Origin of the sequence: Chryseobacterium sp. MDT2-18 (assembly GCF_030815285.1) — a bacterium.
Classification (GTDB): Bacteria; Bacteroidota; Bacteroidia; order Flavobacteriales; family Weeksellaceae; genus Kaistella; species Kaistella salivictor.
The window spans coordinates 1-115,343 of sequence record NZ_JAUSWQ010000008.1 but is presented as its reverse complement, the minus strand read 5'-3'; the positions used below and the strand labels follow the sequence as shown (position 1 = coordinate 115,343).

The window sequence follows — 115,343 nt, the reverse complement described above, 5'->3', positions numbered from 1 at the left end:
TACCTTCCAACTCTTCAAATTCTTTACTTCTGCATATTGAAAAGTCTTTTGTGGTTTCTTGCTCAGAATCAGCAAACATGTATAGGTTGTTTTGTCTGCAAAAACCTGATTTGCACCAAACGAAACGATTGAATGTAAATAGCCTTTGGTTGCAAGTTCTTCTCTTAATTTTTTACCTGCACCAACTTTGGTAAATTTACTTGGAACAATATAACCTAAAACACCGTCATCATTTAACAGGTTTATACCTTGTTCAAGAAACAAAAAATATTTATCAAACTGCTTATAAGCAGAATTGTAATTTGCTTTGTAAAGAGGCAGTTCAAGCGGTGTTATATTTTTCATATCCTCCGACTTCATATAAGGCGGATTACCAATGATAACATCAAACCGAAGTCTTGAAAAATCAAACGGATTGATTTCAGTTTGATTCTTTTTTTCAACTTGTTTGGGATTTAATAAACTATTTCCAAAGAAAATATTATTTGATAAATCAGGTAAAACCGGTTTACTTGTATTCGTTGAAGAGGTGTTTTCATCTTCTAAAAGCTTCAGTAACAAACCGAACTTTGCAGCTTCAACGGCATTATAATCCTTATCAACTCCGTAAACGCAATTCAATAAAACATCTCTTTTTGTTTTAAAAGGAAGTTTGTACGTGTTGATGTTGGTTTGAATGAGTTTTGTTTTGTCTGCTTTTACATAATAGTCAATTAAAATATCATTTAACAGTTGAAATAATTCCAATAAAAATGCTCCTGAACCGCAAGCGATGTCAGCAAATTTCAGTTTCAGTATTTCTTTGTCAGTTTTGTCTTTACATTTTGGCAAAACGGTATTCCGCAAAATATCATTGATGATAAATGTCGGCGTGGTAACAATATCTCTGTCGATGTTTTCAGGTTTCTTTACCAATTCGACTGTTCCTTTTTGAACAGTCAATTTTTCCGACAAGAAAATTTCATAAATACTTCCTAAAATATCCGAAGAAAACACACTGAAAGAGTAAGGACTTTCGGGATAATACAACTGTTTTATTATCGTCCAAAATGCCGAACTGATATTTTCTACAATTTTATCTTTCAATAATTGGTCAAACAACCCTGAATTATAGCGTTTGTCCGCTTGTTCGAATTTTTTGATGAGTGATTTAAAATCACTTGCGTTTGCAAATGCTAAAAGCGTTTGATAATCTTCTAAATTTCTATCTTCGCAAACACGCAAAAATAAAATTCTATTCAAATAGCTTTGAACAATATCATTTAATTCCTGCTCTTTTATTTTAGGGTTATGGTTGTAAATTTCGTGTCCTAATAATTTTCTCCATTCATTAAATTGGGAAAGAAATAAATCGTCAATTGAATATTGATTTAATTTGGTTTCAATCGTTTGCCATTCGGTCTCAAATGCGCCTGAATAAACCGCATCTTTACCCAATAGCTTTTTGATTTCCTCAAACTTGCTTTCGTATTCGGTGTAATGATATTTTTTTATTAATGCCTTAATATAATTGTCGGTTTCGTCAACTTTTACGGAAGTATCATAAATGATTAAATATTCAAAGTTTGAAAGAACGGAAATTTTCAATTTGGATGTAAAGCCGTATCGTCTTACTTGTTTTGCCGTATCGTTGTTTGTTTCAATTGCGATGAAAGGTTTTTTAGCTTCTAAAAAGAATTTCCTTTCGGAGAATAGCCTAAATGTATAGTCAGGTTTTTTTGAATGTTCAGAAGCATTTGCTTTTAATGCTTCTTCTAAAATTACTTCTCTTTCGTTGGTTATTTTTCCTGCGTTGTTTTTTATGTCCCAACCCAACAATTCAAACAACGGGTCTAAGAAATCACTGCGAAGCAGTGTTTCGTTATACTTGTTTGTTAAGTAATAAGTTCTGTGAGCCGAATACTTTTCTATGAGTTGTTGAATCGTCATTTTCTCTTATTGGCTTTTAAATATTCAACTTTATCTTCCGCAACTTTCAGCGTATCAATGTCGGCTTCTTCTTCCATTATTCGATAAGCAAATTGGTCACTAAGTAATTCCTTAATCAATAGTTTTTCGTCTATTTTAAAGAACTCGGCAATGTGTTTTATTTGTTCTTTTGTCGGTTGTCGTTGGTTACGTTCAATTTTCCCAAGTAATGAAGTGTCAATACCAATATGGCTTGCCACTTCTCTCAAAGAAAGCGATGCTTCCTCTCGCAATGTTCGGAGTCGTTCACCGATTGTTGTTATGCTTTTTTCCATTGTCGCCATTTAGGACTTATTTTGTCCAAAGATAGTAAAAGAAATTTATAGGACAAGTTTTGTCCTCGATATTTATTGGCAAGATGTGTTTTTTACTACCGCAAACCCCAACGCTTGTCGGGGTTTGCGGTATAAAATAACCACGCTTTGATTTCCTGCCCGTTGAGCAAAACGAATACTTAGTTATAACCTGCTGTTTTTTTTTATTCTTTTTTACTTTTTTTCCCTACAAAATACGCAAGATGATTAAATTTTAAATGACAATATTCTTTCGTAAAATTAAGATCATTTTCTATACATTTTGCAATTTCGTTCGGTGTTGATAAATTTTCTAAATTATTCTTACCGTCTTGTTCCATAAATACTTGCCTATAGCGTTGTATATTTATTATTCCTTCTTCTGGTTTTAAATGATTTATTTCTGCCAATATTGTCATAAACCATTCTGTAGAAATATTTTTTAAAGAATTTACAGGTTCACTTAAATATCCCAAATCAATTTGACTTTTACTTTTTGAATATAATAATGCGTTTAGTAAGTTTGATAATGTATATGATATTTCTTCTTCAAGATTGAGTTCATAATTTGCTGTTTTTTTAGCGTATTCTGTTTCAAGAAAATCATATAATTCCTCAATTGATTTACCTTTATATAAATTAAGATTTATTTCATTTTCTTCGGCAATCATTCTTAAATATTTAATTCTAATTTCTCTGAAGTTTATTTCTGCTTTTATTTCTTTTTCTAATTTTTGACAATAGGTTTTAAAAACACTTTCCCCTTTATAGTCACTGTTTAGCAATATGTAATATTGAAAAGTGCTAAATAAATCTACATAACAAATTAATTCTTTTTGATTGTCTTTATATTCTTGAGTGAATAGTATTATTGTATGAGTTGGGAAATTTTTTTCTAAAAATATTCTATGCCATTCAATGAAAGCGTCGGTTAAGCCAATTGGGAAGAATGGAAAAATATTATGTGAATTTATAATTTTTTTATTTTGAATATCTAAAGTGTTTGTTAGATGCTCTTTTTCTACTCCATTTAAATATGCAAATTCTGTTGCTATTTTAATGAAACCCATTTTCCATTTATCATTAAAGTTTTCTACTCCTTCTGTAAATAATAATCCAATATTTTCATCATCTTTAAATTCACTAATTTCTACTATTGTATATTCATTTATATTTAACCTTTTTTTTGAAATTGTATTTAGTACGTGTTTTTTGTAATGGTTGATAATATTTTTACTAGCATAAATTTTAATAGTTTTTTCAGTTTCATTTATTTCAAAATCTGGATTTTTGGGAACAATAGTTTTGTCTAAATAAACAATTTCTCTTTTTGTTCCAACTTCATATCCATTTACTGGAGTTTTTGAATTTTTATTCCTTTCTTTTGGTAAAATATCTTTTAAACGTTCAGTAAATCCAGTAAATAATTTTAAAAAATCCGTGTCAATTTCTTTATTTAATATTCCACCACATTCTTCACAAAGTATTTCATCACTTTTAAGTCTTCCTCCAATTGCATTTTGAATGATATGCTCTTTATGTTTAAATTTTGGAATTAAATCAAACTCGCTTTTATTACTTTCGTAATAAGATTTGTCTATTAATTCTCCATCACAAAGGATACATTTTTTTTGCATAATAATAGTTTTGCGATTTTTTGGTTAAAATAGCAACTAACGCCCGTCCACTTTCCGAAGTGCAAATCATTTTGCAAAGCCGACAGTTAGGCTATGTTTTTACAATTTTACATAAAGCCAACGTCTTTCTTTCTCCAAATATATTATTGTTTTGTATAACAACATTACGGTTTCCCGTAAAAGCAAAAAATCCCAACGCTCGTCAGGATTTCTTCAATTCTATATTTCGTAATACCAAAATCAAATAATGCTCTCGGATTTTTTAGTCGAGATAATAATTCATTCATTCCTCTATTTTATACTTCTCTAGATCAAAGTCAAAATCAAATAACTCTTTTGGCGGAATACCGAACGCCGAAGCCATTTTAAGTAGCGTCTCTATGGTAGGATTACCCTTTCCATTTTCGTATTTATTATAATTGCTAGAATCAAAGGTAGAATTCTGTGCAACATCATCCATTGATTTATATTTAATGGCTCTAATTTCTTTTAAATTTTCAGAAAATGCTTCCATATATAACCTTAAAACTTCTTTGCTATCCACAATTTTGTATTTAAGTAGCAATTTTGTAAAAGGAACCAAATAATTCATGGTTATATATTACCATATTAATAAATATTTATTATATTTGCCATAAGATTATGTCTAAAGATGTAATTTTGCGATACTTCAAAAAAATATAGAAGCTATTGCTTAGAATCTCGAATTCGAAAACTGGTAATTTTAACATGCGAGACGATAAGTAAAGTAGCTCACGACCTAGGCGTGGGCTCACTTATCTGCATGTAAGGTATACCAGTACCCCGAATCGGATTTGTTGAGACCCATGCCGTTTTGTATCCGGTATTCTCAATTCCCTAAGCCCGCTTTTCTATAAAAGATAGTAGAACGACACTTACAATGGTGTGCACAACCATTGCGGCTTGATTGCTTCGCGGGAAATCCGGTTTATAAAAACCCTTGCTACAATAATTTTCATGCTGTCATCATGAATCACTTTATCAACAATTTTACCGACACCTCATAAGAGCTCCTCACATTCATATCAATGCTCTTCATGGATCTGTCTTTAGTGGGAAAGTTTCTTTTTCATCATTTGTGTTTCACTTTCCCCTAAAGCAATCCGAAGAATATATGGGTTGATGTGGTAATGTGCTGATGTGATCATCCATCATCCAGCACCTATCATCCAACAACAAAGGATTGGTCTTTAGCGGGAAAGTGACCCCACTCCAAAAGTGTTTCTACACCTTACGGTCATTGAGCCTGTCGAAGTGTCCCCTAAGGCGATCCGATGAGCGGCAAGAGCCAGCGAAAAAGAGCCAAGTAAAAAGAACCAGGTGAAAAAGAGCCAGGTAAAAAGTAAAAAGAGCCAAGTGAAAAGTAGTCCTTGATTGAAAACAGGGATGCTCCGTAGATGCTTCACCTTTTGAATGCGCCATCCGCTTTTTAAACGGTACAGCACCTAGTCTATCATCTTTTATCTATCATCTTTTCTCTCCTCTAATAAAAAAAAACGCCCTTTCCCTAAAGTTTGCAGCCGCAGGAAAGAGCAGAGATAGTAATTAAACTTAATTTAAAAACCAATACAAAGCTATGAAAAAATCCTATTACCCTATAGGAGGTATTTTCTTCGGCCTTATATTAACCGCTTCCAGCATTAATGTACAGGCGCAAACCCGCACCATTTCCGGTACCGTAACCTCATCCAATCAGCCACTTTCAGGAGTATTCATCTCCCAAAAAGGCAGTAATCAGGTTACCACTACCAATGAAAAAGGAACCTACCGACTGGAGGTTACCGCAGAAAATCCCATCCTGTTATTCAGACACCCAGAATATTCTGAACAACAAATCACCGTCAGTAATCAGTCGGTCATCAATATTAATCTGGAACCCAAAGTAAAGGGAATCGAAGAAGTTATTCTCAATGCGGGTTACTATAAAGTCAAAGACAAAGAAAGAACGGGCAGTATTGCCAAAGTTTCAGCAAAAGACATCGAAAACCAACCAGTTACCAATGTTTTGTCCGCGCTTCAAGGCAGGATGGCGGGGGTGAGTATTACCCAAAACAGTGGTACACCCGGTGGTGGTTTTGATGTGCAGATCAGAGGGAGAAACAGTTTGCGGAACGTGATGAACAGCCTGACAGACGGAAATGTGCCGCTGTATATTATTGACGGTGTACCCGCTGCTGGCGGGCTGGTTTCTACGCTTTCTGCGGGTGCCCTGCCGCTACAGCAGATTAACCCGCTGAACAGCATCAATCCGAACGATATCGAAAGCATTGAAGTCCTGAAGGATGCAGACGCCACTTCGATTTATGGGTCAAGAGGCGGAAACGGCGTAATTTTAATAACGACAAAAAAAGGGAAAGCCGTGCCTGTCCATCTCACCCTTAACACCAGTCAGAGTTTCAGCCAGGTAGGAAGCCACCTCCGCATGATGAACAGCGGAGAATATACCGCAATGCGGAGGCAGGCATACAGCAACGTAGCAGCAGGGGAGTATCCGGCCGCAGCGTATGATATCAACGGCGTATGGGATCAGTCGCGCAGTACCGACTGGCAGAAAGAACTGATTGGCGGTACCGCTGAAAATACCAATATTCTGGTCAATGTTTCGGGCGGGTCCGACAGGAACAGCTTTTCGGTCAGTGCCGGATTTGGGGATCAGCGTTCCGTTTTTCCGGGAGACCAACATTACCGTACCCATACGCTTTCCTCGCATTTTGATCACCGCTCCGCTGACCGGAAATTTTCGCTCGGTCTTTCCAGTTTACTGACGCTTACTAATAACAGAACATTGAACACTGATTTCACGGGCCTTGCCCTCCGGCTGGCACCTGATGCGCCGGCTCTGTATGACGCCGCCGGCCATCTGAACTGGGAAAACGGAACATTCGAAAATCCTCTGGCGCAGCTGAATGCGCGGTATACAAATACGACGAAGCATCTGAATCAGAACCTGAATATGGGCTACCGTTTTTGGGGAGACTTTGAGGCGAAACTGAATGCGGGAGTCACGCTACAGCAACTGGAAGAATATTCTTTACTGCCCAATACCATCTACAGCCCGGCTTCGGGACTCAATACGAGTACTGAATTTTCATCCTCCTCGCGCGGAACCGGTTCTGTTTTCTCTTATCTGCTTGAGCCGCAACTTAGCTGGACCAGAAAATACGGCAACAGTGATTGGTCTGTGCTTTCCGGGATGACGTTTCAGGAAAGCAACACGAAAAGTTCTGCCATGAATGGGTACGGTTATGCCAGCAATGCCCTGATCGAAAATATAGCAGCAGCCACCTACGTTTCTGTTTCACCTTCGGGAGAGAATCAGTACCGCTACGCAGCTGTTTTCGGCCGGCTCAATTATCAGTATAAGAAGCGTTACATCGTGAATCTTACTGCGAGAAGGGACGGGTCGAGCAGGTTTGGCCCCAGCCACCGCTTTGCGAATTTCGGCGCCGTGGGTGCGGCCTGGGTTATATCGGAGGAACCGTTCCTTAAAAAAGTTCCATGGCTGAGTTTCGCGAAACTGCGCGGCAGTTACGGGCGCACGGGCAGTGATGCCATCGGTGACTATCAGTTTTTGGATACGTACAGCGTCGGTTATTATGCCTATGATGGTTTGCCGGGACTGTATCCTTCAAGGCTCTATAATCCAGATTTTTCCTGGGAAAAGACGGATAAACTCGAGGGTGCAATGGAGATTTCGCTGTTGAAAGACCGCATTAATCTTACGGCGGCATGGTACCTCAACCGGTCCTCCAATCAGTTGGTCGGCATTCCTTTGCCTGCCACTACAGGTTTTTCGTCCGTCCTTGCAAACCTGGGGGCAACAGTCCAAAACAGCGGATTTGAACTGGAAGTCGGCGCGAAACCGCTCAATACCGCCACCTGGAAATGGAGCACATCGTTTAATATCAGCGTGCCCCAAAATAAACTTCTTGCCTTCCCGGGGCTGGAAGGTTCCACCTATGCCAACCGCTATGTGATCGGCGAATCGATTTACATTGCCAAACTGCTGGATTATCAGGGAATCAACAGTGCAGGCCAATACACCTTTACCGATGATAACGGGGACGGTAAAATTACGGTTGCCGATGATGCCAAGGCGCTGCGAGATCTTAGTCCGAAGTATTTCGGAGGACTGCAGAATACGGTCAGTTACGGAAATATTGGGCTTTCTTTTCTGGTACAGTTCGTTAAGCAGGACGGATGGAATTTTTTCCGCACCATGGCTACTCCCGGAATCATGAGAAATCAGCCCGCGGCACTGCTGAATGTTTGGTCTCCCACCAATCCGGACGGGATTATAATGCCGTACACGTCCGGCACCGATCAGCTTACGAATACGCTTACCGATCATTTCAGAAACAGCACGGCCGCTGTTGGCGACGCCTCTTTTATCCGGTTGAAAAACATCCAGTTGAATTACAGGATTCCGCTGCACAGCAGCGCCGTAAATGAGGCTAGCCTGTATGTTCAGGGCCAGAACCTCTGGACCTGGACGAAGTATTTCGGCCTTGATCCGGAAATGGTGACCTCCGGATTTCTGCCTCCTTTAAAAACCCTTTCGATGGGATTACAGTTAACTTTTTAAAAAAATACCTCAAATGAAAATAAAACTTTCCGTAATATATGCCTTCGGCACCGCAGTATTTCTGCTGTCTTCCCTCCAGTCATGCCATGACCTGCTTGACGTGAATTTCCCCGTCAGTCAGATCGGCAGCAGCCAGGTTTTCGAATCGGTTGGCTCCGCAGATGCAGCTTTAAGTAATCTTTACAGTGACTTACAGACCTATTCGCTCTTCAGCGGCGGAATGGAAGGAGCGGGTGCACTACTGGGCACTTACACTGATGAATTGATCAGCTATGAACTTTACACCCAAAACGGTACTATCGATCTCTACAACAACGTGCAGGGTTCCTCCAATATAACGGTCAAAGCCATATGGACCACCGCTTACAGTGAGATTTATACCGCCAATGCGCTTATTGAGGGCATTGAAAAAAGCACGGCAATCGGAGAGGAGGACCGGAACCGCCTCAAAGGGGAGGCCCTTTTTCTGAGATCGCTGCTTTACTTTTACCTCAATCAGATCTATGGGGATATCCCTTACACGGTCACGACGGATTATACCGTCAATAAGTCGCTGAATAAAACGCCTTCGTCAGAATTGCTGTTGAAGATTCAGGACGACCTATACACTGCGGTGGGGCTGCTGAAAGACGATTACCGGAACCCGGAGCGGATTTACCCGAACCGGAAGACCGCTGAACTGCTTCTGGCTACGGTACTGATGACGCGGCAGGAATACGCCGCAGCCGAACCGGTTCTTCGTGGCGTGGTAGAAAGTGCCCTTTATCAGTGGGAACCTGACGTGTCGGCAACATTCAAAAAATCAGGACGCCATATTCTGTGGCAGCTGAAACCGCTGCAGCCTTATGATCCAACGAATGAGGCCCTGCTATACTACTTCGACAGCGCTCTTCCCACTACGTACTCACTTTCCCCTGATCTTGATGCTTCATTCGAAGCAGGTGACCTGCGGAAGCAGCAATGGATTACAGAAATCCCTGTAGGATCAGCCCCGTTTTACCGTGCCGGTAAGTACACTCGCCTCATTGATAATGCGGATGAATACTCGGTGGTCTTCCGCCTTGAGGAAGCCTATCTGCTGCTGGCTGAAGCACTGGCGCAGCAGGGGAAACTGACCGAAGCGCTTCCCTATCTGAATGCCGTAAAACAAAAAGCAGAAACAGCGGCCGCACCATCATCCTTTACCAAAGAACAGTTGCTCAACAGCATTCTTGATGAAAACCGAAAAGAATTTTTTACCGAACGCGGCATCAGGTTTATCACGCTCAAACGAGCGAACCGGCTGAGTGACCTCAGCCTGACAAAGCCTCAGTGGAAATCGCATCATCAGGTATGGCCGCTCCCATTTTCCGAACTGTCCCTGAATCCTAACCTTAAACCCCAGAACAATGGCTATTAGAAAATTTCCCTGTCTTTTCTTTCTGTTGATGATCTTTTTTCCTTCACCTGCGAATGCCCAAAATGACGGGTCATCCCCGAACAGCCCCTTTAAACCAAATACCTACGGTATTTCCTGGGTGGTCCCTTCTGAAGACAGGAAATTTCTGACGTTTCAGAAGGCGTATGAATACAGTTCGGATACGCTGGCATTGGTGTCAACAGCAAATCCGGAAAAAATTCTCTATCAGACCCCCGGAATATTTCCCATCTCTGTTAAATATACTAAAAAAGGGTCCGTTTTCATGAGTGGTGCAACCAAAGCACGACTGGTGAATCTGACGACGCTGCAGGAGAAAATTTGGGAGGGGTTCAAAAATGCACTGTATATGGAATGGAATGACACTATTGCATTCCTCAAGGACGATACGCTTCAGTTTTTAAGTCAGGAAGGGCAGACTCTCGAGGAAATTCCAGGTGTGATCTCCATTCAGGTGACGGATCAGCGGTTGTTTTATACGCAGCGAACAGCGGAGGGCTTTAAGTTGCAGGAGTGGACACCGGAGAAAAAACATATATTGTATGAAGGTAAGACAGAAGGCTATAACGTCGATTACTGCAACGGCCCCGTCGTTATTTTTCACAAAACGGAGTATCATCCGGGGGAGTCCCATATCTATCTCACCAATGAAATGAAAAACGAGACGCTTCCGTTTCCTTCCTATATGGGAGAGACGCGAAGCGCCGTACAGTTCGTGTCTGCGTTAAAATCCGGGCGGTATTTCATCACCTTTAACACAGAAAATAAAAAGACACCGCAAAGTTCTGACGTCGATATCTGGTATGGCAATGACAGAAGGCTCGAAAATAAGTTTTATAATGATTTGATCTTAACGTATGCGGTCTGGACCCCCGGCACCAGAGAAATTAAGCAGCTCGATCACATAAGATTCCCTAAGCATATTGATACGGGAGAAGGCCGCTATCTTCTGGCGTACGATCCAATGGAAAACCAGGATTATGTAAAAGAAAGGATCCGGCAGAAGGTCTACCGCTACGATACAGAACTCGACCGGTACGAGGAGTTGGGTGATACGGGGATTAATATGATAACCGGTAAGGACGGCAGGTTTCTTCTTTCTCACGACACCGAAAAATGGGTGGTTTATGATATTACTACAAAGAGCAAAAGAACAGTTCCGTTTCCCGACCGCCTTGAGTATAATGAAATTTATTTCAGTTCCGATGGCGACCATATTTTATTTCCTGGCAATGGGAAAGTAAGTGAATATGGTGTGAAAACAGGCGTGATGCGCCACACCCTGCTGCCCGCCAGTTACAGCGCCGAAATCGCTGGGGGAACTTCTGAGGAGTTGCCCAGTGGTGCCCGAGCCGCTAAGAATTTTTACGATGCGTCGGTTCCACTGCTTATGAAGATTTCTGACAGCAAGACTTCATATCAGACTCTGGGAATTTATAACAACAGACAGTTTAAGCTGCTGTTTCCTGCCGGTCCTGAATTTATAACCCCGTTAACTTCATTTTCTAAGCAAGAAGGTTATCTTTATCTTAAACAGAACTATAATGTTCCTCCGGTCATAATGATACATAGAGATCAAAAAGAGCGGGTCATTTACCGCTCCAATCCGCAGGATAAGGTTGTTTCAAAAATTCGGATGGACAAAATATCCTATACTAATTCCAAGGGTGTGGCACTGCAGGGTCTACTGTATTATCCCGTCAACTATGATGCTTCGAAGAAGTACCCAATGGTAGTGGGGATTTATGAGATCATGCATAACTATGGTAACCGATACTTAAGAGATGGTTTTTCAAAGGTTGAAGGGATCAGTTACCGGGATTATCTTGAGCGTGGATATTTCATTTATTTACCCGATATTGTTTACGACGGCCGGGGTACAGGGCGCTCGGCCCTCGACTGTGTAGAATCCTCGATTGCAGCGCTGAAAGATAACCATAGCATCGATTTCGCCAGAGTAGGCTTGGCGGGGCATTCCCATGGAGGTTACGAAACGAACTTTATTGCGACGCAGAGTAAAAAGTTTGCAGCGTATGTGGGAGGCGCAGGAAACAGCGATCTGGTAAGGTCTTACCACTCGTTTAATTATGACTATTTCAGACCTTTTTATTGGCAATTTGAAGAGCAGCAGTACCGGATGTTCCGATCATTTGCCGAAGATAAAAATCTGTATATAGACAACAGCCCTGTTTACCATGCCGAAAAAGTGACACGCCCTATATTGCTGTGGACCGGAACGAATGACCAGAATATCTATTGGGAACAGACGATGGAGTATTATCTGGCCTTGCGCAGAAACCATAAAAAAGTAATCGCACTTTTTTATGATAAGGAAGACCACAGTTTCCTCAACAGGGCGAACCGCGAGGATCTGTTTGTCAAAATATCAGCCTGGTTTGATTATCAACTTAAAGACATTAAGAAAGACTGGATTGACGTCATGCAGCAATAAAGAAAAGTCTCCAACACTCACTGGGCACTCTGCTGCGTTTGGCTTTTGAAAAAAAAGTCGAGCTGGTAAATATATCCAAAAAAAGAAGCCGTCTCAATAGGTATTGAGACGGCTTCCTTTTTAATTATTTAACAATTCGCTCTTTCAGTGCAGTCGGACATATACTGCCGTTGAGATCATAAAGCGTTTCAGGACCCATGCCGACATCTGCTGTACAGATGACCGTGCCCTGGGTGTCACACTGTTTTCCGGTCGGCACACACTTGGTCTGTGCGTTTGGCCGGAATACGTGGCCCTGACGCGTAATTTTTGAGGTGTCTTTGTTGATGTGAGTTGCATACGCGCTTCCTGCTCCTGCCAGCACAACAAATGCCGGTAAAAGGAACGTTTTTAAATTTTTCATAATATAAATATTAAAATGATGCTGCCTACTCTCAAAAAGGTTTTCGGCTTCCCCTTTTGATGAACTGCTCGGTCAACGTCTGCGCAAAACGGTACCGTACTATTTCATCGCCCGACAGTACAAAAAAGTACGTGTCAGTCACTAACATCCGGGACAGTCTATGTTTACCGCGGTGCTGTACATACATGCTGCCCCAATATCCTGCAGGTGATGTGGTGTAAATATCCACCACCGCATTTTTTTTCCATTGTGTTCTGGATTCGTGTCTTCCCATCAGACCAGACTCGTTGAATATCAATCCGCTGTGTACGGTCATGTTTCTGTTGACAAGTAAAGGAGGCTCGGCCAGTTTCTTTCTGCCGTCCGGAAGTGTCAACACTTTTAAACTGGCTTCCACTACCGTGTCGATCGTCTTCATCTGACCCTTTAACAAGCCATCTTTGTTGAATTTCAGGATCTGATTCCGATAATAAAACAGATAGAACGGAATGCCTGTTTCTTTGTCATACACCAACTCCCCGTCGGCATCAAATCCACCATCCGCTTTTGTGGTGAGCGATGTGCTGTGAATCTTTACAACGGCCGGTTTGCCCACAGTAAGGCATCCGATCGATGTTCTTTCGCTTTCAGCATCTTTAACCCGCAGCAGAAACTGCTGTGGAGATACAGCAGCCAACTGATCAAAATAAATGTCTTTACTGCTTATTTCCCGAAGCGGTTTCGCAAGCGAATCGACTGGAGATGAGTAGATCACAGGAACCGCACCGTCATGTGCGTAGAGCATCCCGTTTTGTACGGTATAGGTTATGTTACTGAACCGGTGGTTTGTTGCAGGCGCGAGATCGAGCGTATCGACTTTTTGAAGGGAATAATCCATTCTTAAGATCCGGAAAGGGGTGCTAGGGTTACCCAGATAGATAGTGTTTCCTGAAATGCCTGCAAAATAATAAGAATTTACTTTAAGATCGTAGGTCCTGTCTTCCATAATCGGATGATGCGGAAACCGCCTCGTAAAATTATTTTCCTTTTTCATGATATACTCAGAAGAAAGAAACAGGGCGACCATGCTGCCCGCTGAAAACACTGCGATGAGTGCCGCTGCAGCGATACGGCTCCAGCCGTGCGCCCGTTTCTTCCCCATGAAAATACCTGTTATTAAGGCAAAAAAAACACACACTCCATTGAAAATAAAATGTTCATCCCAGCTCATCTTTTCTAAAATCCCTCCACAGGAGCACGGTACGAAATCACTATAATTCAGAATTAAATAAATATAAACTGTAAAGGCGACCATCAATCCAAATGAGGCGTATAAACCTAAAATCCGGGTTCTGTTAAAACATAACAGACCTACTACAAGCAGTTCCAGAATAATCACCACATAGGATATCACTCCTGCATACGCACTGAGCAACGGGGATTGTGCCAGCTCTACCTGAAAGTCTTTGAAATCCATTGCTTTGCTGAATGCCGCATAACTGAACAGCAATCCAAAAAAGACTACAATAATGTACGTGCAATATTTGAGGAAAATTTTCATGGGGTTCTCATTTTAAATCTGGTACAACAACTGCCATTTTACTCTTTTGCCGCAGTATTCCGGCACCTTGTCACCCCTGGCTAATGGGATGGTGGTAGTGATGAGGCCTACTGCTTTCCATATGCCGCTTTGCGGACATTTTGCACCTGAGATTACTGTTGTCGGCGCGTTCATTTTTTATTCGTTTTCATTCTCCAGTTGTCACGGTCTTTGGGGACGTCTTTCGGAGGGTCTTTTGGCTCATCGAATGAGCTTTCTGAATCCTGTGTTAACAGATTTATGGGTTCTTTACCTTCTGTTTCATCTGCGGGTCTGCAGGAGAGCAATAGCAACACGATGAGTATCGCTGTGCACGATAATAATTTAAGTGTTTTCATGTTTGGGATTAATTTGGTTAATAATCCCGGCCGGGTTTTTAAAGAATTCTTAAGCGAATTTATAGGGGGATATTCAGAAAAAAAAGAAAAGGATGAGGTGATTTGTAAACTTTCACGCTGTTTAATTTACAAAATTAACAGGCTGTTTAGTGCTATGTTGCTGTATATCATAGCTTCTTATTTGTCTGTTTGAAGAGGATGCCGAACTTTCATTTTTCCGCACTTTTTAGATTTCTTTTTTTTTAAATTTGTTTTTACAGACTCCAATGCTGTTTCACCAACCCATTTACGCACTGTATGAGATGCATTATTTTTTTCCTGACGGTATCTGCGCTCGGCTTAAACGCGCAGGACTATGCTGTTTACCGCATGCGGTATGACCATTATGAAGAAGGCGACAGCACGGCCTTCCGGCATGTGCGTCCCTACATCGCAAAAGCTAAAAGGGAGAATAATTACCGGGAGCTTTCGCAGGCTTATAAAGATGCAGTGAGTTTCAGCCCTGACCGTAAGATTGAATACGCTGACAGCATGATATGGGCGGCATCGCAAAGCCGCAACAAAGAGGTGCTTGCCAACGCTTATCTCACCAAAGGAACTGTCTATTATTTTAATTACAGGAAGTTTAAGCCCGCGCTCGAAGAGTATCTGAAGGCATGGAAGTATTCACAACATTCCGAAGATCAATATCTTTATTACAAAAACCTTTACCATATAGGGGTGGTGAAGAGTTATCTGGGCTATTACGGGGAAGCACTGGATATTTTCCTAAAATGCAGTTTCTATTTCAGTAGGCCGCAGGTTCAGCCAGAACCCGCCAACATTAATTTCAACAGAAAAAAGGGATACCTGAACACGCTGCACCAAACAGGCATCTGCCTGATCCACCTCAACCGTTTGCCGGAGGCTGAACAGCTGCTGAAAAAAGCGTTTGCGGAAAGTGGGGCCGAGGCGGATTTCTATCTTGAAAGAAGCTATTTTTATAAGTTGCAGGGTATCATTGCTTATCAACAGAAAAACTACAGTGCAGCCACCTCGTTGCTTACCACGTCTCTGGCAGGACTGGAAAAAAAGAATGACTTCACCAATGCTTCCATTGCCTACTTTTATAAAGGAAAAAGTGAGCAGCGTCTTAGCAACACAGAGCGAGCGGTTTACCACTTCGTAAAAATAGATTCAGTCTTCAGATCGCATGCTTTCGTTCTGCCTGAAGTCCGTGCGTCATATGAATTTCTTATTAATTATTATCATGGTGAGGGCCACAGAGAACAGGAACTTTATTACACCACTCAGCTCCTAAAGGCCGACCGAATTATTTCTGCAGATTTTAAATATCTTTCGGGCAGGATTTTTAGAGAATATGATACGGAAGACCTGCTCGCAGCCAAAAAACGACTGGAAACTTCTGTCCCTTATTTCTATGTGATGATCGCTATTCTTCTGGCTGCTTCAGGTGGTCTTTCAGTACATCTATACCGTAAGAAAAAAAAGGAAGAGACGCTCAGTAGAAAATATCTGAATCTTCTTGCCAAAACAGAAACCTTGCTGAATTCTCAGGAGGAGCAGCCACAGGCAGTAAAACGGGTGAGTAAAATTTCATCAAAATCGTCTCTCCGACTCCTCCAGAAACTGCAGACCTTTGAGAACAACAGATTTTTCCTTGAGAAAGGCCTTACCCGTCATCAGCTTGCCGAAAACCTGGAGACTAATGAATCTTATCTTTCACAGGTCATTAATACTTATAAAGGAAATAATTTTAACGGATACATCAATCAACTTCGCATCGCCTACATTACTGTTCTGTTGCGGGAAAGCAATAAATACAGGAGCTATAAGACGGAAGCGCTTGCAGAAGAATGTGGTTTTTCTGACCGTGCGAAGTTTACCAGAGCTTTTACGGAGGTTAATGGAATGAGCCCTTCTGAAATGATCCGGCAGATAGAAGCGGATCTCTTTGAAATGTAAGTTGTAGAGAGAAGGATTTCGCACGCGTCGGAAATTTTCCTATTTTCTCAAAAAAAATATGAATGCAAAACTATTTTTCAGAAGAGCGGAAAAAATGTACAGTGATCTGCTGGCTGCACTCGAAGAGATTGAAGTCAGCCATAAGGGGGAAGACCCCGAGAAATATGAAAGATTTCTGATGGAGACCGATCAGGCGATCTGCACTTTAAAAGCGCTGATGACCACCGTGAATTTTTGTTCTGTTGCCGATGAAGTCTATTTTTTTAAGGAATTAAAACCCCTCTTCGTTTCGCAGTTTATCTATTACTCCAAACTGCTGTCTATTGAAGTTGCCAGACCCAATGCCGGGCAATATATCCTAAAGGGATATTACGAATATGAACTGCAGCATCTGAAAAATTTTGTTGATGAATATGGTGAATTTTATGAATATTACCGGCGTAAAGCGACGTATCTTGATGAAAAATATTTTGTCCGGAATCAGTTTGATTTCAAAATGAGCATTGATGTCAATCTGTATAATTATGACCGTGATTTCACGACTTCCCATGACCATTTCATTGCGCAGATTATTGCCAACGACCGCCTGGAGAAATATCTTCTACAGTCTATTTACCATATTGACGGTTATTTTTTTGAAAAGTTTTCTGATAAATCACCACTCACCTGGTCCGGTTCTAAATCGGGATTGATTGAATTGCTCTATGCGCTGCATGTGATGCGGTGTTTCAACGGAGGCAATATTGATTTCAGTGAAACGGTAAAATTTGTTGAGAAGTCTTTCAATATTGAGCTCGGAAATTTCTATAAAACATTGCATGAAATTAAAAACCGTAAAACGGGGCGCACAAAATTTCTGCAGGCGCTTCATGATGGTTTAAATCAGTATTTTGAAAATGGTGACGAATGAAGAATGGCATTCTTCTGTATATGCGGCGTGATGAATTGCAAGTAATTTTAGGATTTGAGAATATCTTATGGGGTGAACTGATGGAGACTGATCAGGCGATCAGCACTTTAAAGGCACTGATGACCACCGTGAATTTTTCTTCTGTTGCCGATAAGGTCTATTACTGAGGTGAAACTTTTTCCACCGTTTTGCCTATTTTATCTTCTTGCTTTTACCTTCGATATAGGTCATGAACTGCACTCCGTCCTGCGATATTTCAAATTTGGTATTGATGATTTCAGGATCAAGCAAAGTATACGTCAGCCGGAAAACAGGAACATTTGGAATTTTGTCACTGGTCATGACGATGGATTTACCGGCGTACGAGATGGAATACTGGATCGTGTGTCCCTCGTTGTCAAAGTAGATTGCTTTGGAGGGATTTCCGGCAAAGTCCCGGTAGATGAACATCAGGTCATCATGTATGACCAGGGGTTTATCTGCGGTGGCCGGATATTCGGAATGGCTCTTTCTTTCGATGATATTATGATCAAGGTTGTAGGCAAAGGAGAAAGTGCCGCCACCTTGCCCCGGTTGTCCGCTGCCTTCGCCTTTCCACTCGCCGATTAACCAGTTCCACTGGTTCCAGCTTTTGCTTTGCTGCCCGAAGCAGGAAATCGTCAGCGGGAAAAAAAGAGTTGTGAACAGTAACTTTATTTTCATTACTAAACTGTTTTTAACGTTTTTTGATTATTTCTAAGCATCAAAACCGCTTTTCCGGCTCTCGTTTGCCTTGTTGCTTCCTGTTTTGCCGACCCCACCCAGTCGCAATAGCCCTGTTTGTAGGAGGCGGATAATGTTTCAAAAAAGTCTTTTGCTTTTGGGTCACTGTCAAGCAATGACTGAAGTTCAGCCGGAATTCCTTCGATGTGTTCTCCTCTTTTTAACATATTATTTTGGTTTGTATTTTAAGTTTACCACTAAATCTCAAATATACCCATAAACTTCATTTCTAATGAAAAATATCTTTAAGATCTTCTATAAAGAGAAATTGATTACCAATATTATTTTCATCTCCGGAATAAAAGTATCGGGAAGCGGAAACTTTTTTTTGCGATCACTGGTCGGAAAAATCAACGACCTTTCCTTCTTTTGAACTATCCAAAGCAGCTTCAATGATTTTCATGTTCTGAATAATTTCTGATCCCGGAGAAGGTAGCGGATAACCAAAAACAATATGTTCATAAATCTCCTGATAATAATTCATGTAATTTCCCGGTTCGCTGGAAGTGAGAATTCTTTCGGAAACGGAGTTTTCTTTTAAATAATTCAGAATTCCGTCCGGTTCTTTTAATGGTTTCATCCAGTCTTTGTTGAAAGTGGGAACAGCTCCGGAAACCAGTTCGTTTTCCTGATCATCGGTTCTTTCCTGTAAAAAACTGCCTTTATCGCCGTGAAGAATATAAGCATAATGCGCTTCTTTGCTGAAAACAGAAGATTTCAACCGGACTCTTACACCGTTTTTATAATAAAGCAGAATCTCGAAATAATCATTCGCAAAAGCTGAACCTTTCATCGGAAAGACATCAGCAAACAGTTTTTCGGGAAAGCCAAAAAGTTGGGTCGTCTGATCGATGAGATGAGATCCCAAGTCATGCAGCGCACCGGAACCTTTTAACTGCGGATTTTCTTTATGCTCTTTTGCGCTGGGTTCTATACGAAATCGGTCGAAACGGATTTCTGCTTCTTTGATATTTCCTAACTTTCCTTCGTTTAAAACTTTTTGAACCTGAAGATAATCACGGTCGAACCTGCGGTTTTGATAAACACTGAGAAAAAGGTTTTTTTCTGCCGCCAGCTTCACCAGTTCTTTGGCTTCGGCAACATTTACGGTAAAAGGTTTTTCTACGATTACATTTTTCCCGGCTTCCAAAGCCATTTTTACATATTCAAAATGAGTCTGAACCGGCGTGTTGACGACGACCAATTCGATATCTGAGTGCTGAAGCATTTCTTTGACGGATCTGTAAATAACGGTTTCAGGATATCTGGACTTTGATTCTTGTTTCGATCTTTCTACGACCGCATTTATAAAAAATCCCGGATGTTCCTTTAAAAAAGGGGCATGAAAAACTTTTCCGCTCATTCCAAAGGCACAGAGGCCGACTTTTACCAGTTGCATAGTTCTTAATTTTAACAAATATATTGATAAAAAATATCTTTAGACCGTTGCTGATGATGAAATCTATGTAAGACTAAAAAATTTAATGATCGTAAAACTTTAAGCAAAAATACCCCTCAGAAAACGTCACACAGACTTTACCGGATAAAATCTAAAGATTCAACGGACCCGAACTCCTTTACGTCTTAAAAGAAGCATCAAGAAAAGGGGGTGAGTCAAAAAAAATAGTTGCGTCCTTGCGTTAAAAACTACATTATTAATGAAAACAGATATCCATTATTTTAATCAAAAAAATACCCTTCAGAAATACTGAAGAGTACAATTTGAGGTGCGTTTTTTAAATGCGTTCGGCAATGAATTCTTCTTCCTCAGCTGCATAAAGATAGCGCTCCTTGCTGTCGTCTAATTCATCCATCCAGTCGGTGTGGTGCTGAGCGGCCATGGTTCCGGTAACCACACTTTGATAAGTTTTGTCGCGGTACGTAAGAATGTCCTCTTCTTTGTCCAGAAGCCATTCCTTGAACATTTCGGCCACTTTATCTACACTGAAATGCGGATAATCCGAAAGAGCAAGTAAATCCTTGATATAATCCGACTGGAAATCGACATTGTCGATACTGCTTTCCAATTCGTTATTTTTCTTTAACCATCGGTCCATATCGAATCTTCTCGCGGCTTCCGAAGGCAATTCCAGGCGATCCATCATAAAGTCCCGGGCAACCCAAGCCTGCGCATCGAACATATTGAAGGTGTAATATTGATCCTGCATTCCCAAATAAATTAACTGCGGCAACTGATTGAAAAATATTCCCTTGTACAGCTGATCCGGGAAGAGGTTGTTTTTGGTTTTCAACCGAAGTTCATCGGGTAAAAACGGGAACTTGTGTTTGTAACCGGTACACATAATCACGGCGTCATATTTTTCGGTCGTGCCGTCTTTAAAGAAAGCGGTGTCGTCTTCGAAATGCGTAACCAACGGAAGTTCCTTAATTCCTTCCGGCCAGTCGATGCCGATCGGGTTGCTTCTGTAACTCAGCGTTACCGATTTTGAACCGTGTTTATAACATTGAACGCCAATGTCTTCTGCGGAATAACTGCTGCCAATGATCAAAACATTCCGGTCGATAAACTGATCTGCACCTCTGAAATCATGAGCATGCATCACTGTTCCGGGGAAGTTTTCAATTCCTTTAAAGTAAGGCATATTGGGGGTGGAAAAATGGCCGGACGCTACGACTAAAAAATCCAGCTCCTCGGTATAGGTTTTGTCGATTTTTAAATCATCGAGAACGACGCTGAATTTTTGGGTTTCCTCATCGAAACTCACCCATCTTACGGTGGTGTCGAAACGGATATACTCCCGCGCGTTGCTTTTTTTAATCCGTCCCTGAATATAATCGAATAATACAGGCCGCGGAGGATAAGAGGAAATGGGTTTCTTGAAATGTTCGTCAAATGAATAATCAGAAAATTCCAGGCATTCTTTCGGACCATTGGACCAAAGATATTTGTACATACTTCCGTGAATAGGTTCGCCATATTTGCCGACGCCTGTTCTCCATGAATAGTTCCACATGCCGCCCCAGTTCTCCTGTTTTTCGAAACAGATAATTTCGGGCATCACATAACCCTGGTCTTTCAGCGCTTCGAAAGCACGGATCTGGGCTAAACCGCTTGGGCCAGCACCGATAATGCCGACACGCTTGTTTTTCATGACATTTTTGTTGATCATATAAAATATTTTAGTAAGAAAATCTGCTTTTTAAAAAAGTAAATTCTCTAAAATTAATAATAGCTTTTAAAAATTTTCTGCGGGATGCAGAAGGAAGAGATCCAGTCTCTAAACATGGAAATAATTTGATGAATCATCAGCGAACGGAATTTCCAATGTGAATTCTATAATTAAGCAATATTGCTAAAATACGGATTTTTTTGCGGAATTCCTAATTTGAGAATAAGAAGCAGGGGTCTTCTTTTTGTTTGCGATGGTGGGAATCATCGTCAAGTCCGGCTCGGGGCGTATTGTTTATCAGTTGTTTGTGATTTTTTTTCAACAAAGAAGTTTGGTTTTATTTTAAACATTAAGAAATTAAGGATTATTAAGAAAAATGCTGCTTCTGTCATTCATCGTAAATATCTGAATTTCCCTTAATTCCTTAATGGGAAAAATTTACCATTCACTTCCTCAAGGCATTTTTAATTAAACACAGCTTCCATTGGTTTAAAATTAATAATTATCTCAATCTGTGGAATCCGTGTGATTTTCATTTAAAAGATTTATTTTAAACATTAAGGAATTAAGAATTATTAAGAAAATACTGCTTCTACATTTGCATGAAGCGATCATCTTTTTATAAATTCCCGCTGTCAGCCTAAAAGTTTTGCCGATACTGTAACTTTCCCGGAAAATAAGCTACTTATTGATCATAGAAATAATATAAAATTATGATAAAAAAATCTTTTTCAGCTTTTGGCCTTCTCCTTTTGGGGGTGGTGTCGCAGGCTCAGGAAATTAAATTTGAGGAATATGATTTGCCAAACGGCATGCATGTGATTCTGCATCAGGACAATAAGGCGCCTGTTGTTACCACTGCGGTGATGTATCACGTAGGGGCAAAAGATGAAATCGAGAACAGAACCGGTTTTGCTCACTTTTTCGAGCATTTGCTTTTTGAGGGAACGCCCAACATCAAGCGTGGCGAATGGATGAAAATTGTGGCTGCCAACGGCGGAACCAATAACGCCAATACCACCGATGACCGGACGTATTACTACGAAACTTTCCCCTCCAATAATTTACAGCTCGGTTTGTGGATGGAATCTGAGCGATTGAGACATCCGGTAATTAACCAGATCGGCGTGGATACCCAGAATGAAGTGGTGAAAGAAGAGAAAAGAATGCGCGTTGATAATCAGCCTTACGGTAATATTATGAAAGCCATTAAGCTTGGTCTTTTTAAAAAACACCCTTACAAAAACACCACCATCGGTGAAATGGAAGATCTGGATTCCGCGAAACTGGAAGAGTTTTTGACTTTCTTTAAAAAATATTACGTTCCGAATAACGCAACTTTGGTGGTCGCAGGAGATTTTCAGCCGGCTGAAACCAGGAAGCTGATCGATACTTATTTTGCAGGCATTCCGAAAGGAGCACCAATTGTAAGAAATTTACCTAAAGAAGATCCGATTACCAAAGAAACGGTGATGACTTATACTGATCCTAATATTCAGTTGCCGGCTTATCTTTATACCTACAGAACGCCAAGTGATAAGACACGCGATTCTAAAGTTTTAGATATGGTTTCTTCTTATTTGAGTAATGGGAAATCTTCGGTTCTGTATAAAAAACTGGTTGATCAGGATAAAAAAGCACTTCAGGTTCAGGCCATTAATTTGGGTGAAGAAGATTACAGCGTATTTGCATTCTTCGCGATTCCTTTAGGAACGACCACAGAAGCTGCTTTGCGGACAGATATCGATGCTGAGGTGAAAAAACTTCAGACGACTTTAATCAGCGAAGAAGATTTTCAGAAACTTCAAAACCAGTTTGAAAATCAGTTCGTGAATGCCAATTCAAGCATTCAGGGAATTGCAAGTTCTTTGGCGACCTATCACGTTTTACAGGGCGATGCCAATTTAATCAATAAAGAAATTGAAATCTACCGAAACATCACGCGTGAAGACATCCGCGAGGTTGCCAAGAAATACCTGAACAGCAACCAAAGAGTTATTATTAATTATTTACCGGAAAAAAAATAATCGAAAATGAAAAAATCATTATATAGTATTGCCGCCGTATTTTTTGTTTCTGGCTTGATCAGTGCACAGGTTATCGACCTTAACCAAATGCCGAAACCGGGACCTACGCCGACGGTGAATATCGCCACGCCCCAAACCTTTAAACTGAAAAACGGTTTAACCGTGATGGTGGTAGAAGATCATAAACTACCGCGGGTAAACACCACTCTGACTTTTGACCATCCGCCAGTGGTGGAGGGAAACAAAGCTGGAGTAAGTGATATTATGGCGGATCTTTTGGGCAGCGGAACTTCGAAAATATCAAAAGACGAGTTTAATAAAAAAGTAGATTTCCTGGGAGCGTCCATTAACTATCGGGCAAATGGTGCCAGTGCCAACACGCTTTCAAAATACTACGCGGAAATTTTAAATCTTTTCGCAGCCGGAATTACCGATGCCAAATTCTCGAATGAGGAATTGAGTAAATCTAAAGAAAGAGGAATTGCAGGTTTGAAATCGAGTGAGTTAAGTGCACAGGTAATCGGCAAGCGCGTTTTCGATGTTTTGACTTATGGCAAAAATACCGCTTTAGGGGAATATCAAACTGAACAGACTTTGAATGCTATTACTTTGGCTGATGTTCAGGATATGTACAAAAAATCGTATGCACCCAATACCGGCTACCTGGTGGTCATCGGTGATGTGAAGTACAGCGAGGTGAAGAAAATGATTGAGAATGCTTTTGAGGGCTGGAAAAAATCAGATTACAAATATCCTTCATTACCGAAATTCTCTAATGTTGCGAAAACCGAAATCGATGTTGTAGATGTTCCTACGGCGGCGCAGTCTGTGATTATGTTGGGAGATCTTCATGATTTAAAAATGAAAGATCCTCAATATTTTGCAGCAACGACAGCGAATTATATTTTAGGAGGCGGAAGTCTGGAAACCCGGGTGAACATGAACCTTCGCGAGAAAAACGGATTTACTTACGGCGCTTATACCTCTCTGGATGTTTCGAAATATGATTCCAGTTTTGGCGGAACTGCCAATGTTCGTGGTGAAGTGACCGACAAAGCGATCAAAGAATTTATGACAGAAATTAAGGGAATAAAAACCATTAAACCCGAAGAACTGCACAACGCAAAAGAAAAACTTAAAGGCAGTTTCATTCTTTCTCTGGAAAGACCGGAAACAGTTGCGCGGTTTGCATTGAATTTAATTACCCAGGATTTACCAAAAGATTTCTATTCCAATTATCTGAAATCGGTGGATGCTCTGACGGTTGATCAGGTACAGAAAGCTTCTGATTCTTTCATCAAACCCAACAATATGAGAATATTTGTGGCGGGAAAAACCAGCCAGTTTGCCGGGCAGTTAGATGCTTTGGGTTATCCGGTAAAGTATTTTGATAATTATGGAAATCCCGTGGCCAAACCTGAAGTAAAGAAAGCTGATGCCAGTGTCACTTTAGCCGGCGTTGCCGATAAATACATTGCGGCGATCGGTGGGAAAGACAAAGTTTCGAAGATTACCTCGATTACTTCTGTAGCGACCACGAAAATGCAGGGAATGGAACTGGGTATTAAAAATACGCAGGCCATCGGTGGAAAAGTAAATATGGAAATTTCGATGATGGGGAATACCATTCAGAAAATGACTTACGACGGCATGAAAGGGTCGATGACCGCACAGGGAAATAAAATGGATATGCCCGCAGAAATGCAGGAAGCATACGCCAAAGAAAAAAACCTTTTCCCGGAATTAGCTTTTGCAACTTCTAAAGAGTACACGCTCGGCGGCATCGAAAAAATAGAAGGTGCGGATGCCTACGCGGTAAAGTCTGGAGATACCACCTATTACTATGACGTAAAAACCGGCTTAAAAGTAGGTGAAATCAAAAAGCAGAAAATGCAGGGTCAGGAAATTGAAGTTCCCAGTTACTATTCCAATTACAAAGACGTTGACGGCGTTAAGTTACCGTTTACCATCAAAGTAAACCAAATGGGACAGGACATGCAGCTGGATGTAAAGTCTTACGAATTAAACAAAGCGACCGCAGAAGATTTTAAATAAACTTTCTGTTTGAATAATTGATCAACGGCACTGAAAGGTGCCGTTTTTTTTGTTATAAAGGATTTTGGAAATTTTATACTTTATATTAATACTGAAAATCAGACGACTGTAGAACGATGATCTTCGAACCTGATTTTATTTAAAAGGATTCACATCAAACGAAAGACTGAATAACCGGCTATTGTGCTTTTTTTTTGTCTAATGACTTTCTTTGATTAAAGTCTTGGGTTTACAAATTGTGAGAAGGTAAAGAACGACAATCAGTGTGGCAAATGCGGAGATTAAAAAAGTCGCGGCTGCACCGAACTGAAACCAAATAAGTCCTGCAAATGAACTTGCGAGCATGGTGCAGATGCTCTGAAATCCCGAAAATGTTCCGATGGCCGTTGCGGTATCTTTCCGGTCACTGATATTGGAAATCCACGCTGTTGAAATCCCGTCGGTCGCTGCGGCGTAAATCCCGTAAAGAGAAAACAGTCCAAAATATACATACAGATTGGTGTTCACCGACATTCCAAAGTAAACCGCTGAAAACAGGAGCAGACCTGATATAAGAATTTTTTTCAGACCTATTTTGTCCGCAAGAATCCCGATTGGAAAAGAAAACAATGCATAAATAAGATTATAAAAGATATAGACCGCAATAACCACTGTGTCATCAAGTCCAGACTGTTTTGCTTTGAGCAGAAGGAAAATGTCTGAGCTGTTAAAAAGGGTAAAAGCAAGGAGTCCGATGACTAATTTTTTGTATTCCGGCGGGCTTACTTTCCAGTAATTAATAAACGAAAAGAAAGAAGCAGCTGTTTTTGGTTTGATGTCTTTAGGATGTTTATCTTTCAATAAAAAAGAGGCAAGAACAGCAAGAAGCCCCGGAATAAAAGCAACAAAAAATAAGGTCCGATAGTTCTGCGGATAATAATACAGATAAATTAAAGCCAAAGAAGGCCCGATGACCGCTCCCAAAGTATCCATGGATCGGTGAAAGCCGAAAATCTGACCTTTCGTTTCCACGGTGGCTTCATCTGAAAGCAGGGCATCTCTTGCCGCCGTCCTAATTCCTTTTCCGAAACGGTCAAGGGTACGGCTAAAGAAAATCAAAAGGGGATAAGTGAAAATCGCCATCATCGGTTTTGAAACTGCACTGAAAGCATATCCTATTTTAACAAATGGAACTCTTCTGCCCGAATTGTCTGAAAGTTTACCGAAATAAGCTTTGCTCATGCCTGCCGTAGCTTCTGCAACGCCTTCAAGTATTCCGATGAGCACAATTGAAAAGCCGATTGATTTTAAATACATGGGCATCACCGGATACAGCATTTCACTGGCAATATCGGTGAAGAGACTGACTAATGATAAGATCCAAACAGTGCGTGTAATATATTTCACAATTTCTCCTTTTTAGTCGTTTGTTCAATATTTGCAGGTCGTTCCATAACAGCTTATCAAATATACGGAAGTTCATAATTATTTGAAAGCCAGTGTATTTCTGATTTTTATCTCCAATTTCGTTTCTAGCGAAAATCTGCGCCCCGGCCTGAGTAAAACTCAACTTTTGCGGCGGCTCCTTTTCTCTGGAGAGGGTTGGGGGCGAGCAAGTTACCACAATGCTATAACCAGCTGTTGTATTTCTTAATAAACCAATTTTTCACAAACTGAGTCAGTAAGCAATAACTGAACAGGATCCCCAATAACCACGGGAAATAAATCAAAGGCAAAGGCGTCATTTTGAAAGCGGCGGCAAAAGGGGAGAAGGGAATCAGGATGCCGACCAGCATTATGGTGGAGGTGAGAGCCACAACGGGTGCGGAAGCCCAACTTTGAATAAACGGAATTTTGCGTGTGCGAATCATGTGAACGATTAAAGTTTGGGAAATCAAACTCTCTACAAACCAGCCAGTCTGGAATAAACTCTGGTGTTCCGGTGAATTGGCTTTGAAGATAAACCACATCAGAGCAAAAGTGGCGTAATCGAAAACAGAGCTGATCGGACCGATGATGATCATGAATTTGCTGATTCCGCTGGCGTCCCATTTGTGCGGAGTTTGAATGTAATCAGAATCCATTCTGTCCCATGGAATTGATATTTGCGAGAAATCATACAGGAGATTATTGATTAAAATCTGTATCGGAAGCATGGGTAAAAATGGCAATAAAGCCGAGGCACCCAAAACGCTGAACATGTTTCCGAAATTACTGCTGGCAGTCATTTTGATATACTTAATGATATTTCCATGAGTTCTGCGGCCGTAAACAACACCTTTCTGCAGAACCATTAAGTCTTTTTCGAGCAGAATGATATCGGCACTTTCTTTGGCGATATCTACGCCGGTATCCACCGAGACGCCCACATCTGCATCGCGCAGAGCCGCCGCGTCATTGATTCCGTCGCCCATAAATCCCACGGTGTGTCCTTTTTGCTGGAGCAGTTTCACGACTCTGGATTTTTGCAGCGGACTTAATTTTGCGAGTATGGATACCGTGCTGATTTTATTTTGAAATTCCTCATCAGTCATCTTTTCCAGCTCGTTGCCGAGCAGCACATTCGTTACGGGAATACCCACTTCACGGCAAATCTTTTTAGTGACAATACCGTTATCACCTGTCAGCACTTTTATGTTGACTCCTAATTTCTGCAGTTCATGAACGGCCGCACTTGCCGTTGGTTTTGCAGGATCCAGAAAACCGATGAAACCGGTAAGTACCAAGTCGCATTCATCAGCGATCGAATATGTAAGCGGTCCTGCATCGCTTTCTTTTACACCGATAAGCAGTACCCGAAGTCCGTCTTCATTGAGCTTATCTATGATTTTGATGATTTTGTTTTTGAGATTTTCGTCTAAAGGAATAATGGCATCTGTGAAAAACTGACTTTGTTCATCTGCCCCCGGATCTATTGCCCGGTTACAGACCGACAGCATTTCTTCGACAGCGCCTTTGCAGATCAAAAAGTGTTTGCGGTTTTTTTCTTCCAAAATGACAGACATCCTCCGCCGGTTAAAATCAAAAGGTATCTCATCTACTTTCTTAAATTCGGCCAGCTTTAAATCGGCCTGTACCTCTTCATGGGTTTCATGATAATCGATTACGGCCAAATCCATGAGGTTTTTCAAACCGGTTTGATAAAAACTGTTCAGATACGCCCACTTAAAAACTTCGTCATCTTCGATACCGTGAATGTTGAGATGTCTTTGCATGACTATTTTGTCAAGCGTTAAAGTTCCGGTTTTGTCGGTACAAAGAATATCCATCGCACCGATATTCTGAATGGCATTTAATCTTTTGACCACTACTTTTCTTTTGCTCATGCTTACGGCGCCTTTCGCCAGATTGGTCGTTACAATCATCGGCAACATTTCGGGCGTTAATCCTACGGCAACGCTGATACCGAACATAAATGCTTCCAGCCAGTTTCCTTTCGTCAATCCATTAATTAAAAAAACAAGCGGAACCATAACAAACATAAACCGAATGAGCAGCCAGCTTACACTGTTGACTCCTTTTTCAAAACTGGTTTCGGCTCTTTTGCCCACCAGTGATTCCGACATCGTGCCAAAGTACGTTTGATTGCCTGTGGCCACTACGATTGCCTGAGCAGTTCCACTCACCACATTGGTCCCAAGGAAACAGATATTCTCTAAGTCGAGTGAAGATTTTTCGGAACTGTCCGTCAGCAGCGTATCGTGTTTCTCAACAGGCATGGCTTCACCGGTCAGCATTGATTGGCCTACGAATAAATCTTTGGAGTGAAGTATTCTGACGTCAGCGGGAATCATGTCACCGGCAGATACCGAAATAAGATCACCGGGGACTAATTTTTTGATATCAATATCAATTTTACCCGAGTCTTTCCGCAGCACCGACGCATTAGTTTTAACCATGCTTTTCAACTCTTCTGCCGCTTTATTGCTTCTGAATTCCTGAGAGAATCTCAGCAGGACACTGGTCAGGATCATGAGCAAAACCACAATCACTTCTTTGTAATCTTTGGTGCCGGGAGCCGCATAAATTACATTCATAAAAAAGGAAACCACGCCGATTAAGAATAAGACCCCATTGAAAGGATTTATAAAAGCGCCGAGTAACTGAATATACCAGGAGGGTGCTTTTTCGTGCGCTATTTCATTGATGCCATACGCTAACCTTTTTTTTAGAACCTGATCTTCTGAAAGACCTTCCTCACTGCTTTCGAGCTGAATGAACAGTTTTTGGGGATCGGCTTCTGCGGCTTCTAAAAGTTGTTTCGCTGCGAGTTGGTTTGCGCTGTTATCCGGCGCAACTAAACTGGCGGTCACTTTTTTATGTAAAATATTCAACATAGCGACAGGATGTTAAAATTAATTTGCAGCGTCGGTTTCAGGCGCTTACCCGCTGCGGCTCCCGGTTGTGATTATAATTTTCCCTCCTGCAAAAATGGGCCGGGTGCATTATTGCTTGATGCAGTGGTGAATTTTTTATAAAGTTTTCACTCTGTTTCAGTTATTTATTCCATTGATACAGATTTTCTAAAAACTGCATTTTTTCGGTTTCCGTCCACTGATTGGTATAAATTAAAAAAATTAAGAAATTTTTTTCTGATGAACCGAAAAGAAATACACGGTCCAGTTTATCTTTATATTTCCAAATGATAAATTCTAAGTCAGAATTCTCTTTAAGTTTTTGCGTTTTAAATTTATGTTTTTTTTTGAAATCAGAATCCCATTTATAAAATGCTTTTAGGTTTTCAAAATCCGACCGGTTTGCTTTATAAAATGGATAAGATTTCTTTAGATTTTGTGCCACTGCGATAATAATTCCTTCATCATTTTTCAGATAGGTTTGGCCGGATGCGCGTACCGTATTCAATAGCGTCCAGTCTCCGGGAATTTTTACTTCGCCCGAATTCGTTTTTATAGTAGAGTAATCCATCAGGTTCTGGCTCACTATAAAGTAGGGCAGGAGAAAAAGGAGGATGGTTGGTAAACTGATTTTCATTATGCTGTTATTTGTTCGGAAGAAGAGCTTTGCGCGTTCATCGGTTTTCGGACTTTTTATAATAAATCCTCATAGCGTTTTCATATTCAGTATTATACAAAGGTATAATAGAAATGGTTACAAACTGTATTTTTTTAGCTTCCAATTTATTTTTTTATTTTCTTTCCCTCAGAATCAAACAACGGATAAACGCGGACGCTCCCTGAATACATTAGAAAAGATGAATTCCAGATCATATTAAACAGCTATTATTTAATTTGCAATATTGTTATAAAAGATAAACACATAAAAAACAGCGCTTAAAAAACGCTGTCTGGACTGTCCTTATTTTTTTTGACATTACTGAAAATTATTGAGGCTGTTCTTTCCCAGAATTTTCATAAGATTTTATGGGAAGTAAATCAGTTTTGATTATTGGTCTTTGATTTCTCAGTTCTGAGAAGGTTCAAAGAGCCGAATCTGGTATCCTTAGTTAAGGTCCAGACGTTAATTATTTTTTCATTGTTAAAATCCTGCTCGTTTGGACTGATGAATTCAATTTCCCTGATGCTGTTGGTAGCGATGAGGTAATTTTTATTCATTAATAAAAAACCATCCACATATATTTTTGTTTGAGGATCTGCGCCTAAAAATGTTCTGATGTCGTTTTGAGTTTTGGTTTCAATATTTCCCAGATCTGCTTTACAAAGAATCAAGCCATATTCACTTAAATTTGGGTAGGTTTTCGCATATTGATCAATTCCTTTTTGTGCGGATTTCATCACCTGCATTTCCTTTATTGTAATGTTCGGCTGCGTATTAATCATTTCCCAGTTGGCGATAATGTTTTCATTAATCAAAACGGTCGGTTTGTCTTTTTTGGAATACAGTAACTTTTCGAAACTCTGTGCAAACATACTTGAGCACGAAATAACGGTCAGCAAAAGAAATAATTTTGTTTTCATAGAAGTGATTTTATTATGGATTGGGTCTTTCAAATATAGCGATATTTTAATTCAAAAACTTTTGAGGGTTAATGGTTTAAAAAGTTAAACTATGGCAATCTTGCGAAATACTTATTAAAAATAACTTCTCCTATTTGTGAAAAACTTTTTAAAATAATCTTTTGTTTCTTCTGCGGTTGAAAAAAGTTGAAAATTATCAGTGAAAATTGAACCATTAAGATTCGGTTAAGGGAGTAAGAATATTAAGATTTCCACGGGTTGAAATAAATAATTTGCCGCAACATTTTGCCATCTTTTGAAAAACTTTTTAAAATAATCTTTTGTTTCTTTTGCGGTAAAAAAAGTTGAAAATTATCAGTGAAAATTGAACCATTAAGATTCGGTTAAGGGTTTAAGAATAATAAGATCTCCTCCGGTTGAAATAAATAATTTGCCGCAACATTTTGCCATCTTTTGAATAACTTTTTACAATATATCTTTTGTTTCTTTTGCGGTTAAAAAAACTCCGCGATATCATTAATTCAAAACAAAAAAAACTTCCGAAAATCTCCGGAAGTTATATGTTTTAGTATGATTCTTTCTTATTCTTAATTTGAATAACTCATCAGTTCCTCTTTTTTGGAATTGACCATTTTGTATTCCAGATATTTAAAAGAATCTCTTGGGATAATCGTTACCCATTTTTTGTATTTCAAGTACCATTTCATTTGGATGCTCCTCAAACCTTTGGTCAAATAAGCTTCTACAAAAGGATGGACATGCAAAAATAGTTTGCCTTTTTCGGTTTGAATCAAATTCCGGATAACTTCTTCCATGCGCTCCACCACAACGATTGGGGCCAGGATTTCTCCGTCAATATTAGGATTGTCTTCCTTGGTTTTGATTACTTTTTCCGGTTTGGTCCGTTGACGGGTGAGCTGGATCAGCCCGAATTTACTCGGTGGCAAAATTTTGTGTCTTGCTTTATCGCGGCTCATTTCAGCTTTGAAATGTTCGTACAGATCGCGTCGGTGGTCGGCATTAATCATATCGATAAAATCGACTACGATGATTCCGCCCATATCTCTCAGTCGGAGCTGACGGGCGATTTCAGTGGCTGCCATTTTGTTCACCGTCAAAGCATGTTCTTTGTTGGATGAACCTGCTCCTGAGGAAAGATTATTTCCGGAGTTGACATCGATAACATGAAGTGCTTCTGTATGTTCGATGACCAGATAGGCACCTTTCGAACTTGGGATATTCACGTGTTTCCCAAAACTCTGTTTCATCTGTTTTTCTACGTTATAATATTCCATTAACGGAATAGGCTTATCGTAGAACTGAACAATATTTTTTCTTTCCGGCGCGATAACTTCGATATAATTCCGCATGTCATCAACCATTTGCTCGTCATCACAAATAATGGAAACGAAATCAGCATTAAAATTATCCCGTAAAATAGAGGAAGCTTTATCTTCTTCGCTCAATACTCTGCTCGGGACTTTGTTTTTCTGAAGGTTTTTGAATGCGGTTTCCCATTTCTGAATCAGCTGATTCATGTCATTGTGGAGTTCTGCGACTTTTTTTCCTTCGGCAACGGTTCTGATAATTACCCCGAAACCTTCAGGTTTAATGCTTTCAATTAAAGTTTTGAGTCTCTCCTTCTCCTCAGAGTTGCTGATTTTTTTTGAAATAGAAACGCTTTTGTCAAACGGAATCAAGACCAAAAATCTTCCGGTAAGGGAAATTTGAGTTGATATTCTCGGTCCTTTTGTAGAGATCGGTTCTTTGGTGATCTGTAGAATAACGCTGTCGTCTTTAGCCAGAACTTTATCGATGGTTCCGTTTTTATGAATCTCTTTTTGAATTTCGAAATTCTTTAAGGACGAATTGTGTTGTCTTTTGGAAACAGTGTCTTGTAGAAATTTTTTGTAAGTAAGAAATTGTGGACCTAAATCCTGATAATGCAAGAAGGCATCTTTCTCATAACCAATGCTTACGAAGGCAGCATTTAAATTGGGTGCAAGTTTTTTTACTTTACCGATAAATAAATCGCCGACCACGAATTCGCTTTTGTCCTCCTGTTCGTGGAGCTCAAAAAGCCGTCCGTCTTCCAGCAAGGCAATCTTCGATTGCTCGCCTTCATGTGATATAATCAGTTCTTTCTTCATTCTGTTGATAAGGGATTAAAATATTAAGGGTCTTAGAAATTCTGAAAAAATCAATTCTAATTGCTCAATTTTTTAATAGTTTCTTGGTTTTGTTTTATCAAATTTGGCGAAATGTCATCCTTATGATATAAACAAAAATATAGCCGGTGTAATTTTAAATAGATAAAAACACCAACTATATTGTTATATTGTAAATCGCAAAGAGATTATTTTTTCTTGTGTCTGTTTGCTCTTCTTCTTTTCTTTCTTTTGTGGGTCGCAACCTTATGTCTCTTTCTTTTCTTTCCGCTTGGCATAATTTAAATTTTTTTGTTTGTAACTTATATTTATTATTTAGTTTATTACTTAACTGGAACTTTCGTTTTGATTTTCTCTACGAACGTTTTCGAAGGTTTAAAGGCTGGGATATTATGAGCAGGAATTTCAATAGCGGTGTTTTTCGAGATGTTTCTTCCTGTTTTTGCTGCTCTGGTTTTAATAATAAATGAACCAAATCCTCTTAGATACACATTATCTCCGTTATACATTGATGTTCTGATCTCCTGCATAAAAGCTTCAATAACTTTCTGGGTTTCATTCTTTTCAGTTCCCAATTTATTTGAGATGGTGTTTACCAATTCTGCCTTTGTCATTTCCTTTTTTTATTTATATTTTTGGTGTGCAAATATAATAAGAATTTTTGAAAACAAAAAAACAAAATGCTGATTTTCTTCATGTTGGTAGGAAATTGCTGGATTGGTACAAAATCCATGGCAGAGAGTTGCCCTTTAGAAAAACCAATGATCCCTATAAGATTTGGATTTGCGAAATTATTTTTCAGCAAACCCGGATAGAACAGGGACTTAACCATTACCGAAATTTTATTGAAAGATTTCCCGATGTTCAAACCTTAGCCGAGGCAGAAACTGATGAAGTTTTGCTCTATTGGAAAGGCCTCGGATATTATTCCAGAGCCTTGAATCTGCATAAAGCATCTCTGCAAATCATTAATGATTTTAATGGAGTTTTTCCCGCTGATTACGACCATGTTTTGCAGTTGAAAGGAATCGGGAAGTACACTGCAGCAGCCATTTCAAGCATTTGTTTCGGAAAAAAAATTGCTGCTGTTGACGGTAATTTCTACCGCGTTTTATCCCGATTGTTTGCCGATGATTTTGATATTTCAAACTCCAAAGCCTTTGATTATTTTTCTGAACTGGCTTTAAAGATGATGCCCGAAAATGAAGCCGGACATTTCAATGAAGCCATGATGGACTTGGGTTCCGAAATCTGTAAACCCAAAAATCCGAAGTGTGAATCCTGTCCTTTAAATAAAGACTGTATCGCTTTTAATTTAGGAAAGATTTCTGGTTTTCCCGTAAAGACCAAAAAAGTGAAACCAACTGATTTGGACCTGTATTATTCATTTGTGGAATATAACGGTCAGTTTTTGGTACGACAGAGAAAAGACGATTTTATCTGGAAAAAACTTTTTGAATTTCCTGTTGAAGTCCCGCCAGACTGGCAGCAGTCCGTCATTAAGCAGAAAACCATCGCTCATAAACTGACGCATAAAAATTTATCGATTCAGATGAGTCATGTTGTACTGGAGTCGCAGGATATTTTCACCGAATTTGCTCACGGGAACGGCTTTTCGATTATAACCTATGAAGAATCGCACCAGAAATCCTTCCCGAAACCGCTGGAAAATTATCTGAAAGATTATTATGAAAACAAATCTTTAATGCGCTGAACTCTTTAACCAGAGCTTATGTTTTTTTTGCTGCGACGGATTCACCAATTTTCTTTAAACTGCTTTAAGGACAAATAATAAAACCTTTAAACTTTACAGATAATCATTCGTGAATTCGTGGCATTCATAAGCCTGTTTTTTCTTTATTAAAAATTTAAAACTAATTCGTATTTTTGCGCAATGTTTAAAAAACTCATTTTCACTTTTTTAGGATTTATTTTGCTTTCCTGTTCAAAAGAAGCACAGCCAAAACCTTCTGGTGAACTTCGTTTAGAATATCCCGCCCCGAAATATCAAAGTTTCACTTCCCCGTGCGATTTTAGTTTTGAGTACTCGGATTTTGCCAAAGTTAGAGCGGCGAAAAATCCGTGCTGGTATTATATCGAATATCCGAAAATGAAAGCAAAAGTTTTTATCACCTATTTTCCCATTAAAAATGATTTTGATCTTCATGTAAAAGAATCGGAGAAAATGGTGTACGAACATACCATCAAAGCGAGTTCAATTGACACGAAATCATTTAGTTTTCCTGAACGGAAAGTGTTTGGTAATTTCTATGAACTGAAAGGTCAAAGTGCCTCGAATCTGCAGTTTTTTGTGACCGATTCTACAAGCCATTATGTGACCGCAAATCTCTATTTCAATTCAAGACCGAAGCCCGATTCATTGGCGCCGGCGGTAGAATATATTAAAAAAGACATGCTCCATTTAATCGAAACCTTTGAATGGAAAAAGTAATCATGAATAATGGGCAATAAGCAATTATTAATGTGCAATGAGTACTATTTTAAAGTAAGGTATTTTTTAATAAAACGGAGTTGATTCATAAAGTGACGATATAAGAAAGGATAAAGTAATCCAGTTAAAAATAAAACAAATTAGATGATATCTTTTATAAGGTAGATTTTATAAAAAAATAAAACAAATTTAAATATGAAATTATTAGTTGTTGGTTCAGTGGCTTTCGATGCGATTGAAACACCTTTCGGAAAAACAGATAAAATTTTGGGTGGCGCTGCAACCTATATCAGTATTGCTTCTTCGGTTTTAGGCGTGGAATCTGGAATTGTTTCCGTTGTTGGCGGCGATTTTCCACAGACCGATTTAGATATGCTTTCCGGAAGAGGGGTGAATATCGAAGGAATTGAAATTATCAAAGAAGGGAAAACTTTTTTCTGGAGCGGCAAATACCACAACGATCTGAATTCAAGAGATACTTTGGTTACCGAAGTAAACGTTTTGGAAAACTTCGATCCGAAAATTCCTGAATCAATGCAGGATGCCGAGATTTTATTATTGGGGAATCTTCATCCTGGCGTTCAGCTTTCTGTGTTGGAAAAAATGCACAACCGTCCGAAACTGGTTATTTTAGATACCATGAATTTCTGGATGGATTCTGCTCTGGATATTTTAATGCAGATGATTGCGAAAACCGATGTAATCTCTATTAATGATGAAGAAGCAAGACAGCTTTCCGGTGAATATTCGCTGGTAAAAGCGGCTCAGAAAATCCATGCGATGGGACCGCAATTCGTGATCATCAAAAAAGGAGAACACGGTGCGCTGTTATTCCACGAAGGAAAAATCTTTGCCATTCCGGCATTGCCTTTAGAAGAAGTTTATGATCCAACCGGAGCGGGAGACACTTTTGCCGGAGGTTTTGCTTCTTATTTAGCGAAGAAAGAAGATTTCTCCTTTGAAACCATGAAATCTGCCCTGATCGTAGGTTCTGCCATGGCTTCCTTCACGGTGGAAAAATTCGGCACTCAGCGTTTAGAAGAAGTTACAGAAACGGAAATGATTGAAAGAATCAACAGTTTTAAAGAATTAACTACTTTTGAAGTAAACGTTTAACTTTCCACGGATTAAAGAATCAGAATTCCGGGAACAACTACATTTCTTCCCGAAATGATAAATTTAAAATTGGATTAATCTTCAAAAAAAATGACAGATAAAAATATGAGAAAAATAGTCGGTGTATTGATGATGATGGTTTTCGGCGGTGGAATTTCTGCACAATATATGATGGTGGGCAAAGACAGTATTTCGCTGGCTCAGTTCAAGAAAGAAAATTTATACGGTTTAGAAAATGCCGGTGTGGCCAATACCATTAATTCTATACAGAATTTCTACCTGTTTCAGCAATTTGCAGCCGAGAAAAAAGCAGATACCTTGACTTATTTCCGTGAAAGAATGTCGGAAAAAGAAGCGGAGTTGAGAAGTAAATATTTTTTTCCGTCACAGGTGATCGATCCGGTTTTAAATGATTTTGTTAAAGATAATCAGACAGAAAAAGAAGTTCAGGTTTTCATCTTAGAAAAAACGGAAGGCGATAAAACAGATTATCAGCAGGTTTATAACGATGTGAAATCCGGTAAACTGACCATCGAAGAAGCCATCTCAAAATACACAAAAGCGAATCCCAAACCAATTTACATTAAGCCGGGAAGTCTTGATAATCAAATGTATGCAGAGATTAAAACTTCGCCGAATAATACACTGACCAAATTTTTCAACACTCCTTCCTATATAGGTTTTGCCAAAGTTCTGAATTCCAGACCAAGTTTGGGTTACATGATTTTTGGAACGATCTCTTTTCCTAAAGATGCCAGTTCTGATTCGGTAAAAGATAAAATTTACCGGGATTTGAAAGAAGGAAAAACCTTTCAGGACGTGGCAAAATTGTATGGTGCCAATGAACATGAGAAAGATAACGGTGGCGTAATCATGGGGTCACCAACTTTGCCGGACGAAGTTTATGAACTGTTCAAAGGAAAAAAAGCGGGATATTACACGCCGGAACCTTTGCTTTTTGGCGACAGTTATTTTGTTTTTAATATTTATAATGTTGAACCTTATGTGTTAACAGAAAAAAACAGAGCATTCTTTCTGAGAGAGATGAACAGCACGCTTTATGCTGAAATTTTACAGGACAGGATGACGGCTTACCTGAAGACGGATCCTTCTTATAAAGAATTTCCGGCTTTTCAGAACATCAAAAAATCGTATCAGAATTTAGTGGCGGCAAAAGACAGCGAACTTCTTTATCAGTATAAAAATGAAAAAGTAACCGCCGGATTTATCAAAGAACTTGTTGGCGACAAAAAAGACGATGCTGCAAAACTATCACCTGCAGTGTGGGCAGAAGCTCTTAATAATATCAATTCCCAGGATGTTCTGAAAATTTACAGTCAGAACTTTACCAATCTTAAAAATGTAAAAGAGGAACTGGAAGCCAGTAAAAAATCACTTTACTCGGACTATATTTTCTCCAGATATTTGACTGAAGAAATTGCAAAACACCCGGAATGGCTTACTGAATATTACAACCAGCACAAGTCCAAATACTTTTGGGGGGAAAGAGCAGAAGGTAGAGTTGCCATCTTCGGTGATGCAAAACTGACCAAAGATATTTCTAAAGAAATAAAAGATGTGAAGGCTTGGGAGTTTTTAAAAGGGAAATTCGCCGGAAAACTCAATGACAAAAAACAGGTCCTGGTGAATTTTGAAAAAGGCGAAATGTCGAAAGAAGCTGATGTCTTTACCAAATACAATGTTCCTTTTAAAACAGGCGTTCACACCACCAAAATGGGAGATAAATCTTTGGTGATCGCCATTGATAAAATACTTCCTCCGTCCCAGATGACTCAAGAAGAAGCAGCGGAAGAACTGAAAGATGCGGTGACTGAAAAAAAGCTCAATGAAATCATCGCTGAACAGAAAGCAAAAACTAAAATTGTGGTCCAACCCGAATTCCTTAAGGATTTAGAAAAGAATTTTAAGAAATAATTATAATAAAACATGCAGGTTATTTCGTTTAGAATGATAATTTTGCAAATCGATAAAAAATAGATATGAACAAAAATGTAAAATTCACCCTGCTTTTTAGCTTAATGCTTGTGTTTTTCGGGACTCTCAACAAAGCGCAGACGCATTTGAAAAAAGGCGATATGATTGACGGGATCGCGGTAGTCGTAGGGGATGAAATTATTTTAGAATCAGATATAGAAGAGCAGGCCAACTTTGCAAAACAGCAGGGCGCCAGTGTTGCAAACAAATGCGAATTTGTGGAAAGCATCATCAACAATAAACTTTTGATCTATGAAGCCAAAAGAGATACGTTGATAGAAAACCGCTCGGCAGCCATCAAAGACCAGGCAAACCAAAAATACGCGCAGATCTTAGGACAGTTTCCGGATGAGAAAACAATGCTGTCAACCTATAAGTTCCGTACCTCTTACGAGATGAAAAATGCCATCGAAAAGATTGATGCAGACAACTATTACGGGCAGATGAAGTTCGGCAGAATTACTGATAAAGCAGACGTTACTCCCAATGAAGTAACCGATTTTTTCAATACTTTTCAATACCAGCTTCCGGAGGTGAAAGATGAAGTCTCGCTTTCCCAAATTGTCATGTATCCCAAACTGACCGATGCCCATAAAGATGAAATCATTGCACGACTCAATAAAATAAAACAGGATATTTTAGCAGGCGAATCATTTGAAAGCCAGGCGAGAATCTATTCAGACGATCCGGGATCTGCCGCAAAAGGCGGATTGTACACCAATATTGCAAAAGGCAAAATGGTAAAACCCTTCGAAGCAGCAGCACTGAATCTGCAGGAAGGAGAAATGTCTGATCCCGTAGAATCCGATTTTGGATACCACCTCATTCAACTGGTAAAGAAAAGTGGAAAGCAGTACGATGCCCGCCATATCCTCTTAAAGGCCGAACCGAATGCGGAAGAGATTCAGACTGCAAAAAAAGAATTAGACAGCATCAGAACTTTAATTATCGATGGTAAAATGAGTTTCAAAGACGCAGCATATCGGTTTTCCGATGACAAACAAACCAAGTTCAATGCAGGAATTATAAGCGGACAGGACGGTTCAGATAAAATTGAAAAGCTAAATCTTCCGCCGACGATCTCTTACCAGATTGCAGGACATAACAAAGGTGACATCACCGATGTGTTTGAAGATACCGCGCAACAGGACCGAAAAACCGTAGCCATCATTAAAATCGATGATATGATCGCAGCGCATAAACTGGATATTACTACCGATTACAACAGAATTAAGCAAATGGCGCTCAATAAAAAGAAAAACGAAATGGTAGAAAAATGGGTAAAAGAAAAATTACCGAATGTATTTATCTCCATCAACGACCGTTACAAAGACTGTACTTTCAAAACCGACTGGCGTAAAACAGTTGCCAAATAAATAAAATTAAATCTCTGCATCGGCGGAGATTTTTTTTTGCCCATTATTTTACAAACTCTACGGGAAAGAAGCATAAAAATCTGAATAAGGAGCAACAAAATTTTCGCTTCTCAGAAATCCAGTCCCGCTTTCCGCTGTATCTTTTTTCGAGGAGGAACGACGAAAAAAAAGGATGCCGCTGCAATCGAGGCTAGAACATCAGGTGTTTTTTATTTTCGAAAGAATATCCAACGTCTGTAATAAAAGAAGTTCTTTTGATCATTTGTGAGGGATTATTGCTATTTTAGTTGTGTAATAATGTTGTACGCGTAAACTGCCGTTAAGAGGTAAATATTGTGAACAATTACCCAAAAAAAAATTGCGATAAATGAAACAGAAAGAACCATCAGAATTATCAGATCAGGAACTCTTGCAGGAAGTACAGAAAATAAAATCATCTTTAATCGTCAATGCGGTATTATGCGGCATCATGATTGGTGTTGCCACTTACAGCACGGTAAAAAACGGACTGGGAATTCTCACTTTTTTCCCGCTCTTTTTCATTCCGGTGTTTACTAAAAACAGAGCCCGCAAAAAAGCCGTAGAAAACCAACTGAAAGAACGAAACCTTGTATAAAATATTACGCCCGTATTCCACAATATTCTATTATTTCGTTCTGTTTAGAACGAAATAATTTTTAAGCCCGCTGGTTTTGAAGGCTATCTTTGATGAATGTATTTTGATTGATCATCATTTCTTTCCAATTGTTATCCTTACTTTGCTGGCGAAAAACATATTCATTAACAACGAAAATCATAAATATGGAAGAATTAAACAATCTTGAATTGACCCTTTTAAACGCTTTGACCGAAAAATATCCCTCTTTAAAATCTCATATTCCCTATTTAAAACTGAAGGAAAGAAAAAACACCGGCGTCGGAATGCTGGTAGATCTGGAATATGTAAATGGTGATGAATTAAATTTTGATGATATGAATGCATTATTCAGTAATGGAGAAAATATAGAAATTAAAGGTTTAAAACAGGGTTTGAATTATGTAATTGATGTTACTGACGGCAAAATTTTATATATCGAATTTTCAACATACGGTGAAAATTGGAATGGAGAATTTGGGGAATATAAAATTATTAAAGATTAGCTTTTTGTTTTAAAAGAGGTTTCTCCTGCGTTCATTTTTTGATGATGATAAAAATATCAGATTTACCTTTTTCTTCTGTAATAAATTTTCACTCCCACATTTTTTCCTCACCGCCGAATTATTTAAATTTACCACATGAGTAATTTTTTAGATTTTGGCGTGGCCAAAAAGTGGAAAGAAATGAGTGAAAAGCAAAATAAAGTCACCCAATTATTTGAAATAAAATATCCTATCATTCAGGGTGGAATGATTTGGCATTCCGGTTGGCGTCTGGCTTCTGCGGTATCGAATTCGGGCGGTTTGGGCTTAATCGGAGCCGGGAGTATGTATCCCGATATTCTGCGCGAAAACATCCGCAAATGCAAAGCCGCGACCGGCAAACCTTTTGGGGTAAACGTTCCGATGCTCTATCCGAATTTAGAAGAAATCATCCAGATTGTTTTGGAAGAAGGCGTGAAGATTATTTTCACCTCGGCCGGAAATCCCAAAATCTATACCGAATCATTAAAGAAAGAAGGTTTAAAAGTCGCTCACGTGGTTTCCTCGACCAAGTTTTCCATGAAATGTGAAGAGGCCGGCGTTGATGCTATTGTCGCAGAAGGTTTCGAGGCCGGCGGACATAACGGACGTGATGAAACCACCACGTTCTGTTTGATTCCAAACGTGAAACAGCATATTTCAAAACCTTTGATTGCTGCGGGCGGAATTGCGTTGGGTTCTCAGATGAAAGCGGCCATGATTCTCGGTGCAGACGGCGTGCAGATCGGATCGCGGTTCGCCGCAACCGAAGAAGCGAGTTCGCATGAAAACTTTAAAAATAAAGTCATTTCTTTAAATGAAGGGGATACGTATTTGACTTTAAAAGAATTGGCGCCCGTTCGCTTGGTGAAAAATAAATTCTTCTATGAGTTGGAAAAACTCTATGAGCAGGGTAGAAATGCTGATGCATTACGGGAAACTCTCGGTAGAGCCAGAGCCAAACGCGGAATGTTCGAAGGCGATCTGGAGGAAGGTGAATTAGAAATCGGCCAGGTCTCGGCTTTAATTCATGAAATTTTGCCGGTCGAAAAAGTCTTTGAAAATTTATTAAAAGAATATCACCAGGCCACTTCCTATGATTTATAAGTAAAAAATTTCGTCCCGTTGATCTAACGGGACGGATTTTTTTTAGTCTTAATTTTTTACAGTTGCTTTTGCCTGTTGGTTTTTCAATTGTCTTTCGTCATATTTTTTTACGATAAAAGCGATGATCATCGGTGAAACCCAAATCAGGATTTTTCTTAAAAGTACAGGATTCATAATAGTATTTTTTTATGTTAACCTTATTTGCAATTTGTTTGCCAAATATGATTCAAATCAGATTTTTGGCATTGATTCATTGGCTATATTTGTTCTATAGAATCACAAAATGGGAACCGCTCAATTAAATTTTCTAAAATTATCCGAACTGTTTTTGGATTTGTTCTCATTGCTCCTGTTTAAAAAATTCCTGCGCAAACCGACTTAACTTTTTTTGTTTTTTCAATTCGTCAATTGGGTTTTTTATTAAATCCGATCAATATTCAAGTACAATTATAAAAACAAAATTATGTTACCGAAAAGAGACAGCTGGGCAGAACCCTATAAAATTAAAATGGTGGAATTGCTGAAAATGACCACACCATCTCAACGAAAAGAAGCTTTAAAACAAGCCGGATTCAATACTTTTTTACTCAAATCAGAAGACGTTTATATTGATCTGCTCACCGACAGCGGAACCAATGCGATGAGCGACCGGCAGTGGAGCGGAATGATGCTTGGTGATGAAGCCTACGCCGGAAGTAAAAACTATTACCATCTGGAAGAAGCGGTGAAAGAAGTTTATGGATATCAATATTTGGTTCCCACACATCAAGGCCGGGGAGCAGAAAATATTCTTTCGCAAATCATGATTAAACCCGGCGATATTGTTCCCGGAAATATGTATTTCACCACGACAAGGCTGCACCAGGAATTGGCAGGCGGCGTTTTTCATGACGTGATTATCGATGCAGCCCACGATTCAGCATCTGATTTTCCCTTTAAAGGAAATGTAGATTTAAATAAAGTGGAAAAATTAGTTCAGGAATATGGCGCTGAGAAAATCGCTTATATCTGCGTTGCCGTGACCGTGAATTTAGCCGGCGGACAACCGGTGAGTATGGAAAATCTGAAAGCCGTTCGGAATTATACTCAAGAAAAAGGAATTAAAGTGATGCTCGATATGACCAGAATTGCCGAGAATGCCTATTTTATCCAACAAAAAGAAGAAGGATATCGTTTGAAAACCATCGCTGAAATTGTAAAGGAAATCTGCAGTTATACCGATGGTGCGACTTTTAGCGGGAAAAAAGATGCATTGGTGAATATCGGTGGATTCTTAGCTTTAAATGACTATGATATTTTTGAAGAAGCCCGAAATCTGGTCGTTGTTTATGAAGGATTGCATACTTACGGCGGTTTGGCAGGACGCGATATGGAAGCCATGTCCATCGGGATTTATGAAAGCGTGCAGGAAGAACACATGAAAGCCAGAATCGGTCAGGTTTTCTATTTGGGTGATAAAATGAAGGAATTCGGAGTTCCCATCGTTACACCCATTGGCGGTCACGGAATTTTCGTTGATGCAAAACAGTTTTTACCGCACGTTTCCCAGGATGATTTTCCCGCTCAGGCTTTGGCTGCTGAAATTTATCTGGATGCCGGCATCAGAACTATGGAACGCGGGATAGTTTCCGCCGGAAGAAATTCCAAGGGAGAAAATTATCATCCAAAACTGGAATTGGTTCGTTTCACCATTCCGAGAAGAGTTTACACGCAAGCTCACATGGATGTAATCGCAGAATCCACCGCCAGAGTTTATGAACGCAGAAACCAGATCAAAGGTTTGAAAATGATTTACGAACCGAAATACCTGAGGTTTTTCCAGGCGAGATTTGAACAGCTTTAAACAAACGAAACCACCTCGAAATGAGGTGGTTTCTGTTTTTATAATTATTTTTTTCAATTCATAAAAAGTGGAAAGAAACCTGAAGTTTGAATTATTTAATAAAATCAGTTTTATTAAATACTTAAAACCTGTTTAAATTTGTGTAAAAACCACCAAAGGCACCAAAGGGATAGTTCTTTTAGAGTGTTTTCTTTTTAGATTTTATTTTGCTCATTTTGCGGTTTAACTATTTTTATCATTTTTAAACAGGCTTATAGTTTAAATCTGTTCACACATCAGATAATCAGGACTTAAAACTTCTTCTTCAAAGCTTCCCCTTCAAACGAAATTCCTTCCCAACCGAAGTCCATAAAGTTTCTGATATTTTGATGATCGTTTCCTTCCGGATTTTCCAAAACATCATTTCTATAGAAATCTCCAAATAACGATAAGGTTTCTTGTTCTGATAAATCATTCAGCTTTGCAAAACTGAAAACTTTGCAGGAACCGTTGTTTTCCCCCGCTTCATTCACCGCAGTTCCGTTCGTGAATTTTGTCGGCGTGAAATCGTAATGTTCATCGATGTAGGCAATGACTTCTTTAAAGGCTATGGTTTCCGGGGAGGTTTTGAGTTGATTTAAAAGCATGTTTATTTTTATTAATGTTAATGGTACAATTTAACAAAACAATACGCTCTTTTACAATTATAATATGTTAAATCATTATGACTGAAAATTGCTTATATTTGATTGCCGAGTGAGATCACATTGATGAGTCCAATACACCATACAAGGGTTATTTGTAGTATTATATGAGACCTATATACAAACTATCGGCATTTAAAAAATCGCTAAGTGATGATTTTCAATTTTCATAAAAATACCGCAAAGAATGTCAGTAAATCTTCCATTCACCTAATAAATAATTGCTATAAAAATTATCTCAATATCGATTTTAAATCAATTCATACGGAATTGAATTCTTACTCAACTGATAACAATCACAGACTTGGAATTAAGGATTTAGACGTAATTACAAATCCTATACGCTTCACAAACAGCAAAAATGAAGTTTTCGAATTGATTTCTTATCAGAATAAAAATTATTTAATAAGTGAATCGAATTGTTTCCCCTGTTCAAAAGTAATTGAAAATATACATGGAGACAGATGGGTCTTTATTCTACTTATTCCAAATGGTGACAAGATTCTTATAAATAACGATAATTCTTCTGTCAAATATAGTTTTTACAATCTAAAATTATTTGATTATTTAAATTCATTTGAAGACTTAATCAGTTTTGATCAAATTTATTGCGACACGTTTTCAGAAAACGAATGGTATACATCTACGGAAAGAATACAATTAATAGTTAGGTCTAAAGCAAATGAAAATGATGTTTTAAATGCTTTATTAAAATTAAAACTTCTCAACGCATTTCAATACAGCATTATCACAATTGTAGATAAACTAAATATTAATAAGCACGATATTTCAAATTATGTTCTAAATAATGATTCAATAGACCTATCTCTTTCTTATATCACTTCTCCTAATTTTAAAATTAAAATTTCAGAAAGCACAAATAAAATGTTGAAATCAGAAGACTTTTCAACCTTTATAGATTCCTTAACAGACCAAGAGGCTAAACAGTTTTTTGAAATTGAATTTCTTGAAGAACATTTGAATTTAGAAAATATTTATCTGGCATTTAAATCCGATATTTTAGGAATTAAAATATTAGAAAGATGGTATGATGCTGGAGCACAAATTAATGTCTCAGAATATTTTCAAGAACGTTTGAGAACCATGAATATAAACGAAAATTTAATTCGTGAATATTACAAAAAATTAAAAAATAACTTAAGGTCTATTGAGAACAAAATTAGATCAAATAAAGGATATAATATTGTAGGAAGTTTATATAATGAAAGTTTACTCTTTAATTTAATAAAAGAGGTTTTCCCGAATTATGAAATAATATCCCAATACAGTCCCGAATGGTTAGGTAGACAAAGAATAGATATATTTATTAAAGAACTAAACATTGCTATTGAATATAACGGCAAGCAACATTATGAGTCTATAAAATACTTTGGAGGAGATGAAGGCCTAAAAAAAACAATCTACAGAGACAATATTAAAAAGAGAAAATGTCTTCAAAACAGCTGTAAATTAGTAATCGTAAAATATAATGAAGACCTTACCGATTTTGTGAATAATTTAAAAACAGAAAACTCCGATGGCGCGGATTTATAATCCGTGCCCCCGCTGCCGCGCGATTCCATCGCGTGGCGTCTAAAAAAAACCGCTCTCCGAAGTCGGGATACTTCGGAGTTTTTTTCTTTAAAATCTTTCCGCAATCTCCAGAAATCATTCCGCAAGTATTAGAAATTATTCCACAACCTCAAGAAATCCTTCCGCAACTGTCAGAAATGGTTCCGCAAGCTTCAGAAATGATTCCGCAAGCATCAGAAATGGTTACGCAAGTATTAGAAATGGTAAAACAACATTGAGTAAGAATTTTTGTAATTGATGATTTGTTTATTCATCCATTTATTTGCTATATTTACAATTAAATACAAATAAACATGGAGAATCCTAAAAACACAAATCCGACAGACGGTAAGAAATCGAGAAGCAAATATGTTTCCGCAGAACAGATGATCGCAAAAATGAAAGTTGCTTTCACCAATGCCAAAGAACCCGAAATATTATCGGAACTCGCCACCGTAGGCATTACCGAAACTCAATTGGACGACTATCTGACAAACATTGCCAATCTGGAGCAGCTGAGTCAACAACAGAAAATGGAGTATGGCGAGCAGTACGCCGAAACGGACAAATTCAATCTAAAGCGTGAGGAAATCGACGCTGCCTTTACCCGCCACCGCAACCTTGCAAAAATTATCTTCAAAGGTGACCGCCAGGCCAACACAACGCTGGGGATCGATGCCGGACGCAAACAGGCTTATGCTGCATGGTTTCAGCAGGTCAGTAATTTCTATGCGCAGCTATTGGCTAATCCAACCTTCAAAGCCAAGGCAGCCTCGGTAAACATTGACGATGTCACAATTACTGCGCAGCAAACAGCTTTGGTGGAGATCTCTGCCCTGAAGGAATCTCAGAAAAAAGAACTCGGCGAAGCGCAGCGTGCGACCGATATCCGGGATACCGCGCTGGATTTGCTTTACCCAAAATATACGCAGCTCGTCGCTTTTGCCAAAGTGCTTTTCCGCGATGATCAGACCCTGGAAAAACTGGGTATCATCATAAAAAGGGAAAGGAGTTTCTAATAGATAGAAGACTTAACAATAACTGTATAAATAAAAAAACCACCTCATTTCGAGGTGGTTTCTATTATTTTATCCTTTATTTTCAGGATTATGTCCGCCGTTATTTTCCGGTCGGTCATCTCTTCGTTGAGGTCTGTCACCTTGTGGGCGGTCTTCTCTCGGTCTGTCGTTATTCGGTCTTTCTTCACGAGCCGGTCTTGGCAACAAAACTTTTCTAGAAAGTTTCATTTTCTTACGGTCATCGTAACCCATGAATTTCACTTCTACCTGATCGCCTTCGTTGTAAGGAACTTTATCCAAACGTGCCCATTCGATCTCAGAAATATGCAATAAACCTTCAGTTCCTTTTGCAATCGCTACAAAAGCACCGAAATCCATTACTTTTACAACTCTACCGTTGTACACATTTCCAACTACAGGAACGAAACAGATTTCGTTGATCGCTGCAATCGTTGCGTTGATGTTTTCTCTGTTCACGCCGGAAATTTCAATTCTTCCGATTTCGCCAATTTCTTCAATCGCGATAACGGTTTCGAAATCTTTCTGCATTTGCTGAATAATTTTTCCTCCAGGTCCGATGATCGCTCCGATGAAGTCTTTGGAGATTTCCAATACTTCCATTTTCGGTGCGTGTGGTTTTACGTCCGGTCTTGGTGCGTCAAGGGTTTTTAATAATTCATTAAGGATGTGCAGTCTTCCGGCTTTCGCCTGATCCAATGCTTTTTCCATAATATCCATTGACAATCCTTCCACTTTGATGTCCATTTGACAAGCGGTGATTCCGTCTGCAGTTCCTGTCACTTTGAAGTCCATGTCACCTAAGTGATCTTCGTCTCCTAAGATATCAGAAAGTACGGTGAATTTGCCTGATTTAGGATCAGTTACCAATCCCATGGCAATCCCGGAAACCGGTTTTGAAATTTGTACACCGGCATCCATTAATGCTAAAGTTCCGGCACAAACGGTCGCCATTGAAGATGAACCGTTTGATTCTAAAATATCAGAAACGATACGGATGGTGTAAGGATTTTCTGTAGGAATCATTTTTGCCAAAGCTCTCTGAGCCAGGTTCCCGTGACCTACTTCTCTTCTTGAAGTTCCTCTTAAAGGTCTTGCTTCACCCGTTGAGAACGGTGGGAAGTTATAATGTAAGAAGAATTTCTGATCGTAGTTAATCGCAACCGTATCCACCATGTTCGCATCTTTTACAGATCCTAAAGTTACGGCAGTCAATGACTGAGTTTCTCCTCTTGTAAAGATCGCAGAACCGTGTGCTCCCGGTAAATAATCAACTTCTGACCAGATCGGACGAATCGTTTCCGGGCTTCTTCCATCTAAACGGATTTTGTCGTTAAGGATCATCTGACGCATTGCTTCTTTTTCTACATCGTGGAAATAGATTTTTGCGTAAGGGGTTACTGTTACTAATTCTTCCTCAGAATACTGCGTTAAGAAGTCAGCTAAAACAGCCTGGAAATTATCATGTCTTTCTTCTTTAGCAGAAGGCGTTTTTGCAATATCCAATACTTTATCATAAGTTTGAGCCCAAACTTTTTCACGGATTTCTTCGTTGTGATCTTCGTGGGAATATTCTCTTTTTGGAAGAGATTTACCAACTCTCTCGGCTAATCTTTCCTGAGCGGCTACCTGAACTTTAATTTCTTCGTGTGCGAATTTAATGGCTTCGATCATTTCCTGTTCAGAAATTTCTTCCATTTCACCTTCTACCATTACGATTGAATCTTTAGTGGCACCAACCATAATATTTAAATCAGCTTTCGCTAAATTCTCCATACTTGGGTTAACAACCAATTTTCCGTCGATTCTGGCTACGGTAACTTCAGACATTGGACCGTTGAAAGGAATGTCGGTAATGGCGATTGCTGCAGAAGCGGCTAATCCGGCCAAAGATTCCGGCATACATTCTTTATCATAAGAGATCAGGGAAATCATCACCTGAACTTCTGCATGGAAATCTGATGGGAAAAGCGGACGTAAAACACGGTCAACTAATCTCATCGTTAAGATTTCTTCGTCAGATGGTCTTGCTTCTCTTCTGAAAAAGTTTCCCGGGATTTTTCCTGCTGAATAAAATTTCTCTCTGTAATCTACTGTTAAAGGTAAGAAGTCAACACCTGGTTTAGCGTCTTTGCTGGCGACAACTGTTGCAAGAAGCATCGTGCCTCCCATTCTTACTACTACAGCACCGTTAGCCTGTTTTGCTAACTTTCCTGTTTCGATGGTGATTTCTCTACCATCGCTTAATTGAATTTTTTCAATAATTGCTTGTGGAGCATTCATAAAATTTGTTCGTCTTTGGCACTCCGTATTGAGTGCGGTTTGTATTTAATCTATTTAAATTTTCGAGGGCAAAGATACGGAAATTTCTTAAGTGAAAACCACGGGTAATATCATGAAATATCAGGAGCGGCAATCAAGGTTTACCTTTTAAAGACAATGTGATAATTTATAATTTTTTTATTGGTTAAAATTTGAAGTAAACAGCCCACATCAAAGCATGAATTTAGAAAGTAATATTAATGGGTTCTTTGCTGTGATGAACATTTGAAAATAAGGTGAATCATGTGTTTGAAATAAATTTTAACATTTTGAATATTTTATTAAAGAAGCCAGCGGCGCAGGGAAGTCCTTCAAAAAAATGATTGACGTTTAAATTTTATAAAAAATATATTTCGGCATAAATTTGGATAATCTTTTGAACATCATTTAATATTAACATTAAAAAAATTACAATTATGGGAATTTTATGGACATTAATTATTGGGGCTGTTGCCGGATGGTTGGGAGCACAAATCTTTAAAGGCGGAAGTCTAGGATTAATCGGGAATATTATAGTCGGTATTATCGGCGGATTTATTGGATATTTCCTTTTGGGAACCCTGTTTGGAACTGCTATTATCGGACAGATTTTAACTGGAGCAGTGGGTGCAATTGTATTGCTTGCAATAATTAATTTACTCTCTGGCCGCAGGGTTTAAATTAAAATATTGATTAGAAACCAATACTCTTCTTAAATAAAAACGTCCTGAGAAAATCAGAACGTTTTTTTTATTGTTTAAAAATAGAAAACCACAATTCACAATTACCAGCCGCCACCTCCGCCACCGCCACCGCCACCTCCGGAAAATCCACCACCACCTGATCCGCTTCCGGAACTTGAGGGTTGCGTAGAAGAACTCGCGATGGATTGTGACAGTGAAGAGTTTAAGGAGCCCGCAAAATTCATATTCATTACCGAAGTGCCAATAAACCAATTCGAATGATATTGCTGATTTTCACCTAAAGCTGATTTTTTTAACATGCTTTGGAATTTTTCGCCCCAAATTTTCTCAACGCCTAAAACCATCGCGTAAGGCAACATTTTTTCAAAAATATCGGGCGTCATTGCCGGCGGATTGTGAAACTGTAAAGTTTTTTCCTCTGCTGTTCCCAGATACATTTTAAAACCTTCGATGAGCGATTGGGTTTCCAGCTTTTCCGGACTTGGTTGTTTAATGAAATGTTGGTAAAGAACCAATGCCATAAATCCAAATAGTAAAAAACCATAACTTGCGTAAAAGCCCATGTTTTCTGGTCTTCCCGTGTCAAGTGAGAAGACTGTTGAAAGAATCGAAATCAATCCTATTGAAATAAAAGCAAATAGAACTTTCACCACATTTGATCTTTCAAAAAATACAGAAATAAAAATTCCTGTAAATAAAGCAGCCGCACTCAGAAAAATTCCTGCGCCCAGATGCGTATCGCTATAACTTAACCGGTAACTGAAAAATAAACCCAGACCGTAAAAAACAGAAATGACGATAATCGGTAAGAATAGTTTACTCGTATTATTTCCTTTTTTCAAAAAGTCATCATGTTGGAATTTTAAACTGGCTTTAAAATCATTCACAGCATTTTCAATCTTTGAACTGTATTTTCCGTCAAAAGATAGGGTCGTTGCTTCATCTGTAAATAACTTATTCATCAGACTGATTTCTTCCTGGGGTAAGTTCTGATCCTGTTCTTTGATTTTTTCTAATGTATATTCTTTGCCGCCGAAAATCCCCAGAATTCTTTTATCTTCTTCAATGATTTTAAGGTAACCTTTAACTGCCAGACTTACAATTGCTGCTGAGATCAGCTGAGTCGAATACTGTTCATTTTCCAGATAACCTAACGAAGCAGGAGACAGGTTTTGTGGCGCATTGAACTGTGGATATACAATGGGCTTCTGCGGATCGATCCCGTATTTCTTCCAAGTGGTAAAAAAGTATCCTGATAATCCTAAAGCTGCTGCAATAAGCGCTGCTAAAATCCCGTATTTTTCTAAAAATCCCGGTGGAGGCGAAGGGGCAAAAATTCCTTTGTTGAAACCAACTGCAACGGTTAATCCTTCATTTTGTGCTAAGTTTTTGGCGGACCATTCGATTGTGTTTGCAGATAATTGCTTGCCTGTGCATTTGGATTCATCCGATCCATAGCTTCCCGTATAACATGATTGCTGAAGAATTTCTGCACCTTCCGGCAAAGTAACTTTAGCCGAGATTTTATCCATAGGAAAATCCCACAATGTGCCGTTCACGTTCCAGTAAAATTCATCATACTTGTCAAAAAATCCAATCTGATCTGAGGTCGTGTATTGCAGTTCATATTCATAAACTCCCGGAGTTAAGAGGATGTCTTTATTACCGAAATAAATATCGAAATCAGAACTGGTGCTTTCGGTATGATAATCTTCTTTAGATCCATTTTTTTGAACCGAAATGAGATTATATTTAATTCTTATTTTCCTGCCATTAATGTTCCTCCATAAAGGTAAGGACCGGAAAATTCCTCGGCGGATCTTAATTCCTTCTGCATAAACTTTTATTTTTTCGGTAACCGTAGTTTGCCCATTTTTTGCAATTATAATATCGGAATCGAAAGAAATAATATGTTCATAGTTTTTCCCGGCAGAAGAATCAACCGCCAAATCCTGTGCCGGGCCAAGCCCGAAAATCAGGATCAGAAATGCAAAAATTAACCGGTTCATGGTTTTTAGAATTTTACATTGGGAACCGCTCTTTCAGTTACGTTTTCCAGTTCAAAGAAAGGAGATTTGGTAAACTTGTACAGGTTCGCTATAATATTGCTCGGGAAAGTAGCGACCAGAATATTGTTTTCCCGAACGGTTCCATTATAATATCTTCTCGATTTTTCAATGTCGCCTTCCAAAGTAGAAAGTTCGCCCTGAAGTTGCAGGAAATTGGTATTTGCCTTTAAGTCCGGATATTGTTCTGCAACGGCGTTCAAAGTCATCATCGCCTGGTTAAGGTTTTTCTCAGCCGCTTCTTTTTCCTCAACGGAATTTGCAGCCATGGCGGCGGCTCTCGCTCTCGTCACACTGTCAAAGGTTTCTCTCTCGTGCGTGGCATAACCTTTCACCGTTTCTACCAAATTTGGGATTAAATCGTATCTTTTTTTCAGCATCACATCGATACTGCTCCATGCTTCATCAACCATCGTACGCAACTTTACCAATTGATTGTAGATAGATACTCCATAGAATAAAGCTACAGCGCAAAAAGCCAGAATAATTAAAATAGCATTCATAATTTTAAAGTTTTTTGGTATTAATTTTTTTTAAATAGATTTCACAGATGTTCCAGGCAATCAGTTGCACGATGAAACAAATGTAACGGAAAGTTACAAATATTTAACATTACTTATACGGCCGCTGAAAAAAAACTATCTTTGCAAAAATTTTTGGGCTCGAAAAGTTCGAGTAACCCATTAATAATGTCATTATTAAACAAAATTTTATGTCGAATATCGTCGCCATAGTTGGACGTCCCAACGTAGGAAAATCCACCCTTTTTAATCGTTTTCTCGAAAGAAGAGAAGCTATCGTAGATTCAACAGCCGGAGTTACCAGAGACCGTCATTACGGAAAATCTGACTGGAACGGAGTTGAATTTACCGTGATCGATACCGGTGGTTACGAGGTGGATACTGAAGATGCATTTCAAGGAGAAATTATCAAACAGGTTGAATTAGCCGTTGATGAAGCTACATCAATTATCTTCATGCTTAATGTTGCTGAAGGTTTAACAGATACCGATATTGAAATTCATGAAATGTTACGCCGTTCTAATAAACCGGTTTATATTGTGGTTAACAAAGCTGATTCTGCGAAAGAAGAGTTGGCAGCTACCGAATTTTATCAATTGGGAATTCCAAAATATTATACCATGTCTTCAGCAACGGGATCCGGAACCGGAGAGTTGTTGGATGATATCGTAAAAGATTTCCCTACTACTGAATATAAAGATCCTTTCGAAGGTTTACCAAAAATCACGATTGCAGGAAGACCAAACGTTGGAAAATCAACTTTAACCAACGCTCTTTTAGACAAGGAACAGAATATTGTAACTGATGTAGCTGGAACCACCCGGGATTCTATACAAACTTTATATAACAAGTTCGGACATGAATTTGTTTTGGTTGATACCGCTGGAATGCGCCGTAAAGCCAAAGTAAAAGAAGATCTGGAATTTTACTCGGTGATGCGTTCTGTTCGTTCTATAGAATATTCCGATGTTGTGATTATCATGGTAGATGCCACTTTAGGTTGGGAATCTCAGGATATGAATATTTTCGGATTGGCTCAGAAAAATAGAAAAGGAATCGTAATCGTGGTCAATAAATGGGATTTGGTGGAAAAAGAAACCAATACCACCCGTGACTTCGAAGCGAGAATTAAAGAAAAAATCGGTCAGTTTACCGATATTCCAATTCTTTTTGTATCCGCTTTAACGAAACAGAGGATTCTGAAAACTGTTGAAGTTGCGATGGAAGTTTACCAAAACAGAGCGAAGAAAATTAAAACTTCAAAATTAAATGAAGTAATGCTTCCTGTTTTTGAAGCAACACCGCCGCCGGCACTGAAAGGGAAATATGTGAAGATCAAATATTGTGTACAGCTGCCTACGCCGAGTCCACAGTTTGTGTTTTTCTGTAATTTGCCACAATATGTGAAGGAAGCTTACAAAAGATTTGCTGAAAATCAACTTCGAAAACATTTCGGTTTCACCGGTGTTCCTATTGAAGTTTACTTCAGACAAAAATAAAAACAATGGCCTTTTAGATTTTATCTAAGAGGCTTTTTAATACCTAAATTTTTCCCGACCTTTGGGGCCTAATTAATTCCTATGGTAACAATCTTATCAGATCAATTTTCTCTTATTAATACTTGGATCAATGAACTTCGAAATGTAGAAATTCAAAATGACCGATTCCGCTTCCGTCGAAATATGGAAAGAATTGGAGAAATTGCAGCATTTGAAATCAGCAAAGGGTTGGAACAGAAGGAAATCGAAATTACCACACCTTTAGACAAAATTAAATCCCAGGAAGTTGCCGTACAACCCGTAATTACAACGATTTTAAGAGCAGGCGTTCCTTTGTTTCAGGGGATTTTAAATTATCTGGATAAGGCAGATTGCGGTTTCGTAGCAGCATATCGAAAACATGATGCAAACGATTATTTCTCCATCAAACAGGATTATCTCACCTGTCCGAGTATCGACGGCAGGCCCTTAATCGTCGCAGACCCGATGTTGGCTACCGGCGCAAGCTTAATTGAAGCCATCAAAGATTTATTGAATCACGGAAAACCGACACAACTCCATATTGTAGCAGCAATCGCTTCACAACAAGGCGTTGATACCATTCAGAAAGAATTTCCGGAAGCGAAAATATGGGTAGGCGTTATCGACGAAAAGTTGACCTCAAAAGGCTATATTACGCCAGGTTTGGGAGATGCCGGCGATTTGTCCTACGGTGAAAAATTACAGAGATAAAAAATCATAACATACAAAAAACAATAATCCTTCTCTTTTCGAGGAGGATTTTTTTAATCCATCGCCATTACCAAAACACTCACTTTATTATCTCCGGCTTTTAAAATTTCCCACGCAACGGCGCTCATCGTATTCCCGGTTGTGAAAACATCATCGATCACTAATATATGGTGATTGGAAATGTTTCTGGTAATTGAAAAAAGGTTTTCATTGAAATTTCTTTGCTCTTTTTTCTTCTTTGCCTGAGCTTTCTTGTAGAAATTTCTTTTAATTAAAGTGTGTTCACAAGGGATTTTAAGATTTTTTGAAAGTTCATCTGCAAACAAATGCAGTTGATTGTAGCCGCGTTCTTTTAATTTTTTTGGATGAAGGGGAACAGTCACTAAAAGATCGGGTTTTGAATGCGAAAAATCTAATTTTTCAGCCGTCCAGTTGGCAATGATTTTTCCGATTTTCTCCCGGCGGCCATATTTTAACTGATGGATGATTTTTTGACTTGTACTTTGCCGCTCAAACTGCATTAATGCAAAAGCGTTCTCGATCGGGAAAAGCAAACGGCATTTTTCTGTCAGAAGATTGCTTTCTGAAATATGGTGATGGGTAAAATTGATTTGATTAAAACACAGTTCGCAAACCACTTCCTCCGGGTGGATAATTCGGTTACATTCCAGACAGCGGTTCGGGAAAAGTAAGTCCACTAAAAACATACTCCATTTGTTTAGTGAAAGTTACAAATTAATTTTTAATGAAAAATGAAGAAATTGATTGAGAATTATTACTGGATGATTAGAGTTTAATTATTGAAAGCCATTGTTTAAAAACCACATAGTCACAAAGAATTTCTGAAAAATGCTCTATTAAATTTAAGTCCATAAAGTAAAAATGTATAGATCTTTTACTTGGATAATAGCACAGAAACTTTTGTGGTTGAAAAAAGCATGGCTTTTTTGTCCTAAAGCATTTGCTTCCGAATCTGCTGGATAGACTTTTTCATATTTTCATTAAAAATTTCCTTTTCTAATCTCAAAGGCGGTGCCTGCCTTACTTCACAGTCAGAAATACTGCAGAATTCACACGTTACACCGACATTAACTGTTTTGATCTGATCGCTTTTTGCAAATTTAATTTTCTTTAAAGAAGCTGAATTTAATAAGATTCCAATACAATAACTTCTGTTCGTTCCATCAGAAAAAGGGTTTTTCTGCGACGTGGAAATCACCAGATAGGTTAAGCCGGTATCTTTATAGTGAGAAATTTGTGCGTCGGTGAGCTTTTCATTTTCTTTTAGATTGCTCATGTTTTTCACCGCAATCCAGCGTCTGCAATAATGTTCACTCGTCGCGTTTGCATGCGGAGCCTGTTGCTGATTCAGATGAAGTTCTTTTAAAATCTGAATTTTATCTGAATTTTTCTTTTTGGTAAAACAGAGATAAAACAAATCTTTAATCCCGAATTCTTGTGGTAAAATATTGGTCAGCCGGTAATAAAATGTCTCCGGTGAATTGGTGAATTCTTCAGTTAAATTTTCAAAAAGGGCAGGGTTCCATTCCTGATTTTCAAAGAAACTGCTTAATTTTTGAGTTAATGTTTCTTTTCGAATCAATAAACATCCGGCGAAATAGGCAGCGTAATAATTGCTGAGAAGTTCTTCAAAACTTGTAAAATCTAGCCAGGAATAAGTGTTTGGCCGAGGATTGAGATTCAAAATATTAAAACCGATTTCTTTTGCGAGAATAAAAATTTTCTGATCTTCATCTAAAAGTTCATTCAGTAAAAGTAGTTTTTTTTCCGGGATAAAAAGAGAACGCAATTTTCCGGAAGCACCATAGTGTTCCAAATCGAGTGACCGGATTTCGTACTGAAACTGCCGCTCTAAAATCTGCCGGAATTCAACAGAACTGGGTTTTTCTGAAAGTTTATTTTCTAAAATGTAATCCTTAGCTTTTTCTTCGATCTCAGGGAAATAATTGTCGTATAATTCCTGAAAACTTCTGATGACGGCAAAATAAAAACGCTCCTTGCTGAGATTGTAATTCTTCGCAATTTCAATTAAAGTATTGATGAAAGCGGTCACTTTTTTCGGTGCCTCACTGATGATACTGATGAGGTTGTTTTTGTTGATGCCAAAAAGGTCGAGCGGAATTTCTTTAAAAAAATCGGACTGTATGATTTCTGCGATTGGCGCTAAACTTTTGTCCAGTTTGGTAGAGACCAAATCGTCGTAAGTGCAATGTAGTGAAGTTGCAAGCTGTGAAATTTTATCATGTTTCGGGTACTTTTTGCCGTTTTCTATTTCATTTAAATACGATTTGGAAACTCCTGTTAAAGTCGCCAGATCCTGTAAAGAAAAACCTTTCTTTTGACGAAACTGTTTCATTTTCAGTCCAAAAACGGTTTTTATAAAATCACTGTCACTTGCCATTAATCAAAAATTAATTTATATTATTTCTAAATAGATGTAGAATCCGATGAATACAAAGATAAATAAAATAAAGCGATTGTTCGCATAATTTATGTTTGGTAAGTTTAGCGAACGTTCGCTATTTGTGAAAGTTTTTTATTTAAGTTTGCAGTATTAAATCTTTAAAGTGTAAACAAATGGAAACGGCAACACAATTTCAGATCGTCCCTCAGGAACAGTACAGCGACATTTTTACTTCTGAATTATTGGTCTTTTTGGCGGAACTTCATGTTAATTTCAACAATAGAAGAACTGCTCTTCTTCAGTCAAGAAAATTGAAGCAAATCGAATTCGATCACCGCCAGCTTCCAAAATTTTTAGCAGAAACAGAGGAAATCAGAAACGGGAAGTGGAGTTGTAATCCTTTGCCAAAAGATTTACTCGACAGAAGAGTGGAGATTACCGGACCGGTTGAACGAAAAATGGTGATCAATGCTTTGAATTCAGGCGCTTCCGCTTTCATGGCAGATTTTGAAGACAGCAATTCGCCGACTTGGGAAAATTGTATGGAAGGACAAAGAAATCTTTCCGATGCCGTCAACAGAACCATCAGTTTCGAAAGTGAAAACGGTAAAAAATATGAATTGGGCGAAAACGCAGCCACGCTTTTGGTTCGCCCCCGTGGTCTTCATTTAGAAGAAAAAAATATTAAAATCAATGGTAAAAGAACTTCCGGTTCTTTAATCGATTTTGGAATTTATTTCTTTAGAAATGCTGAAAGATTAATTGAAAATGGAAGTGGACCTTATTTTTATTTGCCAAAATTGGAACATTATAATGAAGCAAAATGGTGGAATGATGTTTTTAAATTTTCACAGGATTATCTAGGAATCCCGCAGGGTACCATTAAAGCAACAGTTCTCATTGAAACCATTACCGCCGCTTTCCAACTGGATGAAATTTTATTTGAATTAAAAGAACACAGTTCCGGCCTCAATTGCGGACGGTGGGATTATATTTTCTCTTACATTAAAAAGTTTCGGAATCTTCCCGAATTTTTAGTTCCCGACAGGGATCAGGTGACCATGACTTCGCCTTTTATGAGTGCTTATTCCAAAAGAGTGATTCAGGTTTGTCATAGAAGAAATGTTCACGCGATGGGCGGAATGGCGGCGCAAATTCCCGTGAAAAATAACGAAAAAGAAAACGAAATCGCTTATGCGAAAGTCCGCGCGGATAAAGAACGCGAAGTGAAAAATGGTCATGACGGAACGTGGGTCGCCCATCCGGGATTGGTTTCGGTTGCAAAAAAAATCTTTGATGAATTCATGCCGATGCCAAATCAGATCGGTAAAAAATTCGAAGACTACCATATTTCCGAAGAAAATCTACTCGAAATTCCAAAAGGAACCATTACTGAAAATGGCGTTCGGAAAAATATTAATGTCGGAATTCTCTACATCGAATCTTGGTTAATGGGCGTTGGCGCTGCTGCTTTGTATAATTTAATGGAAGATGCGGCGACTGCAGAAATATCCCGAACCCAAATTTGGCAATGGCTGAAAAATGAAGCAAAATTAGAAGACGGCCGAACATTAATGCCCGAAATGGTTTTGCACTGGCAGGAAGAGGAATTGGAGAAAATCAAAAATTATGTCGGTGAAGAACGGTTCAGAAGTGGAAAGTTTGAACTCGCTACCGAACTTTTTGATGACCTTGTTCTCAATGATAATTTCGAAGAATTCCTGACTTTGAAAGCGTATCAGTTTATTTAAGAGCCAATAGTGATGAATGGTGAATGGTCAATACTCGATGGTCAGTAGTGAATAGTGAATTTTACTTTGTAACGTTTATAACGAGATTAAAAAATACCATTGTTAAGCGAAGTGGCTTTGCGCCTTTAAAAGCAGCATGAAAAACATAATGTATGTAAAGGAAACTTTGCGTCTTTACGTTAAAAATAAAAACAACAAATCCAAAAACAAATCGATATGAACAAGCAAGAACAAATCCAGCAACTGGAAAAAGAATGGTTGGAAAGCCCAAGATGGAATGGTATAAAAAGACCGTACTCCGCAGAAAAAGTATTGAAACTCAGAGGGTCTTATCAACTCGATTATACCATCGCCAAATTGATGTCGGAGAAATTATGGGAGAAATTAAATAATCAGGATTTTGTGGCAGGATTAGGTGCTTTAACCGGAAATCAAGCGGTACAGGAAGTTGATGCCGGTTTGGAAGCGATTTATCTTTCCGGTTGGCAGGTTGCTGCCGATGCGAATTTGAGCGGGGAAATGTATCCGGATCAAAGCTTATATCCAGCGAATTCTGTTCCGTCTGTGGTGAAAAGAATCAATAATGCTTTATTGCGTGCAGATCAAATTCAGTCTGTAAATGAAGTGAATAAAGAGAATTGCAAAGAATATCTGGTTCCGATTGTTGCTGATGCAGAAGCTGGTTTTGGTGGTAATTTGAATGCTTTTGAATTAATGAAGCAAATGATCGAAGCCGGTGCAGCCGGAGTTCATTTCGAAGACCAATTGTCTTCGGCAAAAAAATGTGGACATTTAGGTGGGAAAGTTCTGGTGCCGACTCAGGAAGCGGTAAATAAACTCATTGCGGCTCGCCTGGCTGCTGATGTTTGTGGTGTTCCAACACTTTTGGTAGCCAGAACCGATGCTGATGCGGCGGATTTGTTAACCTCGGATATCGACGAAAGAGACCGGAAATTCGTTACAGGCAAAAGAACACCTGAAGGTTTCTATGAAGTGAAAAACGGAGTAGAGCAGGGAATCGACAGAGGTTTGGCTTATGCGCCTTACGCTGATCTGATCTGGATGGAAACTTCAAATCCCGATTTAGCGTACGCCAGAAAATTCGCTGAAGGAATCCACGCGAAATTTCCGGGAAAAATGCTCGCTTACAACTGTTCTCCTTCTTTCAACTGGGCTGCGAAATTATCAGTTCCAGAGATGGAAACGTTCCGTGAAGAGTTGGCTGCAATGGGTTACAAATTCCAATTCATCACTTTGGCAGGATTCCATGCTCTAAATACCTCCATGTTTGAGTTGGCTTTGGCTTATAAAGAAAGAGGAATGGCAGGCTACAGCGAATTACAGGAAAGAGAATTTGCACTTCAATCGAAAGGTTTCCGCGCCGTAAAACATCAGAATTTCGTCGGAACTTCTTATTTTGACGAAGTGCAAACCGTAGTTACCGATGGAAATTCATCTACAACGGCTTTGGCTGGATCAACTGAAACGGAACAGTTTCATTGATTGATAAAGACACTGGTTTTTTAGACTTCAGATGTGAGACTTGCTACGTCAAAAATCGTCTCATGTCTCACTTCTAAGGATCTCGATTCTAATTTATTTTAAGAAAGTCCTCTCCATTTTTGGGGAGGATTTTGTGATTTGTATTCCTCAATCCTTTGTCGATTGCCAAAAAACGAAATTGTAATGAATTAAATTTTTAGCGCCTTTGCATTAAAAACAATATTCAGCACACTTCTTTATTATTTCTAAAAAGCTTAAACTTTCATTATCTTTGCGCCATGATACGCATTACCAAAATTTTTACGTTCGAAACCGCCCACGTTCTCTACAATTACGACGGCAAATGCAAAAATATGCACGGACATTCCTACAAACTTTTTGTTACGGTAAAAGGAAATCCTATCAATGATTTAGACCATCCAAAAAACGGAATGGTCGTAGATTTTGGAGACATTAAAAAAATCGTAAAATCACAGATTATCGATGTTTGGGATCATGCGGTGATGCTCAATGGTGTTTCGCCGCACAAACAATTGGGTGAGGATCTGGAGGGAAAAGGACATAAAGTGATTTATTGCGGTTACCAGCCGACGTGTGAAAATATGCTTTACGATATCGCAGACAAAATAAAAAAACAACTTCCCGAAGCCGTATCTCTGGCTTATCTTAAACTGCACGAAACCGAAAACTCTTACGGAGAATGGTTTGCAGAAGATCAAGTTTAATCTGAAAATGCACTATTTTGAAAATGCACTAAATTTGCAAAATTCGGATCATTCGAAAGATATTATGAAAATCAATTTAGAACAAAATAAAAAAGTCTATTTCGCTTCTGATCAGCATTTTGGTGCACCAACTCCGAAAGAAAGTAAGGTTCGCGAGGAGAAATTTATCCGCTGGCTCGACGAAATTAAAGCAGATGCCCAGGTTTTATTCCTCATGGGAGATTTGTTTGATTTCTGGCACGAATGGAATCACGTTATTCCGAAAGGATATGTCCGGGTTTTAGGGAAATTGGCCGAATTAAAAGATTCAGGAATTGAACTGTTCATGTTCGTCGGCAATCACGATTTGTGGATGAAAAATTATTTTGAAGAAGAAATAGGATGTAAAGTTTATTTTGATAAACAGTATTTCGAAATCAACGGAAAGAATTTTCTTCTCGCACACGGCGACGGTTTAGGTCCAGGCGATAAAGGCTATAAAAGAATGAAAAAACTTTTTACCAATCCTTTGGCGCAGTGGGCTTTCAAGTGGTTGCATCCGGATATTGCGATGAAAATAGCCATTTATTTTTCAACAAAAAACAAAATGATTTCCGGGGAGGAAGACAAAGAGTTTCTTGGCGAAGACAAAGAATTTCTGATCATTTATTCCAAAGAAAAACTCAAAGCAGAAGAAATCGATTATTTCGTTTATGGTCACCGGCATTTACCGATGATTCTGGACTTAGAAAACGGCAGCGCCCAATACATCAACCTCGGTGACTGGATTTCTTATTTTACGTATGGGGAATTTCAAACTCACTTTAAATTAAAGTCTTATAAAACTGGAGTCAAAGAAGTTTTTATCGGAGATACGACTTCGTAAGATAAAATTCACAACAAATACCTTTTAACAGTTAAAATTTACTATCATCCCAAATATTAAGAATCTCCGTGGTTAAAAATATTTTCAATATCAAGACAGCAACCGATTTCAAACAAAAATGTCTGGAAACTTTCCATTATCAATATCAAAATATCGAGGTTTACAGAAAGTTTGTTGATTATTTAAACATCAAACCGGATGATATTCAGGAAATTGAAAAAATTCCTTTTCTGCCTATTGAAATGTTTAAAAATCACACGATTTTGGATCGAAATAAAAACACCGATTTGTTTTTCCAAAGTTCAGGAACCACGCAGATGAACCTTTCAAAACATTGGATTGCTGACGAAAACCTTTATCAGGAAAGCATTGAGAAAAGTTTCGGGCAGTTTATCGGAAAACCGGAAGATTATATTTTTCTCGGATTATTGCCGAGTTATCTGGAAAAGCAAAATTCTTCCTTAATTTATATGGTCGATTTTCTGATGAAAAAATCAGGAAAACTAGAGAACGGATATTTCCTGTACAATCATGAAGATTTATTTGAATTATTAAATCAACTCTCAAAAGAAAATAAAAAAGTCATTCTGTTCGGCGTTTCTTTTGCGCTTTTAGACTTCCTGGATTTCGCACAAACCAATCATCACACCATCAATTCATCAGATCAGCTCATTATCATCGAAACCGGCGGAATGAAGGGACGAAAAGAGGAAATGACCAAAGATGAACTTTTGAATATCTTTCATAAAGGTTTCGGAACCGACAAAATTTACTCGGAATATTCGATGACCGAATTGCTTTCACAAGCCTATTCCTTAGGCCAGAATATCTACGAAAGTCCCAACTGGATGCGCATTCTCATCAGAAACACCGAAGACCCTTTTTCGTATGTTGAAGACGGAAGAAACGGTGTTATCAATATCATCGACTTGGCCAACCGGCATTCCTGCAGTTTTATTGCGACGCAGGATTTGGGTAGAATTGAGACCAATTCTGAAATTAATTCCGTCAAGAATGACGATGCTATTATTTCCAATCGGTTTCAGGTTTTGGGCCGGATCGACCATTCCGATATTCGCGGTTGCAGTTTGCTGGTTTCTTAATTTTTAAATTTCATGCTGAAAGTAGAAGAGTTAACCTATAATTATATTTCTCAATTTTGTGATTTTGAGAAAGATTTGGTGTTGACGAATCACTTTCATTCCGATTGGGAAGCTGATATTTTAATTATTAATGAGGAAGGATTCAGTCATGAAATCGAAATCAAATTTTCAAAAGCAGACTTTAAAAACGATTTCAAAAAACAATATCAGAATCAGAAAACCAAGGAAAAATTTCTAAAACACGATAAAATTATGTGTGGTGATTATCCTTGTAATCATTTTAGTTTTCTATTACCACAAGGAATGGTTGAAGCTGAAGATATTCCTAAACACTGTGGAATCATCGAGTTTTATCACAATCCAGACTCCTGGAAAACCACTTTTGAAGAAATCAGAAAACCCAAAAACATTCATGAAGAAAAATTCTGGAAATTCTTTGATAGAGATTTAATGCTAAAAATAACGGCGAGAAATCTTTATTTTAAAAAATTGGAAGTGAAAGGGAAATTTGAAGAATTAATTCTGCCACCGAAATTTTCACCGAAAAAGTAAGAAGTAAAATACTTTTCGAAAATCCTTATCTTTACTTAAATTAAAAATAAATGAATTTCAGTAAATTTAAAATTGTTCTTTGGTCTTTAGGGGTTTTGATGGTTATTTTTCTGGGATTTTTCCTGTATCAAATGACACAAAGTCAGAATATCAATTCGGTAATGACGGTATTAATGTTGATTCTGGGACTTATTCTCGGCGGAATTATTGCTTTTTTGGCTTCCAAAAAAATGACGGCTGATCCGGCGGTAATTACAGAAAGCTCGCATACAATTGCTGAAAGTATGCGCAAGGTTTTCAAAGTGGTTTCTGCGGAAGGACATTTTAATGAAATCTACAATTACGAAGAGACGACCAAAATCTTTAATTTTATTCCATCAAAAAAGAAAGCTCTGGTGATTGTTCAGGCCAAAGTTTTGGTGGGTTATGATTTTGAAAAATTTCGGTGGGAAATCGATGAACAGAACCGAAAAGTAAAACTGCTGAATTTTCCGGCGCCGGAAATTCTTTCGACCGAAACGGATTATAAATACTATAATATCGAGGAACAGTTTTTCAATCTTTTCAGCAAAGATGATCTGGCCAAGATTCAACAAAACGGAAAACAGCAAGTCATTGAAGCAGCTAAAAAATCCCATCTCCCGGAAGTGGCAGCAGAACAGATGCGGACTTTACTTACGGAGCTTTTGGCAGCTAAAAATTTTTTCCTGGAAAATGCCAGTGTTATTTCCGACAGCAAAAACCGAATCGATTACCAATCATCTTTACATCAGCAATCAAAAAAATAACCTGTTTTTTTGACAGTATTTTGAATTTTAAATTCCTGCTTACCGGAAAATGAAATTATAAGTACTTCATGCTTAAGTTTCACTACTTTTACATTCTTAAAATAGTTAATTATGAAATATTTTTACACCCTCATTCTGGCCTTGATGCTTCCGGTTTTTTCGGTCGCCCAGCAGCAGGAGATTACGTACTCGGTAAACCCGCCGACTTTCAATGAAACGGAAGCAGTTACGGTGACTTTTACTGTAAATGAAACAGCATTTGGAGTCGCATCCTCCCATGCACTCTATCTTTGGGCCTGGTCTTTTGACTCCAATAATTCGCAGGCAGACTGCCCGACAAACGGAACGTGGGCTGCTTCGAATGCTACCAATAAATTGACCTACGTATCGAGTTCTGGTAATACAGGAACGTATACTTTTACCATGAATACGGTAAAATCCTTTTATGGAAACCGTGCGAATCCCCTTTCTAAAATTGGATTTCTGGTTAAAACGGTAAGTGGATCTGTACAGTCAAAGGATATTTTGGTGAATGTGGGTAAATTTCAGTTTAATTTAACCAATCCTGTCCAGGGAAGTACCAATGTTGTTGCTTCAGGAACGGTGATTAATATTACAGGAACATCAACTCTGCCTTCGGATTTTGTAATTAAAGCCAATGGAAATCCGGTGTACACGAGCTCCGCTGCTTCTACAATTTTGAATTTTCCATACACAGTGACGCAGGATGCTGCGATGGAAGTTGTTGCGACCGATGCAGCAACAGGAACAACAGTGGCGAGTAAAACATTTACAGTGGCGCTTTCAATTCCAGTTCAGACTGCGCCGATTCCTTCGTACATGAAACAGGGGATTTCTTATGATCCGGCAGATCCGACCAAAGTGGGCTTAGCAGTTTATGCTCCTTTAAAAGCGTATGTTCATGTGATCGGAAGTTTTAATAACTGGGCTGTAAGCGCTAATTATTTAATGAAAAAAGATATGGTAAATCCTGATCTTTATTGGTTGGAAGTTACGGGACTTACGCCGCAGCAGGTTTATACATTCCAGTACAGAACGGCGGACGGAATTAAAGTCGCGGATCCTTATTCAACTTTAGTTTTATCACCGGACGATGATCCATGGATTAACCAGTATGCTAATGTTTACCCCAATCTTCCGGCATATCCTGCAGGACAAAGCTTTGATGTATCTGTAATCCAGACAGCGAAACCGGCTTATAACTGGACGATTACCAATTTTAATAAACCGGCAAAAGAAAACCTAATCGTTTACGAATTATTGGTGAGAGACTTTACCACCGAAAAAACCTGGCAGTCACTGATCAATAAAATATCTTATTTAAAGTCATTGAATATCAATGCGGTGGAATTGATGCCGGTAATGGAATTTGATGGAAATAATTCCTGGGGATACAATACCGGATTTCATTATGCTTTAGATAAAGCATACGGAACGCCGGAGAAATTCAAAGAGTTTATCGATCTGTGTCATCAAAACGGAATTGCCGTAATTCTTGATATTGCCTTAAATCATGCCACCGGAAGAAGTCCTTTGACCAGAATGTGGATGATTGATCCCGATGGGGATGGTTATGGTGATCCTGCGGCCGATAATCCTTATTTCAATCAGGTTGCAAAACATTCTTACAGTGTGTTTAATGACTTCAACCATTCAAGTTCTGCCACTAAATATTATGTAAACAGAGTTTTGGAACAATGGATTAAAGAATATAAAGTAGATGGTTTCCGTTGGGATTTAACAAAAGGGTTTACCCAGGCATGTTCGGCAGGCGATGATGTTTGTACCAATAAATACCAGCAAGATCGGGTGAATATTCTGAAAGCGTATGCCGATAATCAATGGAGTTATGATCCTACGTCATATATTATTTTCGAACATTTAGGAACCGATTCCGAAGAAGCACAATGGGCTAATTACAAAGTGACGGAAGGAAAAGGCGTGATGATGTGGGACAAAGAAACCACTCCCTACAATGAAAATACAATGGGCTTTGCGCCGAACAGCAACTTCAACAGAGTGAATTATCAGGTGCATGGCTTTACGCAAAGAAGAGCAATGAGTTATGGCGAAAGCCACGATGAAGAAAGACTGATGTATAAAAATATCACTTTCGGTGGATCTGCAGGAACTTACAACGTAAGAGATTTAGCAACTTCCCTTCAAAGACAAAAAGCGTACGGCGCGGTTTTCTTAACAGTTCCGGGACCAAAGATGATTTGGCAGTTTGCGGAATTAGGTTTCGACAAAAGCATTTATACCTGCGAAAACGGTACTGTAAATACAGAAACTGATTCAACTCCGGGAGACTGTAAATTAGATCCAAAACCATCGGCGTTTGGTTTGGCCTATGATCAGGATGCTGCCAGAAAATCAGTGTATGATACGTGGGCGAAAATTTTGGAATTAAGATTATCGAATGACGTTTTCAATACTACAGATTTCAAGGTTGAATCCGGAAACTTAATGCCGAGAATCTTTATTAATAATACCTCGATTTCAAGTGCATTGAAAAATGTGGTTGTTTTAGCCAACTTTACACTGACTTCTCAAAATATTGTTCCTGATTTTCCTTACACCGGAAACTGGGTAAATTTAATGGATAACAGTTCGCTTTCTGTAACAAACACCGCAACGCCGGTTACGATTGAACCGGGAGGTTTCAGGATTTTCGGAAATGCTGGGGCTTTGGGAACAGATGAAGTGATTGGGAATAAAAGTTCAGTCTCTTTGAAATTGACTCAAAATCCGGTAACCAATGGAAATGCAATTGTTCGTTATACGAATGCGAAAAACGGAACCATTGCGATTTATGATCTTGCAGGAGTTTTGGTTAAAACAGTAAAAGCTTCTAAAGATAACGGTGATGACACGATTTCTATCAACGGATTAAAATCCGGGATTTATTTAATTCAGTTGAAATCTGAAAAGGGAGTTGCGGTTACAAAAATGATGGTGAAATAATTTTTTTCAAATATAATTAAGACGGTTCGCAGAATAGGCGAGCCGTTTTTTTGATAATCCAGTTTGGTTTTGAACTAGATTCAAGCATCGATAGGAAAGGGTTTCAGCCCGTTTACAGAATGATAGAATCAGCCAAAACCTGTAAGATTAATTATTGTTTTTATTAATAATGAAAATCTTTCGGAGTATGTTTAATATAATCTACCAAAACTTTCCGCTGCTGTTCATCTCCCATTTCTACCAGTTTTTGGTATTTGGTGGAATTGCGTAAATAGATTTTCTGAGAAATTTGATTTCCTTTCAAAACGATTTTCGGGAAAATTAAAAATGCTTTTGCTGGTTTTGGAATTTGAAGTCTTTCATTAATTTTCTCGTCCAATAAAAACCAGTTCATACTTTGATGGAGATTTTTCAATATTTTACGTTGAAAAGAATGTTTGTAAATCGTGTTCTCTAGATTTTCATTCAGCAAAGCATTTGCTAACTGCACCGAATCTCCATCACCTTTATCCTGCAGGGTCGTCCACCAATAAAACTGTTCTACTGCCTGCTGGCGGTTATCCGGCAAAAACGCCACAGGAATTCCCAGCAGATAACCAATATATTTCCAAAGATGAAAAACACCATTTTCTTCTTCCTCCGAAATCAGAATTCCCAATTTTTTTAAACCCTGCATGAAAACTAAAGAAAAACCGGTATAAGTGGCGATCATATCCCAATGATTGATCGGTTCGCCCCAATTTTCGTCATCCCAATTTTCCGTCTTTTCTTTGATTTTTAAACGGGCGTAAGAATGCATTAGCCGAGTTCTTACAATCCACTGATAAGCTTCTGAATTGGGTTTCAAAGCATTTTCTCTGGTGACATTTACCCAGAATTCCAGGGTGTCTTTCAATCGTTTTACGGCGCCTTTTTTTAAGGCTCCGGTAAAGATTAGAGGTTTACTGATATAGGCGAAATCGTAACCGCCCATTAAAGTAAAATCGCGCAGAATGATCAAACCGTTTGCGCCGGTTCGCATGCAGAATCTTGCACCGACATTGGCTAAGTTTTCATCGAACCAGTCTGGAATGTCCTGCATTTGAAGAAATAAATTTTTTACGCTTTCGGGCGCATCTTCATTTTCGGAAATTTGTTCTTCTGAGTATTTTTTTATTAAAGTACTTGCTTCTTTGTATTTAAGTTTTAGATAAGTTTCTTTTACCGCAGCGTCACCTAACTCATCTACTTCATGATAGAGTGGAGCGAATTTTTGAAAAGTCTGAAAATTAGGTTTTATAGTTGCCCAATCCAGGAGCTCTTTGCCGTTTCCTTGTTCCCAGAAATTTTTGAAATGAGTTGCGTTTTGAAATTTTGGTGTCATAGTTTAATAATCGCTGTAAAAGGTAGAATTGTTTTTAATGCAATGGGAACAAAGTTTTTTTCTTAAATCAGGCAAAGGGAAATTCATTTGATTCTAAAATAGATTTGAAAATTCCTGCACGTTAATTTACGGATTTCTTTCTACAATTTTTAAACCAATTTTATTCTTATAACTCCCTTGCAATAGGGATAGAAGTGGAAATCCTTTTTTTGTAAAAAAAAGATTGCAACGGATAGCCCGACCCGGGCGGTTGGTTTTGCGTTGGCGAGGGGATTGCCCAAATTTTCTGCACAAAAAAAACCTCCCGAAAACGAAAGGTTTTATATATTTTCATTAATGAAATTCTGACTATAGAGAAGCAGAATGTACCAATAAATCAGCTAATTTGTTAGAGTAACCCATTTCGTTGTCATACCAAGAAACGATTTTCACGAATTGTGGAGATAACATGATCCCAGCGTCTTTATCGAATACTGAAGTTCTTTTTTCACCTACGAAATCCTGAGAAACTACAGCATCTTCTGTGTATCCTAAAATTCCTTTTAATTCACCTTCTGAAGCAGCTTTCATTGCTTGACAGATTTCTTCGTAAGAAGTTGGTTTTTCTAATCTTACGGTTAAGTCAACTACAGAAACGTCTGCTGTTGGTACTCTGAAAGACATTCCGGTTAATTTCCCGTTCAATGCAGGGATCACTTTCCCTACTGCTTTTGCAGCACCTGTAGAGGAAGGAATGATGTTGTTCAAAGCAGAACGGCCACCTCTCCAGTCTTTTACAGATGGTCCGTCAACGGTTTTTTGGGTAGCAGTAGTTGCGTGAACGGTGGTCATTAAACCTTCTACAATTCCGAAGTTATCGTGCATTACTTTCGCAATTGGTGCTAAACAGTTGGTTGTACAAGAAGCGTTAGAGAAAATTTTGATATCGTCGGTCAATTCTTTGTGGTTCACTCCCATTACAAACATTGGAGTATCATCTTTCGAAGGGGCAGAAAGGATTACTTTTTTCGCACCGGCGTTGATGTGCGCTTGTGCAGCTTCTTTAGAAAGGAATAACCCTGTAGATTCTACGATATATTCTGCGCCTACTTCGTTCCATTTCAAGTTGTTAGGGTCTCTTTCGGCAGTTACTCTGATTCTTTTTCCATTCACGATAAGGTCATTTCCTTCTACAGAAACCTCACCTTTAAATTCACCGTGTACAGAATCATACTTAAGCATATAAGCCATGTATTCGGCATTGATAAGGTCGTTGATTCCTACAACTTCGATGTTTTCTCTTTCGGCCATTGCTCTGAAAACAAGACGACCAATTCTACCGAATCCATTGATTCCTACTTTGATTGTTGACATAATTTTTATTTTAAAATTAGATTTATTGTTAAATTATATAGACAGAATTTCTGAAATTTTCAGTAAATCCTGATCAATTTCATTGTGTTTTTTTACGGCTTCTTCGATCTCCGTGTAAGTCATTTTGTTGGACTGCATTCCTACCATCATATTGGTTTTGCCGTCCATTAAACCAATTACAGCACCGTAGCCCAATCTGCTGGCTAAGACGCGGTCTGCACAACTCGGTGATCCGCCTCTCTGAATGTGTCCTAAAACCGCGACACGGATATCATAATCAGGGAAACCGGCTTTTGTTGCTTTTGCAATATCGTAAATACTTCCTAATTTTTCACCTTCGGCAACGACCACGATACTGGAAGCTTTTCCAGCTTTCTCTGCCCGTTTGAAAGTGGAAAATAGTTCGTCGATGCTGTCTTTTTTTTCTGGAATTAAAATACCGATTGCCCCGGTTGCCAACCCACTGTTCAAAGCGATAAATCCAGCGTCACGTCCCATCACTTCAACAAAAAATATTCTGTTATGAGAAGTGGCTGTATCTCTGATTTTATCGATTGCTTCCATGGCGGTATTCAGCGCCGTATCATAGCCAATCGTATTATCGGTTCCGAAAATATCGTTGTCAATGGTTCCGGGAACCCCGATTACATGGATTCCGAATTCTTCGCAGAAAATTTGTGCTCCTTTGAAAGTACCATCTCCACCGATACAGACCATTCCGTCGATACCGTGTTTTATACAGTTGTCATAGGCTTTTTTTCTGCCTTCCGGTGTTTTGAATTCTAAGGATCGGGCAGACTTTAAAATCGTACCGCCTTCGGTGATGATATTTTTAACGGAACGTGGCCCCATTTTCGTGAAATCATCGTTGATTAAACCATTGAAACCTTCTCTTACTCCATAACATTCTATTTTGTAGTGACTTGCGGTTCTTACCACCGCTCTTAATGCTGCATTCATTCCCGGTGCGTCTCCGCCTGATGTGAGAACCACAATCTTTTTCACTGCACTTTCTTTCATAGTTAAAAATTTCAGCACAAATTTACGAAATCTCTATCAATTATGTAAGGCTTTAAAGAATGAGATTTAACTGTTTTCGCAGTGGTGATTAATTTCTTTTTTTTATTAAATTAATAGGGTTGAGATTTCATTTTTTTTCTTTCATGATAAAATCCTAAATTTGCAAAATGTTGAGAAATAGAAAGAGTCAGAAAATTTTAGCATCGCTTTTTACCGCGGTCTATCTTTTCGTTGCTTTATTTTCCCAAAGTTTTCACGACCATGGAAGTGGTGAAGTATTCAAGGATTTTCATTTTACCAAAATTGAGAAGACTTTTACAAAATCTTCTTCTGCTGCTCATTATTCTGATTGTTTGTCCTGTCATATTTTGCATGAGGGAAAATATCTCACACCGCAAAACTTTTTCTTTTCAGCAATTTCGATTGAAGATTCTTGCTTAGAAATCTTCACCGCAGAACGAACTTTCAGTCCGCTCGCACTCTTTAATTTCAGGTTACGCGGTCCGCCGTCTTTCATTTAAAAACAGTTTTTTTTTTCGAAATGAATAGTAAGGAATTGATTTTCAGTTTTTTATTGTTCGTCTTTTTTATTATTAAACTCAATTTAAATGAAATTTACTTTAAATATCATCGCAATCTTTTTTGGATTGTTATTTATAAACGCACAGACAAATTTTACAGTTAAAGGCAAAGTGGTTGATTATCACGATAAAACGTCTTTAAAAAACGCTACAGTTACCATTGGTAAACTATCTCAAGTTTCAGATGACAACGGAAATTTTACTTTTAAAACTGTACAAAAAGGAAAATATACGTTGATCGTAAATCATCCAGGCTGTAATCCTTTTACTGAAGGACTTACGGTAAATAAAGATATGGAGCTGACGATTCAGCTCGAACACCATATTGCCGATATCGAAACCATTACCCTTCACGCAACACACAAAAATGCGAATTCCTTAATCGTGAAAACTTTAGACAGAACCGAAATCGACCGCAACTCTACGGAGAATTTGGGAAATATCCTGTCCGGCATTTCCGGAGTTGGCGCTTTGAAAACAGGGAATAATATCGCCAAACCAATTATCCACGGGCTTTACGGAAGCCGGGTTCCGATTATTAATAACGGCGTAAAAATGGCAGAGCAGGAATGGGGCGTTGAGCATGCACCGAATATCGACGTGAATCAATTTGATCATGTCGACGTAATCAAAGGTGCTTCTGCATTAAAATACGGAAGCGACGCCATCGGCGGGGTGGTTGTTTTGGAACCGGCCGTTTACAAAAGAAAAGACACCATTCAGGGAAGCGCAAATCTTTCAGGAATTTCTAACGGGCGGGGAATCGGTGTTGCAGTTAATTTATTGAAAACCTGGGAAAACGGTTGGGCAGTAAAGTCCACCGGCGGTTTTAAGAAATTAGGTGATTTGAAAACTCCCGGTTATTATTTAATGAATACGGGACTTCAGAATAATTCATTCAGTCTTACGGTGCAAAAGAACTCTTTTTTACAGGGAATTTCTTTTGATTACAGTATTACCAATCAGGAAATCGGGATTTACCGTGGATCTGATTTGGGGAATTTAGAAGATTTTTATAAAGCATTGACGACCGATATTCCTATTTATCAGAGAGATTTTTCTTACGCGATTGATAATCCGAAACAGAATGTTCAGCATCATATCGCTAAGATTTCTGCCTTTAAAAGATTTGAAAATTTAGGTAAAGTTTCTGTGGATTATAACTTTCAATACAATCATCGAAAGGAATATGATGTGAGACGTGGTGAGTTGGCGCAAATTCCATCACTGGATTTGGAATTGTTTACGAATCAATTTAATATTAATGACTTTATCGAGCGACAGCACTGGAGTTTAGAAACCGGCATCGATTTGAAATACCAGTTCAATTATTCCACGCCGGAAACGCAGGCAAGAAGACTGGTTCCGAATTATGATCAGTATGCAGGCGGCGTTTATTCCGTTTTTAAATATAAGTTGACGCCGAAATTGAATGCAGAAGTAGGTGTGCGATATGATGTGACCAAATATGAAGTCAAAAAATGGTATGATCTCAGCAATTGGGAAAACCTGTATGCAGATACTTTTCCTCAGTTTTATGTGAAGACCGATGGAAATCGTGTTTTTACCAAACCGAATTTAACTTACAAAAACTTATCTTTTAATGCAGGTTTGGATTATCAGCCTTCAAAGAATTTTGATGTGAAACTGAATTATGCGAAAGTAGGACGAACCCCGAATATTGCTGAACTTTTTGCTGATGGATTGCATCATTCCGCTGCGATTATCGAGGTAGGAAATATGGGAATGAAAAATGAAGACGGAAACCAATTTAATTTAAATATCAACGGCAAATTGAATATTCTCGATGGTTTAAGAGTTACCGTAAATCCCTATTTATTTATCACCAAGAACTTTATTACCGAGATTCCAACGGGGATTCAGAATACGATCCGTGGTGTTTTTCCGGTGTGGTCTTACCAGCAGATCAATGCGAAAATGTATGGTTTGGATGTCGATGCACAGTTGAAATTGAATGATCATTTTGAATATCACGGGAATTTTTCATACATCAATGGTGAAGATCAGACGAACGGTCAGCCTTTAATAATGATGGTTCCAACGAATTTTGTCAACAGTTTAGAATTCAAAAATGAGGAATGGAAAAATTTCTATTTCAAAGTTCAGCAACAGACTTTTTTGCATCAGAACAGATTTCCGGTTTATAATCCAACCATCCATATTTTCGAAAACGGAATTGAGGTTGAAAAAACTTTGGATCTTTCTACGCCGCCACCGACTTATACTTTGTGGAGCGTGCAAACCGGTTTCGATTTTAACAAACATTTTTCGGCAGGTTTAAATGTGACCAATCTTTTCGATACCAATTACAAAGATTACCTGAACAGAATGCGTTATTTCTCTTACGAAATGGGCAGAAATATTATTTTCAATGTTAAATACAACTTCTAAAATTCTTTAAAATGAAATCATTAATTAAAATAAAATATACCGCATTTTTATTAATTCTTATGCTGTCGTTAAGCTGCAGCCGGGCCGATGAAGATGATGACGTTCTTTCCCAGGAAGATATTTCAAATATTATTCTCAATGTAAAAGACGACGCAACCGGAATTACAACTACTTATAATTATACCGTAAATTCTACTACAAATCCCGATATTAAATTAACAGACGGTAAAACTTATACCGTAAATGCAGTGTTTCTTAATGGAAATGAAGATGAAACAGAAAGCATTATCGAAGCAAAAGATGAACATTTTCTATTGTTCGATTTTCAAAATTCAAATATTAATTTAGAAAGAATCGATGGTGAATCTTCTACTAATAGTGACGGAATTAAAATTGGGTTGAAAACAAAATGGACCGTTGTAAAAGCGAAAAACGGAGTGAATCCGCAATTGGTTGTAACTTTGGTTCACGATGCTGTATCGGTTAGCGCTGGCCAACCCGGAAGCGAATTCGGTTCTGTAACCGGTGGCGAAACCGATGCGATGGCAACTTATTCCATTTCAAACTAAAAGACTTTTAATCAAAATGAACACAGGAATATTTTCATCTTTTAGGAATGGGCGATAAGATGGAAATTTTTCCTTTTAATTAATCAAAAAAAAATTCCTATTTTTGCAACCTAAATTTTCAATACATTAAAATGAACGTTACAGCGACCAACCACGATGAAGTAAGTGCGTTACTTACAGTTACATTAGATAAGTCAGATTATAAAGATAAAGTTGAAAAACAATTGCACAACTACGCAAAAAATGCACAAGTTCCTGGATTCAGAAAAGGGAAAGTGCCATTGAGCATGGTGAGAAAGCAATATGAAGCGGGAATCGCTTTTGAAGAAATCAACAAACAGGTTTCAGAAGCGCTGAACAATTATATTGCTGATAACAAATTGCGATTGGTAGGTCAGCCGGTTCCACAACCAGTTGATGAATTGAATCACAATGCAGAGCAACTTTCAGTTGGTTTTGAAGTGGGTTACGAACCAGAATTTGCTATTGATCTGGCAAAATACGAAGCTCCTCATTTTAAAGTAGAAGCTTCTGAAAAAGAAATCGGTCAGAGCATCGAAAACATGCAGAAACGTTTCGCTGAGCAAGTTCCTCAGGAGGAAATCGCTGACGATTCTACTGTTGCTTTAGAAATCAGCCAGGTGATTGAAGAAGGTGCAGAAGGTGAACACCACCACGCGCCTAAAAACATTACCATTGATGCTACGAAAAAAGCAGCTTTCGAATTGGTAAAAGCTTTGAAAAAAGACGAATCAGTAAAAGTTTCTAAAGCAGATTTAGAGAAAAACGAAGAATTAGCGAAAGAATTAAGTTTCAGCAAAGAAGAAGTTGAGCATTTACACCACGACCAAATCGAGGTTAAAGTAAAAGATTTCTTCGGATTAAACTTAGCAGAATTAAATCAGGATTTATTCGACAAAGTTTACGGTGAAGGTACCATCAAGTCTGAAGAAGAATTGAAAGATAAAGTAAAAGCTGAATTGGATGAATATTTCCAACAAAATGCGGATGTTCATTTCGTCAATAAAATTTTAGCGCAGATCAACGAAAAAGAAGAAGTAAAACTTCCTGAAACTTTCTTGGTTAAATGGTTAATGTTCAGCAATGCGAATGTAACTTCTGAAGACCAGGCGAGAGAAATCCTGGAAGCTGAAAAAAATCAGTTGAAATATCAAATCCTGGAAGGGAAACTGATGACTGACAACGAGATTACTCTGGACTACGCAGATATTTTGGGACAGGCTGAACAATTGGTTCGTAATCAGTTAGCGATGTACGGAATTCACCATTTACCGGATGAAGAAGTACAGAAATATGCTGCTGATATGTTGAAAGATCAGGAGCAGGTCCGCCAGATTTCTTCTGAAGTTGGAATGGCGAAACTGAAAGATGTTATCTTAGAAAAAACAACTAAAAAAGCAACCAAAATTTCTCACGATGAGTTTTTGGAAGAATTGAAAAAGTAATTTTTGCTTTATAAATATAAAATCCGTCCCGTTAATTCGGGCCGGATTTTTTTTATGTTTAAATGTAAACGGATCGAATTTAATAACTGAATGATTCTACAATCTTATTGTTGATGAGGTAAGTTTCCAGTTCTTCAATTTGTTGGTTGTTGATATGAAGATCCATGGTAATGAAGAGAGAATCGCCATGTTTTTCCAAAGCAATTTCGTAAGCGATTTTTGATAACTTTTTGATTTCGCGGATGATCGGTTTTTTTTGACTGATGGCCTGTACCGGAATTTTAAATTTCAAAATCTTATTGTGATGGTAAGAAACAAAACTTCTGGTGAAAGTTTTTGCAACATAGATGACGATTAAGGCACTTATCAGAAAAGTGAAGGCTATAAATATTTCGCCAAAACCTATCGACATTCCGATGGCTGCTGCAATCCAAATAATTCCCGCAGTCGTTAAACCGTACACACTAAATCCTTCTTTAAAAATAACGCCTGCTCCCAGAAAACCAATTCCACTCACAATATAGCTGGCAATCCTTGTGGGATCACCGCTTCCTGCCATTTTATACGAAAGAATAGAGAATAGTGTTGAACCCAGGCAAATGATGGTGATCGTTTTTAAGCCCGCGGATTTGTCTTTCATTTCGCGTTCTAATCCCAGGATTAATCCGGCAACTAATGAAATGACTGCTTTATAAATATCTAAAAGTTCAAAATGTTCTGACATTTTTATTTAAAGGTATTAATTTTCTACGAACCGTATTCAATTTTCCATTCATCCGCAGCGTCGCATAAGGTTTTATAAAATTCTTCGCCATATTTTCTGATGAGCGGTGTTTTTACAAATTTATAAATGGGAACTTTTAATTCTTTTCCTAGGGCACAGGCATCGCTGCAGATTTCCCATTTGTGATAATTCAGTGCGGTGAAAGTTCTGTATTCATCCACACGAATAGGATAGAGGTGACAGGAAATCGGTTTCTGCCAGTCGACAGCGCCGTCTTCGTAGGCTTTTTCAATCCCACATTTTGTAATCCCTTTATCGTCAAAAATCACGTAAGCGCATTCTTTTCCTTCAACCATCGGCGTTACATAATCATTATCGCTCGGATCGAGAACCCAGGTTCCCTGCTTTTCAATCGCTTCTACGCCTTCGGGTCTGAGATAGGGCTTTACCTGATCGAAAATCCTTTCGAGGATCAATGTTTCGCTTTTATCCAAAGGTGCTCCTACATCGCCTTCTACGCAGCAGGCGCCTTTGCATTTGCTGAGGTTGCATACAAATTCTTCAGAAAAGATATCTTCAGAAATTAATTTATCGTCAATTTGAATCATGATGTTGTATTAAAAGAAATTAAAATAAGTAGAGAGTTTAAAAATAAGCAGTGAAATGATAATGACCCATAAACTGACTTCCTGAATCCAGTATTTTTTAGAGAAACGGAGCATCCTGCTTAAAATAATGGAAGCTGGCAACGCCAGTAAAAGCAAATATTCAAATGTTTTTCCCATATAAAGGAAAATGGTAATCAGTTGGGCTAAAGAAAATACCAGTAAAAAAGTATATTTGAATCTGCTGTTCGGACTTTTTTTATTGAAGTTTCTGAAATGATCCATTACCGCATGAATGAGTAAAATAGCCACGGGCGTTAACCATAAAAGATGATCAAAATGGGATTGTATTTTAAATCCGGTAAATGGAAAGTAGGCCAGATTCCAGGAATTCATGCCCAGGAAATAGGCAATCCCAAAATAAGAAAGTGCCACCAGCAACATCCCAAAAAACAACCGGAAAATGTGCAGCCCAATGCGGTCGGAAGTGGCGATGATATGGAAGATCACGAAAATCGACATCGGCCACGTGGTAGGAAGAAAGATAAAATTGAGTGCCAGAATCGATCCCACCAAAATATAAGAGAAATTGCGGACAGAAATATTATCATTCGTTAACAGCAAAAGAATAATCGAATTGGTGAACAGCGAAACAGCAATTCCGATATCTAAATCCCCAGGATATAAGGCGAAAATAAAGACGGTATATAAAAAAAGGGGCAGATGGGTTTGATAATTCAGCGCAACAGCGTTAAAACAAAAGTATCCCAAAGCAACGCCTCCAAAAGTTATTACGGCTGAAATGATTTCTAAAGTGTTGAAGTCCAGTATATTGAAGCTAATTACTATTAAAAGAAGAATCCCAATATAAACGGGAACCGAAAAAATATTGCTTTCTTTTGAAAGTAATCGAAACATTTTTTATAAATTTGTGCAAAGTTAATTTAAAAAAGGAAAATAATGACGTCTTTCTTCTTATTCTTAAGCAGTGTATTCAAATGGTCTTTCGGTTTTTTTGATTTCGCAGGAAATGTAATAAACTGGATTTTATTCTTGGTTGCATCTGCCATATTTACTTATTGGTGCTATGTTTTGGTTGCAAAATTGGGTGGCGATAAGGATAAAGAGTATTTCTCACCAACAGAAGGAAACCATCCTTACTACGACCCGAAAATTTATAAAAAAGAAAGTAAATAATTGATATCCCATTTACAATAAAAATCCCGAAATTTTTAGTTTCGGGATTTCTGTTTTTTATTAGTGAATCGGAATTACCAATACCGGAATCGGTGAACGTCTGGTTAATTCTTTGGTTAAACTTCCTACAAAAACGTCGTACATATTGCTTCTTCCGTGCGAACCCATTACGATATATCCTGCCCTTTTATCTTTTGCATATTCCAGAATAATATCGCCTGCTACACCTTGTTTTAGCAAGTGTTCACAATCGATACCCTGTGCGATAATACGTTGTTCAATTGTATTTAGCTGAAGCAGTTCCTGCTTGATCTCATTTTGCTCCACTTCGGGGAAATATTGAAATCCCATATCACCAATCGCAAAACCGATATCCGAGGGTGCCACGTGAATCAGGTATATTTTCCCGCTGGTTTCTTTTGCGAATTTCACAGCGCCTTCGACTAATTTATCGGTTGCTTCTGAAAAATCGACTGGTAGAATAATGTTTATCATGATCTTAAATTTTGTTCATTAAAGTTACAATTATTTACTGACACCGTCAAAAACTAAGTTACTGGATTCGCAAATCAAAAACTTTCCGGTCTTCCAGAAACGCTTCCAGTATATCGTTTTCCGAAACTTTGCCCACTCCTTTTGGCGTTCCCGTGAAAATTAAATCGCCCACTCTTAACGTAAAATATTGGGAAACAAATGCGATGATTTTTTCCGGGGAGAAAATCATCATTGAAGTATTTCCGTCCTGAACTTTTTCTTTATTTTTATTTAAAGAAAAGTTTAAGTTAGTGAGGTCAAAATTTTCTTTTTTATAAAAATCAGAGAGAACGGCGCTGCCATCAAAACCTTTTGCCAGTTCCCACGGAAGTCCTTTTGCTTTGAGCTGACTTTGTAAATCTCTCGCCGTAAAATCGATTCCTAAACCGATTTCGTCATAATGTTTACCGGCATTTTCTTCCTGAATATATTTTCCGCCTTTTGATAATTTCAGTACGACTTCCAGTTCGTAATGAATGTCATTCGAGAATTCAGGAATATAAAAGGCGCTGCCTTTTTTTAAAACCGCCGTATCCGGTTTCATAAAGATAACAGGATTTTCCGGTATTTCATTTCCCAGTTCCTGTGCGTGTTCTGCGTAATTTCTGCCGATGCAAATGATTTTCATGCTGAGTTGTTTTTCTTGTTTGTAACAGGATTTTTTTAACAATAAAAGAAGTGAAAGTGCTATTCTAATTCATTATTTAAAAAAAAATTATTGAAATAGATTTTATTTTTTGAAGCCTTTTGAAAATTTTATTTTCACATTTTGTCTTTGGTCACTTTTGCGGTAAATACTTTTTTTAAAATTTTGATCTCAACTGAATTCCTGTCAGAACTTTCTTGGTGTATAAAGGGAAATCAGCATTCTGGATCCAGCCGTAATAGCCCAGATCCTTTTGAAAAACTTCTTTCACTCTTTGGCCTTTGTATTTTCCGAAAGTGAAAACTTCTTTTTCCTCTTTGTCAAAAGCGATAAAACCTGCCAAATCAGCAAATTTATGATGAGAAGAAATCTCACTTAATCCAGCAATGTCATTTGGTAAATCGTCGTAATGGCCGACCTGCGCGTCTATCACTTCGAAAGTTGCCAAAACATCAGCTTCCGCGGAATGCGCGTTGATCAGTTCTTTTTTGCAGTAAAACTGATATGCGGCCGTCAGGTTTCTCGGTTCCATTTTATGAAAAATAGTTTGTGCGTCGATCAGCTTGAATTTACTCAAATCGAAATCTAAACCGGCACGCAGCAATTCTTCAGCAAGAAGCGGAACATCAAACCGGTTAGAATTAAATCCTCCCAAATCTGAGCCCGAAATCATCTCCATTATTTTGGAAGCAATTTCTTTGAAGGTTGGCGCATCTTTCACTCTTTCATCGGTAATTCCGTGGATTGCAGAAGATTCTGCCGGTATCGCCATTTCTGGATTTACCAACCAGGTTTTGCTTTCCCTGGAAGCATCAGGATTGACTTTTAAAATACAGATTTCTACGATCCGGTCTTTTGCAACCTGAGTTCCCGTAGTTTCTAAATCAAATACACAAAGTGGTTTATGGAGTTTTAAATTCATTTTTTTATTTTAATAATGATCAATCGTGACTTGTCCGACTGAATTAAATTTTGTGAAGTAAAATTATTGAAAGTATCTTTTATGCTTTCAACTGTTTTTGAAAAATCACCGATATCAATATATAATACAGCATTGCCAATGGGATTCCGACCGTTTTAAACAGGATTAAAAGAACCAAGACGCCAATTACCAGCGCAACTTTCGGATAATTATCTTGCAGCTTCATCGATTTGAATTTCAGCGAGATCATTTTTATCGGGCTGACTAAAAGCCAGGATAGAATAATGGTGATTGCAATTAAATAAGCAGGGTTTTCAAAAATCGCTTTAAAACTTTCGTTTTCTAAATAAGCGTAGTATAAGCCGAAAATTAAAATGGTGTTCGATGGCGTATTCAAACCTTTGAAATAATAAGTTTGCTCATCATCCAGATTGAAAATCGCCAGTCTTAAACAGGAAAATAAAGTAACAAAAAGTCCCAGATATTTTATTTCAAAGGGAAGTTCCATTCCGAACAATTGATGGCCAAATGGCTCAAGGGCTTTGAACATAACGATTCCCGGCAATAATCCGAAACTCACCATGTCGGCCAGTGAATCTAACTGAACGCCAAGTTCAGAATTCGATTTCATGGCTCTGGCGATAAATCCGTCGAAGAAATCTAAAATTAAGGAAAGGATAATGCAGATTGCAGTGGTTTGATAATCACCATTAATTAAGTGGATTACGCCAACACTGCCGGAAAATAAGTTGGCTAGCGTAACAGCATTCGCCAGATTGTTCTTGATAAAATTCATTTTTAAGTTCAGTTTTTTAAGGTCCGAGGAAACATCTTTAAATGCCGAAGTCTGCTGGAGCTACTTTTACCCCGATGTTTCGTAAGCACAAAAGTAAGGTTTTTATTAAAATTAATTTTCAGCGTTTTTAGAATTGAATTTTGAATGATTTGAAATTCTAAATATTGTAAATTTGCAGCATTAATTTGAACAAGTTTTAATGAAAGAAATTAGATTTCAAGAAATTTCCGCCTTACTCTACCGTATCGTACTCGCCTTTTTTTTCTATCAGATTGCACGGCTGCTCTTTTGGTTTTTTAATAAAAATTTGATTCCCGTTGACAGTATTTCAGAATATCTGAATTTGGCTTATCGCGGAATTGCCTTCGATACCACGGCGATTCTCTATGTGAATTCGCTGTTCATCCTTTTGAGTCTTATTCCCGTTATCATTAATACCCAAAAAACGTATCACAAATTTTTGTTTTATCTTTATTTCATTACCAACGGGATTTCCTACGGCATGAATTTCGGCGATTTCGTTTATTTTAAATTTTCTCAGGCACGGTTGACAACTGCCGCCATGAATGTTGCACAGCATGAAAGCAATATTGGCAAGGTTTTTTTAGTGTCGGTTGCTGAACATCCGTTTGTACTGGTATGGTTTGTGATTTTAATGGCTCTCTGGATTTTCCTGTACAAAAAGGTGAAAGTTTCGCCGAGAAAACCATTAAAATTAGTTCCTTATTTTATTTTTTCTGTACTCACGCTTTGTTTAACTGCTCTGCTCGTGGTAGGTGGGATTCGTGGTGATTTCAAGCATTCGACGCGGCCGATTAATTTGGTGGATGCCAACCGGCACGTTACCAAACCCGCTCAGGCGAATGTCGTTCTGAACAGTGTTTTTTCTTTTTTCAGAACGATGAATACCAACAGTTTTCAGGAAGTTCATTTTGTGAATGAAAAGTTTATTGATGAAAACATTCATGCTGATAAATTGTACCAGAGGCAAGGAGTTGAACCCAAACCGAATGTGGTTATTTTCATCCTCGAAAGTTTTGGAAAAGAATATTCGGGCGCTTTTAATAAAGATACGAAGATCAAAAATTTTGTTTCGTACACGCCGTTTTTCGACAGTTTAGCCACGCAAAGTTTAATCGCGACCAACGCTTTTGCCAATGGGCGACAGTCCATCCATGGAATGAGTTCTGTATTGGCCGGAATCCCGAGTTTGAAAGATGCGTTTACCAGTTCACCTTATTCGAATCAGAAAATTCAGTCTATTGTTTCGGTTTCGAATGATATGGGTTATGATACTTCGTTCTTTCATGGCGCGCCAAACGGGTCGATGGGCTTTTTGGGTTTCGGCAATATTTTGGGTTTCAAACATTACTACGGAAAAACAGAATATAACAATGATGCGGATTTCGACGGAATGTGGGGGATTTGGGACGAACCGTTTTTTCAGTATTTCGCGAAAACTTTAGACAGGAAGAAAAGTCCTTTTATGGCAACTTTGTTTTCGGTTTCATCACATCATCCTTTTAAGGTTCCGGAAAAGTATCAGGGTAAATTTAAAAAAGGACCACTCGAAATTCATGAACCGATTGGTTACACTGATTTTGCGTTAAAGCAATTTTTCAAAACCGCAGAGAAAATGCCTTGGTTCAACAATACGATTTTTGTTTTTGTAGCCGATCACACCAATCAGGTTGCCTATCCGGAATATGAAAAATCAATGAACCGGTTTTCAATTCCCATTCTGTTTTATTCTCCCAATCCAAAATATCAGTTGAAAGGAGAAATTACAGAACCTGCACAACAAATTGATATTTATCCAACTTTAGCTGATTTAATGGGTTACAACAAAAAAATAAGAAGTTGGGGAAGAAGTCTGGTGTCGGATAAAAAGGAAGATTACATGGTGATCAATTCTGATTCTATTAATGAGCAGTTCATGATTGGGAACTATATTTATTTGTTTAACGGGAAAGAAGTGACCGGGATTTATAATATCTCTGATAAAGGTTTGGAGCAAAATCTCATTAACAAAGTGAAAAACCCGGAAACAGAAAAAGGCATTCTTTTGAGCAAAGCCTGGTATCAGGATTATATGAACCGGGTAATCAACAGAAAATTGAATTAATTACAAAACTTTTAATAAAACATTGTGTAATTATTAGTATTTTGGCAGTACTTTTGACTACTATGATATAAATAGTTAAAAATTTGTGGTTTCACTATTTTTAATTACTTTTATCCAACTAAAAATTAAAATAATTTTAAAATGAAAAAAATACTTTTCAGTTTTGTTGCCTTATTATTCGCAACACTATCTTACGCCCAAATCGAAGGAAAATGGAAGACCATTGACGATGAAACGGGACAGGCGAAATCCATCGTAGAGATTTTCAAAAAATCCGATGGTAAATATTATGGGAAAGTGACTCAACTGCTCATTAAACCCGAACATGCAAACTGTATCGACTGTAAAGATGACAGAAAAAATCAACCCATCCTGGGAATGGAAGTGATCAGAGGCATGAAAAAAGAGGGTAAAGAGTTTACCGGCGGAACAATTACAGATCCTAAAACAGGAAAAACATACAAATGTAACATCACCCGTGATGGTGACAAACTGAATGTAAGAGGTTATGTAGGATTCTCATTAATCGGAAGAACGCAGATCTGGCACGCAGTAAAATAGTTTTCTAAAAATAAACTTGATAAAAAGCATCTTTTCTGAGATGCTTTTTTAATATCAGCATGTACGGTAATTCGCGAAAAAATCTTTACTTTTGTACTTTAATTTTTTAATAAATCATGAAGGAATATACTTTTAGAGAAGTGATTGCACAGGCAATGAGTGAAGAAATGCGAAAAGATGAATCCATTTTCCTGATGGGTGAAGAAGTCGCAGAATACAACGGTGCTTACAAAGCTTCTAAAGGAATGCTTGACGAATTCGGCGCTAAAAGAGTAATTGATACTCCAATTGCAGAACTCGGATTTACCGGGATTGCCATCGGAGCAGCCATGAACGGAAACAGGCCCATTGTAGAATATATGACTTTCAACTTCTCATTGGTAGGAATTGATCAGATTATAAATAATGCAGCGAAAATCCGTCAGATGAGTGGAGGGCAGTGGAATTGCCCAATCGTTTTCCGTGGTCCGACTGGTTCGGCAGGTCAATTGGGAGCAACGCATTCTCAGGCTTTGGAATCTTGGTTTGCAAATACTCCAGGCTTAAAAGTAGTTGTACCTTCCAATCCTTACGATGCAAAAGGTTTATTGAAAACCGCAATTCAGGATAATGATCCGGTAATTTTCATGGAGTCTGAACAGATGTATGGCGACAAAATGGAAATCCCAGAAGAAGAATATTACATCCCAATCGGAAAAGCAGATATTAAAAAAGAAGGTAAAGATGTCACTTTGGTTTCTTTCGGTAAAATTATGAAGATGGCGATTCAGGCCGCTGAGGATTTAGAAAAAGAAGGAATCTCTGTAGAAGTAATTGATTTAAGAACGGTTCGTCCATTAGATTATGACACTATTTTAGAGTCGGTAAAGAAAACCAACAGACTGGTTATTTTAGAAGAAGCTTGGCCTCTGGGTTCCATTGCAACGGAGATTACGTATATGGTTCAGCAAAAAGCATTTGATTATTTAGATGCGCCGATTAAGAGAATTACCACACCGGATGCTCCTGCACCGTACTCAGCGCCACTTTTCGCTGAATGGTTCCCGAAATTGGAAAAAGTAAAAGAAGAAATTAAAAATGCTTTATATATTAAAGCGTAATAGATAAAAACTCTCGAAAGAGAGTTTTTTCATTTATAAAAAGTTATAGAAAACAACTTTTATTAATTTACCTTTGACGAAATTTTTCGCAGTCTATGTCACAAGATACTTTATCTCATTTTGATACAAAAAAACTTACCGCAGTAGGAGTTTTGGTTTCCCTCGGAATAGTTTTCGGCGATATCGGAACTTCACCGCTGTATGTTATGAAGGCGATCGTAAATGCCCGTCATGGTACCGGGAATTTGCCGTTCGATGAATATATCGAGGGAGCACTTTCCTGCATCATCTGGACGCTGACGATGCAAACCACTTTTAAGTACGTGATTATTGCATTGCGTGCTGATAATAAGGGAGAAGGTGGTATTTTATCTCTGTACTCGCTGGTCAAGAAGCTTAAGAAAAAATGGCTGTATGTCATCGCTATTATCGGTGCTTCAACTTTGGTAGCAGACAGTATAATTACCCCCTCATTAACGGTAATGTCTGCTGTGGAAGGGTTGAAGATATTTTCGCCTCATACTCCGGTTGTGGCGATTACGCTGGTTATTCTGGCCTTTGTCTTTATTGTGCAACAATTTGGTACGGCTTCCATCGGTAAGTTTTTTGGTCCGGTGATGGTTGTTTGGTTCTTGGTTTTAGGGATATTTGGTTCAGTTCATTTATTTGATCATCTCGAAATTTTGAAAGCATTTAATCCTTATTACGCTTATAATTTAATAAAGCATTCACCCAGTGCGATTGTGATTATGGGAGCGGTATTTCTTTGTACGACAGGAGCGGAAGCTTTGTATTCTGATTTAGGACATTGCGGCAAACAAAATATCCGGGTGAGCTGGATTTTTGTAAAGACCATGTTGGTTTTAAATTATTTGGGTCAAGGTGCCTGGTTATTAGATAATCCGGAATCTGTTTCGCAGGGAATCAATCCGATTTTTGGAATTATGCCCGAATGGGCGATTTTACCAGGGGTGATTTTAGCAACAGCTGCTGCAATTATCGCAAGTCAATCTGTGATTACGGGTTCTTTTACCATGTTTTCAGAAGCGATGTCGGTGATGTTTTGGCCGAATCAGCAAATCGATTATCCATCCGGTATTAAAGGTCAAATGTATATTCCCAAAATCAATTGGGGGTTGATGTTTCTTTGCTTCATCGTGGTTATTTATTTCCAAAAGTCAGAAGCGATGGAAGCTGCTTATGGTTTAACCATTACGATTACGATGTTGATGACCACTACCTTACTGTTTTTCTGGCTCAGCAGATCCAGAGTTACGAAGGTATTCGCAATCGGTTTTTTAGCCGTCTATCTTTGCATCGAATTGGGTTTCTTTTATGCCAATGTTATTAAGTTTTTCGACGGCGGGTGGCTGACGGTGGTTTTAGGTGGATTTATAGCCGTTTGCATGTACGCATGGTATAACGGAAGACTCATTAAAGCAAAGTTTATCAAATTTGTAAAACTCGATAAATATGTGCCGGTAATAAAAGAAATGAAACTTGATGAAACCATCCCGAAATACGCAACCAATCTCGCTTTCCTAAGCCGTGCAAAAAGACAGGATGAGGTAGAAGCCAAGATTATTTATTCTATTTTGCGGAAGCAACCTAAAAGAGCAGACCATTATTTCATCCTCAATATTGCCAATCAGGAAGATCCATATACTTTTAAATATACCATTGATGAAATTATGCCCGGTACGATTTTCCGGATCAATTTCATGCTCGGTTTTAAAATTGACCGCCGAATCAATGATTATTTCGACCAGGTCTTAGAAGACATGATGGAAGAGGGAAGTATTCCCGCACGAAGCAGTCACCCTTCACTTCGCCATTATAATATTCCACCTGATCTCAAATATGTGATTATTGATAATACTTACATCAATGATGCTTTGTTGACTGTCAAAGAAAAAATCACACTCAATATTTACAATTTTGTAAAATATATCGGCAGTGATGACTTTAAAGCCTGGGGAGTTTCTGCCCATAATGTAGTGGTAGAGTCGGCGCCTTTACTGGATCAAAAAATTATCACCAATAAAATTAAGCAGGTAAGTTTCCATAGATACGATTCCTAAGATGACATTCAGGGAAGAAATGAAGGTGAACCGGAGTTAATAAAAAATTCGGTAAATTTGCATATAATTATTTTTAATGGACGCTAAACAAAAAGAACTTAATTTTTCAACAATCAAGGAGGTTTTAAGACAATATCTTCAGCATAAAGGTTTTCGAAATACGCCGGAACGCTACACGATTTTAGAAGAAATCTACAATATGGAGCATCACTTCAATGTTGATGATTTGTACCTTTTGATGATGCAGAAAAAATACCATGTTTCCAAAGCGACCATTTACAATACCATCGAAATATTTCTGGATGCCGGCTTAATCAGAAAACATCAGTTTGGCGAAAAAACCATGACTTCTTCTTCCTACGAAAAATCATATTTCGATAAACAGCACGATCATTTGGTTATTTACAAAAAAGGCTCAGACAAAGAAATTCAGGAAATCATCGAGTTTTGTGACCCGAGAATTCAGGGAATCAAAGATTCTATTGAAGCAGCATTTGGTGTAAATATTGATTCACATTCACTTTATTTTTACGGAACCAAAAAAGATTAATGAAAAAAATCTTCGTTTTTTTTCTCTTCATAAGTGCCCATGTTTTTGCGCAGATCAATACCCAGCCCAACCAGGATTTGGTCAAAGATCCTTTTTTTAATAATCCAAAAAAAGGAGCTCCCGCGGAAAAGGTGAAATTAATCCATTCCGATTTTTTTCAAAAGGCTTTAGACAAATACCAGGGAAATCCCTACTTCTCCGGAAATGTGCAGTTCGCCCACCAAGGTTCGGTCTTAACGGCTGATGAGGTTATTTTTTATCAGGAACAGAATTTTGTGAAAGCCATCGGAAATGTAAAACTTCAGAATGCCGACGGTTCAGTCATTACTTCCGGTGAAATGGAATACGACGGAAATACCCAAAAAGGAATCGCCCGAAAAAAAGTATTGCTTGTCGATCCCGGACAAACCATTGAAACTGAAACGCTGTATTACGACCGCATTTCCAATAAAGCCTATTTCAATACGGGCGGTACGATTACCAAAGACGGCAACGTGATGTACACCAAATCTGCCACCTACGACTTGAACAGCAGATTAATTGATTTTTCCGGCAATGTGAAAATCGATAATCCCGAATATACGGTGGAAGGTGTGAATATTATTCAGAACCAAAACACCAATACCGCAACATTCAACGGTGCTACAACCATTACCAATAAAAAGAATCCAGCCAATCTAATTTATACAGAGAAGGGAACCTACAACATGAATTCTAAGGAAGTTTATTTAAAGAAAAATTCCCGTATTCATTATAATGGAAAAATACTCACCGGCGACGATATGTATTTCAATCAAATCACCGGATTCGGAACGGCCAAAGGAAATGTAACCCTCCGCGATCCTTTAGAAAAACGCTATATGAAAGGAGGTTACGGCGAAATCTACGAGAAAAAAGACTCCGCGATGATGACCGATAAACCGTATGCTGTGAAAATTTTGGAGAAAGATTCCATGTATTTTTCTGCAGACCGTATTTTGGCTTATCAGAAAATAGATGAACAAAATCCCCTCAAGAAAAAGAGTTTCCTGCGTGCTTATAAAAAAGCCAGAATGTTCAAATCCAATATTCAGGTTAGAGCCGATTCCTTAAGTTTTAATGAAACCGACGGAATCATGCATCTCGACGGAAAACCCATCGCCTGGAGCGGCGAGAAACAGGTAACCGGCGATAAAATAGAAGCGTATTTCGATACCGAAAAGGAGTTTATAGATTCCTTGCGCGTCATAGGAAATGCGTTCGCCATCAGCAAAGTGGATTCACTAAGTTTAAAAGATGAATTCCATCAGGTGAAAGGAAAACTGATGACGGTTTATTATAAAGAAAATGAAATCAAGCTGGCAAAAGTAATCGGTAACGCACAATCAATTACGTACGCCGATGACCAAAACGAAAAAACCAAAGAAGTAGAAAGAATCGGTGTGGCGCTTTCTACCTGTGGCACAATTGAAGCCGAATTCGAAGACCGGAAAGTTCAGATTATTTCCTGTAACATCGGTGCCAATACCGACTTTTATCCGATGAGTTTAATCTCGCACGAACAAAGGTTTTTTCCCGATTTCAACTGGAATACCAAAGACCGCCTCCATACCTGGCGCGATATTTTCGTAGAAACACCGGATTATCCCGAAATAAAATACGAAGCCGACGACGCTCTTTATAACGCTGCCCAAAAAGCCATCAATGATGAAAAAGCAAAAGAAGAAGCCAAGAAACCGAAGAGGGTTCGGAAGTAAAAGATAAGTAACATTATGAAAAATTTACTCCAAATAGTATTTGTTCTTTTTACGATTCCTTTTTTTCAAAGTCAAATTTTGAAACCAGATGAGATTATTTGGGACAAATCTAGAAAACTTTCTACTGACGAGTTTCATATTAAAACAGATGATACTTTATCTCCGATTAGAAGTACAGTAATTATATCATGGGAATTGATGGGTTTTAGTGTTTTTAATAAGAATTTTAATCAAAATGTAACTACTAAAATAATTAAGTCGGCTTCTTTGGTAAATCCAAATTTGCCAAATGTTGAACAGCTCATAGACTATCAACAAACTATTTTTGATTTGGCTGAAATATATGCCAGAAAGATGAGAAGGGATCTATTTTTAAATAAATCAAAACTGTGGAAAGGATTTGACTTTGCCAGCGAAATTCTTAATGAGCATTTAAATGAATTTCACAGAGTTCAACTTCTTATGGATAGACAAACTAATTCTGGAAACGATGCGGATAAATTGAAATATTGGCAGGATTTAATTAAAACAGAATTGAGTAAAACACAACAATACGATTATCAAAATAAAGCAAAGATCAATCCCGAAAAAAACGATACTGAAAACCCAGTATTTACCATATAATGCAAACAGATTTTTTTAAATACCAGGCGCAAACCACGCAATTTGCCGCCGGATTTGAAGTTGAAAAAGCTTCCGGTTCCTACATCTACGGAAAAGACGGACGAAAATACCTGGATTTCGTAGCCGGAGTTTCTGCCAATACTTTGGGACATTCACATCCGAAAATCGTAGATGCCATCAAAACACAGGCAGAAAAATATCTGCACGTTATGGTTTATGGCGAATACGCTCAGGAGATGCCGGTGAAATTATGCAGGCTATTAGCCGATGCTACGCCCGAACCTTTAGAGGTTACTTATCTCGTCAACTCCGGCGCAGAAGCAATCGACGGTGCTTTGAAATTAGCCAAACGTTTTACCGGCAGAGAAGAAATTATTTCGATGACCAATTCTTACCACGGAAATACCCACGGCGCTTTGTCGGTTTCGGGGAATGAATTTCACAAGCGGGAGTTTCGTCCGCTCCTGCCGATGGTCAGTTTTATTGAATTTAATAATCAGGAAGATTTTGATAAGATTACCGAAAAAACGGCCTGTGTTTTAGCGGAAACCATTCAGGGTGCTGCGGGATTTTTAGTTCCGGATGCTGACTATTTCCGGAATCTTAAAAAGCGGTGTGAAGAAGTTGGCGCTTTATTAATTCTCGACGAGATTCAGCCTGGTTTTGGCAGAACAGGAAAACTCTTTGCCTTCGAACATCTGGACATGATTCCGGATATTCTGGTAATGGGGAAAGGTATGGGTGGTGGCGTTCCCGTAGGTGCTTTTATGAGTTCGAAAACGATCATGCACAGTCTTTCTCATTCACCGAAGTTGGGGCATATCACGACTTTTGGCGGAAATCCGCTGATTGCCGCCGCAAGTTATGCTACTTTGCATGAAGTTATTGAAAGTGGTTTGATGAACGAAATCCAGGAAAAAGAAGATTTATTCCGGGAATTATTAGTTCATCCAAAAATAAAAAATGTCAACGGAAAAGGCTTGATGTTGGCCGTGAATCTCGGTTCACCTGATTTCACTTTAGAAGTTGCAAAACGCTGCATGGAAAAAGGACTCATCGTTTTTTGGCAACTGTACCGAAATGAATATTTACGGATTTCGCCGCCGCTTACGATTTCTTTAGCTGAAATTAAAGAGGGTTGCGAATTTATTTTAGAGGTTTTAAATGAAATGGAATAGTACTTCTCATCTTCTGTATCAACAAAAATCGAATTCTCAACCCCAAATGTATGGCGGAATTTAACAAGCTTTGAAACCTTGTAAATTCATTAATTTGAAAAAGTCTTGTAAAGACTACGATTTGATTCTTTCAGTAAAATGGAAAGATGTTTTGAAAAAAAATATTTAAAATAGAAAAGGAACTTTTTCTTAGCCCCGATGGAAGCGGCATCCCGCGATGATATATGTCATGGTTTTGAAACCGGTTTTTCAGAATCGCGGATATAGCGGACAGCGGGACGGGTTTTGTAAGAAAATACCATTTAGTTGCTCCTAATGCCTTAAAGTATTTCCGCAAATATATTGCGTATATTAAAAATTAATTTATATATTGCGAGACATTAAAAAAAGGTAATAATATGGCGAAAACGAAAGTGCAATACGAGTTTCCAATGCACTGTCAGTCAGAGATTTTGTATGAATATATGGCGAGCGCAGAGGGACTTTCTGAGTGGTTTGCGGATGACGTGGTGGAAAAAGGAGACGACTTCTATTTTAGTTGGAGCAATGGTCCCGAAGAAAAAGCGACGCTTATTCGTTACAAACCCGAAAGTTTTGTGCGTTTTCGATGGGAAGAGGATGAAGGAACGAAAAATTATTTTGAAATGACCATCGTTATTGATGATATTACTGATGATCTGGCCCTGAATATTACTGATTTCTGTGATGCCGGCGACGAAGAAGAAAACCGCCTCTATTGGGAAAATTTAATCGAAAATTTAAAATTAAAATTAGGCGCATCCTAATTTTTTTAATCTAAATAAAAAGATGAACGATTTATCGTTCATTTTTTGTTGCTAAAATACGGTCTATTGTGAAATTATCTTTTGCTTCTGAGAATTTTCAAACCCACAACCGCGCCTTTTTATATGGTGATGCGGTACAGGTTTCTTTTTTTATCCGCAACGCTGAATTGATTATGGCGGAAGAATGTTATTTTTATTTAATGGCTTCGATGCGTAAAATGAGAATGGCGATTCCGTTGTCTTACACTTTGGAATTTTTCCAGAATTTATTCGGGGAAAAAGTCCTGAAACAGGAACTTAAAAATGGAATTATTCATTTCTTTGTCTATCGGAATGCAGATGAAAAGGAACTTTCAAAAAGTGGGATTTCTTATTATTTCGAAGTCGATGAAGTTGATGATATTTTGTCGGTTCAAAGAGAGTATGAACTTGATTTGATTAAGGAAATCAACGTGAATGCCAATGTTCTAAGCGGTATTCATGTTCATTGTCCGGAAAATATCTACGCAGAAATTTATGCGAAGGAAAATGATCTGGATGACATTATTTTCCTGAACCCCAATAAAAGAATTGCCAGAAGTGTCTGCGGGAACTTATTATTCCTGGAAAATAATACCATTAAGATCCCTAAAACCTCAGAAGGAGCCTATATTTCGCCACTGATGGAAAACTTTGTCACCTTTATTCATAAAAATAATTTGGCTCAGATTCAAGAGTCAGAAATGATTGCCTTTGAATCTCAAAAAGCAGAAGAGATTTTGATGATTTCAGATTTAAAAGGAATTTTCTCTGTTACCAAAATCCGGAATAAAACATTTGGAAAAGAAAGGTTTGCGGAAATGGTGGAAAAATGGAAAACCAGCTTCCTTTAAAAATTGACAAACCCAGTTAACAACCTTTAAAGAAAGTCATTAACCGGGTTTTTTAGATTTTAATTATAATAATAACGGGGTTGCAATCTTTAAATTATACCCCTGAGTATTAAAGTTCTGTTAAAGTTTTAAAACGCCAAAAAAGTGAAGAAACAAGATAATTTATGCCGGTTTCCAACCGCTAATCAATTCATCGATACATCTTCCGGCGCATTGGCCCACAAAAGATAATCCCCACCTAGATTCTGCATGATATTTTTCCAGAGACTCTGATCATTTGGAGACGTGTAATCCAGATTATATACATCTACCGGAGTCCATATTTTTCTAAGGATTTCGCTCTCCAACTGTTGACTGGACCAACCGGAATATCCGGAAAACACCTTCACATCGTTGATGGAAATCTGTTGATCTAAAATGGAAGAAATTACCTTTTCAATATCTTCAGTGAGATAGTATTCTTTGTCTATTGCCAGATATTCTTCTGTGATTTTCTTGCCTTTGCAAATGAAAAAAATCTTGTCGTTTTCTACCGGACCGCCATCATAAACTGCAACCTGGAATTCGAAGATTTCGAGCAGTCTTGAACTCATGTTTTTATTTTTTTTATTGAGTATCAGTCCAAAAGCACCGTTCTCATTATGGTCAACGATCAAAACGACAGAGCGTGAGAATATGTCGCCCGAAATATCGGGAGTGGAAATTAAAATTTTACCTTTGTAAGAATAATTCATCTGATAAATCAGGTTAAATAAAAACCTTTAACCAAATGTAATAAAAATTTAATGGAAAACTTGCACGACAAAAGAAAAATCTACAACCGCGCGGAACTTTTGGAAAATCAGATTAAAGAAAACCCAATGGAGCAGTTTCGGGATTGGTTCCTGGATGCTGAGCAAAATCCTCACATTTCAGAGGCCAATGCCATGGCGATTTCTACCCTTGAAAATGACGGCTGTCCGCGAACCAGAATGGTTTTGTTGAAATCATTCACTTGGGAAGGTTTTATTTTTTACACCAATTATGAGAGCAGAAAAGGAAAAGCGATTGAAAGCAATCACAAAGCGTGTCTGCATTTTTTCTGGCCCAGTTTAGAACGGCAGATCATTATAAAAGCAGATTTAGAAAAATTGGCTGAAAATTTAAGTGACGGTTATTTTCATTCCCGCCCCAAAGGAAGTCAATTGGGAGCGGTGGTTTCGCCACAAAGTCAGGTAATTCCGGATCGGGAATATCTAGAGGAAAAGTTGAAAAATCTTGAAAAAGAATTTGAAAATATAGAAATTCAACGACCAAAAAATTGGGGTGGTTATCTGGCAAAGCCTTATGAAATAGAATTTTGGCAAGGCCGACCAAACCGTTTACACGACCGGATTATCTATGAATTACAGGAAGATTTTAACTGGAAAATTTCACGGTTAGCCCCATAAAATAAGTCCCGAATATTCGGGACTTATTTTTTTAATATAATCGATAGATTATTTTTTCTTACCACCCATTACAGCGTCTGCTAAATCAGAACCTGCTTTGAATTTTGCAACTGTTTTTGCCTCAATTTTGATTGGCTTTTTAGTAGCTGGGTTGATTCCCTGTCTTGCAGCTCTTTCTGCTACAGAGAAAGTTCCGAATCCTACTAAAGAAACTTTACCATCTTTCTTTTTCAAAGTATCAGTAACGTTAGAGATAAAAGATTCAAGGGCAGCTTTTGCTGCAACTTTTGTAATGTTCGCATCTTTTGCGATAGCGTCGATTAATTCAGACTTGTTCATAATATTAATTAGTTAAGGTTAGTTCCATTGTTAAAGCAAATATAAAACATTTTTCATATTGTGCAAATTATTTGCTAAAATTTAATCAATATTCAATAAAATTCTTGAATACTGGACAAAATATACAATCCATAATTTTGTGTTTAATCGATGTTTCCGCGTTTTATTTTCGTGCCAAACTCAATATTTATCGCTATTGGATGAAAAATAATTATTGTTAATTGTAATTACGAATTATGGAATTCCGTACTAAATCCAAATCGGTATTTCATTATTGTTAAAATAAATGGCCGCTTCGTTTCTTTTTATTGTTTAATTGTTAATGAGAAATGAGGTGAGAATTGAAAATGAAAATTAATTTTATTCCTTTAATTAAAATAATTAAATTTGCGCCATGCTAATTGAAGTTTTTAAATCAAAGATACACCGCGTACGCGTGACCGAATCCGACCTTAATTATATTGGGAGCATCACTATTGATGAAGAATTGCTGGAAGCTTCCGGAATTATCGTAGGCGAAAGAGTCTATATCGTCAACGTCAATAACGGCGAGCGGTTCGATACTTATGCAATCAAAGGGAAAAGAAAATCAGGCGAAATTTGTTTAAACGGGCCCGCAGCAAGACGGGTGCAGAAAAACGACATCATCATTATCATGTCGTATGCTCAGATGACGCCGGAAGAAGCAAAAACCTTTCAGCCGAAAATTATCTTTCCGGACGAGCACACCAATCTTCTTACTTAATTTCTGAAAATTTCCCCTACTTTGAAACAGGACAAAAAACCAAATCCTTTTAAATCCTTTTTAACCATTGCGGTTTCCCTCGGCATTGCGACGCTTTTTATGTGGTTTGCCCTGAAGGGAATGGAGTTTAAAAAAATAATGGGCTATTTCGGAAAAGCCAATTATCTCTGGGTTTTCATCGCAGCCCTATTCGGAATTCTTGCGTACTGGTTTCGGGCGGTCCGCTGGAATCTTTTGCTGGAACCGATGGGTTATGCTATTTCAAACTCCAACTCATTCTGGACGATTTCCTTCGGATATTTAATGAATCTTACCATTCCCAGGAGTGGTGAATTGGCACGCTCAACGGCGTTATTTGGAGTGGAAAATGTGCCGGTCGAAAAATCTTTCGGAACCATTATTCTGGAACGCGTGGTCGATTTAATCTGCATGGTTGGGTTTTTGGGTCTGACATTGATTTTTAAATACAAAGCTTTTATCGCTTTTTATAATTATATCACCGAAGAAAAAGGAAAGACAGAAACAAATGCTTCCAACTCGAAAATTTATCTAATTCTTTTAATTCTTGCAGTAACCGCTGTTTTGTTTTTGGTGTTCAGAAAAAAAATGGAGCGGTTTCCCATTTATCAAAAAGTTATACATTTTGCAAAAGGAATTTTTGCGGGTCTGACCTCCATTTTCAAAATGAAACAGAAAGGAAAATTCCTGGCCTACACTTTAGGAATCTGGATTTCCTATTATCTGGCGGCCTATTTAGTTTGTTTTTCTTTACCGGAAACTTCTCAGTTTACATTTGCAGACGGTTTTTTCATTATCGTCGTTGGGACTTTAGGAATGATGGTTCCCGCTTCCGGCGGAATCGGTGCTTTTCACTTGGCGCTGAAATTCGGAATTATGGCGTTGTTTCTTTCGATGGGTAAAAACCCTGAAGAAGGAGGTGAAGTCGGCCTTTCCTACGCTTTTATTTCGCACACGATGCAACTGGTGATTATGATCGTTATGGGGCTGATTTCGATTCCTATGTTGGCAAAAGCGAGAAGTAAGGCAGTGCAAAATCGGAATTTATAAATTTAAAATTATCATAAAAAAAGAGTTTACCATTACAGTAAACTCTTTTTTATTTTAATTAATGAATTTTAAATCTTGAAATTTTTCTAAAGTTTAATTACCGAATAAATCCTTAATATTCCTAATTCTTTAATGTTTAAAATACGAATGCTTAAGTTGCTGTTTTATTTATAAAGTAATAACAGTCAGTGTTTTATCCAAATGCTCTCTTCAGCAAACTCTCTACTTTCGGTTCGCTTCCTCTGAAGTTTTTATACAGTTCCATTGGATCTTTTGTTCCGCCGGAAGAAAGCAAAACTTTATATTTCGCTGCGATTTCCGGGTTGAAGATCCCATTTTCTTTAAAATACTGAAAAGCATCGGCATCTAAAACTTCCGCCCATTTATAAGAATAATATCCCGCGGAATATCCTCCCTGAAAAATATGGGAAAAGCTTGTACTCATCACTGTTTCGGGGTTGCTTGGGTAAAGATTGGTCGCTTTGGTTTCTTCTACTTCAAAGGTTTTGATATCGGCCACTTTTTCAGGAATCGTATGGTAGCCCATATCCAGAATTCCAAATCCGATTTGTCTTAAAGTTTGATAACCTTCCATAAAGTTCTTGGAATCTGAGATTTTCTGAATTTTTTCGTTTGGTAAAACTTCGCCGGTTTCATAATGTTTAGCAAAGGTTTTCAGGAATTCGGGTTCATAGCAATAGTTTTCTAAAAACTGCGACGGAAGTTCCACAAAATCCCATTTTACCGAAGTTCCTGAAAGATTCGGGTAAGTTGTGTTCGCCAAAATACCGTGTAAAGCATGTCCGAATTCATGGAAAAGCGTCGTTACTTCTTGAAAAGTCAATAAACTTGGCGTGTCGGAAGTCGGTTTTGAAAAATTGCAGACCACAGAAATATGGGGACGGTTATTTTTACCATTTTTAATGGACTGGCTTTTAAAACTCGTCATCCAGGCGCCGGCTCTTTTGCCTTTTCTCGGGAAATAATCAGCGTAAAGTAGGGCTTTGAATGTTCCGCCTTCGAAGATTTCGTAGGTTTTTACTTCTTCGTGATATTTCTGAATTTCCGTAGTTTCCTTAAATTTTAACCCAAAAAGCGTTTTGGCCAGACCGAAAACAGCGTCCTGAACTTTCTCTAACTGGAAATAGGGTTTCAGTTCTTCATCATCGATATCGAATTTTTGTTTGCGCAATTTTTCGGCGTAGAATGTGTGGTCATAACTTTCCATTTGGTCAATGCCGTCTGCTTTTGCTAAGGTTTTCAGTTCCTCGATTTCTTTTTCTGCAAAAGGTTTTGCTTTCTCTAAAAGTTCATTTAAAAATGATTTTACTTTCTCCGGAGATTTCGCCATTCTTTCTTCCAGAACATAATCAGCGTAATTTTTGTAACCCAGAAGTTTTGCTTTTTGCTGTTTCAGAGCAATGATTTCTTTAATTAAATTCTGATTGTCGAATTCATTATTTTGGAAAGATTTTTTCCCGTTTGCTAACGCCAGTTCTTTCCGCAGCTCTCGGTTTTCAGCGTAAGTCATCAACGGAAGAAAACTCGGATATTGCAAAGTCACCACAAAACCGTCGAGATTTCGCTCTTTGGCTTCGTCGCGGTATTGCTGTAAAATCGCTTCCGGAATTCCTGCCAGTTCTTTTTCGTCGGTAATATGTTTGAAATAATTATTGGTTTCTGCCAAAACATTTTGCCCGAACTGCAGTGATTTCGTGGATAATTCAATGCTGATGTTTTTAAACTTTTCTTTGTCAGCCTCATTTAACAAAGCACCGCTTCTTACAAAACCTTTGTAAGTTTCATTTAAAAGCATTTGCTGTTCATCATTAAGACTGTATTTTTCTTTTTGGTCAAACACTTTTTTTATCTTTTCAAAAAGAGCTTTGTTTTGAGAAATATTGGCCGAGAATTCTGTTAAAAGCGGCGAAACTTCCTGAGCGATTTTCTGGATTTCATCATTGGTTTCGGCAGAATTCAAATTGAAAAAAATACTGGAAACCACTTCAAGTTTTTCACCTGAGAAAGCCAAAGCTTCGATCACGTTTTCGAAAGTGGGTTCTTCCCCGTTTTCAACAATTCCATCGATTTCCTTCTCCGAAACTTTAATGAGTTCCTGAAAAGCAGGAAGAAAATGTTCTTCTTTAATATCATTGAACGGCGCGGATTGATATTTTGTGGTAAATGTTTGTAATAATGAATTTTGCATTTGTGACTGAAGTTTAATTAAATTTTATCTTTAAAAGATTGAACAGCAAATTTACTGAAAATTATATTTTATCTTTGGTTTAACAAAATTCTAAAAAACCATGAAAAAACTATTAAAAATCCTGCTGGCAATCGTTGCTGTTCTGATCATTACGATGCTGGTCATGGGAAAAGCGTATCATTTTGAAAAATCGATTGTCATTAATGCATCCGCGGAAAAAGTGTATTCCCATATTAATTCCACAAAAGCGTTTAATGAATGGAATCCCTGGATGAAGCTGGATCCCAATCTGAAGGTAACTTATTCTGGAAATCCCGGACAAATCGGCGATAAATATTGTTGGGATGGCAATAAAGAAGCAGGAAGCGGATGCCAGGAAATTACGGCGCTGGTTCCCAATCAGAAACAATCGACCAAAATGGTTTTCTTTAAACCTTTTGAAAGCGATGCTACTTCAAACATTATTCTTACGCCAGAAGGAAACGCTACAAAAGTAACCTGGGATATGGATTGCGAACTGGATTATCCGATGAACCTGATGAAATTGTTTATGGATAGTCAAATGGATAAATCGTACGGAGAAGGTTTGAATGCTTTGAAAACAATTTCCGAAAAATAAATTTTGAAATAGATATCGAAGTCGGGTTTTAATCCGACTTTTTTTGTGATAGGATAAAAGTAATTCATTCCTTATTTTAATTATTAAAAGACTGTTAAAATATTGATAATGTTTGAAACCATGAGAAATAATTACCTTAAATTTGTATTCCGTTTGTAAAAAAGCAAAATCTTTAACAAACGACTTTAAATAAAATTGAGAAAAATCAGTAAATGAAAAAATTCACAGCCATTGCGCTTCTTTCTATAACATTAGTTGCCTGTAAAAAAGAAACCAAAACCGTTACCAAAGTTGATCCCCAAACCGGAAAAACCATCACCGTAGAAGTCCCAACTTCCGGCACCGATTCATTGAAAATTGAACAAACAGCAGAACAGGTTCTTGCAATTAGAGATTCTCTGGGAGTTTACAGGCAGACTTTCAAATTAGAAAAAGGCCAGACTTATCCTTTGGTCACTTACCAGAAAGATGTTCAGACAATGACCGCTCCAGATGGAAAATCGCAAAGTGGCACCAGCGAAACGACTGACGAAATGTCATTTACGGTTAATGATTTTAAAGACGGCGTTTATGATATTACCATCAATTTAACAGGAAAAAGAAATTCCCAATCGGCGAATGGTAAAACGGTGACTGTTGATACGAAACAAGCCGAACCCAAAGAGGAGCAGCTGAAAATGATGTGGAAAGTGAATAAAGCTTTGGTCGGAAATAAATTAAAGTTGAAAATGACCGAAACCGGAAAAGTGATTTCCATCACAGGTTTTGATGCGGTTTATAACAAAATTAGTGCTTCTGTGGGATCAACAATAAAAGATGCCAAAGACAAAGCCGGCTTTATCAACAGTTTTAAACAAAGCTTTAATGAAAAAATGCTGAAAGACCAGTTCACCAAAAATCTGGTTTTGATTCCGGCAGAAGGAGTGAAGATTGGCGATAAATGGTCTGCAAGCGAAAATGCAACGCCGGACGGAAAAATAAAATTGACTACAACATACACGCTGAAAAGTGTGGGCGACGGAATTGCACAAATTTCGGTTGCGGGAGGAATTCCTAAAAAATCGGATAAACAAACCCAGGAAGGGGTCACCAGATCAATGAGTTCTGAGTTGTCACAGAATGGAACAATCACATTGGATCAAAAAACCGGTTGGGTGAAAAATCAGAATATTGCGGTGAAAACAACCCAAGCAGAAACACTTTCAGATGGTAAACAGTCTCAAACAATGAAATCTGTTTCTAATTCAACGGTTATTGTAAATCCTTCAAAATAGGATTGCACGGACTGTTTTAAAGAAACCTTTCTCCATTACTAAAAATAAGAAATGAAATATATATTAGAATTAATTCTAACCACAGTAATCATTTTTTTTGTTTGGAATTTTTTAAAAAGAATGTTTTTTACTAAAATTTTTAAATTTCCACAGCCCAGAAATGATGAAAATGCAAACCAACAGAAACCCAAAGAAAAGTTGGATTCGAAAATCAAGTGGGATGCAGAAACCGTAGATTACGAAGAGGTTAAAGAACCTAAACAAAAATAGAAATTTGAAAATCCTTTGACCATGTCGAAGGGTTTTTCTCAATAATAAACCTAAAGAATGTTAAAAAATAAAAACTTAATTTTCATTATCGGAAGCCTGGTGGTTTTCATTGTGCTGGCGGTTATTTATGCCAATCCTGTTTTGACTGGGAAGCAACTTTTTCAGCATGATATCGTTCAGTACAAAGGCGGCGCCAAAGAACTCCTGGATTACCGTGCAGAAAATGGAAAAGAAACCTACTGGAGCGATTCTATGTTTGGCGGTATGCCGACTTATCAGATGGGAGCGCAGTTCCGGGGTGATGTTATTAAAAACATTGATAATTTGCTCAACTTTTTGCCAAAACCGGCAAACTATATTTTTCTGCTTTTTTCAGGGTTTTTTCTTTTAGGTTTAGTGGCGGTCAGAAATTGGAAATACGCACTTTTGGGTGCTACTTTTTTTGGGCTTTCCACGTATTTCTATATTGCACTTGCTGCCGGACATAACGGTAAAATACATACGGTTGCTTATTTTGCGCCACTTTTAGCCGGAATACTTTTGGTGTATATCCGCAAGAAATATGTGGTCGGATTTATTGTTACGGCACTTTTTATGGGCTTGCAAATTGCGGCCAATCACCCGCAAATGACTTATTATCTGTTTATTGCGCTTGCTTTTTTATTCTTATCAGAACTCATTCGTGCGTTTCAGGGGAAAACCGATTGGAAACATTTTGGTATTTCAACGGGAGTTTTGGCACTTGCATTTGTTCTTGGAATTGGAATGAATTCCCAGCGGATTATGGCGAATTCAGAATACATCACCGAAACCGTTCGCGGAAAGCAAATTTTAGATAATGAAAAACATTCTGCCGACAAGTCGGGCATGGATAAAGAAAGCATGTTGATGTGGAGTTACGGCAAACTGGAAACTTTGAATCTGTTTATTCCCCGATTAATGGGCGGTGCAAGCAATGAAGAAGGTTCTGATCAAATGATGGCGAAACTGCAGCAATTGGTTCAGGAAAATGTGACTTCCCAACAGGAAATGGACCGGATTTCTAAAGGTTTCAGCTCACTGGCTTACTGGGGCGAACAACCTGGAACTTCAGGACCGGCTTATCAAGGAGCCGTAGTTTGTTTTCTGGCTGTTTTAGGATTTTTCTTTGCCTGGAAGAAATACAGATACTGGATTTTAGGAGCGTCAGTTTTGACCGTTCTTTTGGCTTGGGGAAGCAACTTTATGATCGTTTCCGATTTCTTCATCGATTACGTTCCTTTCTATAATAAATTCAGAGCGCCAAGTTCTATTTTGGTCGTTGTAGAATTATTATTTCCATTGATTGCAATTTTAGGATTGTACCGTTTCTTTAATTCAAATGAAAAGACTGAAACTTCAGCCGAAAATATTTTAACTGAAGATTACAAGAAGAAAACTTTGATTTATGTAAGTTCTGCTGTTTTAGGAATTACGTTTTTATTATTGCTTTTTGGAAAGTCGATTTTAGGATTTTATACGCCTACCGAAAAAACCTATCTGCCGCCTTTTTTATTGGATTTCTTAGTGGATGAACGATTTAAAATGTTCAGTGTTGATGCGATAAAAGCAATCGTTTTTGTTGCAATTACAGCGGGAGTTTTATTTTTAAGTTTAAAGAATAAAATCACTCAGAACATAGCGATTGTCATTATCGGTTTGGTGAGTTTATTTGATTTGTGGAGTGTGAATAAAAGGTATCTGAACAATGATAATTTCATTGATAAATCTTTTACCGAAAATCCTTTCCAGACCGAAAATTCAGAATTGTTGATGCAGAAAGTAGGCGATAACGCCAATTTGAAATCACTGCTGGATAATGCGGATATGAACAAGACTCTGGAGACTCTTGCAGAAAAAGACCGTGGACATTATCGGATCTATAATCAGATTTTAGGACCGTTTAATGAAACCAATACTTCTTATTTTAAATCATCTGTCGGAGGTTATCACGCGGTGAAATTACGGAGGTATGATGATCTGATCAATGAGTATTTTGGTAAAATGGATACGGTAAAAGTTCCTCGAATCCTGAATATGCTCAATACCAAGTATATGATTTTTGGCAGTCCCGAGCAGCCGAAAGTGGTAACCAATGCTGATGCAAATGGCAACGCGTGGTTTGTTTCTGAATTAAAATTTGCCGGTACACCAAATGAAGAATTGGATCAGATCGGAGTAATTGATAATAAAAGAGTGGCTGTAATTGCGAAAGCAGACCAGAAATATTTTGACGGAAAACCTTTGCAGCAGGATTCTACCGCATTTTTGGATCTGAAAAAATACGAAGCCAACGAACTCGAATTCACTTCGCAATCGAAAACACCGCAATTAGCTGTATTCTCGGAAATCTATTATCCAAAAGGTTGGAAAATGTTTGTTGATGAAAAAGAAGTTCCTTACATCAAAGCAGATTATTTGTTAAGAGCAGTATATGTTCCTGCCGGAAAACACAGCATAAAAATGATTTTCGCACCGGAAGTGATTGCAAAAGGAAAAGTCATTTCGATGATTGCATTTGGATTATTTTTGTTGCTGAGCGGATTGGGAATTTGGTGGATGTGGAAAAAGAAGAAAGCTAATGAAATTTAAAAATGAACCATTAAGAAATTAAGATGATGAAGTCTTAATTACTCTTAATCTCTTAATGGTTTGAATTTCTATTATGCATTTACAATGATGAATTGTAATTTTTAAAAGCAACTTTATGGTTGTCAACTCCTATCAAATAATCAATGAAATCTCCTAAGAAAATATTAATCATCACCTATTATTGGCCGCCAGCCGGCGGACCAGGTGTTCAGCGTTGGTTGAAATTCGTGAAGTATTTACCCGATTTCGGCTGGAAACCCACCGTTTTTATTCCTGAAAATCCGAGTTATCCGATTATTGATGAAACACTAGGAAAAGAAGTTTCACACGATTTAGAAGTCATTAAAACAAAGATTTGGGAACCTTATCAGTTGGCTGAAATTTTCGGTAAAGACAACAAAAAATTCAAAGCCGGACAATTTGATGTCGGAAAAAACCAATCCTGGAAATCCAAACTTTCCATTTGGGTGCGTGGAAATTTCTTCATTCCTGACGCGCGGGTTTTTTGGGTGAAACCTTCTGTTGAATATTTGAAAAAGTATTTGAAGGAAAATGATTTCGATGCTTTTGTGACCACTGGTCCGCCGCATTCGATGCATTTGATCGGTTTAGAATTAAAGAAGGAATTTCCCGATTTGAAATGGATTGCCGATTTCCGTGATCCGTGGACAGAAATCTCTTATTATAAACATTTAAAACTCACAAAATCTGCCGATCAGAAACATAGAAACCTCGAACAGCAGGTTTTTGAAAAGGCGGATATCACTTTAGCGACGAGTTTCTCCGATGCGGAAAACTTCAGGCAAAAAGGAGCCAACGCATTTTGTATTACCAACGGTTTTGATCGGAACGATCCGGTCGCTGAGCGGAGCCGGAGTGATTACAGAAAAAATTTCACTTTAAGTTATATCGGTGTTCTTGAACAGTTGCGGAATCCAGAAATACTATGGAAAGTATTACAGGAATTACTGACAGAAAATATAGACTTTAAAAATGATTTTGTATTAAAATTTGTAGGAAGAATTGATGATAAAGTTTTGACCAAAATCGAAGAATCTGAACTTAAGAATTCGGTCAATAATTTAGGATATCTTTCTCATTCCGAAGCAAATGCAGAAATGAACGAGTCGGATTTATTACTGATTACCAATTTCGCTGATGAATGTTCGAAAGGAATTATTCCAGGAAAGATTTTCGAATATTTAGCGACCGGAAAACAGATTCTTTCCTTCGGTCCGGAAGAAAGTGATGTCAAGAAAATTTTAAGTGAAACCAACGCTGGAAAACATTTTTCGTACGCTGATGAATCAGCATTAAAAGCGTTTTTGCTGCAACAGTTCGAGGATTGGAAAACGGGAATGTCAGATTCTCAAACACACAATATCGAGCAGTTTTCGAGAAAAAATTTAACTCAAAAACTGACTGAACTTTTGTGAGTTTTCCACATTGAATTCAATAAAATTAGGTAAAAAGGAAAGTCGGACAAATGCCCGACTTTATCTTTTAATTTATAACTCCCCGTCAATTTTTTTAAAAAAATCCCACCTTCAGGGAAGGGAATCACAAGGTTTTTTTTACAACCAACCCATTTCTTTCATCCACTCATCGTTATAGATTTTCCCAACATATCGGGAGCCGTGATCGTGCAGTAAAACCACAATCACATCATCTTTGGTGAACTGATCTTTCATCTGAATTAAAGCGGCAATGGCACTTCCGGCAGAATAGCCGCAGAAAATGCCTTCTTCTTTTGCCAGTTTTCTGGCGTAAACCGCACCGTCTTTATCAGTCACTTTTTCGAAATGGTCGATCACCGACATGTCGTAATTTTGAGGAATGATATCTTCGCCGATTCCCTCTGTAATGTAAGAATGAGCGTGTTCCGGATGAAATTCGCCCGTTTCATGATATTCTTTTAAAATGGAACCGTAAGTATCGACTCCGATCACTTTGATGTCAGCATTTTTTTCTTTGAAGAACGTTCCACAACCGGTTACGGTTCCGCCCGTTCCTGCGCCTGCAACAAAATGCGTGAGTTTTCCGTCGGTTTGTTCCCAAATTTCTGGTGCAGTTTGTTCGTAATGTGCCTGTCTGTTTGATAAATTATCATATTGATTCACATACCAACCATTTTCAATTTCTTCTCCCAACCGCTTCGAAACACTGTAATAAGAACGTGGATCTTCTGGCGTTACGTCTGTTGGACAAACGATTACTTCAGCGCCAACTGCTCTTAAAATATCATTTTTTTCTTTAGACTGTTTCGCGTTAGTTACGAAAATACATTTGTAGCCTTTTACAATTGCGGCCAAAGCCAAACCCATTCCCGTATTTCCGGAAGTCCCCTCGATAATGGTTCCTCCGGGTTTTAATCTACCGTCTTTCTCGGCATCTTCAATCATTTTCAAAGCCATTCTGTCTTTTACAGAATTTCCTGGGTTGAAGGTTTCTACTTTTGCTAAAACCATAGCCGGGAAATCTTCACCCAAAACTTTATTAAGTTTTACAAGCGGCGTATTTCCGATGGTTTCAAGAATATTTTGTGCGTATTTCATAACCGTTTTATATTTTATTGTTCACTTTCACTTTTTAAAAATAAGATTTTAAATAGATTTAAATGACGTTTTTATTATTGTTGATTTCGTAAAAATCGATAGGAAATTTACGAATCTGCAAAGATATAATTTTAAAATTTAATTGTATTTAATGGCTTTTACCGGAGATATTTTACTGATCAAATAACTCGGCAGGACTAATGAGATGCCTGAAACGATAAGGATTCCCAAAGATATTGATACAATATGGATCAAATTGATTTCGACAGGAACAACACTTATATAGTAGTTTTCAGGATTTAATGTAATGATGCCGAAATACTTTTGAATGAATAAAAACGCCAGTCCGATTAAATTTCCGAAGACCAAACCGGGAATCATAATCATTAAAGTATAATTAATGAATATCATTCGGATTTGTCCGTTGGTTGCGCCCAGGGTTTTCAGCATTCCGATGGAATTGGTTCTTTCAATAATTAAAATCAATAAAACCATAATGATGTTAATGATCACCACGACCAGCATAATGGTAATAATCAGGGCAATATTGGTGTCGAAAATCGCAATGAAATCCATAATCTGCGGATATTCATCGGTGGCTTTTACCGTATAGTTTTTATAACCGACCAGTTCGTCGATTTTGGGGGCATCTTCATCAATATTATTAATGTTTTTCAGGAAAATATCGATTCCGCCAATTTCAGCATCTTTCATTCCCTGAATTTTCCGGGCATGGTTAATTCCGCCAATGACGAATAAATCATCAATCATCTTGATGTCGGTCTTATAAATCCCAACCACCTCAAATTTTCGGTATAAAGGACTTTGGTTTTCTTTGGAAAAGATCGCGACGATACTGTCTTTAATTTTTAAATGAAGATCGGTTGCTATTTTTTGCGATATGCAAATTCCATTGTTAAATCCCTGTTCGGTAATTACAGGCGCATGTCCGGCCACTAAAAATTTACGGAATCTGGCCGAGTCAAAATCTTTGCCGACTCCTTTAAAAATGATGCCGGCGAAATTATGTTCGTTCCGCAGAATCCCGCTTACTGCAACATATTTTTGGGTAGAAGCCACATCGGGGAGGGCTTTTATTTTATCGAGCAGAAGACCGTCATTACTTAAAATGGAGGAATTGTAGGAATTGTTGGACTGCTTGGATTTTACCGAAATGTGCCCGGAGAAATCGGCCATTCTTTCTTTGATGGCTTTCTTGGACCCCACACCGGTCGAAATGGTGATGAGCGAAACAATCACGCCAAGCGCGACGGAAAGCCTACCAATAAAGACAATAACCCGTGAAAGATTATTTTTGTTATCTTTGGAAAAAGCAATTTTTTTAGAAAAATATAACGGAAAATTCAATCGTATGATTTTAAGCCTCAAAAATAAAGATTTACTTCTGATTGTGCTAATTTATTTTGGTTTTTGCCAAATCAGTTTTGCCCAAAACCTTGATGAAAATTGTTTTAAAGCCGGAGCAGACCGCCCGGAACTGTATCTCCCTCTGCTGAAAAACAAGACCATTGGAATCGTTACCAATCAAACCGGCTTGCTGAAAGATAAAAGTTTTCTGGTTGATTTTTTAGTTAAAAACAATATTACCATACAATCGATTTTTGCCCCTGAACATGGTTTCCGTGGTGATGCTGATGCCGGTGAACACGTGAAAAACGGGGTGGATACCAAAACCGGAATTCCGATCGTTTCGCTTTATGGAAACAATAAAAAGCCAAAATCAGAACAATTAAAAGGAATTGATATTGTTCTTTTTGATATTCAGGATGTTGGTGTGCGGTTCTATACTTATATTTCAACTTTGACTTATGTAATGGAAGCGGCGGCAGAAAATGGAGTAGAAGTGATTGTTCTCGACCGGCCAAATCCGCACGACGGATATATTGACGGACCGGTTTTGAAAAATGCGTGGAAAAGCTTTGTCGGAATGCACAATGTTCCAGTGGTGTACGGTTTGACAATCGGCGAATACGGGAAAATGGTCAATGGTGAAAAATGGCTCGACAAAGGAATTCAGACGAGATATACTTTAATACCGATGCAGGGTTATCATAAAAAACAACGCTACGAAATCTCAGCGCAACCGTCACCGAATTTGCCAAATGATAAATCCATTAACCTTTATCCGAGTTTGTGTTTTTTTGAAGGAACGCAGGTTTCCGTAGGTCGCGGAACCAATTTGCCTTTCCAGATTTATGGTTCTCCCTGGACTGAAAATTTGCCGTATCAGTTTACACCAAAACCATCTGCGGGAGCAAAAGATCCTTTCCTGAACGGGAAATTGTGTTACGGTGAAAACCTGTCAGAATATCCGGAAAATCTGCAGGCATTGAATTTAGAATGGCTTTTGAAAGCTTATAAAGACTATAAAAATCCGCAACAGGATTTCTTTTTGAAGAATTTGTTCTTTGATAAATTAGCAGGAACTGATGAATTGAGAAAACAGATCATCGCCGGAAAAACTGCCAAAGAAATTAAAGATTCCTGGAAAAATGATTTGGAAAATTTTCAAAAAATCAGAGCGAAATATGTGATGTACGAGGATTAAATTTTATGAAAACGAGAAGCTTTGAAGAATGATTGAGTTTTAAATATTTTCGGAAATATAGAAGAGGTAAAGGTTTTGGTGCTCCGCACCTGCCATTTTTATTGTCCTTTTTTCTACAAATATTTCGCCGCTCTGCGGCTTAAAATATAAAAATAATAGAATGATTCTAAAAACTTGCTTTCACCTGCATCGATCCCATGTGGATGGTGCGTTCACCGGAATTTCTACCTTCGTAATTTATATTAAGTTGGATAAACGGATTCAGAGCCTGTTGTAAAAAAACAGACCAAACCTGATTTTTACCTGCCTTCAAGCCATCAAGCATTTGATTGGCAACAATCGAGAAATTATTCCCCGTAAAATCATTGTTGATAAAAGAAAAATTACCTCGTATTGACGTTCTTCGCCATTCCCATTGCAGGCTTCCGGTAAGGTCAAAAGTCTTTAGAAACTCTTCACCGTCCATTCTTTTTTTCTGACGGAAAGCGGAGGATAATTCGCTCTGTATGGCTTCTGTAAACTTATACGTAGCTTTCGGTTTGGTTTCTACATTTTGTAATTCATAATCCCGGCTCTTAAAAAGTTGCGATGAATTTTCAATCGCATGAACCGAATTTTGCCAATCAATTCTGAAATCTTTGCCAAACCAATGTCCGATATTTAAGAAGTGTGAAAGCTGAGTTCGTTCTTCGTTGCTAAAATTCGCATTGATTAAATTATTGTTGGCAATAAAGCGATAATTCCCATTCCAGCCGGATTGGTCGGTGGGATTAAATTGTGCAGAAGCCAGAATATTTTGATTTTTCAGAATCTGATCTTCATTTTTTTCAAACGGATTCAGCACAAAAACTTTTTCTTTTTTAAAGTAAGAGTTTTGAGAATTGATGGAAAGGTTAAAATTCCAGCGTTTCAGAAATTGGTTTTCAGAATCAAAAATTACGGAAGGATTCACAAATAAAGCCAACTGGATTTTGTTTTTGTTGGACGGAATATAATTGACGGTATTCGTGTAAATCCTGATATACTGCGCCAAATCGGCATATTCGGCAATTTCGAATTCATCGAGCTGCTGAATTCCGTCACCATTATAATCGGTCCATTTATAAACACCCTGTCCGTCTGTCACTTTAATGTATTGAAATTCGCGCTGCGCTTCCTGCCCGTTTCCAAGTTCATAAAATGCCTGCAAACGCATCCCGTTATTGAATAACTGTTGCTGATACGTCATATTTCCGACAATGAAATCCTGATTGTATTTAGAATGTAAATCCTCCGTTTTCTCATAGAATTTCCGGTAATGAAGCAAAGCTGACAAAGTGGTTTTTTCCGTTTTAATGATTTGGCTTTCCGCCATCAAACCCAGAATTTGATTTCTGTTTTGCAATGCATTATTTCTTACAGAATCGTTGTCCCTCAAATACATTTTAGCCACAAGTTTTGTTCTGGCCGAATCACCGATTTTCTTCTGTATAAAAACTTCTTTCCAGCGATAACTTGTCACATCGAGTACATTGGTTTCATTAAAGTTTTTTAAATTCTGTTCCAGAGCGGCTCCGATTCCCCAACTTCCTTTTTTACCAGAAAATTCTGTGGCAACACCGCTTCTTACAAAGTTCGTATTCTGAAAAGTCGATTTCGTATCAAGGTAAGAAAAGTTTCCTTTGGTATTAAATTTCCCTTTAATAAAACCAAAATCAAGGTCGTTTTTTATTCCTTGATAAGAATCTTTTTCATCTAGATAATTGATTTGATAATTCAGAAAAGAAGCGTTTTTCCATTGATTTAGAAAACTGAAGATTAATCGGTTTTGAGTAATTTGATTAAATTCCTGGGCCAAATTAAAATCACGTGAAAATTCAACATCATTTATCCGGTCTAAAATATGAAACTGCGAACTGATATGTTGAAATTCGAAACTTGGCGTTCCTTTCCAGTTGTTTTTACTAAAGATTTTGTTTCCAAAAACACGTCCGGCGTAACCGATATTTTGATGGGCATCTTTAGAGGAAAAAAGATTAATATCGTAGTTGCTCAGTGAAAAGTCGGCTCCGATTTTTCCTTCATTTAAAATAACTTCAGTATTGGTAGAAAAAACCTGCGCTTTTTGTGGAGAAGGTAATTTACGAACTGCTTTATAAGTTCCGGCATTTGGACCGACATATTCGAAAACCCTTCCGTTATTCGTGGTTTGCTTGATGCGATAATCGCCTAAATTATCACCAAAATAAGTAAACGCAACCTGATACAATGTTTGAGTTTGATCACTGGAAAATTCGTAATAATTTCCATTTTGATCTTGAATAAGTTGATACAGAATTTTATTTACATCATATTCCGAAACCGTCCCGGAAGGTGCGTACATCAAATCTGGATTGTTGCCTGCATTGGCGAGAATCTGCTCATCTTCTTTAGATAAATTCAAAGAAAGCGGCGCATTTTTATTGTCGTTTTCTAAAAACCAGTTGAAGCCGAATTTCACTTTTTCTCTTTCGTGCTGAATTCCGCCCGTAACAAGAAATCGCGTATAATTTCGGTTGGTATAATTATAGGAAATGGTAATAAAGTTTTGCTTGAAAATCGGTCGGAAACTGGTAAAAGTTATTTCGCCGGTATTATAATTAATGACATAATCCTGACTTTCACCGCGTTTCATCAAAATACCATCGATAAAAACCTGTTCAGATCCGGAAATAATGGTAATAAACTGTTCGCCATTTTTTCCGTTTAACCGGTATGGACCCTGGTTTCCTTCTACGCCCTGAAAACGCACGCGATAAAACTCGCTTCTGGCGACACCGGCAGAAATATTGGCAAAGGTTTTATGGTCTTTTCCAAACTGGGTCTCATATTCCAGACCCATACTTCGCCGTTGGTACCTGCCGAAATAGGTTTTGTCATCGATCAAATCCAAATGACCGGCGCGCAGAACAGAATGATTTTTAATGTTGAGTTGTAGATAAATTTTGTCGAATTCCTCCAGTGTCTGCGTATATCCATCGGCTTGAATCGGCAGATTGTGATCAGAAATAGACGCAAGAATGGAAACATCGTTTGACAGTTTTCCTGTAATCTGCAAATCCATGGAACTCTGCACGCTTTGTCCCTGATTATTCCCGAAAGTAATTCCACGGATAATAGAACCTTTCGAATTCAGATCACCGAGAATTTGCGAGCGGGTATTTTTAACCAAAACGCCTTCATCAATAATTGTTTTGGCGGGCATTCTGATGAAGTCTAAAGTGTCTTTTGAAAAAACATCCCGATTGATTTTTGCGGTAAGTACAGAATCCTTTTTCAGGGAATCTTCAGGAATATTGGGATTTTTCCATGTGAAAATCTGAGCATCAAACAGATTTAATGCAGAAATAAAAATGAAAAATAGTAAAATCTTTTGAATCAAAACTGCTGAAACATTTGTGTAAAAGTAACGAAAAACTCTATTCAAAATTGTTATTGCATATTTAACATTTAATTCATGGAAAGATTAGCGGATTAATAGAAAAAAAACTATATTTACTCCAATTAACAATTAAATTTTTTACTATGAAAAAATTCTATTCTGTTTTTGCAGCTGTAATATTTGCAGCTACTATAAATGCACAAGGTGCAGAAACTTTTGAAACCCAAAAAGTATTGACGGCAACATATTCAAACGGAACTTTTGCCGGAGAAACCGCAGGTGTAACTGTTAATTATTTTGATTCAAGAAATGAAGGTTTGGGAACCACGGATGATTATTCAATTTCTGGAAAAGGTATTATATTAAGAGGAGCTGATCAACCCAGTTCTGTAGAATTCGTTATTCCAAATGGAGTAGGTTTTTTTTCTTTTAATTATAGGAAAGCATTTATAGCTGGTGCATATGATCGAGTTGTAGCGGTATTTGTAGATGGGGTACAAAAATCATCTGTTGCGCCATTCGGTCCTGCAGGTGCAGATTCGACCCTTGGTACATTGAGTACTATAGTTAATAAATCAGGTCCAGTTACTGTGAAAATCAGTTTTCCTGCAGGTACATCAGCTGGCGAAAAACAGATAACTATTGATAACGTTTCGTGGACTGCTGCTCCGATACTGGCTGTTGGGGACATTAACACAACTAAAGTGAATCTGGTTAAAAATACAGTGGTTGGTGAAACAGTCATGTTCACTGCAAAAGCAAATGTGCAAATCTTAAACATGACCGGTCAGGTTGTGAAAACCGCATCTGTTAATGAAAGCACTTCTTTAAACGTAGCTTCTTTACCACATGGAATGTATATCATAACTGCAATTGTAAACGGAAAAGCAGTTTCTCAAAAAATTATGAAAAAGTAATATTAACTTATTATTAAACTTTTAAATACTTCCCTGAGGAGAAATGTTTTTTTCGTATATTTACGTTCTTTAAAAAATAAAACAATTTTAATTAAATTACAATGAAAAAAATCTTTACAATTTTAGGTGTTTCCGCAGCAATGTTTGCATCAGCACAAACTAATTTATTCGCAGGATCCGATTTTAATGATTGGACAGTTTTCGAATCAAGTTTAGGATTTGCTCTGAAATCAGGTGAACAAAGTGTAAATGGTGGTATCGGCGGAACCAGTGCTTTGAAAATTACTGACAATGCTACAGCGCAGAATATTTATGTAATGACTGCTAACAAAAACATGAATACAAGCGGGGTTAAATACATCACAGTAAAATTCAAAGGAGTGTCCGGAGGGATTTCTTTTAACGCTGGTGATAAATTCTTCAACGTACCTTCAGGCACTTCTGCAGACATAACCCTTCAATCTTCTGGAGCTAATTCCTATACAGGAAGTATTAACGCAGCAGATTGGATTACAGTTACATTAGATGTTTCAGATGTATCATGGAGTACAAATTCATTTTCTATCAAACTGCAAAAAAGCTCAACTAACGCATTATTTGTAGATGATATCAAAGGTTCAGCAACTTTAGCAGTTGGTGATATTAAGGCAACTAAAGCTAACCTGGTTAAAAACACTGTTGTTAACAATGAAATTATCTTTGGAGAAGCTTCTAAAGTATCCGTAGTTAATATGAATGGTCAAGTAGTGAAAACTGCTAATGCAACTGAAAACTCTAGACTTAACATTTCTGAATTGCCAAAAGGAATGTATATTGTTTCTGGTACTGTTAATGGTAAAGCAGTTTCTCAGAAAATTATCAAGAAGTAAAATTCTTTTTAGAAATAATGAAGAAGCCGTCTCAAAATACAATTTGAGACGGTTTTTTATTTACTTTTTCAAGAGGTTAAATTTTGGAATATAATATGCTTTTTCAGAATAGTCTAAAAAATGCTGCTTTTAAGCACTTTTCTTTCTTAGATTGTGTGCTAAAGCGTGTAATCCGAACTCCAAT

97 protein-coding genes (1 of these 97 running past the window's edge) are annotated in these 115,343 nt (G+C 38.0%); 57 read left to right on the top strand and 40 right to left on the bottom strand.

Annotation, left to right across the window (positions count from 1 at the left end; translation table 11 throughout):
• The 4 genes from QF004_RS09800 to QF004_RS09785 all read right to left on the bottom strand — a co-directional run.
• Positions 1-1,929: the 5' portion of an Eco57I restriction-modification methylase domain-containing protein gene (locus tag QF004_RS09800; protein ID WP_307425656.1), read on the bottom strand. Its footprint begins 1,056 nt before the window's first position; only the first 1,929 of its 2,985 coding nucleotides appear in the window; the start codon lies at positions 1,927-1,929; its stop codon lies off the left edge, out of view.
• Positions 1,926-2,243, bottom strand: coding sequence for a helix-turn-helix domain-containing protein (locus QF004_RS09795; protein WP_307425653.1), 318 nt, complete (start codon positions 2,241-2,243; stop codon positions 1,926-1,928). The genes QF004_RS09800 and QF004_RS09795 overlap by 4 nt, the downstream gene beginning before the upstream one ends.
• Positions 2,244-2,446: 203 nt before the next feature.
• Positions 2,447-3,898 (bottom strand): HNH endonuclease, encoded by a 1,452-nt coding sequence (locus QF004_RS09790; protein ID WP_307425650.1) that lies wholly within the window; start codon positions 3,896-3,898, stop codon positions 2,447-2,449.
• A 283-nt stretch (positions 3,899-4,181) separates the two neighbouring features.
• Positions 4,182-4,490 (bottom strand): helix-turn-helix domain-containing protein, encoded by a 309-nt coding sequence (locus QF004_RS09785; protein WP_307425648.1) that lies wholly within the window; start codon positions 4,488-4,490, stop codon positions 4,182-4,184.
• 1,005 nt (positions 4,491-5,495) lie between these two features.
• On the opposite strand from QF004_RS09785, the gene QF004_RS09780 reads away from it, so the two are divergent.
• The 3 genes from QF004_RS09780 to QF004_RS09770 are packed head-to-tail and all read left to right on the top strand — an operon-like array spanning position 5,496 to position 12,373.
• Entirely contained in the window at positions 5,496-8,504 is a 3,009-nt protein-coding gene (locus QF004_RS09780) for a SusC/RagA family TonB-linked outer membrane protein (protein WP_307425645.1), read from the top strand.
• 13 nt (positions 8,505-8,517) lie between these two features.
• Complete coding sequence (locus tag QF004_RS09775; protein WP_307425641.1) at positions 8,518-9,903, top strand: RagB/SusD family nutrient uptake outer membrane protein; 1,386 nt, start codon at positions 8,518-8,520, stop codon at positions 9,901-9,903.
• Positions 9,893-12,373, top strand: a complete 2,481-nt coding sequence (locus QF004_RS09770) for a S9 family peptidase (protein ID WP_307425638.1) — start codon at positions 9,893-9,895, stop codon at positions 12,371-12,373. The genes QF004_RS09775 and QF004_RS09770 overlap by 11 nt, the downstream gene beginning before the upstream one ends.
• A gap of 124 nt (positions 12,374-12,497) precedes the next feature.
• Here the strand turns inward: QF004_RS09770 and QF004_RS09765 are convergent, their stop codons facing one another.
• The 3 genes from QF004_RS09765 to QF004_RS09755 all read right to left on the bottom strand — a co-directional run bounded on the left by QF004_RS09765 (position 12,498) and on the right by QF004_RS09755 (position 14,693).
• The gene (locus tag QF004_RS09765) at positions 12,498-12,776 is read right to left on the bottom strand and encodes a DUF6520 family protein (protein WP_307425635.1); all 279 of its coding nucleotides are present in this window, start codon (positions 12,774-12,776) and stop codon (positions 12,498-12,500) included.
• A 31-nt stretch (positions 12,777-12,807) separates the two neighbouring features.
• The gene (locus QF004_RS09760) at positions 12,808-14,316 is read right to left on the bottom strand and encodes a Yip1 family protein (RefSeq protein WP_307425632.1); all 1,509 of its coding nucleotides are present in this window, start codon (positions 14,314-14,316) and stop codon (positions 12,808-12,810) included.
• Positions 14,317-14,486: 170 nt separating this feature from the next.
• Positions 14,487-14,693: a hypothetical protein gene (locus QF004_RS09755; RefSeq protein ID WP_307425630.1), complete on the bottom strand. Its 207-nt coding sequence runs from the start codon at positions 14,691-14,693 to the stop codon at positions 14,487-14,489.
• A 297-nt stretch (positions 14,694-14,990) separates the two neighbouring features.
• Here QF004_RS09755 and QF004_RS09750 point away from each other — a divergent pair, with 297 nt between their 5' ends.
• Genes QF004_RS09750 through QF004_RS09740 form a run of 3 tightly spaced genes read left to right on the top strand, consistent with a single transcriptional unit; the run spans position 14,991 to position 17,735 of the window.
• A complete protein-coding gene (locus tag QF004_RS09750) occupies positions 14,991-16,658 on the top strand; it encodes an AraC family transcriptional regulator (protein ID WP_307425627.1) in 1,668 nt (555 codons plus the stop codon).
• Positions 16,659-16,716: 58 nt separating this feature from the next.
• A complete protein-coding gene (locus QF004_RS09745) occupies positions 16,717-17,568 on the top strand; it encodes an RteC domain-containing protein (RefSeq protein WP_307425624.1) in 852 nt (283 codons plus the stop codon).
• Positions 17,565-17,735 (top strand): hypothetical protein, encoded by a 171-nt coding sequence (locus tag QF004_RS09740; protein WP_307425622.1) that lies wholly within the window; start codon positions 17,565-17,567, stop codon positions 17,733-17,735. The genes QF004_RS09745 and QF004_RS09740 overlap by 4 nt, the downstream gene beginning before the upstream one ends.
• Before the next feature lie 25 nt (positions 17,736-17,760).
• On the opposite strand, the gene QF004_RS09735 is transcribed toward QF004_RS09740, so the two are convergent.
• The 4 genes from QF004_RS09735 to QF004_RS09720 form a co-directional block, all read right to left on the bottom strand.
• On the bottom strand, positions 17,761-18,270 hold the full coding sequence (locus tag QF004_RS09735) for a hypothetical protein (RefSeq protein ID WP_307425619.1): 510 nt from the start codon (positions 18,268-18,270) through the stop codon (positions 17,761-17,763).
• Positions 18,271-18,272: 2 nt separating this feature from the next.
• Positions 18,273-18,497, bottom strand: coding sequence for a YdeI family protein (locus QF004_RS09730; RefSeq protein ID WP_307425617.1), 225 nt, complete (start codon positions 18,495-18,497; stop codon positions 18,273-18,275).
• A gap of 167 nt (positions 18,498-18,664) precedes the next feature.
• Positions 18,665-19,729, bottom strand: coding sequence for a Gfo/Idh/MocA family oxidoreductase (locus tag QF004_RS09725; protein WP_307425613.1), 1,065 nt, complete (start codon positions 19,727-19,729; stop codon positions 18,665-18,667).
• Between the two features lie 337 nt (positions 19,730-20,066).
• Complete coding sequence (locus QF004_RS09720) at positions 20,067-21,443, bottom strand: NAD(P)/FAD-dependent oxidoreductase (protein ID WP_307425713.1); 1,377 nt, start codon at positions 21,441-21,443, stop codon at positions 20,067-20,069.
• 731 nt (positions 21,444-22,174) lie between these two features.
• Here QF004_RS09720 and QF004_RS09715 point away from each other — a divergent pair.
• Positions 22,175-23,488 carry a pitrilysin family protein gene (locus QF004_RS09715; RefSeq protein WP_133439944.1) on the top strand — a complete coding sequence of 438 codons (1,314 nt, stop codon included), beginning with the start codon at positions 22,175-22,177 and terminating at the stop codon, positions 23,486-23,488.
• Positions 23,489-23,494: 6 nt separating this feature from the next.
• Positions 23,495-25,543 carry a pitrilysin family protein gene (locus QF004_RS09710; RefSeq protein WP_307425611.1) on the top strand — a complete coding sequence of 683 codons (2,049 nt, stop codon included), beginning with the start codon at positions 23,495-23,497 and terminating at the stop codon, positions 25,541-25,543.
• A 198-nt stretch (positions 25,544-25,741) separates the two neighbouring features.
• On the opposite strand, the gene QF004_RS09705 is transcribed toward QF004_RS09710, so the two are convergent.
• The 6 genes from QF004_RS09705 to QF004_RS09680 all read right to left on the bottom strand — a co-directional run bounded on the left by QF004_RS09705 (position 25,742) and on the right by QF004_RS09680 (position 34,240).
• Complete coding sequence (locus QF004_RS09705) at positions 25,742-26,929, bottom strand: MFS transporter (protein WP_307425608.1); 1,188 nt, start codon at positions 26,927-26,929, stop codon at positions 25,742-25,744.
• Between the two features lie 221 nt (positions 26,930-27,150).
• Positions 27,151-29,859 (bottom strand): magnesium-translocating P-type ATPase, encoded by a 2,709-nt coding sequence (mgtA, locus tag QF004_RS09700; protein ID WP_307425604.1) that lies wholly within the window; start codon positions 29,857-29,859, stop codon positions 27,151-27,153.
• A 160-nt stretch (positions 29,860-30,019) separates the two neighbouring features.
• Positions 30,020-30,514 (bottom strand): hypothetical protein, encoded by a 495-nt coding sequence (locus QF004_RS09695; protein WP_133439948.1) that lies wholly within the window; start codon positions 30,512-30,514, stop codon positions 30,020-30,022.
• Between the two features lie 401 nt (positions 30,515-30,915).
• Complete coding sequence (locus tag QF004_RS09690; protein ID WP_307425601.1) at positions 30,916-31,458, bottom strand: hypothetical protein; 543 nt, start codon at positions 31,456-31,458, stop codon at positions 30,916-30,918.
• Between the two features lie 587 nt (positions 31,459-32,045).
• On the bottom strand, positions 32,046-33,608 hold the full coding sequence (locus QF004_RS09685; protein ID WP_133439950.1) for a ribonuclease E/G: 1,563 nt from the start codon (positions 33,606-33,608) through the stop codon (positions 32,046-32,048).
• 341 nt (positions 33,609-33,949) lie between these two features.
• Entirely contained in the window at positions 33,950-34,240 is a 291-nt protein-coding gene (locus tag QF004_RS09680) for an HU family DNA-binding protein (RefSeq protein ID WP_133439951.1), read from the bottom strand.
• Between the two features lie 47 nt (positions 34,241-34,287).
• Between QF004_RS09680 and mutY the strand changes: the two genes are divergently transcribed.
• From mutY to QF004_RS09640, 8 genes are all read left to right on the top strand, one after another.
• Positions 34,288-35,340, top strand: a complete 1,053-nt coding sequence (mutY, locus tag QF004_RS09675) for an A/G-specific adenine glycosylase (RefSeq protein ID WP_307425593.1) — start codon at positions 34,288-34,290, stop codon at positions 35,338-35,340.
• 180 nt (positions 35,341-35,520) lie between these two features.
• The gene (gldD, locus tag QF004_RS09670; RefSeq protein WP_307425589.1) at positions 35,521-36,078 is read left to right on the top strand and encodes a gliding motility lipoprotein GldD; all 558 of its coding nucleotides are present in this window, start codon (positions 35,521-35,523) and stop codon (positions 36,076-36,078) included.
• A gap of 195 nt (positions 36,079-36,273) precedes the next feature.
• The gene (locus QF004_RS09665; protein WP_133439954.1) at positions 36,274-37,194 is read left to right on the top strand and encodes a PfkB family carbohydrate kinase; all 921 of its coding nucleotides are present in this window, start codon (positions 36,274-36,276) and stop codon (positions 37,192-37,194) included.
• A gap of 105 nt (positions 37,195-37,299) precedes the next feature.
• Complete coding sequence (locus tag QF004_RS09660) at positions 37,300-39,129, top strand: peptidylprolyl isomerase (RefSeq protein WP_133439955.1); 1,830 nt, start codon at positions 37,300-37,302, stop codon at positions 39,127-39,129.
• A gap of 65 nt (positions 39,130-39,194) precedes the next feature.
• Entirely contained in the window at positions 39,195-40,565 is a 1,371-nt protein-coding gene (locus QF004_RS09655; protein WP_373456895.1) for a peptidylprolyl isomerase, read from the top strand.
• Positions 40,566-40,932: 367 nt separating this feature from the next.
• Positions 40,933-41,181, top strand: a complete 249-nt coding sequence (locus QF004_RS09650) for an FUSC family protein (RefSeq protein WP_133439957.1) — start codon at positions 40,933-40,935, stop codon at positions 41,179-41,181.
• Positions 41,182-41,366: 185 nt separating this feature from the next.
• On the top strand, positions 41,367-41,705 hold the full coding sequence (locus tag QF004_RS09645) for a hypothetical protein (protein WP_133439958.1): 339 nt from the start codon (positions 41,367-41,369) through the stop codon (positions 41,703-41,705).
• A gap of 180 nt (positions 41,706-41,885) precedes the next feature.
• Positions 41,886-42,830 carry an NAD(P)H-dependent flavin oxidoreductase gene (locus tag QF004_RS09640; RefSeq protein ID WP_373456898.1) on the top strand — a complete coding sequence of 315 codons (945 nt, stop codon included), beginning with the start codon at positions 41,886-41,888 and terminating at the stop codon, positions 42,828-42,830.
• A 48-nt stretch (positions 42,831-42,878) separates the two neighbouring features.
• Here the strand turns inward: QF004_RS09640 and QF004_RS09635 are convergent, their stop codons facing one another.
• Complete coding sequence (locus tag QF004_RS09635; RefSeq protein WP_307425579.1) at positions 42,879-43,004, bottom strand: hypothetical protein; 126 nt, start codon at positions 43,002-43,004, stop codon at positions 42,879-42,881.
• A gap of 289 nt (positions 43,005-43,293) precedes the next feature.
• Here QF004_RS09635 and QF004_RS09630 point away from each other — a divergent pair, with 289 nt between their 5' ends.
• A complete protein-coding gene (locus QF004_RS09630; RefSeq protein ID WP_307425576.1) occupies positions 43,294-44,673 on the top strand; it encodes a tyrosine phenol-lyase in 1,380 nt (459 codons plus the stop codon).
• A 290-nt stretch (positions 44,674-44,963) separates the two neighbouring features.
• On the opposite strand, the gene QF004_RS09625 is transcribed toward QF004_RS09630, so the two are convergent.
• Entirely contained in the window at positions 44,964-45,299 is a 336-nt protein-coding gene (locus QF004_RS09625) for a HopJ type III effector protein (protein WP_307425573.1), read from the bottom strand.
• A 210-nt stretch (positions 45,300-45,509) separates the two neighbouring features.
• Here QF004_RS09625 and QF004_RS09620 point away from each other — a divergent pair, with 210 nt between their 5' ends.
• The 3 genes from QF004_RS09620 (at position 45,510) to QF004_RS09610 (ending at position 47,947) form a co-directional block, all read left to right on the top strand.
• On the top strand, positions 45,510-46,910 hold the full coding sequence (locus tag QF004_RS09620; RefSeq protein WP_307425569.1) for a hypothetical protein: 1,401 nt from the start codon (positions 45,510-45,512) through the stop codon (positions 46,908-46,910).
• Positions 46,911-46,942: 32 nt separating this feature from the next.
• Positions 46,943-47,167 (top strand): hypothetical protein, encoded by a 225-nt coding sequence (locus QF004_RS09615; RefSeq protein WP_307425567.1) that lies wholly within the window; start codon positions 46,943-46,945, stop codon positions 47,165-47,167.
• Positions 47,168-47,242: 75 nt separating this feature from the next.
• The gene (locus tag QF004_RS09610) at positions 47,243-47,947 is read left to right on the top strand and encodes a hypothetical protein (protein WP_307425564.1); all 705 of its coding nucleotides are present in this window, start codon (positions 47,243-47,245) and stop codon (positions 47,945-47,947) included.
• 69 nt (positions 47,948-48,016) lie between these two features.
• Here QF004_RS09610 and QF004_RS09605 read toward each other — a convergent pair whose 3' ends face one another.
• A complete protein-coding gene (locus QF004_RS09605; RefSeq protein WP_307425561.1) occupies positions 48,017-50,248 on the bottom strand; it encodes a polyribonucleotide nucleotidyltransferase in 2,232 nt (743 codons plus the stop codon).
• Positions 50,249-50,703: 455 nt separating this feature from the next.
• Between QF004_RS09605 and QF004_RS09600 the strand changes: the two genes are divergently transcribed.
• Positions 50,704-50,946, top strand: coding sequence for a GlsB/YeaQ/YmgE family stress response membrane protein (locus QF004_RS09600; RefSeq protein ID WP_133439962.1), 243 nt, complete (start codon positions 50,704-50,706; stop codon positions 50,944-50,946).
• Between the two features lie 104 nt (positions 50,947-51,050).
• On the opposite strand, the gene QF004_RS09595 is transcribed toward QF004_RS09600, so the two are convergent.
• Entirely contained in the window at positions 51,051-52,979 is a 1,929-nt protein-coding gene (locus tag QF004_RS09595; RefSeq protein WP_307425557.1) for a DUF2207 domain-containing protein, read from the bottom strand.
• A 5-nt stretch (positions 52,980-52,984) separates the two neighbouring features.
• Positions 52,985-53,539, bottom strand: a complete 555-nt coding sequence (locus tag QF004_RS09590; RefSeq protein ID WP_133439964.1) for a LemA family protein — start codon at positions 53,537-53,539, stop codon at positions 52,985-52,987.
• 209 nt (positions 53,540-53,748) lie between these two features.
• Between QF004_RS09590 and der the strand changes: the two genes are divergently transcribed.
• Together der and upp are read left to right on the top strand one after the other, a co-directional pair.
• The gene (der, locus tag QF004_RS09585; RefSeq protein ID WP_307425552.1) at positions 53,749-55,056 is read left to right on the top strand and encodes a ribosome biogenesis GTPase Der; all 1,308 of its coding nucleotides are present in this window, start codon (positions 53,749-53,751) and stop codon (positions 55,054-55,056) included.
• A gap of 81 nt (positions 55,057-55,137) precedes the next feature.
• Positions 55,138-55,788: a uracil phosphoribosyltransferase gene (gene upp, locus QF004_RS09580; RefSeq protein WP_307425549.1), complete on the top strand. Its 651-nt coding sequence runs from the start codon at positions 55,138-55,140 to the stop codon at positions 55,786-55,788.
• Positions 55,789-55,841: 53 nt separating this feature from the next.
• On the opposite strand, the gene QF004_RS09575 is transcribed toward upp, so the two are convergent.
• Complete coding sequence (locus tag QF004_RS09575; protein WP_307425546.1) at positions 55,842-56,495, bottom strand: ComF family protein; 654 nt, start codon at positions 56,493-56,495, stop codon at positions 55,842-55,844.
• Between the two features lie 245 nt (positions 56,496-56,740).
• Complete coding sequence (locus tag QF004_RS09570) at positions 56,741-58,210, bottom strand: helix-turn-helix domain-containing protein (RefSeq protein ID WP_307425543.1); 1,470 nt, start codon at positions 58,208-58,210, stop codon at positions 56,741-56,743.
• A gap of 176 nt (positions 58,211-58,386) precedes the next feature.
• Here QF004_RS09570 and aceB point away from each other — a divergent pair, with 176 nt between their 5' ends.
• The 8 genes from aceB to QF004_RS09530 all read left to right on the top strand — a co-directional run bounded on the left by aceB (position 58,387) and on the right by QF004_RS09530 (position 68,485).
• A complete protein-coding gene (aceB, locus tag QF004_RS09565; RefSeq protein ID WP_307425540.1) occupies positions 58,387-59,964 on the top strand; it encodes a malate synthase A in 1,578 nt (525 codons plus the stop codon).
• Between the two features lie 216 nt (positions 59,965-60,180).
• Entirely contained in the window at positions 60,181-61,467 is a 1,287-nt protein-coding gene (gene aceA / locus QF004_RS09560) for an isocitrate lyase (protein WP_307425536.1), read from the top strand.
• Between the two features lie 278 nt (positions 61,468-61,745).
• Entirely contained in the window at positions 61,746-62,192 is a 447-nt protein-coding gene (locus QF004_RS09555) for a 6-carboxytetrahydropterin synthase (protein WP_307425533.1), read from the top strand.
• A 64-nt stretch (positions 62,193-62,256) separates the two neighbouring features.
• Positions 62,257-63,057, top strand: coding sequence for a UDP-2,3-diacylglucosamine diphosphatase (locus QF004_RS09550; RefSeq protein ID WP_307425529.1), 801 nt, complete (start codon positions 62,257-62,259; stop codon positions 63,055-63,057).
• A 68-nt stretch (positions 63,058-63,125) separates the two neighbouring features.
• On the top strand, positions 63,126-64,160 hold the full coding sequence (locus tag QF004_RS09545) for an acyl transferase (RefSeq protein ID WP_307425526.1): 1,035 nt from the start codon (positions 63,126-63,128) through the stop codon (positions 64,158-64,160).
• Positions 64,161-64,172: 12 nt separating this feature from the next.
• The gene (locus QF004_RS09540) at positions 64,173-64,712 is read left to right on the top strand and encodes a hypothetical protein (RefSeq protein WP_307425523.1); all 540 of its coding nucleotides are present in this window, start codon (positions 64,173-64,175) and stop codon (positions 64,710-64,712) included.
• A 50-nt stretch (positions 64,713-64,762) separates the two neighbouring features.
• Positions 64,763-65,500 carry a DUF4230 domain-containing protein gene (locus QF004_RS09535; RefSeq protein ID WP_307425520.1) on the top strand — a complete coding sequence of 246 codons (738 nt, stop codon included), beginning with the start codon at positions 64,763-64,765 and terminating at the stop codon, positions 65,498-65,500.
• Positions 65,501-65,611: 111 nt separating this feature from the next.
• A complete protein-coding gene (locus QF004_RS09530) occupies positions 65,612-68,485 on the top strand; it encodes an alpha-amylase family glycosyl hydrolase (protein ID WP_307425517.1) in 2,874 nt (957 codons plus the stop codon).
• 163 nt (positions 68,486-68,648) lie between these two features.
• On the opposite strand, the gene QF004_RS09525 is transcribed toward QF004_RS09530, so the two are convergent.
• From QF004_RS09525 to pfkA, 3 genes are all read right to left on the bottom strand, one after another.
• Positions 68,649-69,458 (bottom strand): oxygenase MpaB family protein, encoded by an 810-nt coding sequence (locus QF004_RS09525; RefSeq protein WP_373456897.1) that lies wholly within the window; start codon positions 69,456-69,458, stop codon positions 68,649-68,651.
• 738 nt (positions 69,459-70,196) lie between these two features.
• Positions 70,197-71,201 (bottom strand): type I glyceraldehyde-3-phosphate dehydrogenase, encoded by a 1,005-nt coding sequence (gene gap / locus QF004_RS09520; RefSeq protein ID WP_133439979.1) that lies wholly within the window; start codon positions 71,199-71,201, stop codon positions 70,197-70,199.
• Between the two features lie 33 nt (positions 71,202-71,234).
• A complete protein-coding gene (gene pfkA / locus QF004_RS09515) occupies positions 71,235-72,221 on the bottom strand; it encodes a 6-phosphofructokinase (RefSeq protein ID WP_133439980.1) in 987 nt (328 codons plus the stop codon).
• Positions 72,222-72,388: 167 nt separating this feature from the next.
• Here pfkA and QF004_RS09510 point away from each other — a divergent pair, with 167 nt between their 5' ends.
• The 4 genes from QF004_RS09510 (at position 72,389) to QF004_RS09495 (ending at position 77,249) form a co-directional block, all read left to right on the top strand.
• Positions 72,389-72,742 carry a hypothetical protein gene (locus QF004_RS09510; protein ID WP_133439981.1) on the top strand — a complete coding sequence of 118 codons (354 nt, stop codon included), beginning with the start codon at positions 72,389-72,391 and terminating at the stop codon, positions 72,740-72,742.
• An 87-nt stretch (positions 72,743-72,829) separates the two neighbouring features.
• Complete coding sequence (locus QF004_RS09505) at positions 72,830-75,214, top strand: TonB-dependent receptor domain-containing protein (protein WP_307425508.1); 2,385 nt, start codon at positions 72,830-72,832, stop codon at positions 75,212-75,214.
• Between the two features lie 11 nt (positions 75,215-75,225).
• Positions 75,226-75,783, top strand: a complete 558-nt coding sequence (locus tag QF004_RS09500; RefSeq protein ID WP_307425506.1) for a hypothetical protein — start codon at positions 75,226-75,228, stop codon at positions 75,781-75,783.
• Between the two features lie 131 nt (positions 75,784-75,914).
• The gene (locus QF004_RS09495; protein WP_307425503.1) at positions 75,915-77,249 is read left to right on the top strand and encodes a trigger factor; all 1,335 of its coding nucleotides are present in this window, start codon (positions 75,915-75,917) and stop codon (positions 77,247-77,249) included.
• Between the two features lie 79 nt (positions 77,250-77,328).
• On the opposite strand, the gene QF004_RS09490 is transcribed toward QF004_RS09495, so the two are convergent.
• Genes QF004_RS09490 through QF004_RS09480 form a run of 3 tightly spaced genes read right to left on the bottom strand, consistent with a single transcriptional unit; the run spans position 77,329 to position 79,496 of the window.
• Positions 77,329-77,973, bottom strand: a complete 645-nt coding sequence (locus QF004_RS09490; RefSeq protein ID WP_307425500.1) for an MgtC/SapB family protein — start codon at positions 77,971-77,973, stop codon at positions 77,329-77,331.
• Between the two features lie 23 nt (positions 77,974-77,996).
• Entirely contained in the window at positions 77,997-78,581 is a 585-nt protein-coding gene (locus QF004_RS09485; protein WP_133439986.1) for a DUF3109 family protein, read from the bottom strand.
• A gap of 9 nt (positions 78,582-78,590) precedes the next feature.
• The gene (locus QF004_RS09480) at positions 78,591-79,496 is read right to left on the bottom strand and encodes a DUF6427 family protein (RefSeq protein WP_133439987.1); all 906 of its coding nucleotides are present in this window, start codon (positions 79,494-79,496) and stop codon (positions 78,591-78,593) included.
• A 42-nt stretch (positions 79,497-79,538) separates the two neighbouring features.
• Here QF004_RS09480 and QF004_RS09475 point away from each other — a divergent pair, with 42 nt between their 5' ends.
• Complete coding sequence (locus tag QF004_RS09475; RefSeq protein ID WP_133439988.1) at positions 79,539-79,775, top strand: hypothetical protein; 237 nt, start codon at positions 79,539-79,541, stop codon at positions 79,773-79,775.
• 60 nt (positions 79,776-79,835) lie between these two features.
• Here QF004_RS09475 and QF004_RS09470 read toward each other — a convergent pair whose 3' ends face one another.
• From QF004_RS09470 to QF004_RS09455, 4 genes are all read right to left on the bottom strand, one after another.
• The gene (locus QF004_RS09470; protein WP_133439989.1) at positions 79,836-80,270 is read right to left on the bottom strand and encodes a universal stress protein; all 435 of its coding nucleotides are present in this window, start codon (positions 80,268-80,270) and stop codon (positions 79,836-79,838) included.
• Between the two features lie 58 nt (positions 80,271-80,328).
• On the bottom strand, positions 80,329-80,937 hold the full coding sequence (locus QF004_RS09465; protein ID WP_307425494.1) for a fumarylacetoacetate hydrolase family protein: 609 nt from the start codon (positions 80,935-80,937) through the stop codon (positions 80,329-80,331).
• 175 nt (positions 80,938-81,112) lie between these two features.
• On the bottom strand, positions 81,113-81,877 hold the full coding sequence (locus QF004_RS09460; RefSeq protein WP_307425492.1) for a 3'-5' exonuclease: 765 nt from the start codon (positions 81,875-81,877) through the stop codon (positions 81,113-81,115).
• Between the two features lie 79 nt (positions 81,878-81,956).
• Positions 81,957-82,673, bottom strand: a complete 717-nt coding sequence (locus QF004_RS09455; RefSeq protein ID WP_307425489.1) for a phosphatidylcholine/phosphatidylserine synthase — start codon at positions 82,671-82,673, stop codon at positions 81,957-81,959.
• A 199-nt stretch (positions 82,674-82,872) separates the two neighbouring features.
• Between QF004_RS09455 and QF004_RS09450 the strand changes: the two genes are divergently transcribed.
• The 10 genes from QF004_RS09450 to QF004_RS09405 all read left to right on the top strand — a co-directional run bounded on the left by QF004_RS09450 (position 82,873) and on the right by QF004_RS09405 (position 94,285).
• Positions 82,873-84,798 (top strand): LTA synthase family protein, encoded by a 1,926-nt coding sequence (locus QF004_RS09450; RefSeq protein WP_307425487.1) that lies wholly within the window; start codon positions 82,873-82,875, stop codon positions 84,796-84,798.
• 141 nt (positions 84,799-84,939) lie between these two features.
• Positions 84,940-85,359 (top strand): DUF2147 domain-containing protein, encoded by a 420-nt coding sequence (locus tag QF004_RS09445; RefSeq protein ID WP_307425484.1) that lies wholly within the window; start codon positions 84,940-84,942, stop codon positions 85,357-85,359.
• Between the two features lie 116 nt (positions 85,360-85,475).
• Positions 85,476-86,459 carry a pyruvate dehydrogenase complex E1 component subunit beta gene (locus QF004_RS09440; protein WP_133439995.1) on the top strand — a complete coding sequence of 328 codons (984 nt, stop codon included), beginning with the start codon at positions 85,476-85,478 and terminating at the stop codon, positions 86,457-86,459.
• Positions 86,460-86,554: 95 nt separating this feature from the next.
• Complete coding sequence (locus QF004_RS09435) at positions 86,555-88,540, top strand: KUP/HAK/KT family potassium transporter (protein ID WP_133439996.1); 1,986 nt, start codon at positions 86,555-86,557, stop codon at positions 88,538-88,540.
• A 76-nt stretch (positions 88,541-88,616) separates the two neighbouring features.
• A complete protein-coding gene (locus QF004_RS09430; RefSeq protein WP_133439997.1) occupies positions 88,617-89,090 on the top strand; it encodes a Fur family transcriptional regulator in 474 nt (157 codons plus the stop codon).
• Positions 89,090-90,826 carry an OstA-like protein gene (locus QF004_RS09425; protein ID WP_307425477.1) on the top strand — a complete coding sequence of 579 codons (1,737 nt, stop codon included), beginning with the start codon at positions 89,090-89,092 and terminating at the stop codon, positions 90,824-90,826. Before QF004_RS09430 ends, QF004_RS09425 begins: the two co-directional genes overlap by 1 nt.
• Positions 90,827-90,841: 15 nt before the next feature.
• Positions 90,842-91,450, top strand: coding sequence for a hypothetical protein (locus QF004_RS09420; protein WP_307425474.1), 609 nt, complete (start codon positions 90,842-90,844; stop codon positions 91,448-91,450).
• A complete protein-coding gene (locus QF004_RS09415) occupies positions 91,450-92,628 on the top strand; it encodes an aspartate aminotransferase family protein (RefSeq protein ID WP_307425471.1) in 1,179 nt (392 codons plus the stop codon). The genes QF004_RS09420 and QF004_RS09415 overlap by 1 nt, the downstream gene beginning before the upstream one ends.
• A 398-nt stretch (positions 92,629-93,026) precedes the next feature.
• Positions 93,027-93,413, top strand: coding sequence for an START-like domain-containing protein (locus QF004_RS09410; RefSeq protein ID WP_133440000.1), 387 nt, complete (start codon positions 93,027-93,029; stop codon positions 93,411-93,413).
• A gap of 68 nt (positions 93,414-93,481) precedes the next feature.
• Entirely contained in the window at positions 93,482-94,285 is an 804-nt protein-coding gene (locus QF004_RS09405; protein ID WP_307425468.1) for an aminotransferase class IV, read from the top strand.
• Positions 94,286-94,470: 185 nt separating this feature from the next.
• On the opposite strand, the gene QF004_RS09400 is transcribed toward QF004_RS09405, so the two are convergent.
• Positions 94,471-95,019 (bottom strand): YqgE/AlgH family protein, encoded by a 549-nt coding sequence (locus QF004_RS09400; protein WP_307425464.1) that lies wholly within the window; start codon positions 95,017-95,019, stop codon positions 94,471-94,473.
• Between the two features lie 51 nt (positions 95,020-95,070).
• On the opposite strand from QF004_RS09400, the gene pdxH reads away from it, so the two are divergent.
• Positions 95,071-95,715, top strand: coding sequence for a pyridoxamine 5'-phosphate oxidase (gene pdxH, locus QF004_RS09395; RefSeq protein WP_307425461.1), 645 nt, complete (start codon positions 95,071-95,073; stop codon positions 95,713-95,715).
• Positions 95,716-95,763: 48 nt separating this feature from the next.
• On the opposite strand, the gene QF004_RS09390 is transcribed toward pdxH, so the two are convergent.
• Entirely contained in the window at positions 95,764-96,054 is a 291-nt protein-coding gene (locus QF004_RS09390; protein ID WP_133440003.1) for an HU family DNA-binding protein, read from the bottom strand.
• Between the two features lie 394 nt (positions 96,055-96,448).
• On the opposite strand from QF004_RS09390, the gene panD reads away from it, so the two are divergent.
• Together panD and QF004_RS09380 are read left to right on the top strand one after the other, a co-directional pair.
• Complete coding sequence (gene panD / locus QF004_RS09385) at positions 96,449-96,799, top strand: aspartate 1-decarboxylase (protein WP_133440004.1); 351 nt, start codon at positions 96,449-96,451, stop codon at positions 96,797-96,799.
• Positions 96,800-96,820: 21 nt separating this feature from the next.
• A complete protein-coding gene (locus QF004_RS09380) occupies positions 96,821-97,867 on the top strand; it encodes a lysylphosphatidylglycerol synthase transmembrane domain-containing protein (protein ID WP_133440005.1) in 1,047 nt (348 codons plus the stop codon).
• Positions 97,868-98,060: 193 nt separating this feature from the next.
• On the opposite strand, the gene QF004_RS09375 is transcribed toward QF004_RS09380, so the two are convergent.
• Entirely contained in the window at positions 98,061-100,076 is a 2,016-nt protein-coding gene (locus QF004_RS09375; protein WP_307425457.1) for a M3 family metallopeptidase, read from the bottom strand.
• 100 nt (positions 100,077-100,176) lie between these two features.
• On the opposite strand from QF004_RS09375, the gene QF004_RS09370 reads away from it, so the two are divergent.
• From QF004_RS09370 to QF004_RS09350, 5 genes are all read left to right on the top strand, one after another.
• On the top strand, positions 100,177-100,695 hold the full coding sequence (locus tag QF004_RS09370) for an SRPBCC family protein (RefSeq protein ID WP_307425454.1): 519 nt from the start codon (positions 100,177-100,179) through the stop codon (positions 100,693-100,695).
• Positions 100,696-100,907: 212 nt separating this feature from the next.
• Positions 100,908-101,969, top strand: a complete 1,062-nt coding sequence (locus tag QF004_RS09365; RefSeq protein WP_307425452.1) for a DUF6263 family protein — start codon at positions 100,908-100,910, stop codon at positions 101,967-101,969.
• Between the two features lie 120 nt (positions 101,970-102,089).
• Positions 102,090-102,239 (top strand): hypothetical protein, encoded by a 150-nt coding sequence (locus QF004_RS09360; RefSeq protein WP_307425449.1) that lies wholly within the window; start codon positions 102,090-102,092, stop codon positions 102,237-102,239.
• 57 nt (positions 102,240-102,296) lie between these two features.
• Complete coding sequence (locus QF004_RS09355; RefSeq protein WP_307425447.1) at positions 102,297-104,849, top strand: YfhO family protein; 2,553 nt, start codon at positions 102,297-102,299, stop codon at positions 104,847-104,849.
• 143 nt (positions 104,850-104,992) lie between these two features.
• A complete protein-coding gene (locus tag QF004_RS09350) occupies positions 104,993-106,285 on the top strand; it encodes a glycosyl transferase family 1 (RefSeq protein WP_307425444.1) in 1,293 nt (430 codons plus the stop codon).
• 138 nt (positions 106,286-106,423) lie between these two features.
• Here the strand turns inward: QF004_RS09350 and QF004_RS09345 are convergent, their stop codons facing one another.
• On the bottom strand, positions 106,424-107,404 hold the full coding sequence (locus QF004_RS09345) for a PLP-dependent cysteine synthase family protein (protein WP_307425441.1): 981 nt from the start codon (positions 107,402-107,404) through the stop codon (positions 106,424-106,426).
• A 138-nt stretch (positions 107,405-107,542) separates the two neighbouring features.
• Entirely contained in the window at positions 107,543-108,772 is a 1,230-nt protein-coding gene (locus tag QF004_RS09340; protein WP_307425438.1) for an ABC transporter permease, read from the bottom strand.
• 4 nt (positions 108,773-108,776) lie between these two features.
• Here QF004_RS09340 and QF004_RS09335 point away from each other — a divergent pair, with 4 nt between their 5' ends.
• The gene (locus QF004_RS09335) at positions 108,777-109,973 is read left to right on the top strand and encodes an exo-beta-N-acetylmuramidase NamZ domain-containing protein (protein ID WP_133440015.1); all 1,197 of its coding nucleotides are present in this window, start codon (positions 108,777-108,779) and stop codon (positions 109,971-109,973) included.
• Positions 109,974-110,139: 166 nt separating this feature from the next.
• Here the strand turns inward: QF004_RS09335 and QF004_RS09330 are convergent, their stop codons facing one another.
• On the bottom strand, positions 110,140-113,196 hold the full coding sequence (locus tag QF004_RS09330) for a hypothetical protein (protein ID WP_373456896.1): 3,057 nt from the start codon (positions 113,194-113,196) through the stop codon (positions 110,140-110,142).
• A gap of 320 nt (positions 113,197-113,516) precedes the next feature.
• Between QF004_RS09330 and QF004_RS09325 the strand changes: the two genes are divergently transcribed.
• A complete protein-coding gene (locus QF004_RS09325) occupies positions 113,517-114,290 on the top strand; it encodes a T9SS type A sorting domain-containing protein (RefSeq protein ID WP_307425434.1) in 774 nt (257 codons plus the stop codon).
• Between the two features lie 101 nt (positions 114,291-114,391).
• A complete protein-coding gene (locus QF004_RS09320; protein WP_133440017.1) occupies positions 114,392-115,159 on the top strand; it encodes a T9SS type A sorting domain-containing protein in 768 nt (255 codons plus the stop codon).
• Positions 115,160-115,343: the final 184 nt, after the last annotated feature.

What these genes read in the sequence shown, in the direction of transcription:
- QF004_RS09740 (WP_307425622.1), top strand. Translation starts at nt 17,565, where the DNA reads ATGAAGAATGGCATTCTTCTGTATATGCGGCGTGATGAATTGCAAGTA.
- QF004_RS09655 (WP_373456895.1), top strand. Translation starts at nt 39,195, where the DNA reads ATGAACAAAAATGTAAAATTCACCCTGCTTTTTAGCTTAATGCTTGTG.
- QF004_RS09730 (WP_307425617.1), bottom strand. Translation starts at nt 18,497, where the DNA reads ATGTTAAAAAGAGGAGAACACATCGAAGGAATTCCGGCTGAACTTCAG.
- QF004_RS09505 (WP_307425508.1), top strand. Translation starts at nt 72,830, where the DNA reads ATGAAATTTACTTTAAATATCATCGCAATCTTTTTTGGATTGTTATTT.
- QF004_RS09620 (WP_307425569.1), top strand. Translation starts at nt 45,510, where the DNA reads ATGATTTTCAATTTTCATAAAAATACCGCAAAGAATGTCAGTAAATCT.
- QF004_RS09660 (WP_133439955.1), top strand. Translation starts at nt 37,300, where the DNA reads ATGAGAAAAATAGTCGGTGTATTGATGATGATGGTTTTCGGCGGTGGA.
- QF004_RS09440 (WP_133439995.1), top strand. Translation starts at nt 85,476, where the DNA reads ATGAAGGAATATACTTTTAGAGAAGTGATTGCACAGGCAATGAGTGAA.
- QF004_RS09480 (WP_133439987.1), bottom strand. Translation starts at nt 79,496, where the DNA reads ATGTTTCGATTACTTTCAAAAGAAAGCAATATTTTTTCGGTTCCCGTT.
- QF004_RS09335 (WP_133440015.1), top strand. Translation starts at nt 108,777, where the DNA reads ATGATTTTAAGCCTCAAAAATAAAGATTTACTTCTGATTGTGCTAATT.
- QF004_RS09685 (WP_133439950.1), bottom strand. Translation starts at nt 33,608, where the DNA reads ATGAAGAAAGAACTGATTATATCACATGAAGGCGAGCAATCGAAGATT.
- der (WP_307425552.1), top strand. Translation starts at nt 53,749, where the DNA reads ATGTCGAATATCGTCGCCATAGTTGGACGTCCCAACGTAGGAAAATCC.
- QF004_RS09605 (WP_307425561.1), bottom strand. Translation starts at nt 50,248, where the DNA reads ATGAATGCTCCACAAGCAATTATTGAAAAAATTCAATTAAGCGATGGT.
- QF004_RS09555 (WP_307425533.1), top strand. Translation starts at nt 61,746, where the DNA reads ATGATACGCATTACCAAAATTTTTACGTTCGAAACCGCCCACGTTCTC.
- QF004_RS09475 (WP_133439988.1), top strand. Translation starts at nt 79,539, where the DNA reads ATGACGTCTTTCTTCTTATTCTTAAGCAGTGTATTCAAATGGTCTTTC.
- QF004_RS09710 (WP_307425611.1), top strand. Translation starts at nt 23,495, where the DNA reads ATGAAAAAATCATTATATAGTATTGCCGCCGTATTTTTTGTTTCTGGC.
- QF004_RS09770 (WP_307425638.1), top strand. Translation starts at nt 9,893, where the DNA reads ATGGCTATTAGAAAATTTCCCTGTCTTTTCTTTCTGTTGATGATCTTT.
- QF004_RS09350 (WP_307425444.1), top strand. Translation starts at nt 104,993, where the DNA reads ATGAAATCTCCTAAGAAAATATTAATCATCACCTATTATTGGCCGCCA.
- pfkA (WP_133439980.1), bottom strand. Translation starts at nt 72,221, where the DNA reads ATGAAAGAAAGTGCAGTGAAAAAGATTGTGGTTCTCACATCAGGCGGA.
- QF004_RS09745 (WP_307425624.1), top strand. Translation starts at nt 16,717, where the DNA reads ATGAATGCAAAACTATTTTTCAGAAGAGCGGAAAAAATGTACAGTGAT.
- mgtA (WP_307425604.1), bottom strand. Translation starts at nt 29,859, where the DNA reads ATGTTGAATATTTTACATAAAAAAGTGACCGCCAGTTTAGTTGCGCCG.
- QF004_RS09600 (WP_133439962.1), top strand. Translation starts at nt 50,704, where the DNA reads ATGGGAATTTTATGGACATTAATTATTGGGGCTGTTGCCGGATGGTTG.
- QF004_RS09465 (WP_307425494.1), bottom strand. Translation starts at nt 80,937, where the DNA reads ATGAAAATCATTTGCATCGGCAGAAATTACGCAGAACACGCACAGGAA.
- upp (WP_307425549.1), top strand. Translation starts at nt 55,138, where the DNA reads ATGGTAACAATCTTATCAGATCAATTTTCTCTTATTAATACTTGGATC.
- gldD (WP_307425589.1), top strand. Translation starts at nt 35,521, where the DNA reads ATGTTTAAAAAACTCATTTTCACTTTTTTAGGATTTATTTTGCTTTCC.
- QF004_RS09445 (WP_307425484.1), top strand. Translation starts at nt 84,940, where the DNA reads ATGAAAAAAATACTTTTCAGTTTTGTTGCCTTATTATTCGCAACACTA.
- QF004_RS09330 (WP_373456896.1), bottom strand. Translation starts at nt 113,196, where the DNA reads ATGCCCGCCAAAACAATTATTGATGAAGGCGTTTTGGTTAAAAATACC.
- QF004_RS09715 (WP_133439944.1), top strand. Translation starts at nt 22,175, where the DNA reads ATGATAAAAAAATCTTTTTCAGCTTTTGGCCTTCTCCTTTTGGGGGTG.
- QF004_RS09495 (WP_307425503.1), top strand. Translation starts at nt 75,915, where the DNA reads ATGAACGTTACAGCGACCAACCACGATGAAGTAAGTGCGTTACTTACA.
- QF004_RS09625 (WP_307425573.1), bottom strand. Translation starts at nt 45,299, where the DNA reads ATGCTTTTAAATCAACTCAAAACCTCCCCGGAAACCATAGCCTTTAAA.
- QF004_RS09375 (WP_307425457.1), bottom strand. Translation starts at nt 100,076, where the DNA reads ATGCAAAATTCATTATTACAAACATTTACCACAAAATATCAATCCGCG.
- QF004_RS09360 (WP_307425449.1), top strand. Translation starts at nt 102,090, where the DNA reads ATGTTTTTTACTAAAATTTTTAAATTTCCACAGCCCAGAAATGATGAA.
- QF004_RS09510 (WP_133439981.1), top strand. Translation starts at nt 72,389, where the DNA reads ATGTTGAGAAATAGAAAGAGTCAGAAAATTTTAGCATCGCTTTTTACC.
- QF004_RS09640 (WP_373456898.1), top strand. Translation starts at nt 41,886, where the DNA reads ATGAGTGAAAAGCAAAATAAAGTCACCCAATTATTTGAAATAAAATAT.
- QF004_RS09550 (WP_307425529.1), top strand. Translation starts at nt 62,257, where the DNA reads ATGAAAATCAATTTAGAACAAAATAAAAAAGTCTATTTCGCTTCTGAT.
- panD (WP_133440004.1), top strand. Translation starts at nt 96,449, where the DNA reads ATGCTAATTGAAGTTTTTAAATCAAAGATACACCGCGTACGCGTGACC.
- QF004_RS09540 (WP_307425523.1), top strand. Translation starts at nt 64,173, where the DNA reads ATGCTGAAAGTAGAAGAGTTAACCTATAATTATATTTCTCAATTTTGT.
- QF004_RS09410 (WP_133440000.1), top strand. Translation starts at nt 93,027, where the DNA reads ATGGCGAAAACGAAAGTGCAATACGAGTTTCCAATGCACTGTCAGTCA.
- QF004_RS09780 (WP_307425645.1), top strand. Translation starts at nt 5,496, where the DNA reads ATGAAAAAATCCTATTACCCTATAGGAGGTATTTTCTTCGGCCTTATA.
- QF004_RS09370 (WP_307425454.1), top strand. Translation starts at nt 100,177, where the DNA reads ATGAAAAAACTATTAAAAATCCTGCTGGCAATCGTTGCTGTTCTGATC.
- QF004_RS09500 (WP_307425506.1), top strand. Translation starts at nt 75,226, where the DNA reads ATGAAATCATTAATTAAAATAAAATATACCGCATTTTTATTAATTCTT.
- QF004_RS09760 (WP_307425632.1), bottom strand. Translation starts at nt 14,316, where the DNA reads ATGAAAATTTTCCTCAAATATTGCACGTACATTATTGTAGTCTTTTTT.
- QF004_RS09430 (WP_133439997.1), top strand. Translation starts at nt 88,617, where the DNA reads ATGGACGCTAAACAAAAAGAACTTAATTTTTCAACAATCAAGGAGGTT.
- QF004_RS09530 (WP_307425517.1), top strand. Translation starts at nt 65,612, where the DNA reads ATGAAATATTTTTACACCCTCATTCTGGCCTTGATGCTTCCGGTTTTT.
- QF004_RS09450 (WP_307425487.1), top strand. Translation starts at nt 82,873, where the DNA reads ATGAAAGAAATTAGATTTCAAGAAATTTCCGCCTTACTCTACCGTATC.
- QF004_RS09420 (WP_307425474.1), top strand. Translation starts at nt 90,842, where the DNA reads ATGAAAAATTTACTCCAAATAGTATTTGTTCTTTTTACGATTCCTTTT.
- QF004_RS09765 (WP_307425635.1), bottom strand. Translation starts at nt 12,776, where the DNA reads ATGAAAAATTTAAAAACGTTCCTTTTACCGGCATTTGTTGTGCTGGCA.
- QF004_RS09680 (WP_133439951.1), bottom strand. Translation starts at nt 34,240, where the DNA reads ATGACAAAGGCAGAATTGGTAAACACCATCTCAAATAAATTGGGAACT.
- QF004_RS09635 (WP_307425579.1), bottom strand. Translation starts at nt 43,004, where the DNA reads ATGAATCCTGTACTTTTAAGAAAAATCCTGATTTGGGTTTCACCGATG.
- QF004_RS09725 (WP_307425613.1), bottom strand. Translation starts at nt 19,729, where the DNA reads ATGCAACTGGTAAAAGTCGGCCTCTGTGCCTTTGGAATGAGCGGAAAA.
- QF004_RS09795 (WP_307425653.1), bottom strand. Translation starts at nt 2,243, where the DNA reads ATGGAAAAAAGCATAACAACAATCGGTGAACGACTCCGAACATTGCGA.
- QF004_RS09575 (WP_307425546.1), bottom strand. Translation starts at nt 56,495, where the DNA reads ATGTTTTTAGTGGACTTACTTTTCCCGAACCGCTGTCTGGAATGTAAC.
- QF004_RS09595 (WP_307425557.1), bottom strand. Translation starts at nt 52,979, where the DNA reads ATGAACCGGTTAATTTTTGCATTTCTGATCCTGATTTTCGGGCTTGGC.
- QF004_RS09435 (WP_133439996.1), top strand. Translation starts at nt 86,555, where the DNA reads ATGTCACAAGATACTTTATCTCATTTTGATACAAAAAAACTTACCGCA.
- gap (WP_133439979.1), bottom strand. Translation starts at nt 71,201, where the DNA reads ATGTCAACAATCAAAGTAGGAATCAATGGATTCGGTAGAATTGGTCGT.
- aceA (WP_307425536.1), top strand. Translation starts at nt 60,181, where the DNA reads ATGAACAAGCAAGAACAAATCCAGCAACTGGAAAAAGAATGGTTGGAA.
- QF004_RS09390 (WP_133440003.1), bottom strand. Translation starts at nt 96,054, where the DNA reads ATGAACAAGTCTGAATTAATCGACGCTATCGCAAAAGATGCGAACATT.
- QF004_RS09425 (WP_307425477.1), top strand. Translation starts at nt 89,090, where the DNA reads ATGAAAAAAATCTTCGTTTTTTTTCTCTTCATAAGTGCCCATGTTTTT.
- pdxH (WP_307425461.1), top strand. Translation starts at nt 95,071, where the DNA reads ATGGAAAACTTGCACGACAAAAGAAAAATCTACAACCGCGCGGAACTT.
- QF004_RS09610 (WP_307425564.1), top strand. Translation starts at nt 47,243, where the DNA reads ATGGAGAATCCTAAAAACACAAATCCGACAGACGGTAAGAAATCGAGA.
- QF004_RS09365 (WP_307425452.1), top strand. Translation starts at nt 100,908, where the DNA reads ATGAAAAAATTCACAGCCATTGCGCTTCTTTCTATAACATTAGTTGCC.
- QF004_RS09665 (WP_133439954.1), top strand. Translation starts at nt 36,274, where the DNA reads ATGAAATTATTAGTTGTTGGTTCAGTGGCTTTCGATGCGATTGAAACA.
- QF004_RS09695 (WP_133439948.1), bottom strand. Translation starts at nt 30,514, where the DNA reads ATGAAAATCAGTTTACCAACCATCCTCCTTTTTCTCCTGCCCTACTTT.
- QF004_RS09535 (WP_307425520.1), top strand. Translation starts at nt 64,763, where the DNA reads ATGAATTTCAGTAAATTTAAAATTGTTCTTTGGTCTTTAGGGGTTTTG.
- QF004_RS09460 (WP_307425492.1), bottom strand. Translation starts at nt 81,877, where the DNA reads ATGAATTTAAAACTCCATAAACCACTTTGTGTATTTGATTTAGAAACT.
- QF004_RS09630 (WP_307425576.1), top strand. Translation starts at nt 43,294, where the DNA reads ATGTTACCGAAAAGAGACAGCTGGGCAGAACCCTATAAAATTAAAATG.
- QF004_RS09785 (WP_307425648.1), bottom strand. Translation starts at nt 4,490, where the DNA reads ATGAATTATTTGGTTCCTTTTACAAAATTGCTACTTAAATACAAAATT.
- aceB (WP_307425540.1), top strand. Translation starts at nt 58,387, where the DNA reads ATGGAAACGGCAACACAATTTCAGATCGTCCCTCAGGAACAGTACAGC.
- QF004_RS09775 (WP_307425641.1), top strand. Translation starts at nt 8,518, where the DNA reads ATGAAAATAAAACTTTCCGTAATATATGCCTTCGGCACCGCAGTATTT.
- QF004_RS09590 (WP_133439964.1), bottom strand. Translation starts at nt 53,539, where the DNA reads ATGAATGCTATTTTAATTATTCTGGCTTTTTGCGCTGTAGCTTTATTC.
- QF004_RS09790 (WP_307425650.1), bottom strand. Translation starts at nt 3,898, where the DNA reads ATGCAAAAAAAATGTATCCTTTGTGATGGAGAATTAATAGACAAATCT.
- QF004_RS09415 (WP_307425471.1), top strand. Translation starts at nt 91,450, where the DNA reads ATGCAAACAGATTTTTTTAAATACCAGGCGCAAACCACGCAATTTGCC.
- QF004_RS09750 (WP_307425627.1), top strand. Translation starts at nt 14,991, where the DNA reads ATGAGATGCATTATTTTTTTCCTGACGGTATCTGCGCTCGGCTTAAAC.
- QF004_RS09470 (WP_133439989.1), bottom strand. Translation starts at nt 80,270, where the DNA reads ATGATAAACATTATTCTACCAGTCGATTTTTCAGAAGCAACCGATAAA.
- QF004_RS09755 (WP_307425630.1), bottom strand. Translation starts at nt 14,693, where the DNA reads ATGAAAACACTTAAATTATTATCGTGCACAGCGATACTCATCGTGTTG.
- QF004_RS09650 (WP_133439957.1), top strand. Translation starts at nt 40,933, where the DNA reads ATGAAACAGAAAGAACCATCAGAATTATCAGATCAGGAACTCTTGCAG.
- QF004_RS09525 (WP_373456897.1), bottom strand. Translation starts at nt 69,458, where the DNA reads ATGGGCGGTTACGATTTCGCCTATATCAGTAAACCTCTAATCTTTACC.
- QF004_RS09485 (WP_133439986.1), bottom strand. Translation starts at nt 78,581, where the DNA reads ATGATTCAAATTGACGATAAATTAATTTCTGAAGATATCTTTTCTGAA.
- QF004_RS09490 (WP_307425500.1), bottom strand. Translation starts at nt 77,973, where the DNA reads ATGTCAGAACATTTTGAACTTTTAGATATTTATAAAGCAGTCATTTCA.
- QF004_RS09355 (WP_307425447.1), top strand. Translation starts at nt 102,297, where the DNA reads ATGTTAAAAAATAAAAACTTAATTTTCATTATCGGAAGCCTGGTGGTT.
- QF004_RS09345 (WP_307425441.1), bottom strand. Translation starts at nt 107,404, where the DNA reads ATGAAATACGCACAAAATATTCTTGAAACCATCGGAAATACGCCGCTT.
- QF004_RS09400 (WP_307425464.1), bottom strand. Translation starts at nt 95,019, where the DNA reads ATGAATTATTCTTACAAAGGTAAAATTTTAATTTCCACTCCCGATATT.
- QF004_RS09735 (WP_307425619.1), bottom strand. Translation starts at nt 18,270, where the DNA reads ATGAAAATAAAGTTACTGTTCACAACTCTTTTTTTCCCGCTGACGATT.
- QF004_RS09320 (WP_133440017.1), top strand. Translation starts at nt 114,392, where the DNA reads ATGAAAAAAATCTTTACAATTTTAGGTGTTTCCGCAGCAATGTTTGCA.
- QF004_RS09570 (WP_307425543.1), bottom strand. Translation starts at nt 58,210, where the DNA reads ATGGCAAGTGACAGTGATTTTATAAAAACCGTTTTTGGACTGAAAATG.
- QF004_RS09455 (WP_307425489.1), bottom strand. Translation starts at nt 82,673, where the DNA reads ATGAATTTTATCAAGAACAATCTGGCGAATGCTGTTACGCTAGCCAAC.
- QF004_RS09325 (WP_307425434.1), top strand. Translation starts at nt 113,517, where the DNA reads ATGAAAAAATTCTATTCTGTTTTTGCAGCTGTAATATTTGCAGCTACT.
- QF004_RS09690 (WP_307425601.1), bottom strand. Translation starts at nt 31,458, where the DNA reads ATGAAAACAAAATTATTTCTTTTGCTGACCGTTATTTCGTGCTCAAGT.
- QF004_RS09720 (WP_307425713.1), bottom strand. Translation starts at nt 21,443, where the DNA reads ATGAAAAACAAGCGTGTCGGCATTATCGGTGCTGGCCCAAGCGGTTTA.
- QF004_RS09645 (WP_133439958.1), top strand. Translation starts at nt 41,367, where the DNA reads ATGGAAGAATTAAACAATCTTGAATTGACCCTTTTAAACGCTTTGACC.